We start from the raw sequence: 113,903 nt of genomic DNA, 5'->3' as shown, positions 1-113,903 counted from the left end.
TGAGGGGCGATTCATTGATCGGCGATAATCACCTGGACCCCCAGATTTTGCAGCGCATGCAGGTAATTGGCTGGAATGCGGCTGTCGGTAACCAATCGGTGGATCTGGCCGATCTCGCGGATCATGCAGAAGCTGCTGCGGCCAAACTTGCTGGCGTCAACCACCGCAATCACTTCGCGAGCCACTTCACACATGGCGCGGTTGAGCTGTGCCTCACCGGGATCTGGCGTGGTGATGCCGCCCACCAAATCAAAGCCGTCAACGCCGAGGAAGAACTTATCAAAGCGATATTGGCGAATATGTTGCTCGGCAGCGGGGCCATACAGCGACCAAGACTTGCGCCGTACGCTGCCGCCGACCACCATCAAATCCACCTGTTCGTTACTGGCCAATTCGAAGGCGATATTCAAGGCGTTGGTCATCACCACCAGGTCTTTCTTGCCTGCCAACTGGGTAGCCATTTGGCTAGTGGTGGAACCCGAGTCGAGAATGATCGCATCACCGTCGTTCACTAACGCGGCGGCGGCACAGGCAATGGCGAATTTCACATCGCGGTTGATGCGCCCCTTGTCCTGTAGCGGGCGATCGAAGGCGAACTGTTTATTGAGCATCGCACCGCCGTAGGCCCGTACCGCACAGCCACTTTTTTCCAGATGGCGCAGATCGCTGCGAATGGTGACGGTAGAGACGGCAAACTGGCTGCTCAACTGTTCCACGCGCACCGTGCCCTCACGGCATAGCTGGTCGATAATTAATTCCCGCCGTTTTACGGTATTGATCATGAATAGCTGACTCCTGATTTACCCGTAGCAAACCCCGGCCGTGGCATAGGGGCCACAGCAACCGTTACAGGCGTATTTTCAGTCTTTCGTTGCAAATTACAGCAAACGAAACCGCGCAACGCAATGGAAAATTTAAATATAATCTTATATTTCAATTGGTTATTGTCATGATATCTTTCGGTTGGTCATCAACTGAAAGCAGCATGAAAATAAACTGAAAACCGGTAATGCCTTATTTATTCGGCTAATATCTCCGTGGAGGCGCCAATTAATTCCGTCGTGGATGAAAGCTACCCACGGTGAATAATGCGGGTGAGCTTTCCTTAAATTTTTTATTGCCAGCTTTGGCGCAACAGTGCTGCACCGCGTACGCCGCTGCTGTCGCCATACACTGGGGGATAAACCATCGCGGGTTCCGTCCCTGGCAGTAGCCAACGACACATGGCGGCGGGCAACTGTGTATAGAGTTCACTCACGTTAGAAAGCCCGCCCCCTAGCACGAAAGCGTCCACATCCAGTAGCAGTTGCAGGCTGGCCAACGCGCTGGCCAGGATATCGATGTAAATCCCCATCAGGTGTTGCGCTAACGCATCGCCCTGACGGTAACTGGCGATCAGTGCCGGGACGTTGGCTGCGCTATGGCCAAAGTGTTGGCTCAGGGCCAGCAGACCGCTACCGGAGACATAACGCTCAAAGCAACCGGTCAGGCCGCAGTTGCAGACGAACAGCGGCAAATCGTAACGCTGTGCCAACTGAGCTGAGATAGGCGTATGCCCCCATTCGCCAGCCAGTCCATTACGACCCTTGTGCAGCCGTTTGTTCATCACCAGCCCACCGCCAGCACCGGTACCGATGATGGCACCAAACACCACCTCCAACCGTTCGGTCTGGGGCGTGCTGGCCTCCGAAAGCGCAAAACAGCGGCAATCGTTTTCAATCTCTACCGGTCGCGATAGCTCTTGGGTCAGATCGTCCGCCAGACAGTGGCCGGTCAGGCAAGGCACGTTTACCGCCAACTGTCTGCGGCTGCGTGGGTCGGTGATCCCCGGCAGGCCAATGCCGATGGTGCCTTGAGTATGCAAGCTGCGATCGGCCTGGCTGACCAGTTGTGCGATGCAGGCGAGAAACTCGCGGTAGTTGCCGGTGGGCGTACTGACGCGCTGGCACAGCACCTGATTCAACTGGGCGTCATAGGCGGCCATTTCGATTTTGGTGCCGCCAATATCAAAACCGTAACGCATAGCATGAGTAGCCACGGTTTTACTCCTCGCCCAAGGTGATAACAGCGTTTTCCCGGCGAGCGCGTTCGGCGGCGAAGACCATCAGGTGGCTCTGCAAAGTTTCCTGCGGGCCAGACAACACTTGCGAAGGATCGTTGGCGCGCACGGCGGCGATAAAATGCTGCATCAGATAATAGTCACCGCCGCCGTGACCAGACATGGTGTGCAAGTCTTCGGCCTCGTCCACGTCATACAGCGTTTCGCTGTCGTCAAGGAAGGAGGTGATGCGGATATAGCGGCCATCGCCCTCCAGACAACCCTGGCTGCCAAAAATGCGCGTTTTGCGATCTTCCATTTTGGTAAAGGCAGTCATGGTAAAGGCGGCGGTGCGGCCACCGCTAAACTGCATATTCACCACCTGATGGTCCACTACGTTGTTATCACAGCGGTAGACACAGCGGCCATACGGACCGTTTCGCAGCGCGGCGACCAGATGCTCCTGATCGACTTCTGGCGTCAACACCCGCAGGAAGCCCGGCGTTGCCTTGTGATTCTCACCGAGGTAGATACGTTTGGCGGAATAGGGGCATTCGGCCTCAACGCCGCAGTCCAGGCAGTTATCCGCTGCGCCTTGAGGCTGGTTTTCCTGGCGGAAGTGGCGTAACCCACCAAATGAGCTGACCTGCTCGCAAGGGGTATCCATCACGTAACGGATCCAGTCGATATCGTGACAGGATTTTTGCAACAGCATAAAGGCGGCTTGCTGGTCGTTACGCCAGTTGCCGCGTACGAAAGAGTGAGCCTGATGCCAATAGCCCACCGGCTCCAGATGCTGGAGGCTAACGATGTCGCCAATGACCTTATCGCGCAGCAGTTGCTTGAGTTTCTGGGTATAGCGGGTATAGCGCAACACATGTCCAACGGAGAAGATGATCCCCTGGCGCTCCACTTCTTCAACGATGGTGCGGCACTCACTCGCGTCCGGCGACAGCGGTTTTTCCAACAGCATGTGGTAACCCTGTTTGGCGAAGGCCAGGGCCGGTGCCAGATGCAGAGTGTCCTGAGTACAAATCATCACCGCATCGGCCAGTTTGCCCGCCGCTACGGCCTGCTGCCAGTCGGTAAACACGTTTTCGGGCGAGATGTCGTGCTGGGCCACAAACTGCTGGCGATAGGTATCGCGCGGCTCTGCGACCGCCACCACTTGCATCAATTCTGGGTGAGCCAATGCATAGCGAGAGTAAATCTCCCCACGAGCACCGGCACCAATTACCAACACGCGTACCGGACGGCCAGTAAAGTCATTAGACATTGCAAAGTACTCCCAAATTATCCCAGTGACTGGGTAGAGTTATTATTCAGGTTGTCACCGCTGGCCTGATCGAACAGGTGGGCGCGGGCCAAATCAAACGTCAAATGGATCTGTTCGCCGATGCTCGGTTCCCAGTCCGGCTGAGACGCAATCCGCAGCACGAAGCGTAATCCGGCCAGTTCACAGTGCAGCAACTCTTCGTTACCCATGCGTTCGATGGTGGCGATACGGGCCGGGAAACAGTTTTGGGTACCGGCAGCGCACAGGCGCAGGGCTTCAGGGCGAATACCCAGGCAAACGCGCTGGTGTGGATAGCCTTCCAACTGCTTTTCCAGCGCAGGCGGCAGGGTTAGTAGATAGTGATCATCGATACGCAACTGTGTTCCCTGAGCATTACGCAGCAAGTCCAGATCGTGCAGATTCATCGACGGGCTGCCGATAAACTCGGCGACAAAGCGGTTGGCGGGGTGGTGATACAGGTTGATCGGCTTGTCTACCTGCATGATGGTGCCCCGGTTCATCACGCAGATGCGGTCGCCCATGGTCATCGCCTCGACCTGATCGTGCGTCACGTACACCATGGTGGCGGCGGCGCCTTCTTGTTTCAGTCGGTTATGCAGTTCGATGAGCTGCACACGCATGGAAACGCGCAGTTTGGCATCCAGGTTGGAGAGCGGCTCGTCGAACAAGAACACCTTGGGTTTACGTACGATGGCACGCCCAACCGCCACGCGCTGGCACTGGCCACCGGAGAGCTGGCCGGGTTTGCGGTGTAGCAGGTTGGTGATTTCCAGCTTCTCGGCGGCATCCTGCACCCGCCGGTCGATCTCAGCCTTGCTCTCTTTACCAATCAGACCAAAGGCCATGTTCTTGTAGACGGTCATATGCGGATAGAGCGCATAGTTCTGAAACACCATCGCGATGCCGCGATCTTTGGGCATGGTGTCGTTAACGCAGCGGTCGTGGATCATGATTTGGCCTTCACTGACGCTTTCCAGCCCGGCGATCATGCGCAGCAGGGTGGATTTGGCACAGCCGGAAGGCCCGACAAACACCATAAACTCACCGTCCTTGATATCCAGATCCACGCCATGCAACGCCCGGAAACCGTTGGGATAGACCTTTTTCACACTGTTTAATTGAATACCGGCCATGTCTGTTTACCTTATTGTTCGCGGTTAGCCTTTAACGCCAGCGCTGGCGATGCCCTGGATGAAATAACGTTGGAAAAGAATGAACAGCATCAGCATCGGGATCACCGCCATCAAGGCACCGGCCATCAGCAACGGATATTCCACTCCGGCACGGCTGGACAGCGAAGCCAGTCCTACCGGCAGCGTCAATTTCTCGGTGGTGGTGTTGACGATCAGCGGCCACATCAGGTTATTCCAGCTCCACAAACCGTTAATGATGATGCAGGCGATGATGCCGGGACGGATCAGCGGCAGCATGATGCGCCAGAAGATGGCGAAGTAGCTGTAGCCGTCGATCAGCGCCGCTTCTTCCATCTCCTTCGGTACCGCCAGGAAGAACTGCCGCAGCAGGAAAGTGGCATAAATGCTAAAGATCCCCGGCAGCACCAGGCCGGTAATGCTGTTGACCAGCCCCATTTTCTGCACCACCAGGAACTGCGGGATCAGAAATGCCTGGCCGGGCACCATCAGGATCGAGATGCACACCAGGAATACCGCGTCACGGCCACGAAAGTGCAGGCGGGAGAAGCCATACGCGGCCATGGTGGCGATCACCATTTGCAGAGTCACGGTGGAGAAGGTGGCCAGCAGCGAGTTGATATAAAAATCCGCAAAAGGGATCTCACGCATGATCTTGCCGTAGGCCTGCAAGCTGGGGTTTTCCGGCAGCAGGGTCAGCGGGATCTGAATGCTTTCGGCCTGGGTTTTCAGCGAGGTCACCAGCATCCAGATAAAGGGCACCACCGAGGCCAGCGCCGCTAGCGTCATAAACAGATAGACCAGGGCTTGTTTGCTTATCGTCATCAATGGCTCCTCAACTCACTCTCAGGCGTTTGCCGATCGCCATCTGCACCAGTGTGATCACCAGCGTCACGGCGAACAGCACCACGGTAATGGCAGAGGCGTAGCCTTTCTCTTGCAGATAGAAGGCGTATTTGTAGAAAAGGTTGGTGATGGTCATCACGTCACCCTCCACCAGGGCGCGGTCGAACATCAGGAACACCACGTCAAAGATTTGCAGGATCTCGATAAAGCTCATCACCGACACAAAGAACAGCGTCGGCACCATCATCGGCAGCGTGATAAAGAAGAAGCGGCGCAAGGTGCTGATACCGTCGATATCGGCGGCTTCATACAGCTGGCGGGGGATGCTTTGCAAACCGGCCAGCAGGATGATGATTTTCAGCGCCAGCGACGACCAGATAATGATGATGGACACGCTGATGCGTACCACGTCCGGATCGGACAGCCAGGCGACCGGCGCAATGTGCAGCAGGTTTAGCCCTTGGTTAATCAGGCCAAAATCCTTGTTGAACAGCCACTGCCACACCATTGCCACGGCGGCGGGCATGGTCACCGCCGGTAGGAACAGTAGGGTGCGTAACAGCGCTTTTCCACGAATATTCTGGTTAAGCCCAATCGCCAGCAGCAACGACAGCAGCAAGATCACCGGCACACACACCACCACATAGAACAGGGTGTTGAAGGCGGCGGTATAGAAGTCATCGTCCTCAAACAGGTTGATGTAATTGTCAACGCTGATGGTCGTCCAGCTCATAAACTGGTTGAGGTCGGTAAAGCTGTAAAAAATGTTCTGTAAAAACGGGATGAAGTAAAACACCGTCAGGCCAATCACCAGCGGCAGGATCATCACCCAGCCCCAGAAGCGCTCGGCTCGCTCCAGGCGGCTTAATGCGGCACGAGGTTTGCTCTTTGCCTGTTTTATGTTGGCCGTAGCCGTTTCTGCCAGCGACATGTCGCCATTCCTCACCTTTGACTGCTCAGTGTTTCCGCTACGGCCAGCCTTCGGGCAGGTAGGCCGTAGCGGGGGGAATTACTGCTCCATGATGCGTTCGATCTTCTTGACCGATTTATCCATTTCCGTACGGGCATCCGCGCCCATAAAGATTTTCTTCAGGCTACCGATCCACATGTTTTGCCACTTCGGCGTGTTGGTGCCTGCGGTTGGATAGGCCTCGGTCACTTCCAGCGTTTGGATGTACGGAGTGACGTCAACCTTTTTGACTTCCTCCGCCCAGGCTTTAGCCGCGACCTTGTTGGCCGGGATCACCACCTTCGCCAGGGTGGCCTGTGAGGCTTCGCTGCTCATAAACTCGATGTACTTCCAGGCTTCCTGCTTGTGGTCGCTCTTGGCGGACATGGCATAGGCCAGGCTGTGGGCCACGCCAGACTGGCGCTCGATTTTCGGCATCATCACCACGCCGATGTGCTCATTGATCAGCGGATTGTTGGCGAACGGAGCGGCCAACCAGGAACCGGCATATACCATGGCGGCGCGGTTGGACTGGAAGATGTTCTCGGTCTTCACTTCGCTCATCTGCTGGGCGGTCGGCATCAGGCCGTCTTTCATCATCCCTTGTAACTGCTGGTAGACCCAGATGGCGTTGTCGTTGGCGATATCAGTGGGTTGGCCATTTTTTGGCACGATATGATTGCCTTTCTGGAACAGCAGGTTCATATAGCTGTCCTGGCCGTCGATGCTGAGATCCATCACCAGCGGGAAGGCGCTGCCTTTCAGGCCGGTTTGCAATTCGGCAGCCTTTTTCTTCATGTCATCCCAGGTCCAGTCGCTGGTGGGATAGCTGACGCCAGCCTGATCGAACAGTTTTTTGTTGTACCACACGGCGATGGAGTCGACGTCGCGCGGGATGGCCATCTGCTGGCCGTCGTATTGATAAGCCTTAACGGAGCTGGCAACGATATTATCCAGATTGACCGTGCCGTCTTTTAAATAATTACCCAGCGGTTGCATAATGCCATTTTTGGCATATTGCACAAAATAGGGCATATTAATCCAGAATATATCCGGTGCGACACCACCGGCGGCGGCGGAGTCTAATTTAACAAAGTATTGTGCAGCGGGGGTTAATTCTATTTCCACTTTAATATTCGGGTTGGCCTGCTCAAATCGCTTGGCAATTTCCTGTTCGGCAGGTAATTGGTTTCGATCCCAAACCGCATAACGTAACGTTATCTGGTCGGCAGCATATAACATGGTCGGCAACAATAAAGCGGCTGCAACAGCGGAATGCAACAGAAAACGTCCGGCGCTTTTTCTAGGTGACATTGCTTTACCCTCGGTGTCGGCGAATACATTTTTTGGTGAACGTGATTTCTTTCTATCCCTTAACTTTCAATGTGTCAATGCGGCCATTTTGCCCAAAAATGGGGCGTGTATCTTTCACTGTTGTTAACAACGAAAGGTCAAAGCCAACAACCGAAAGCCTTTTTTGTTGATAAATTGTTAATGTCGAAGGGCGAAAATCCGTTGTCGGGCGGCAGTTATGGCTTGCTGGGGTCATAGGATTAACTGATAACCCTTGCACCATAATGGGGATTAAAAACGTTTTTATTGTGCAGGCCGCGGCATCTTTCATTTTTGTGATGCAAATAAACAAAAAAATTATTTTTTTGCCGGGTGAGAGGGCGTTTGCTGGCTTTTTTTGTTGGCCTATATTGCCTGTGGCGAAAAAACGCGCTAGCCTGAAATTAATTCAATCCCACCGTAAAATAAAACAGGGCAGCTATTATGCGTCTCACGCTACTATTTACCCATTGCCTGGAGAAGATATTCCATCGCCAAGCCGCACCGCAGGTAGAACAGCAAAACCAATTCAGTTGTCTGAATAATGAAAGCCTCTCATGGCAAGGCGTGTATTGTCTGTACCGTGAGGATAATGAAACCCGTCGGGAATTACGTTATCAACTTGAGGGGGAATTGGCCGATGATATCAGCGTGCGCCATGTGCAGTCGGTGCCCAGCCATTTTCCCTGCTATGCCGAGGCTGATGAGAACTATCTGACGACCGAGCCTGGCCTATTTCCCGACCCGCTAATGCCCATTCAGGATCGGCGTTTTTTTGCCGCCTGCCGTTATTACGCCAGCCTGTGGCTGACTTTTACGCCGCCAGCGCAGGGTATTGCCGGTGGTGACTATCCGCTAACGCTGCGGCTGTTCGATCAAGAGACGGGGGAAGAGTTGGCCGCAGCCAGCATGACGCTGCATGTGGTACCTGCCGCGTTGCCAAAACAGAGGCTGCTCCATACCGAATGGTTACATACCGACTGTCTGGCGGACTATTATCAGATTGCGGTGTTCAGCCCGCAGTACTGGCAGGCGGTGCGCAACCTGGTGCGTAACGCGGTGGCAAACGGCGTGAATATGCTGCTAACGCCAATCTTTACGCCGCCGCTGGATACTGCTATCGGCGGCGAACGCACCACCGTGCAGTTGGTTGGGGTAAAACGCACCGCTGCAGGTTACCAATTTGATTTTGAACGGTTGGCGCAGTGGGTAGCATTGGCGCAGGAGGAGGGGATCGAACACTTCGAAATTGCCCACCTGTTTACCCAATGGGGCGCGGCGCATGCGCCCAAAATTATGGTTGAGGTTGCGGGGGAAACCCAACTGCTGTTTGGTTGGCATACCGATGCCCACGGCAGCGAATATCAGCAGTTTCTGCAGGCATTGATGCCAGCATTAACCGGCTGGTTCCGGGTGCGGGATCTGCAACGGCAGGTGTGGTTCCACATTTCGGATGAACCTAAACTGGAAAATATCGCCGCCTACCAACGTGCCAGCGATTCACTGCGGCCCTTGCTGGACGGGTTCCGCACTTTCGATGCGCTCTCCGATTTTGACTTCTATCAGCGTGGGCTGGTAGAAACTCCGGTAGTCGCCACCGATCATATCGAGCCGTTCCTCGAGCATCAAACCCCGCAGCTCTGGGCTTATTACTGCTGCGTGCAAAGAACCGAGGTGGCCAATCGCTTCTTTGCTCAGCCTTCGGCACGCAACCGCATTCTGGGTATCCAGCTTTACCTCTATAACATCAGCGGCTTCCTCCACTGGGGCTACAACTTCTATAACAGCAGTCATTCCCGGGAGAAACTGAATCCCTATGCGGTCACCGACAGCGGCAACGCCTTCCCCTCTGGCGATCCTTTTGTGGTTTATCCGGGGCCGAATTTCATGCCGATAGAATCGCTGCGTTTGCGGGTGTTCCATCAGGGGTTACAGGATCTGCGGGCATTGCAGCTGCTGGAGAGCCTGACCGATCGTGCCACGGTGGAGCAGTTGATCGATCAGGAACTGGGGATGCGCATCACTTTCAAACGTTACCCTCACCAGGCTTCTGCCATACTGCGGCTGCGGGAACAGGTCAACGCCTGTATTGAAGCAGCTCTGTAAACTAGAGGGTAGAGGGGCGAGCATGTTCGCCCCTGGCACCTGATTTCATCTTTTCGTCATCAAACGGTCATGTTCAGGTCATCACGCTGGCTTAAGTTTGCAGCGACTAGGCCAGGAGATGACCCGATGTTTACTTTGGATAGCCTGCTGCAAGATGTCTTCCCACAGCGTTCTCCCTCAGCCTGGCAGCGTAGCCTGCTAAGAACCTTACTGCGTGAAAAAGAATTCAAACAGTTTGCCGCCGACTATCCGCACCTGAAAGGGTTGGATCTGATCGAGCAGGTGGTGGATTACTTTAATTTGAGCTGTGAACTGGTGGATGGGGATCTGGAAAACATCCCCAGCCAAGGCCCGGTGGTGTTGGTTGCCAACCATCCCATTGGTTCGCTGGACGGTTTGGTACTGCTGCGGACGGTGGCGGCGGTTCGGCCAGACGTCAAGGTAGTGGCTAACCAGTTGCTGAGCTGTATCGAACCCTTACGCAATCTGTTTGTGCCGGTTGATAACCTGGGTAACCGTACCAACCGCCAGCAGATTGCAGCCATGCAAGCTCAGCTGGATAATCAGGGTGTACTGATCCTGTTCCCGGCGGGGGAAGTATCCCGCATGAGTCCCAAAGGGATACGTGATGGTCACTGGCATACCGGATTTCTGCGGCTGGCCGCCAAGGCGCGGGCGCCGATCGTTCCCATCCATATCAGCGCCCGAAACAGCGGCCTGTTCTATTTGACCTCGCTGATTTATCGCCCGTTATCCACCTTGCTGCTGGTGCGTGAGATGTTCAAACAGCGGGGCGGACGGATCAAAATCCGCATCGGCGGGCGCATTCCATTTGCCCATTGGCACGATGGCCATACTCAAGCACGCGATCTTGCCGAACGTTTCCGCCGCCATGTTTATCGGCTTGGTCAGGGGAAGCCGGGGCTGTTTACCAGCGAATCGGCCATCGCTTTGGCGGAAGATCGCCTCGAGTTGAAAAAAGCGTTGGCTGCCTGCGAGCGTCTGGGTGTTACGCCGGATGGAAAAACCATTTTCCTTTATCGCCGCCAGGGGGAGGCCAGAGCACCGATCCTGCGGGAGCTTGGTCGCCTGCGGGAGATCGCTTTCCGTGCCGTGGGGGAAGGTTCAGGGCGGCGGCGTGATTTAGACAGCTATGACGACGATTATTATCATCTGGTGCTGTGGGATGAGGAGGAACTGGAGATTGTCGGTGCCTATCGCTTTATTCCTACGGCACCGCAGTTGGCCAGCAAGGGACTGGAAGGCATCTACAGCAACAGCCTGTTCCATTACGATCGCGATATGACACCGATCCTTGAACAAGGGATTGAGTTGGGCCGCAGCTTTATTCAACCGGCCTATTGGGGGAAGCGCGGTCTGGATTACCTGTGGCTCGGCATCGGTGCCTATCTGGCCAAATATCCGCAGTATCGTTACCTGTTTGGCCCGGTGTCGATTTCAGGTGGTATGCCGGTTGCCGCTCGCGATTTGCTGATTGCTTTCTATCGCCTCTATTTTTCTCCAGACCATGCTATGGCTCAGTCACGACAGCCTTATCCGGCCTCTTTGCCGCAGGTATTGGCCCAGTTCGCCGGTGATGATTATCAGCAAGATTTGCTGCGCCTGAAAAGCCTGTTGAGTAACCTCGGCTGTTCGATCCCGACCTTGTACAAGCAATACACCGAGCTGTGCGAGCCCGGCGGTGTGCAGTTTATCGACTTCGGTACCGATCCGGCGTTTAACCACTGTATCGATGGTTTAGTGTTGGTCGATCTGACGCGGCTGAAGCCTACCCGCTATCAACGCTATATTGCCGCTCATCTTTAGATCGGCGGCTCATTCATAAAATCAATGGGCCATGACACAACGGCTCCGTTTTGACGGATCGTGCGGCCGCGCCAAATCCTCCCATGGGAAATTGGTAGCCGGTGAAAGGATCGCCTAGAATTAGCGGTTTCTTTCGCCGGAGTGTCCTATGTATCACCCCTATACACCAACCTTGTTGTCTGCGGATGAGCCTGCGGCCGTCAGCGTTGAGCTACCACAGGCGACTTCTCCTTTCTTGCTGCTGTGCGATCATGCGGGGCAGGCCATCCCAAAACGTCTTGGCGATCTTGGCCTGGCCAGCGGCGATATCGATCGGCATATCGGTTGGGATATCGGTGCGCTGGCGGTTTCCCGCCTGCTGGCCCAACAGTTGGATGCGACATTAATCCATCAGCACTACTCGCGTTTGGTGATCGACTGTAACCGTACGCCGGGTATAGCCAGTTCGATCCCACCGTTATCGGAAGTTACGCCAATACCTGGCAACCAAGGGATCAGCGCGGCCGAAGCGGGCGCCCGTGAACAGGAAATTTTTCAGCCTTATCACCAGGCCATCAATCATACGCTGGCAGCTCGCCGTGCCAGTAATCAACCCTGCGCGGTGATCGCCATGCACAGCTTTACACCGGTGTTTAAAGGCGATTCACGGCCGTGGCAGGTTGGGTTGCTGTTTAACCGCCATCCACAATTTGCCCTGTTGTTGGCGGAGTTGCTGCGTGCAGAAGGGGACTTACAGGTCGGTATCAATGAGCCATATGCGATGACCGATGCAACCGACTACACGCTGCCGGTACATGCGGAACGCCATGAATTACCTTATGTTGGCATCGAAATTCGCCAGGATTTAATCGGGGATCGTGCAGGGCAGGCAGCATGGGCAGCCCGTTTTTCCCGACTACTGCCATTATTATGGCAACGCTGGGAAATTTGACTTTAGTATTGATGACGGTGATGATTGTGTAAGGAAAGCGTTAGCGTCGATGGACAATGCTGGGAGTGACGGGTGGAACATATTGATAACGGACTGTTTATCAAGCAGGAGCGTTTTGAGGTGCTGGCAATTTTGCGCGACATCTATAAGCAAAGAACGCCACTGCGTGTCGCTAATGAACAGCATGAATTCAACGGCCAATTATTAAGCGTTGGCGCTGATAACATTGTTTTTAATTGCGATGCCCCAGAGCAGATCCCCGAAGGGATATTCAATATTGTGATTGAAAGCCACGATGCAAAAATTGAATTCTCTGTCGAACAGGTGCAACTGACCGAGCATAACGATACGCCGGTTTATGAGGCCCGTCTGCCGAAGCAGCTGGTTTATATCCAACGCCGCCGCCAGTTACGCATTACCACGCCTTATTGGCGTGAATTTTTCTGTAACGGGGAACACAGCGATGGCACCCCGTATCAACTGCGTATTCACGATCTTTCGCCGGGCGGTGTTGGCCTGCGTATCGACGGCCCGGTGCCTGGCTATATGCAGCCGGGGCTGGTGTTCAATAAGGCGCAGCTGGATTTAGGGGATTACGGCAAGTTTAAGGTCAATATGGAACTGATTGCCGTGAATGAAGATCATGTTATTGATGAAGACGAAAAGCATCATTTCTCGCGTCTGTCCTGTCGTTTTCTCAAGATGGGGATGCTGACCGAGCGCAAAATTCAAAGCGCGGTATTTGCTTTTGAATTGGATTTCAACAAGAAGAAAAAACGTTGACTCCCTCATCCCAATCCTCTCCCACAGGGAAAGGGAGCTGATAGCCCCTGCTAATTTGGAAGTAAAGAGGTAATTTCAGCAACCATGCTCGCCCTTGCAAGCAAGTTGAGCCAGTCGGTGTTCAAGGTGAATAACTCTACTTTCAGCTTTACTCGATCGGTCCCCTCTCCCTGTGGGAGAGGGTTAGGGCGAGGGGCATCACATCACTTCAGTGCCCGCAGGTGGCCGATCTCCTGCCAGCCGTGACGCGCCGCATCTTCCAATACCGCACATACCTCATGGATCGCAGTCGGCACTGCCTTGCTGAAAGATTCCCCCTGCAGCAAATGGGCAATTAACAGCGCAGTGAACATGTCACCCGTCCCTTTCACCGGCGAATCGATTTTGGCATGGGTGAAGCTTTGCGCCGCTTCAGCGGTGACCAGCAACAGGCCAACTTCCTGATCGCCGTTTGCCACGCCAGGTGCGCTGGTGACCAGTACCCACTCCGTATTGCCTTTGAGCAGCGCCCGTGCAGCCTGCTCGGTTTGCTCTCGCGTGCTTAGCGCCATGCCGCAAAGCTGCTCCAGCTCGAAACCGTTCGGCGTAAGGCCATGGGCCAGATTGAGGTACGGCGAACGATAACGTTCAACCAGACGTTTATCGACGTAAACCCCTTCGCCGTAGTCTCCCATCACCGGATCGATATAGATCTTGATGCCCGGATTGAGGGCAATCACCCGCGGCAGCCAGTCTGCCAGAATATGGCACTGCGCCACGTCACCCAGATAACCGATAATGATGGCCCGCGCGCGGCACACGACTTCACGGGCAATCAGATCTTCCAGAAAACCGCTGAACCATTCGCTGGAGATCGCTCCCCCGTGCGGCGCGCCGTAATAGGGCGGGCAACCAAACAACACGCTCGGTACCTGCAACACCTCCAGGTTCTTCTTCAACAACGTGCGGTAGGCAATGCCATTCCCCACGCTACCGTAGACCACCTGCGACTGAATGGTGATCACATCAATGGGTGGTGGCCGCAGTTTAGAGCCTTGTTGCATGTGGACTTCCTTGGTTCATTGTTATTCAAGCGCAACGGTCGGCAGAGGTAACTCGCCGAGGTAGAGAAGTTTAACCTATTGAAGGGCATGGCTACAGTAGGTCGCGGGAGAGTTTGATGATTTTTCGTCGGATCGCTTGCGATTTTTCCTGCGACTAATCGTGATGCGAATCACAAAGCTTACCGTTGCCGGTTGCCTGGAGATCGCGTCCGCGGTATTACTTGCGCCGTAGCGTAATAAGCTACTCAATCATTTTTATGATGGCGTGTTACTGCGCAAGCAGGCAAGACCAAAATAGAAATGCACTTCTTCTACCGAAGGGGAGCATTTTCATTTTGGTCTTTTTTTTTGCTTTTTTTGCCGGGGAAAACCTATGGATTATAACAAGTTGGGCTTGGACATATTGGCACTGGTCGGGGGAAAGGCTAACGTCAGCAAGCTGACGCACTGCGCTACCCGTCTGCGGATGGAGTTTAACGACGATAGTCGGGTCGATGCGAAAGCGATAGAAGCTTTGCCCGGCGTGATCAGCGTGGTCGAGCGCGGTGGCCAGTTCCAGATTGTGGTGGGCAACAACGTGCAGCAGACTTTCCGCGCGTTGCAAAAAGCGATTGGCCAACCGTTGGGCAAACCGGGTGGACAGCCGAAGAACAAGGCCAAGGGCGGTGTCTTTACGCAGATTATCAGCGTGATTTCGACCACCTTTACGCCGGTGATCCCGGCTATTACCGGTGCGGGGATGATCAAGGCGCTGCTGGCGATCCTCAAGTTAACTGGGGCGATCAGCGCGGCCAGCCCAACTTACCATCTGCTGGATACCATCGCCGATGCTGCCTTCTTTTTCCTGCCGGTGCTGCTGGCCTATGGGGCATCGATCAAGTTTGAGTGTAACCCTATTCTGGCCATGACCATCGCGGGAGCCTTGTTGCATCCCAATCTTGCCCAGATGCTGGCCGCCGGTTCACCAATCGATTTTATTGGCATCCCGGTGCGGTTGGCCGATTATGCCGGCTCGGTGCTGCCGATCATCTTCACGGTGTGGCTGATGTCTTATATCGAGCGCTTTGCCGAGAAAGTCTCGCCGACCATGATTAAATTCTTCACCAAACCGATGATCATCCTGCTGGTTACCACGCCGCTAGCCTTGGTGGCGGTAGGGCCGTTCGGTATTTTCCTCAACGATCTGGTGGCCAGCGGCGCGGCGATTATCGATGGCAAGGCCAGTTGGCTGATCCCGATGCTAATGGGCGGGCTGCAACCGTTCCTGGTGATCACCGGCACCGCGTGGGCGATGACGCCTATCGCTACCGGCCAGTTGAGTAAAAACGGCTTTGAGATGATTAATGGCCCCGGCATGTTGGCTTCCAACATCGCCCAGGGCGCGGCAACCCTGTGTGTCGCGTTCCGCACCAAGAATAAAAATCTGCGTCAGTTAGCCTCATCCGCCGGTTTCACTGCGCTGCTGGGGATCACCGAGCCTTCACTATACGGCGTCACGCTGAAACTGCGTAAACCGTTGATCGCAGCCATGATCGGCGGCGGCTGTGCCGGTGTCTACGCGGGTGTTAGCGGTTTGGTGCGTTATGCCTTTGTTTCGCCAGGGTTGGCGGCCTTACCCGCATTTATCGGTGAAAACCCGATGAATATCGTGCACGCCCTCATCACCTGCGTTATCGCCATTGTCGTGACCTTTGCCTTGACCTGGATCCTGGGCTTTGAGGATCCGGTTGATGAAGATGAAGAGGCGGCAGCAACAGATAGCGCTCCTTCCGAGAGCAATGCGATGCTGTTCAGCCCGTTGGCTGGTCAACTGGTGGCGCTGGAACAGGTGAATGACGACGTATTTTCGCAAGGGCTGTTGGGCAAGGGTGTGGCAATTGTACCTGAGCAAGGTGTGCTGCGTGCTCCAGTGGACGGGGAAATCGTGACCTTCCTGCCTTCGAAGCATGCCGTGGGCATTAAGGCCGATAACGGCATGGAAGTGCTGATGCATATCGGCATCGATACCGTCAATCTCAACGGTGAGCATTTCAGCTCTCAACTGCAGGTGGGCGATCGGGTGAAAAACGGTGATGAGCTGGTGCGCTTTGATATTGCCGCCATTACCGCGCTGGGTTACGACATTATCACCCCGGTGCTGGTGGTCAACAGCGAGCAGTATCCGCACCTGAGCTGCCGACAGCCTGGCCCGGTGAACTTTGGTGAGCAAATTGTCGCGCTGAATACCAAGGAAAAAAATGTATGATTTACCACCAGCTGAACGATTTTCCGCCTGGCTTCCTGTGGGGGGCCTCAACCTCGGCTTATCAGGTTGAGGGGGCATGGGACGAAGACGGCAAAAGTCCTTCCATTGTCGATATGCTCGATCATCCCGCCGAGACGGCAGATTTTAAGGTGGCCAGCGATCATTACCACCGCTTCCGTGAAGACGTTAAGCTGTTCGCCGAATTAGGGCTGAAGGCGTACCGTTTCTCCGTTGCCTGGACGCGCATTTTGCCCAACGGCACGGGCGAGGTGAATCAGCCTGGCCTGGCGTTTTATCGTGACCTGATCGATGAACTGCTCAAGCACGGCATTGAACCTGTGGTCACGCTCTACCATTTCGATCTGCCCTATGTGCTGGAACAACAGGGCGGTTGGAGCAATCGGCAGACCATCGATGCCTTTGTCGAGTATGCGGACGTGCTGTTCACTGCCTTTGGCGATAAGGTCAAATATTGGCTGACCATCAACGAGCAGAACACCATGATCCTGCACCCTGGTGCCATCGGGGTACCAAAGGGCGGCGAACTGCCTACCAAGCCGGTACTTTATCAACAGAGCCACCATATGCTGGTGGCGCAGGCGCGGGTCATGGCTTTATGCCATCAGCGCTGTCCCAAGGGGAAAATCGGCCCGGCGATCAATACCACTTCCATGTATCAGGAAACCTGCCATCCGTTGGATGCCATCGCCGCCCACAACTGGGAAACACTGCGCTGCTGGAGCTTTCTGGATGTTGCGGTACATGGCCGATACAATGCGTTGGCCTGGCGATATTTGCAGGATCGCGGCCTTGCCCCAGTGATTGAAGACGGAGACGCGGAGTTACTGCTGCAAGGAAAGCCGGATTATGTAGCGATTAACTACTATTCCACCGCCACCATCGCCGCCAGCCGTGGGGATGCCTCGGATATCACTGCTCGTGCGGGGGACCAGCAAATCATGCTGGGTGAGCCGGGCGTGTATCGGGCAGCTGAAAACCCGTATGTCGACAAAACGCGCTATGGTTGGGTGATCGACCCCGTGGGCCTGCGACTGACGCTGCGCAAGGTTTATGAACGCTATCATCTGCCGATTTTAATTACTGAGAATGGCATCGGTGCGCCGGACCAGCTATTGTCTGGGGATATCATCAATGATGATTACCGCATCGATTTCATGCGTGCGCATATCGAACAAATGCAGTTGGCGATTAATGATGGTGTCGATCTGCTGGGTTACTGCCTGTGGGCGGCGATCGATCTGGTCAGCACGCATCAGGGGTACGCCAAGCGCTACGGTTTTATCTATGTCAACCGCGGTGAACAGGATCTGCACGATCTGCGGCGTATCAAGAAGAACAGTTTCGCTTGGTATCAGCGCCTGATTGCCTCGAACGGCCAACAACGTGGATAACACAGTTTAATGATGAAAGTCGTCAAGGTGCTCAATAACAGCCTGGTGCTGTCCACCGACAGCGATAACCGCGAAGTTATCGTGATGGGCAAGGGCATCGGGTTTAACAGCAAAGTAGGGGATGTGCTGGCCTCGGCCAGCATAGAAAAAGTCTATGTGGTGCAGAACGGTCAAACCGGCCACGACCATCTACGCCTGATAGAGGCCACGCCGGAACAGCACATTGAGCTGGTGCAAATGATCCTCAGGCTGGCCAACAGCCAGCTTGGCGGCCGGGTCAACGAACAGATCTTTTTCACCCTGGTGGATCATCTCAGCTTTGCAATTGAGCGCTGCCGTAAAGGCATCATCATTCAGAACCGACTGTTGCATGAGGTAAAACGCTTTTATCCGCAGGAGTTTGCCGTGGCATTACAGGCGCTGGCGCAGATCAACCAGCGTTTGAATATCCTGTTGCCGGAGGCGGAAGCGGGGAACATTGCCTTTCACCTGGTCAATGGCCAGACCGACGTACAGAGTATGGAGCACACGCTGCTGGCGGTGAAGATGCTGAAGGATATCTTCAACATCATCAAATACCATTTTCGCATCGATATCGCCACGGATTCACTCAACTACTCACGTTTCCTGCTGCATATGCAGTTTTTCATTCAACGAATGATCGATAACAAACAGGTGAAGTCGAAAGACGATTTCCTGTTCTTGCAGGCGACGAAAGAGTATCCCGATGCCTATCGTTGCGCACTGGTGATCCGTGACTATGTGAAAAATCTGTTGGAAATGGAGATGTCCAACGACGAGCTACTGTACTTGGTCATCCACCTGACGCGGATTGTCGATCGGGACGATTAAGCTCGGTCTGCAGCGCGTTCACCGTAGCGATAATGGCTCTGAAATACATTAGACATCATGGCTTGGCCGCGTGCATTATGCCAGATAACAACTGAGATAATGTGGGAAACGCTATGTCGGATTCTAATGCGCTACAGGGCCATGAAGTTGCAAAACCACCAAGCAATACTCAACTGTTTACCGGTTTTCTGATGCTTGGCCTGATCGGCTTTGGCGGGGTGCTGCCGCTGGCGCGCAGCATGTTGGTGGAACAACGCCGCTGGTTAACTGCTGAGCAGTTCACTGAACTGCTGGGATTGTGCCAGTTCCTGCCGGGTGGCAACGTCATTAACCTTTCCGTAGCGGTGGGGATGGAGTTTCGCGGATTGCGTGGTGCGCTATGTGCCTTGCTCGGGTTGATCTGCGCCCCAACGGCGATTGTGGTCGGCCTGGGCGTGATTTATGCCCGCTACCAAAACGATGTCCATGTGCAACATGTGTTCGCTGGGTTAGCCGCAGCGGCGGCAGGTTTGCTGCTCTCTACCGCATTGAAAATGCTGTTGCCACTGTGGGGGAAATGGTTGCCATTAGCGATTGTTGCCATTGCTTTGGTGGCGATTGCCTGGCTGCGTCTGCCATTGCTGCCAACCATGCTGTTGTTGGCCCCGCTCAGTATTCTGCTTGCCTGGAGGAAACCTTCATGATGGCGGTGTTAATCTCATTGGCGATCATTTTTACCGAGCTTTCGCTGATGGCGTTCGGTGGCGGCTTTACCATTCTGCCGGAAATGCAGCGCCAGGTGGTGGAGGTGCATCAATGGATGAGCGCCCAGGAATTCAGCGCGTTGTTTGCCATGGCGCAGGCGGCTCCGGGGCCGAATATGATGATCGTGCCGCTGATTGGTTGGCACGTCGCGGGCTGGGCCGGGCTGTTAGTTTCCTCTGTGGCCAAGTTTGGGCCGTCGTCCATCGTTACCATTTTGGTGATGAGAGCATGGCGGCGTTTTAAAGATAAGCCCTGGCGGCGTATCGTGCAGCTTGGGCTGGTGCCGGTGACGGTCGGGCTGGTTGCCGCCAGCGGCGTGCTGATTGCCCAGGCTTCAGCGACCAATTGGCGGTTAGCAATATTAATTGTGTTAGCGACGCTGCTGAGTATGAATAAACGTATTCATCCATTATGGATCCTGGCGGGCGGGGCAGCGCTGGGATTAGTGATTGGGTGACGCCTTAACGTTCTGAAGGGAGCCGCATGCTGCGCTCCTACGTAGCGATATATGTCATTATATTTATCTTAATTAATTGGTGACGTAATTAAATTAACTAAATTATCTAAGTAAACCACAAGGATAATAATTCACAACGTTTTTGTGATTAAACTCTAAAATTAAAAACCCCGCTTTTGTTTTATATTGATAATTTCATGATGATGAGGTGATAATCAACTCGCTGTACTCTGTTATATTATCAATAACAAGGGGTTTTCTATGGGACTGTTAGGGCTTGAAATGTTGGGGCAGATATCTGACGGTCGAGGAAATAATGGCGGTGACCGTTCCGATAACAGTGGATGCCTCAACGAGGGAAGTAACGGGAGAGGCAACGGAAATGGCGGTAGAAGCGGCAGTGCCGGAAATAACTGGGGTTCTAACGCTGGCAGTTCATGCTCATGGTAGTCAACTAACATAAACCTTTTAAATGAATGTATACCGGTTATGTCTGACTGGACAAATTTCATGAAAGCAATTGTACGTATACTTGCGTCTTTGGTTAGCTTTTATCTGGCTGCAGCTTTATTAAAAGGGGCCTGCGTGTGGTCGTTGGGTTGGTATGCTGCACCAGCCAATATTTCTCACTTACTGGTTTCTCTCTCGTGCTGTTATGTAGTGGCGAAATTGGTTTTTTGTGTAGTGAACTATTTCTACCCGAAGTAGTAAGCTGTAACCGGTTCAGCACGTAGGGGCGCTGCAGGCTGCGCCTGAGGTTATTAATCTCAAGCCACCCGTTTTGGCAGGTGGCTTTTTTATCACGGCAGTTGACGGTAATCCTCATCGGATACCGGTTCCAACCACTCATTGGAGGAACCCTCGGCCGGGACCACCACGGCAATATGCGCAAACCAGCTATCCTGGGCTGCACCGTGCCAGTGTTTGGCTCCTGCCGGGATATTGATTACGTCCCCGGCGGTAAGTTGGCGAGCCGGTTTATTCCACTCCTGATACCAGCCGCGCCCCCCGGTCACCAGCAGGATCTGGCCGCCCTGATGGTGGATATGCCAGTTATTCCGACAGCCTGGTTCAAACACCACATTGCCAATGGCTACTCCTTCGGTGGTCAACATGTTCAGGTAGCTGGTGCCGGTGAAATATTGCGCATAGGCGTCATTTTTTGGCCCTTTGGGGAAAATACCGTTACCGTCAAATTTCTCGCTCATTTCGTCTCCGCCGTCAAATTACGCCTGCTTTCAGGAAGCAATCAAAAAGGGTGGCCGATGTGCTTATGGCCGACAGGAGGAAGTGTATTACAGGGCCGATTCAATGATAAGGTAGCTAAATATGCATACACCTATGCAAATAATTCATTAGTCATGACAATGACCTGCAAGTATGCGGCCTTAGCTGGCAGTGCTCTTGAGGGTAAATATGGGTGGAAAGAACCATGAAGCAAGCGTTTAAAAACGGCATATTGGCATTACTGTTGTCCAGCGTGGCAGGGGCCGCCTGGAGTGAGCAAACCCTGGTTTTCGTTCGCCACGGTGAGAAGCCAGACAACAACAGTGGTCAGCTGACCTGCAAAGGCTTTAACCGCGCCTTGGCACTGCCGGAGGTCTTAATCTCCCGCTTCGGTAAACCCGAAGCCATTTATGCCGCAGGCCCCAAGAAAAATAAGCTGGGCAGCTCCATGCGGGCATTGACCACGATTACCCCAACGGCCATTCGGCTCTCACTGCCGGTGAATATCCAGTATCACGCCGATGACATTGCTGATTTGCAGACGGCTCTGCTGGACGATCGTTTCCGCAATGCCGTGGTGTATGTCTCTTGGGAACATCACAACTTGGTGCAGGTGGTAAAAAACATTATCACCGCAGAAGGGGGCGATCCCCAACAGGCGGCCAAATGGCCGGGCAGTGATTTTGACAGTATCTATGTTCTGACGATTGACCATGACGCGCCCGCCAACAAGATCCGCTTCGAACATCAAACCGAAGGGCTTAAGAATGTCGCGGATACTTGTCCAACCGGAATGAAGTGACAATATCAGTGCAGAAATGCAGTCGTCGGAGTCACTAGGGGCGCGGTACGGCGCCCCTATCCATTTAGAAACATTACCCCTTTGATTTTTCTCTATTTCTCAAGGTATAGGCTGGGTGGCACGCCAAGTACACGGCGGAATAGTGCAGTGAAGGCACTTGAACTCCCATAGCCAAGGTCCAGCGCAACGCGAGTAACCGATTCCCCATTGTTAAGGCGGGTGATAGCCGCCAGCAAACAGGCTTGTTGGCGCCACTCAGTAAAGCTCACGCCAGTTTGCGTTCGGAACACTCTGGTGAAAGTGCGACGACTCATGCCTGCCTCCGCAGCCATTTTGTTGATATCGATAGAAAGAGATGGGTTTTCAATCAGTTGACGGCACAGTCTGGCTAAACGAGGCTCGTCGGGTAACGGAGTATTTAGCAACAGAGATGGCATAGCGGCAATTTCATCAAGCAACAGAGACATAATCTTGCCTTCTCTATTATTCAGGTCATAGAGCGCTGGCAAATCCACTGCCTGTACTAACAGGTTCTGTAGCAGGGGGGATACTCCAACCACCCGACAGCCATCGGGTAGTCCTGCGGCGCGGGCAGCGTCCGGGGTAAAAAATGCGTTCAACATGGTGACAGGGCCACGCATATGCATCTCATGGTCGATGCCAGCAGGTATCCAGCATGCCCGCTGTGGTGGAACAACCAGGTTTTCGCGCGCCGTGAACACGCTGATCGTTCCGGAGGCGGCATAGGCAAACTGGCTGCGACGATGTGTATGGGAGGGAAAAGTCGAAGACGCCGGGTAGTCATTTGCGGTGACTACGGCAATTCGTGGGATGTCTTCGTAGGGGGCGAGTAACGTATTACGCATGGCCCAAACTCTATAATAATTGACTCAATATTGAAAGCGAGCTGGTACTGCGGATCCTACAATGGCCACGGTAACAAAATCATCTGGCACATTCAGTTTATTAGGAGTCGATATGTCCAACACGTTTCACCGAGTAGGTAATGGTCCACATTCTGTCATTGTTCTTCACGGGTGGTTTGGTGATTGCCATGCTTTTGCGCCAATGGAGGACGCCCTCAGCCGCGACGAGTTTACTTATATCTTTATGAACTACCGTGGATACGGGAGCATGAGCTCCGCCGCTGGCACTTATAGCATGGATGAAATTGCGATGGATACCTTATCCCTTGCAGATGAGCTTGGATTCGACACGTTTAGCTTGGTAGGCCACTCGATGGGAGGAATGGCAATTGAACGTGTAGCGACTTTGGCCCCTGAGCGCGTGCGTATGTTAGTGCCTGTCGCACCGGTTCCTTCCTGCGGTGTTGCTTTCGACCCTGTAGGGCAAGCATTGTTTAATGGTGCGGCTGATAGCATCGAGAATAGAAGGAACATCATCCATCGTAGTACTGGACAGCGCCTTTCACGAGCGTGGATCGACTGGAAAGCTGAGTATTCAATGGCGCATTCGTCCAGAGCCGCTTTTGCCGCTTACTTGAATGCATGGAGCAACACCGATTTCAGCGCGGAGGTACAGGGTTTACCACACAGGGTTAAGGTGCTGATCGGGGAGCATGATCCGACATTCAACACAGATCTGATGCGTTCCACCTACCTTGCATGGTATCCAAAGGCTGAACTGGAAATACTTGAGAATGCCGGTCATTACCCAATGAATGAAGTACCGCTCGCCTTGGCAACGAGTATAGAGAACTTCCTACGGCAGGCCTAATTTTTGAGCGCAGCTAAAAAGCCTTCGGGGGGTGACAAGGTTTTAGACCATGGTTATCGATTTATTTTCCGCTGCTTACTTTGATTGTTGCTAATAAAATTACCATATCGCTTTAACGGTTTTCATTATAGGAATGATTAATAGGCATTTACTGTCGAATAAAAAATAACTTGACCTTGATAAAATAATTTAGAATGATAGTCATTATCAACTTCTGGATGGTTATTCTGTGATGACATCATTTGAGAAATGAGTAGATAGGTTATATCACAAACCTTAGCACCTTCAGGCATTTTTATAATACCTGAACAATCTCTCTTATTTTTATGATTTATTGAAATCAATATTGTAATTTTAAAAACAAGTTCATTACTTACATTTCAGGGGGGTTAATGAAAAATATTCTATTTATCTTTTTTTGTGTTTTTCTTGGCGTTGCCATAGGTTCTATTGCGAGAAGTTTTAACGCGTCTCCGTTATTTCAGTCCTTGGCTATTTCTACTGGCATAGCAATCGTGATGTTTATTTATTATCAAGTGACAGGAGTTTTTAAATGAAAGTCTTAAACTTTGATGAAATTAATATGGTTTCAGGTGCAGGAAATGTAAACTGGGAACAAGCAGGTAGAGAGGTTGCCGTTGGCGGAGCCACAATCGCTGGCACGGCATTCGGAACGGGTTTGGCTGGCCCATTAGGGCCGGCAATTGGACTAGCCGCAGGGGTTGCGGTGGGAGCATTATATGATGCTGCAGGAAACCAAAACGCCAGTGGGCCAGCCTGGAATGGAATTTGTCGACCTAATAAGCCATTAATATGCATGAGTAAACAAGGTCAATACGAATCCTACTGCAATGGGCTGTAATCTTTCGTGATAGGGGGCAATCATTGAGGTGGTTTACATCACACCTCAATGATTTTTGTGTTAATTCATGGATTATCTTAAGTGGGCAACGGTATCTCGACGCTTATCTTTAATACCGTCACTGAACCCCACGTTTCCATCGATATAGATTGAACATCCCCGGCTTGGAAAACATCACCAGGTTGCCCAGCAGGATCAGGCACAGGCCAATCACCGCATTCAGATGCCACTGGTAACCCTCATACAGAGTGGAGATCGTTAGCGCCACCAACGGGAACAGCAAGGTGCTATAGGCGGCGGCCCCTGAGCCGATGCGGCCTAGCAGGGTGAAATAGGCGGCAAAGGCGATCACCGTGCCAAAAATCGCCAGATAGAACAGCGATCCCAGATAGCGAGTGGTGAATTCGAGCTGCAATGAATCGCCCTGTGCCAGTGCGATGGCAAACATCAGCAGTGTGCCGTAGCTCATGGCGTAGGTATTGGTGGAAAGCATATCCAGCCCACGGCGTTGGTGGCGCGTGCTGAGCATGTTCCCCAGCGAAAAACCGTAGGTGCCCAGCGCGCTCAACCCGATCCCTTTAAGCAATTCTGGCGCCATCTGGGTCGCCATCAGATCCTGCCAAAATAGCGCCACGATGCCGGTCATGCCTAACAGTGCCGCAGGCAGCAGATTCGGGCTGGGGCGTTGGCGGAAGAAAATCATGCTGTTAACCGCGTTGAACAACACCGCCATCGAGAAAATCACCGATTCCAGCCCGCTGCTGATATAGGCCGCCGCCAGGTAGAAACAGTAAAAGTTAAAGCCAAACACACAGCAACCCTGCAACATGCAGAACAGGTGGTCCCGCAGGCTAATGGCCCGCAGACGGCGTAGCGCCAGCATGGCTAGCCACATCACGGCGGCAGCAAGCAAGAAACGGTAACCGATCGACACGGGGATCGCCACCGTGCCTTGTTGCAGGGTAATCGCAATCCAGGTGGTGCCCCAAATCAGCACAACGGCAAGGTACAACAGCGTATTCATGAGTTCTCCTGTTAATGATGACAGGAGTATTCATCTTTTAGCGCCGTAACGCTTTCAGCCTTTTGCGGCCAATTGCATATTCTTGCGCTTTTTTTGTTAAAAGCGCCCGGTGACAACTGGCATCCCGCGCCGCCACTCTTTAAACTGGAACGGCTTGGATCACAGGAATAGGGCAGCTATGGCATACCTGGCATTTGAAACATTGCACCAACATAAAGCCCGGTTGCACAACAGCGTGCAGCTGGGATCTGGCGTGCAATTGGCGGCCTGGTCAAACTGCAATGACCGTATCACCCAGGAAAGTGCCGATCACCACACCCTCAGCCTGTACGTGGCGGATGGTTATGAGTGCTATCAGAAGGTGCCAGGGGGGTGGCAGAACGGCGGCGGCCCGGATCGCTTTTGCATCATGCCGCGTCATTACGAATCCACCTGGGATGTACGCAGCAATCTCTCCTTTGTTCATCTGTATTGTACCGACCAGCATTTGCGCCATTTGGTAGAGCAGACCTGGGATCGCAGCCCGGCGTCCATCAACGTAGAGCCGCTGTCGTTTGCGGAAGATCCGCAAATCACGCTGCTGTATCGCCAGTTTTTACTTAATCACAATTGGCAAGACAGCGCCAACCAACTGGCACTGAGCAGCGCCTCCACGCTGTTGATGTCGCATATGCTTCAGCGCTACACCCAGTTGCAATGGCGGCTGCCTAGCGTGCGTGGTGGGCTGGCACCGGCCGTGTTGAAGCGGGTGCAGGAGTTTATCTATCACCATCTCGATCAACCATTGGTGCTGGCAGACTTGGCTGCTCAGGCGGAATTGAGCGAGTTTCATTTTGCCCGCATGTTTAAACACAGCACCGGGCAGGCACCACATCAGTACGTGATGCAAGTGCGTTTGCAACAGGCGGAGAAATTACTGCGCAACACGCTGATGCCGCTAACCCAGATTGCGCTGGACTGCGGCTTTAGCTCGGCCAGCCATTTCAGCCACCGTTTCAAGGCATTCTATGGTCATACGCCGATACGGCTGCGGCAGCAAAGCCGTTAATCCCTGAGGAGAAAGGATATGGAACAACCATTTTGTGGTGTTGAGGTACTTTTTGTCGCGGGTTTTGGCCCGATCACCCAAAACACCAGCCAAAGTGCCGCGTTTTATCAGCAAGCGCTGGGGTTGCCGCTCAAGCCAATGGAAGGGAATGCGGACTATCTGCTGACCGAGCACGATGCCTTGGCCGGGGTGAAGCACTTTGCGTTGTGGCCTTTGGCGCAGGCTGCCAAATCCTGTTTTGGTCAGGATCAGTGGCCACAAGATTTACCGGTGCCGCAGGCGTGGATGGAGTTTGACGTGGCGGATATGGCGAAGGCCACCCAAACGCTGCTGGATCAAGGCTATCAACTGCTGGTAGCCAACCGTTTGGAACCGTGGGGCCAGAGCGTCACCCGTCTGTTAAGCCCGGAAGGCTTGCTGGTTGGCGTGACTTTAACACCCTGGATGCGGGCTAACCCATAACCCACTGGCTACCTATGGCACAGCACCATCGGCGGATGGTGCCAAGAACGGTGGTTATGGCAAGGGGAAGGCGGTCGGGTTTTGGCTCATGACATCGATGAAGACGTCCTTGAAAGAGGCCCAGAAATGCATAATGCCAGCCAGGTTGAAGGACATGCCCATCAGCCCCATCACAAACCAGCAGCTAGTGAACAGCCCCAGACTGCTGAACACAAACGCCATGCCGTTACGGCTGGCCTTGCGGCACACCACATTCAGTTGGCTGGCCAGAAACATCATCACTGCGCTCAGCAATTCCCAGCGCATCATAATAAAGCCAGTGGCTATGGTACTCATCGGTGGTGATCCTTTGCTACAAACGCCGCATCTATCTCCTGGTATCAGACCCTGGGGAAGAATGCGCATTGATAGACGGTGGTTTAGGTTGTTGGTGTGATCTGCGTCACATTGTAGCATCGGAATAATGGGTGTCTCAATAGTCGTCATGGCCTGTCTGACAAATCACAGCAACATTCCAATATGTTGAAACATTTATGCCAAGTCATTAGCAACCTTTTAATGTGGCTCCAGGGTTATTAACGCTATGCTGGCCGGCTTTTCGCACCCATTATAGCTATCAGTCAGGCAGGTAAGACTCCGCGCATGGCCCAATTAAAAGATCCTTTCCGTGACCATCCCGCCGAAGAAACGTTGTTTATTCGCCGTGCCTGCGTGGCGATGGTGTTGGTCGTCGCCTGTTTTGGTTTGCTGGTTTACAACCTTTATCAGTTGCAGATCAAACAGCATGCGTTTTACCAGACTCGCTCTAATCAGAACGATATCAAGATGCTGCCGATTGCCCCTCATCGTGGCCTGATCTTCGATCGCAACGGCATCCCGCTGGTGCGCAACATACAGCTGTATCAGATTGAAGTGACCCCCAGCAAGATTGCCAATATGGCAACGCTGTTGCAAAACCTGACGCCTATCGTCGATCTGACGCCGGATGACATCGCCTCATTCCGTGACGATATGCACCACAATAGTCGCTACAAGCCCGTCACGCTGAAGACCGGACTTAGTGAAACCGAGGTGGCTCGTTTTGCGGTAAACCAGTATCGCTTTGACGGTGTAACCATCGAGACCTACCAGCAGCGGCAATATCCTTACGGGGCACAGTTGGCGCACGTGGTAGGGTATGTCTCGCGCATTAACGATAACGATGTTAAAAAGCTGGAGCAGCAGGGATTAGCGCAAAACTATGCGGCCGACCACAATATTGGCAAACAGGGGCTGGAAGCCTATTACGAGAAAGAGCTACACGGCACCACTGGCTATCAGGAAGTGGAGGTGGATAACCACGGGCGTATCGTTCGCCTGCTGAAGGAACAGCCGCCCCAGGCGGGCAAAGATATTTATCTGACGCTGGATCTGCACCTGCAACAGTACATCGAAGGCTTGCTCAAAGGGCAACGGGCGGCGGTAGTGGTCGCCGATCCGCGCGACGGAGGCATTCTGGCGATGGTTTCCAGCCCTAGCTACGATCCCAACCCGTTCGTCAAAGGTATTGGCTATCAGGCCTACAAGTCGCTGCTCAGCAACCCGGACTTACCACTGATTAACCGCGTGACGCAGGGGCTATACCCGCCAGCCTCAACGGTAAAACCTTATATGGCGGTATCGGCACTGTTTGCCGGTGTCATCACCCCAACCACCACTTTCTTTGGCGCACCCACCTGGACCCTGCCGGGAACGCAGCGGCACTATCGCGACTGGTTGAAAACCGGGCACGGCCTGCTGAACGTCACCAAGGCGATCGAGGAGTCAGCCGATACCTTCTTCTATCAGGTTGCCTATGAGATGGGGATCGACCGGATCCATCAATGGCTAAGCCAGTTTGGCTATGGCAAGGCGACGGGAATCGATCTAAACGAGGAATATCGCGGCGTTCTGCCGAGCAGGGAATGGAAGCAGCGGGTACACAAAAAAGGGTGGTACCAAGGTGATACCATCTCGGTGGGTATTGGCCAGGGGTATTGGGTCGCTACGCCGCTCCAGATGGTGAAAGCACTGACCACGCTGATCAACAGCGGCAGGGTGAAAACGCCGCATCTGCTGTATTCGATGAAGCAGGGCCGGGAAGTCGAACGCTATCAGCCACCAGAGCAGGCCGTACAGATTGGCGAGGCCAAATCGCCGTATTGGGGGATTGTGCGCAACGGTATGTATGGCATGGCGAACCTGCCTAACGGGACCGGGTATAAACTGTTCCATACCGCGCCCTACCAGATAGCGGCCAAATCGGGGACGTCACAGGTTTTCAGCCTGAAAGAAAACCAGACTTACAATGCCAAAATGATCCCGGTACGCCTGCGTGACCATATCTTCTATACCCTGTTTGCGCCGTATAAAAACCCGCGGGTGGCAATGGCGCTAATTTTGGAAAATGGTGGTGGGGATGGCGTAGTTGCAGGGCCAACGGCCAGGGCAATCCTGGACCATATTTTCGACCCGGTCAATGCGCCTACGCCGGGGGATAACGACGGTAGCCTAACGCAGCTGGGAGACAGTGACGATGTGCAACATTAAACGCGTATTTCTCACTACAATAATAAAATCAATAAGTTATTGATTTTATAACTGGTTGCTAAGGTGGTGACGGGTGAGGAAATACGGGGTTTGCCTATCTATGCCGCCACATTGTCGCCACTTGGCATCGTCGCCAGCGGGTTAAACTGTAGCGCTGTTTCGAGGTGCTTGGGGGCCAGGTGAGCGTAGCGCATAGTCATATTAATGTCGTAGTGGCCGAGGATGCGTTGCAGTACCAGTATGTTACCACCAGACATCATAAAGTGAGCTGCAAAGGTGTGGCGTAATACGTGGGTAAGCTGCCCTTTGGGTAACACGATGCTAGTGCCCTCGATTACCGACATAAACTTAAAATAGCACCTGCCGAACAGGCGGCCATCCCCAATCTTGTGTAGCTTGTTATAAAGCTCCTTGCTGATCGGGACGCTGCGGTTCTTCTTTCCTTTGGTTCTAACAAACGTGATTTTATGTGGCGTTACCTGAGAGCGGGTAAGGTTCTCAGCTTCCCGCCATCTTGCCCCGGTACTCAGACACACCTCAACGATCATCGCTAGGTCAATGCTGTGTCTTCTGCACGCGGTGAGCAGTTCCGTGATTTGTGCGTGGGTAAGCCAGGCCATTTCCTTTTCGGCAACAGTGAACTTGCTCTAGTATCGAGCATAAGAAACAACTGTTAGTAGTAATTTGTATACAGCAAACCTAAAAACGTGTAGCCCATTTTGGGGAAAACGCCATTTACATTGACATGTTTATATAAGATTAATCACTAAATTTAGCGTAAACAGTCCTAATGATTACTTTGCCTTAAAAAAATATCAATAAATATCAGTATGATAAAAAACACTTTCAGACTAAAGCTTTCAAAATCACTAAAATTTAATATTAAAGTCCAATTATTGTTGATTTTTTGGTTCTTTATTCTTTAGATATTCTTATTTTACTTTTTTTTAGAGGTAAATTTCATTTTCTATTGAGCATTTAAAAAACTATTGAATTGTTTCGCTAATCATATAGTCTCGAATCATAATGATTTTTAACAATTTCTTATCATTAACCAAGCATTCACTTCTACATGAAGAACGTCAAAACTAATGAGCCAAACTAATATAAATGTATCTGAAAGCAAGAAAGAAACGGGGCTAATACATCACATAACACTTGTGATAGGCTTAGTGTGTGTAGGTATTGGACAAACTCTACTTTATACGATCCTTGGTCCTGCAAGTAGAGAAATTGGTCTAACAGAGTTTAATGTAGGTTTGATTGTAACGATTGCAGCGTTAGTCATAACTTTATGCTCTGGTGTGTGGGGTAAGTTGATAGGGGCGTTTGGTAGCAGGAATTCATATTTAGCAGGAATGATTTTTTATACCATTGGAACATTACTTTTAGCGTTCGTGCTGAAATTTAGTTTAAATCATTATCTTAGTGTCGCTGGAGCATTTCTTTCTCTACTAATAATAAGATGCATGACAGGTGCTCTAACTGCGGGGATTCATCCCTCGGCTATGACCTATATTGCAGAAAACACAAATCGGACCAATCGAGGTGCTGGAATGGCGTTAATTGCTTCAGCATATGGTATTGGCTCTGTAGTTGGTCCACTATTAGGCTCATCATTAGGTACATTTTCATTACTACTGCCAATTTATGTTGCTGCTGCAATTTCGTGTATTGGGACTATTTTAGGCTTCATTGTCCTTGCGCCAAGTGAGTCTACACCATCGATGATGAAAGAGAACAATACAAGCATTAAATTAACAGATGCAAGAGTACTACCAATTTTCATTGGTGTAGCATGTATATACATTGCATTTTCCGCATTCCAACAAACAATATCATTTTATATACAAGATATATTCTCTTTTGACCCAAAAGAAACTGTCGCTAAAACAGGGGTTACAGTATCTATAATGGCTATTGTTATGGTTGTTGTTCAATTAGGATACATTCAGGTATTTAAACCATCTGTGAAGTCTCTTTTATTTCCAGGGTGTGTTTCATGCGTTTTGGGTTTTAGCGGCATAATGTTTTCTAACAGCTCTATTGTTATAGTTAACATATCTGCCGCAATGCTAGGTATGGGATTTGGAATGATGATTCCATCAATACAGTCAGCAGCATCGTTGGCGGTAAATCATGACGAGCAAAGTGGCGTTGCTGGTTTCCTTTTCGGTGCATCCGCTTTTGGCTACGTTTTAGGTCCATCAGTAGGCACATTAATTTATAGTTTCTCTCATAATTTTCTGTTTGTTTTCGCTATTGTCTCAATTGTTTTGTCAACGTATTTTACTGCGAAAGTTGTTTACCAAAAAAAAGAAAATAAAAGTATCAAGTGAATTCAATGCCTTATGTACCTCAGGTGTTGTCAGTAGGTGTATTAATGCACTAGTTAATATCAATACTCATCATAAAGGACAGACCAAATGCAAACAAATCGTATTGTGGGTAAAGCAGCAGAAACCAAGCCAGCCCGCATGGCTGCGGAAACCAAACCAGCTCGTATGGTTTCCGAAGCTCGTTTTAATATGGCGTTTGCATAATCTATAAAACTATCACAAGGCTCTTAAACATCGAGGGCCTTTAATAAGGACTAATTATGTCAAAAAAAGTGAATTTCTAACTAATGGTGTTACAAAATTGGCTTTTTCATTTGATGCCCTAGAGCCTATAAGAAAATTATATTTAGACATCATGCGAGACTCTTTGGAAGCCAAAGTGGATATTGGCATAAAAGCGCATGAGGATTATAGCGAAGAGTTTAACTCAGTTAGCATGAGATGGTATTTCGCTAAGTCGCCAGAGGCTATTAAAATTTCCGTGATGTCCTTGATGGCTGTGAACTAGCACTAAGTCGTGATATCATTGGAAATGATCGCGGTAATATGCGAGTGATAGAAAAGCGGCTTGCTTCTTTCCCAATCCACTTATTAACCTCCTTAATTCGTTCCTGTAGCGGTGTCAGTTCGTTGCGTACAAATGCCTGAGCCGCTTTTTCACATCCCCAAAACCCCCTGTATTATTGGGAATGGTCCTCATCATCTGTGGCGGTACGTGGTGTGCACTCAACAGGTCATCCCGGCTGGAGTTCTTGATATTGAAAAAATCATCCTTGGTGGCGACCTCACTCAACGGCAAAATCTTTATGCCATCCGGCTTTCCGTTCGGAGCGTACATGAACAGATTACGGAAGTTACCTAGCCCTTAAGTATCGCGCATTGCCTGACGCATCCGGTCTACGCCACTGGTGCTTTGTGCTGCATCGGTCATATACAGGATGTAACCGGCGTGCGCGCCGTTCTGATGGAATAGGGCTGCTTCGTTGAGCCATGCGGAGTTAAGTGCGCTGAAGTATTCCGGTAGGCCATACAGTTCCTGGTTAACATCGGGTTCAATCAGATGAAACACGCTGCCTGGTGCGAACTGGTGCGGTTCCTTCCAATCCTGCACAAACCAATAGGTATCTATCGCCATTCAGTCAAATGACGATCCCTAAGTGACTGTTTTAAACAGCTGTAAAATTAAAGCAACAAAAAAGCGTTTGTTTTTACTTTCTTACAAACTGCAACCTTCAGGCAATCTGACTCAGGTTAGACTTAGCTGATAAATAATAAGTTAAATCGCAGGCTTAACAGTGGCTCCTCCAACCAAGAAAAATGGTAAAAACTACTCGACGGCGCGTTTTGGCTGGATTTGCGCGGGCATCTTGATCTGCTTTTTTCTCTTGATGTTCCGGGTCGGCTATTTACAGTTGCTGGAACACCAACAGTTGGCCGATCAGGCTGACCAGCGTTCCATTCGTACCCAGGTGGTGCCCACCAACCGAGCGATGATCACCGACCGTAATGATGCGGCGCTGGCGGTCAGCGTCTCTTCCAAAGATATCGTGTTGGACCCCAAACATATCCTCGACACCCAAACCGATACCAGCACCGAGCGCTGGCAGAGTTTGGCCAACGTGTTGAAAATGCCGCTTGCTGATGTTCAGCATCTGATCCAGGCCAACGCTCGTAAGCGCTTTGTCTATCTGGCTCGGAAGGTGGAGGATGACAATGCGGCCTATATCAGCAAGCTGCACCTGACCGGCGTTAGCACCGAGCAGGACTTCAGCCGTTTCTATCCCATGGGGCAAGACGCTGCCGGGCTGATTGGCATTGTGGGGCAGGATAATCAGGGGCTGGAAGGGATTGAGTTGGGTTTCAACCCGTTGTTGCAGGGTAAAAACGGCCTGCGCGTTTATCAGAAAGACGGCAGCGGTGCGGTCATCGGCGTGATTAAAAGCGTTGACCCAGTGCCGCCACCGAACGTGACGTTAAGCATCGACAAATTTATTCAGTACGTGCTGTTTTCCCAGATCCGCGATGGGGTGATCGCCAACCAGGCCGATTCCGGCTGTGCTGTGCTGGTGAAGGTGAATACCGGTGAGATCCTCGGCATGGCCAGCTATCCTTCTTTCAACCCTAACAACTACGCCAATACGCCGGTGAAAGACATACATAATGTCTGCAGCAGCGACAGCTTTGAACCCGGCTCGACGGTTAAACCGGTGGTAGTCATGGTGGGGTTGGATCATAAGCTGATCCGGCCAGATACCGTGCTGGATACGACGCCTTATACGGTGAACGGCCATCTGATCAAAGACGTGGGCCATTGGTCGAAACTGACCATTACCGGCGTACTGCAAAAATCCAGCGATATTGCGGTTTCGCATATTGCGTTGGCGCTGCCTGCCACGGTATTGCCCGCCGTTTATCGCAGTTTTGGGCTTGGGCGGCCAACCGATCTGGGGATTGGTAACGAAAGTAGTGGTTATTTGCCGGCTCACCGCGCACGCTGGGCAGATATTGAACGAGCCACCTTCTCCTTTGGTTACGGTTTACGCGTCACGCCGCTGCAGATGGTGCGTGAATATGCCACCATCGGTTCATTCGGTGTTTATCGTCCGCTTTCCATCACTAAAGTGACGCCGCCGGTCATGGGGCAGCAAATCATGTCCGCCGAGGTGGTAAAAACCGTGGTGCATATGATGGAGAGCGATGCGTTGCCTGGGGGGAGTGGCCTAAGTGCCGCAGTGCCTGGCTATCGCCTGGCGATCAAGACGGGTACTGCAGAGAAGATGGGGCCAAACGGCAAGTATGATGGTGGCTATATCAACTACACCGCAGGCGTGGCACCGGCCAGCGATCCGCAGGTGGCCCTGGTGGTTATGGTTAATAACCCCAAGGCAGGCAAACACTTTGGTGGCTCGGTGGCGGGGCCGGTATTTGGCAAGATTATGGCCCAGGTGCTGGAGCATATGAATATCTTGCCCGATGCTCAGCCGTTGAAGGTGGTGGCAGTAGCCAAGGGCTGAGGGGGATTACTTCTCAACCACCCGCAGATCGATTCTGCGGTTTTTGGCACGATTGGCTTCGCTATCGTTAGGCACCAAGGGGTAAGCCGAGCCGTAACCTTCTGCGCTGATACGGCTTTCCCCAATCCCCATTTTTACCAACGCCATGCGAACCGCATCGGCACGATCCTGCGATAAACGCCGGTCCATCTGTTCATTGGCCGACTTATCGGTATACCCCCCCAGTAGGATCTCCACATCCGGATAAGCACGCAGAATATCGACGATATTCCTCAGCTGTTCCTGTGATGCAGGGGTTAACTCGGTGCGGTTGGTGTCGAACTGCAGGCGATCCAGCGTAAACCAACGCTTTTCGCTAGTGGGAGCATTGCTCTCGATATAGGTGATCAGCAGGTTCTCGACGCTACGCTGCGACAGCAGGAGCTGCTTGCCATCGGCCAACCGGCGGTAGGTCACATCGCTCTGGCCGCTGGCCTGCATGGGTTGCAGCACGCTAAAGCCGCGCAGTGAGAACAGCAGCGATACCAATAGCAGCGTCAGCATTAGCCACGGCCAGATACGGCGTTTGGGGGGCGCCAGCGAGCCGGTGCGGGAAACGGCCGGATCGGCTGGGATAAGAGCAGGTAACTGGTTGAGCACCGCCGTTGGCTGGGCTGCGGCAATCTGTGGCAACTGCCACTCGAGCCAGCCTTTTAACGACGGTGATTGTAGGGAACGTTGGTGCAGATATTGGCCCAACAGGCCAAATACCACTGCAGAAGCCACGGAAAACAACCGCTCGGCGACCTGTTTTTCCAGCACATAAAAGCTGACAAACAGCTGGGTGACGTGCTTCACTTTGTGGCCAAGCACCATCGTCAGCAATGCTGGGCTGAACTTGCCCAGGGCTTCATCCAGAAAACGCAATTCGAAGGGGGGAGTGTGCCCGACCAACTGGCGGAAGCGGAGGGAGTTGTCATTGCGATGCAGGTAGTCGCGGGTCTTTTGCAGGATCAAGGCCCCCATACCGTTAAGGCACAGCGCGATCTTTTCCTTAGCCGTTACCAGCTTTTGTTCCAACACTGTCAGCACCTGGGGCGAGATCGCCGCCATCTGCTGGTTAATGACATTTCCCATCTGGTACATCCGAACCTCCATTTCATCTGCGCGTATTCTGCACCGCAGAGTATGGTCAGTTCAACTTATTAAACTACGAAACTATCATGGATAAGTCTGATATTTCAGCCTGATTACGGTGTTTTTCATAGTCTGACCGATTCTGCTGCTAAATCTGGGCCCTAGTTCTGTCGGGCAGAGTAACAGACTGGCCTGATATGCCGAAGAGATTATTGATTATAAAATGAGTAGCGAAGCGGAAAGGAAGGTTGTGCCTCCTGAAGCTTCTGGCTTGCCAAAGGCGATGTTAGCTTGATAGTGGCTCTTTTGGGAACGGAATTTGAATGTTAGCGGTGCATTATTGTTTGAAAACGCTTTCTGTTTAAAAATCATGCGCCAACTCAATGCCAGACATGATGCTAAATTCTCCGGAATTCATCGTTCACTGAGCTAAATCAGAGAGAGTGAAAGTTTAATGACCTCTATTTTAAAATAGGATAAAAGATGTAAATTTTTAAAATTAGGTTATTTCTTGATTCAGGCTTAATTAAATCCCTTGCTATTTTGAATGCTCCTGCATTACGGGATTATTCTTGCAAAAATATATTTCGTTTAATTCATGAAAAAATGACATATCCGACCGGTTAAGGTGGCAATATGGGTTTTTATTCTGTGTTTTCACTTAATAATCAGGATAATGCTCTATTTTATTTGTTGGCGGTATTTTTTTCTGATGCTTTATTGATTGTTTTAAACATTTCGCGATAACATTCTCGTTAAGCAATGCAGACAACACCCTATTGCAATATTATTTCCTTATAGGGGATGCCATCATTGCCATATTGTATCTGCGTATTATGTCGTTTTCACACGAAGCTGTTTCAATGGATTTGATGATGGGAGTCAGAAAGGATGAATCTTGGTGTGGATATTATTGAGATCGCACGGGTAAACACCGCATTAATGCGAAGTGGCAATAGGCTGGCACAGCGTTTGTTAACCTCGGCAGAGCAGCAGGCTCTAGGGGATTTGGTCGAGAACGTCGAGCGGCTGGCCGGTTTCTGGGCGGCCAAAGAGGCGGCGGTGAAAGCGCTTGGTACCGGGTTCCGTCTGGGGATCTTATTCCACAACATCGAAATCAGACACGATGAGTTGGGCTGCCCTTATTATTCCTTTAGCGGTGAATTTGCCAGGTTGATGCAGGAAAAAAAATTGACTCATGCCACGCTGAGCATTTCTCATTGTCAGTCACATGCCATTGCCGCAGCGGCATTAGGTTAATTATAAAATAAGGGAATATCTATGTCTCACTATCCCGATATCGGGGGTAAAAATGTGGTTATTACCGGCGCCAGTGGTGATATTGGCTTGGCCATTTGTGAGAAGTATCTCGAGCAGCAGGCCAAGGTTTTCGCTATTTACCATCATGATAATAGCGGTCTGGAAAAATTAAAAACCTCCCATCCGCAAGGTGACAACCTGCATATCCTGCAGTGCAATGTTGCCGATGTCAGCGAGGTGTCCAACTTGGCCGATGAGCTTGAGAAACAGGCTCATGAAGTACATGTACTGATTAATAATGCCGGGATCTACAAAGACAACATATTTTCCGCACTGACGTATGAAGAGTTTGATCAGGTTATCAAAGTCAATTTGTATGGCACCTTTACCATGACTAAACGGCTGCTGCCCTTATTGCGTCACGCCCGCAATTCAACGGTGGTAAATATATCTTCGATATCCGGCATCACCTCCAGCTTTGGCCAGAGTAATTACAGCGCTGCCAAGGCTGGCATTATTGGCCTCACCCGCACCCTGGCCAGCGAAATGGCTTCAAAGGGGATCCGCGTCAATGCCGTGGCACCGGGGATGATTGAATCCAGAATGGTGAAAAAGGTGCCGCGTCAGATCGTGCGCAACGTAATGTCCGCTATCCCGTTGAAACGTCTTGGTCGCGTCGACGAGATCGCCAACGTGGTGGCTTTCTTAAGTTCAGACGCATCCAGCTATATCGTTGGTCAGACTTTGGTGGCCGATGGCGGCCTGGTGATGCGTTAACCGACAGGAATGTTGTATGGCTAATTATAACAAGAGCTTAGTCCAGCCCAATCTGCTGCTAAAAATGGGGTCCTGGCGTGCACCGATATTTATGGTTGACCGCATCGTGGACTTTTCACCGGGAGAAAGGGGCTCGATTACCGTGATCAAGCACGTCACCTTTAATGAATCCTATATTCCTGGGCATTTTCCAGACAACCCGGTAATGCCTGGCGTGATGATCGCCGAGATCTTCGGCCAGTCTAGTGAATACCTGAGTCTGCTGAACGATTTCTGCCAGTTGCATGAGCGTGAAACCCAGCAGCCATTGAGGAAATTTGATGAGGTCTCACGGGCGCTGCAGACGTCAGAGGGCGCAGCTCGAGTGATAGCCGAACGGGCGCGCGTGTTAGGCGTGCTGGCCTCCCAGGACGTCAAATACAAAAGCATGGTCGCGCCGGGCGACACCATTGAAGTCAACAGCCGCCTGGCGTTCGCCGATATGAACGGGTTCCACCACTACGAAGTGGAGGCGCGGGTTGGCCGGAATGTGGCGTGCGTCGGGCGGATTGTCAATTTTCGCACCGATCGCATTCTGGCTGAAGGCAAAGGTATGTACGTTTAACTAACAGGGAGTAATGCCGCTATGAGCAACATCGCGCTTATTGAAAGGATTGAACAGCGCAAGTCTGTGCTGGAGAAAATCAAAACGGGGTTAATAGAACGCCTGAACCTTTATCAGAGAGTCAATCAGATTGACGATGACACACCGCTGTTTGGTAGCGGGTTGAAGCTGGATTCGGTGGATGCCACCGAGGTCGTCGTGTTGCTGGATGAAATCTTCGGCATCCGTGTGACAGAAGGTGACGATCCTTCCTACATGCGTAGCGTCAACACCCTCACTTCGTTTGTTATTGGCAAGCAGGGGGAAACCACCAACGGTTCAGCAACAGGAGCGGACAAGGAATGACCAAACTCACTGACATTCATCGGCAGCAAGGGGCGGTAATGGGGGAGCGTAACGGCGTTGCCATTCCCCTGAGTTATTTTGCAGCGGATGAGGAGCACAAGGCGGTACGTCAACACATTCTGCTGTCTGACTATTCCCATTTTGGCATCGCGGCTATCAACGGTGACAGCGCCTGGTCGTTGCTCAACCAGTTGGTTTCCGGCGATGTTTCATCGATCCGGGATGAGCAAGCCATGTACAGCCTGATCCTCGATGATGCAGGCAATATCATTACCGACCTGTATATCGCCTGTGACGATGAACGTTTTCTGTTGCTGTCGGAGTGGGTCAGCGGTGAAACGCTGTGCGACATGCTGCGCGCCAAGCTGGCAGGCAATGAAGACGAGTTTGAAGATATCGACTCTATCGAATCGCTCACGCCAGAGTGGGGCATGTTGCACTTTGAAGGGCCATACGCCTGGGAACTGCTGGCTGAAGTCTATGGGATGGACGTGATTGGCCTGCCATACCAGGAACACATGCACGTTGAGGACGATCTGATCCTGCTGCGCAGCGGAAAACATGGCGAGTACTCTTACAAACTGATGGGGCCACAGGATCTGCTGGCCAACGTTTGGACCCAGATGCAGAAGGCTGGCGAAAGGTATGACATGCGTACCGGCGGGCTGAACTACCAGCGGAAAGTGCGCCTGGAAAACCCTTGCTGGGAACCAGGCATGTTCAACGCCTACACCGGCTGCCCGATCGCATTGCAAATGCAATGGGCAGTGCGCTACGACAAAGAAGCTTTCACCGGTCTGGCAAGTTTGAGTGAACGCGTAGCGCAGGGCATCAGCCACCGTATCGTAGGGATGAGCATTGCCGGGAAACCGGACGCCATCCCGCAACGCGGCGACAAAGTGATGTTTGACGGTAACTGCATCGGTGAAGTGATCGTCTGCGACTATTCGGCAGATCTGCAAGCCTGCCTGGGCCGTTTGTTCGTGACCGACGCCTGGGCTTGGGCAGACATTGATGGCTATCACGTGGTGACGGCTAATGGCCCGGTGGCGGTAACAACGTCGGCGGTGCCTTTCGCCCGTAACTACAGCTTCCTGATTAATCCTTCTGAACACAGTTATGTCGACAGCTCGCGTCCACGCGATCTGCTGCAACAGCTTGAATGGCAAAAACTCAGAGAAGAGAACGAGTAAGCCGAACACCCCCTTAAGCATCACGCTATTTTGCGCCATGGCAACATGGCGCTCCTACATTCGATTTCTGGTTTGCTGACACGGAAGGCACTATGACAGTCACGCGTAAACGAGTGGTGATCACCGGTATGGGTCACCTCTCTTCCATTGCCACTAACGTTGCCGAGTTCAAACAGGCACTGCTGAATAAAACCTGCGGGATCAAGCCAAGTAAAAAGTACCTGGAATGGTTCGAGGATGCCAACGCCTCCGAGGTATTACAGCCTTTGAGTTGGCCCGATCTCCCTCCTGAAACCGTTGCCTCAATGGATAATGCTTCGCTGTGGGCCTATAAGGTTGGCGATGAAGCTTTGCAGCAAGGCCAGTTACCACGCGGAGAACTACGGGATAAAACCGGGCTGATCATCGGCGTTTCCTCTGCCGGCACCGAGCCCTTTATGCCGCTGATTGAACGTCAGACGGAGCGCTTCTCGTTGCAGAAGGCCATGGTCTCCGGCAGCTTTTCTTCCTGTAGCGCCATTGTCTCTTCACTGCTGGGGCTGAAAGGGGGCTTTGAACTGGTCGCTACCGCCTGTACGGCCAGTACCAACGCGATGGGGATTGGCTATGACCTGATCCAGAACGGCAAGAACGCCACGGTGCTGGTGGTTGGCACCGAGCCTGTCTATCTGCCGACCTTTGCCGGATTTTACGCGCTCCATGCCATGAAACGTACGCCGTCCAGCCCGTTCTCCGGCAGCCCAGGGATGTCGGTTGGCGAGGGTGCAGGCGCTTTGTTGCTGGAAGAATACGAGCATGCTGTCGCTCGTGGTGCGACGATCTATGGTGAGATGGTCTCTTACGCCACCTCTTGCGATGCCTATCACGAAACGGCCCCCGACCCACGGGCCGAAGGGGCTGTACAGGTGATGCGCCATGCCATGCAGAACGCAGATATCGGGCCGCAAGATATTGACTATATCAACGCCCACGGTACCGGCACGGACGCTAACGACCGTTGCGAAACGCTGGCCATGAAGAAGGTCTTCCCGAATATCATGGATATTCCGGTGAGTTCAACCAAGGCTTATGTGGGGCACAATATCGGTGCCGCCGGGATCATCGAGCTGACCGCCTGCTTCCTGACTTTGCCGGAAAACAAGATCCTGCCAACGCTCAACTTTACTACGCCGCGCGCAAACTGCGACCTCAACTATGTGCCCAACGAGTTCCAGGAAGCCGAAGTCAAGGTGTTCATGAAGAACAACTATGCCTTTGGCGGTAACAACTGCTGTGTGATTGCCAGCGTCAAGCCTGAGCAAAGTCCGGTAACGCATTATCAACCCAAGCGCGTCGCGATCACCGGCATGGGGGCGGTCAGCTCCGTGGGCCACACCTTGCAAAGCATGCTGGAAAAAATGTGGGCGCAGGAGCCACTACCACAACTGTTCTCACCGGCACTTGATGACGATACCCGCCAGGGATTTCGTGAATTACTCAATGTCATGTTGAGAAACCAGGGAGTGGCGGACTACATGGGTAACCGCTTCGGTGAACAGGATGTGGAATGTGAACTGAACAAACCGGGCGGGGTGCATCAGGTACAAGGATTGGACGCCCGTAAGACACTACGCCGCTTTGATCCTCGTAAAGCCAATACCATCAGTACCTTTGCCTTACTTGCTCTTACCCAAGCCATGAATGACGCCGGGCGTAAGATCAAACGGGACGGTCAGACGATTGGCATGATCCTTGGCATGTCCAAAGGGCCACATTCGACGGTAGATCGCTACCTGCAAAGCCTGTTCCCAGACCCAACCAAAGTGCGGACCTCCGAATTTCCAGGTGCGCTGATGAATGCCATTTCGACCTTCTGTTCCATTTCCGAAGGGATCAAGGGCTATAACACCTCGCTGGCCACGGGTATCAATGCCGGATTGGGCGCATTGACTTACGGCTATGAGTTGGTCCGCCAGGATCTGCAACCGCAGATGATTGTAGGGGGGGCGGACGAAAATATGAACACCTTCGTCATCTGCCTGCAGGCGCTGAACAGCGATCTGTTACTGACACGTGACCCGGCTGATTTCCAGATCTACAGCAAGGACGCCAAAGGCTATATCCCAGGTGAAGGCGCAGGCATGCTGCTGATTGAAGATTTACAGCATGCACAGGATCGTGGTGCCCACATTCACGCCGAGATTGTCGGCTATGGCAAATCCAGCGATGGCTGTTACTTTGCCAAGGATGATATGCCAGCCCGGATCGAGTCCATGGCGGTGGCCATTCGTCAGGCATTGCACGAAGCCGACATGGAGCCGGAAGAGGTGGATCTGATCTGTGGCACCAGTGATGGCACTGCCGCCCGTGATGCCGTTGAGATTGGGGCGATCCGTAGCGCCTTCGGCGATGCTCGCCGTAACCTGCCGTTTGTTAACTACAACGCCTGGTTTGGTCTGGTGGAGTCTTGCGTCGGTATCCTCAATATCGCGGTGGTCACGGAGATTATGAAGCGGGGTGAAATCCTGCCGATCCCTTACACCGAAAACTTCTGTGCGGAAGATATCGCCTTTGTCACCCAACCGCTGAAGAAAACCGTCCGTAACGCTCTGGTGCTCGGTGCAACGGAAGGCGGCAATCACTATGCCGTGGTGCTGAGGAGTATGGCGTGATTCAGAATGTCGTCCTGAGTGGTTGGGGCGTCACCAGTGCTTATGCGCCGGATTTTCCGGCGCTGATCAAGGGCCTGAGCGAGAACAGGTTGGCCAGCACACAACCCTGGTTCGCCACCGAAAGCGAATGGCAGGATCTGCGTTTGAGTTGCAACCCGCACCATGTTGCTGACCATCAGCCATCCGGCGTGATGTTGGCCCGCCTGCAGCCGGTTATCAATCAGGCGCTTGCCGGCGCGGGGATGACAACGGAACAATTGCAGGGAAAGCGGGTTCGGGTTTATCTGGTAGGCCATGGTGAGCGCCCTGACATCGCTGATTTTATGGGGTATCAGGAGCGTAACGACCAGGAAGAGCTGCGGTTATTTCCAAAAATCAAACGGCTGCATGCCAAGAGTTACGGTCAGGATCGGCTGGCGCGACAACTGACGCAGAGCTATCAGCTAAGTTGGCCACCGGTTTCGCTTTATTGCGCCAGCAACTCTTCTTTAGCGGCGGTCCATTTAGCCCACTCGGCCATTGCTGCCAATGAGGTTGATTGGGTGCTGGTCGTTGGCTGGTTTGAAACGCTGACGCAGGACATTATCTTCCTGGGTGGCCAGGACATGCTGGGGGAAGAGGGTTCACAACCGTTTAGCAGCCATAACAGCTGCATTCTACCCACCAACGGTGTCGTAGCGCTGATCGTTGAAAGCGAGCAACACGCTCGTCAGCGCAACGTTACTTCGCCTGTCAAATTGCGCAGCTCAGTGTTTTGCCAGAGCAGCGGTGCCAGGGGCAGCAGTTCCTTCACGGCGGATTTCCGCACCATTGCCCAGACGTTTGAGCGGGCACTGCTGGAAGCCGGGCTCACTGCGCAAGATATCGCCTGCGTTTTCCCTCATGCCAATGGGGTGATCGCCAGCGACAAGGCAGAAGCCATGGCGCTGCAAAAAGTCTGGGGGAAATACGGGGTTCCGGTGGTCAGTTACAAGGGACAGGTCGGTTACATGGAGAGCTGCTGTGGTTTGCTGGACCTGATGTTGGCGGCGGATGCGCTACAACAACGTCGTCTGCTGGCATTGACCACGCGTTACCCGATTAACGACAGCCTGCAAATTCATGTTCATGCCGATAGCCCACCGTTGGCACTGAAACGGCAGCACATCCTCAAGTCTGGCATCGGGCTCGATGGTTCAGCCATCGCCATGGTGATCTCCGCTAATAGTGAGGATGCAGATGAACACGGTTAAACAAGTGATACCGGCGGCGGCCATCAATCTGGTGGGGTTCTCCCTGCTGGAACCCTGCACGCCGATGCAACGGTTTTTCCCTAGCTGGTACAACGTGTGGGAAGCCTGGTTGCATAAAAAGGCCAATGCCAAAGCGGGCAGCGACCAGTGGTTGTTCCGTCGTTTCGGCATTGACAGTGAAATGCTGCCTGAAGAGGCGCTGCGTAAAGCCAATTATCGTGGCTGGCTGAACGACATGAGTGCAGCCTGTGCTGAGGCGGTGGCACAGTTGGGGAGTAAAGGGGAGTTTCGCCTGCGCAATGAGCGTAATGCGTTGATTTATTGCGATTCCTGGGGGGAGGCCTCGGTATTTGAAGGGGTCAACAGCTGGCGAGACTCGTTGAGCGTCGATATTCTGCCCAAAGGTATCGTGCGGGATTACGGCATCAAGGATTTCACCTGCAAATTGCGCGGCGAGCGGAATGGTTTGCTGAGTGCATTGCGGATGGCGCAAGACTGCCTGAACAGTAATATGGCCGATAACGTCATCATCTGTGGCCAATTCCGCAGCTTCCCGGTGTTGGTTTTCTCCGAGGCCGAACACTTTCCCTCATCCAGCAAACGGGGGCCGATCCCCGCCAACAGTCAGTTCAGCGTTGAGCGTGTCGGGTGCCTGATCCTCAAGAAGCAACCAGGCCAGGGCGTTTCCCTGCATTTGAGTGATTATCAAGCCTTGTCGGGTTCTACCCAACGGCGCTCTCTTCAGTTGGCTGACCACTGTAAGCGGTATCTGGCTAAGGATACCCAGGCCGTGTTGGGCGTAACACCGCCGGCACTGTCATTTCGTGCCGTGCAGCGGCAAGCGTTTGAACAGTTGCCTACCGGTCTGGCTTGCGTCTCGCTCAGTGAACTCTACGGCGACAGCGGCTGCATGAACCCGGCATTGGCTTGGCAGTATCTACTGCAAAGCAATATCACCGGGCACAGCTTGTTGAGTGTGCTCGACGGTGAGGGTGGAGCCTGGTTGCTGGAGAACTGGGTACCGCAAGCCGGTCACTTACCGTCAAATCATCGGGGAACATCATGAGCACCCTACATATTGCACAACCTCTGCCTGTGGTGTCGATGCAACAGGCAGGCAAACGCTTTGGTAAAGGGCCGGGTGCCATTGTGGCGCTGGGAACCATCACCACCGAAATCCATGACGGCGAGTTTATCGCGTTATGTGGGCCATCCGGCAGTGGTAAAAGTACGCTGCTCAATCTGATGGGCGGTATCGATTATCCCACCAGTGGCCATGTCTATTTGCTAGGTAACGACCTTTCCACGCTCAATGACCAGCAAACCGCTTGCCTGCGTGCTGATGCCATCGGCTTCGTATTCCAGTTCTTTAACCTGCTGCCGGTACTGAGCGTGTTCGATAACGTTTATTACCCACTGATGCTTAACGGCTTCAGCCGCCGCGTGGCGCAAGATCAGGTGATGGACATGATCGAAAAAGTGGGGTTGGCGGCGCACTACAAACGCACGCCCGGCGAGCTTTCCGGCGGGCAGCAGCAGCGCGTGGCGATCGCCCGTGCGCTGGTTAAACACCCACGCTTGATCGTTGCAGATGAACCCACCGGTAATCTGGATACCCGTACCGGGCAGGAGATCGTCGATCTGCTGCTTACCATGAATCAGGAACTGAAAACCACGTTTGTTATTTCCACCCATTCATTGACGCTGCGCGATCGGGCCAAACGGGTGTTGGAAATCAGGGATGGAGAGCTGGAAAATGATTTTGTTATCGCTTAAGCGTTACGCTGTCACTTTATTAGTGTTGATCAGTGGGCTTTCGCAAGCCACTGGTTTGCAGGACACGCAGGACAACCCCAGCTTACAAGCGGTCCTGGCGGTTAATTCCCAAGCGCCAATGAGTACGTTGATCAGTGCGGCCAGCCAGTTGCAAGCCTTGTATCAACAGCACCCGGATCGCCGCATCGCCAAAATGTTTTATGGCTACGCGCAACTGTTTATGGCCACGGATTATCTGGCCAAGAAGAATTACATGCGTGCGGCAGAAACCTCAAAGCTGGGTTTTTTCTACATAGATGAAGCGGCGGAAAGCGAAGAGAACGACTGGCAGATGCGCTTTCTGCGTGTGCGGATGGATGCATTTGTTCCCGTCAGCCATGGCCGTTGCGTCGTGGCCTTGAAAGACCTGGACTATTTGCAGCAGAACCCGGCGGTGCCCGCTGATTTGCAACCGATGATCACGCTGATGTCCGCGCATGCGCTGGCCAGTTGCCAGCGTGTGGCCGATGCCAAGGCCGCCAGGGCGGCGTTGGCACAGCAGGGCGCAGAGGGAAAACGTCTGTCCGAGCACAGCACGGCCCCTGAATGGACGCCAGCTGAACTGAACACCATCATCCAGCCGCTGACGGAGGCATCGCTATGATGAATATCCTGTTCTGGGTTGCCAATATGATTATCATTTACGCCTTGTTGGTGGTGATCGTGACGGCGATCCGTAAACCTACCGATATCCGTTACACCTTCCTGAATCTGTTTCGCCAGCGCCGCCGTTCCGGGGTGACGCTACTGGCGATCACCCTGGGAGGGGTGGCGGTGTTTATCTTCGGTGGGTTTGTCGATTACTCGTTCTGGGCGCTGCGTGAACAAACCATCCGCACCAACCTGGGGCATATTCAACTTTATCAGCAAGGCTACCTCAGCAGCGGAGCCAACAATTCGCTGCAATACACCATCGATAACTATGATGAAGTGAAAACGCTCCTGCTGGCCGATCCGGTGATTGCACCGAAGATCGCCACCATTACCGGGCAACTGGCGTTTACCGGCATCATTTCCCAGTATGACAAGGGAGCTTCCACTTTCTTTACCGGCGTGGGGATCGAACCTCTAACCTCGTTGGTGCTGGGCTCGCTGGATAAAATCATTTCGGGCAGCGACCTGTCGCGGGTTGCGCAGCAGGACATCACCCTGGGTTCTGGTATCGCCAATGCTTTGTCGGCGGGCTATGGCGACTGGGTCGACATGTTGGTGGTCAACCCGCAAGGCGGGCAAAACGCCATCTCTTCTCAGGTACGCGGCGTGTTCCAGTCCGGCATCAAAGAATACGACGATACGGCGATCAAGATGCCGCTGCAAACGGCACAGCGTCTGTTGCAGACCCAGGATGTCAGTAAAGTCATCATCATGCTGCAGGACACCGACCAAACAGAGGACGTGTTGGCGCGGGTCAACCAGCTAATTGAACAGCATCAGTTCAAGCTGGAAGCGCGCTCCTGGGATGAGTTGGCCATTTTCTATCATCAGGTGGTGAATCTGTTTGAAGGGATCTTCCTGTTTATCAAGTCCATCGTCAGCGTCATCGTGGTGTTCATGATCGGCAACACATTGATGATGAACGTCATCGAACGTACCCGCGAAATCGCTACGCTGCGCGCTCTCGGCCTTAACCAAGCCTATATTGGCCGTTTGTTTGTGCTGGAAGGGATCATCATTGGCATTATTGGCTCGGCGCTGAGCGTCAGCTTCGGCATTCTTATCGCCGCGCTTATCAATATCAATGGCATACCGATGCCGCCTTCGCCTGGATATACCCAGGGCTATCTGGCCTTTGTGCTGTGGGATCAGGACTTCAATCTGTTCTGGTTCTCTTGCGCGTTGCCGCTGGTGACGGCATTGATAGCGTCCATTATCCCGGCACGCCGGGCATCGAAACTGGTTATAGCGCAAGCGTTCCGCTTTGTTTAACCCCTCAGGGAGAGAAGAGACATGTCAAAGGGACAAACCGTGCTCATTACCGGCGCAGGCCGTGGCATTGGTATGGCGATTGCCGAAAAACTGGCGCAAGAGGGCTATGACCTGATCCTCAACTACCGCAAGGATCAGGGGAAAAGTGCGGCCAATCTGCAACGCTTTGTGGCAGCAGAAACCCGGGTGAAGGTGACCTTGGCTAAAGCGGATATCGCCGAACCGCGCGATATCAGTGACATGGTGAAAAAGCTCAGGCAGCAGGGGATCGAACGTATCGATCATCTGGTGCTGAATGCCGCCGCCGCGCCGTTCAAAGCCTTTATGGACATGACGCGCAGCGACTGGAAGCTGTTGCTCAATACCAACCTGATCGGCAACACCGCCTGCGTACAGGAAGTGGTACCGATGATGCCCCAGGGCAGTACGATCTGCGTGATTTCCAGTTTAGGTAGCCAGCGCGTATTGGAGAAATACCCGCTCGGCATCGCTAAATCGGCACTGGAAAATCTGGTGAGCTACCTGGAGGTGGAACTGTATGACCGCAATATCCGGGTCAACGGCATCTGCGCCGGGGTGGTGAATACCGATATGCTGCCGTACCTGGACGAGCTGTGGTCAACAATGTTCGAACGTTGGAATAACGCGCCGCGCCGCTGGAAGGTGGAGCCGGAAGAGGTGGCCAACATTACCGCATTTCTGGTCTCTGAGCAGTCGAGCGCGATACGTGGCAGCACCCTTATTGCCGATCTTGGCATGATGCTGGATATATAGCCCCACAAACAAGGACCGTTCCCATGAAATATCAAATAGCTGGATGCCTGGTTTTACTGGGGCTGTCGGGTGTGGCTCAGTCGGCAGAACCGTTGGATCGTCATCAACTGAATAGCCTGACTCAGGAAGATCAGCGGGCCCGTGAAATTATCCGTCGAGCCGACCGCGTGAGGGCACCCGATCGGCCTTTCCGCTATACGCTGACGCTGCTGGAACATAAGGGAGGGCGTGATATCACGGAGAACCAACAGGTGCTGGATATTTCCATGCGCTTCTATAAACCCTCGGAGCAGGTAGAGAAAGGGGATGCGCGTGCACTGGTGCGTTTTATTTCCCCAGTACGCGATAAAGGTAAAGCCTTGCTCTCCGATCTGGACAAGATGTGGTATTACGCACCAGACCTGCGACGCCCGATCCCCATATCCCGCCAGCAACGCCTGGTGGGGCAGATTTCCAACGGTGACGTGGTTGCCGCAGACTTTGATTACTCCTATATCTCCCGGCTGGTTGGTGAAGAGGCCTGTGGCCAGACGATCTGCTACAAACTATCACTACAGCGCCGTTGGCCCTATGTCACCTATCCAGCGATCAGTTATTGGGTGGAAAAAGACAGCGGTTTCCCTAGCCGGGCCGATTTCCTTTCCGCCGACGGTGTACCGATCAAGCGTTCGTATTATCGCGATTATCAACGGGTGTTGGGCCAGATGCGGCCAACCACTATCGTGGTGGAAGACGCGCTGCGTAAGGATAACTACACCACCATGCGTTACAGCGACATTAGATTGGAGTCGTTGCCGGAAAGTAACTTCCAGAAAGAGTATCTGCTGAGGTTGAACGGTTGATGGCGAGCAGGCGCTCCCCGATTAGCGGGGTTCTGCTGCTGGTGGGCGCCTATAGTAGCAGCAGTTGGGCGGTTGACTGTCTTGTCCAACGCGGTTATGCGGGTATAGAGGGGATATCGTCCCATTCCTCGGACTCATTATGGCAGTTTGACGATCCAGCATTTCGTAACAACGCTATTGCCAATTTGTACCTTTCAGGTGTGGCCCGCTGCACGTTGACCGAGGCCCTCAGCGTCAAGGCGCAGGCCAGTGGCGAGTATGCTCTCCAGGCACATCAGCCGGGAACCCTGGAGGATCAACGCTTCCAGGGGCTGGGCATACTCAACGAGGCCACTGCCAGTTGGGCTGTCAGCGACAGTGGGTATATCGATGCCGGTAAGGTACGTAAAACCAGTGGTTATCTGTTCTCGGTCGCGCCGCTCGACCTACTGCGTAATATCAACGGTAGTATGCGTACCGTGCGGGTGTTTGGCCTGGGGGGGAGCGGGCGCAATTTCTACGATGAAGGGGCGTATGGCATCAGCAGCTCATGGTACCGCAACGAAGGAACCTTCACGTTAGCGGCCTTTCCGCGCCTCAAGCGCAACAACCAGCGCCAGGAAGCCGCCTCGGAGTGGGACGCGATCCTGCGCACCAACAGTACCGACAGATACTATGCCAGTTACACCGCGACCGGTCTGAAGGCGTTCAACCCGACTTTTTCGCTACTGGCTGGCGATCGGAAAACCGTGGCGTTAGGCACTAGTGGCAACCTGACGGATATGCTGATCCTCAGCGTTGAGGGGGCGATTTCTCATGGGCAGACATGGCGTCATCTGGATATGGCTTCCGCACGTGCCATGCGCCAACTTGCCAATGTGCAGGAGCCGTACAAAATACGCGCCAATGGTGCGCAAGCGGATATCGGCGTTGGCCTGCGTTACACCACTGGCGATCAAAGCGAATACGGCGCGGAATATTATGGTCAGAGTCAGGGCTACAGTCGCAGTGAGTGGCAGGACAACGTCAACACCATTCGCTTCGTCAATGGGGGTTACGGTCAGTCATTGCCACCGCTACCGCCATCGTTCATGGCTGATATCCGTAACGGCTATCAGCAGTACTCCCGCCTGATGGCGGCAGAAACCGATAACGTCGGGCGGGGCGGCAACCTGCTCGGCAAACACTACCTCACCCTCTATACACGCACCAATAAAGAGCAGGTCGGCAGTATCGACTGGTCGGTCTCCGGTATGGTCAATCTGGTGGATGGCAGCAACGTGCTGAATCTGCACCTGAGCACGCCGCTCAAAAACAACATTGAGGCTTACACCGGCGTTGCCGCCAGCTTCGGCAGTAAAGAGAGTGAGTTTGGCACCTTCGGAGAAAAAGGAAATATCTATGCAGGTATGCGAATCAATTGGTAATACATCGGCCGCAACTAACGTCGCGGACGGTTGGATGATGATTTTCCCAGGACAAGGATCCCCGGCGATCGGCATGGGCAGCGATGTCTGTGATGTTTCACCGGGCACCAAGGCGGTCTGGGATTGTGCCAGCGATGTTTCCGGGCTGGATGTACGCAAGCTCTGCCAGAAAGGGCCGATGACACGCCTGACCAAAACCCTTTATCAGCAGTTGGCCGTCACCACCGTTAACGCCGCCATGCTGACGTTGTTACGCGAACGTACCCCGGTGTTGGAAACCGGTTACGCCGGGCATAGCGCAGGTGAATATAGCGCGCTGTATGCCGCCGGGGTAATGGATCTGGAAACGCTGTTCCGTGCGATCACGCTGCGCGCGACCATCATGCAAAACCTGGCCGAACAGCGCAAAGGGGCGATGTATGTGGTCAAGCCTTACAGCCATGATGCGCTGCGCGAGCAGATCGACAATCTTGGGCTGGGAACCGTACTCAACGTGTGCTGTGACAACGGGCACCAGCAGCAAGTGGTAGGGGGGGAACTGACCGCCGTTAAAACCCTGGTTAATCACCTGGCGCGCGATGGGGTAAATACCATCAAGTTGGGCGTCAATGGTGCCTGGCATACGCCGTTGATGCATGATGGAGTGGCACTGATGCGCCAGGCATTGGCCGACCTGCCATTCTCTTCGCCGGTTTGCCCACTGATCATGAACAGCAGTGGCAAAGCGGAATATAGCGTGGTGCAGATCAAGGAAAATCTGGCGTTGCACCTTATCCATACCGTGCGCTGGCGTGAGAGTATGGATCGGTGGGCACAGATGGGACATCGCCGCTACCTGGAGATCAGCAACAAAAAAATCCTCAGCCATCTGTTGGCGGAGCACTACGGGGCTGACGAGGATTACCATATCCAACACTATTACCATCTCGTTGGCAGCAGTGTTAAGCATGCGGGATAAGGGAGGTATTGTGCCAACATTGACTACTTTCAGCCAAAGATACATGCGAGGAGCCGTGATCCCCGTGGTGTTGGTCTCCGCTATTCTGACTTCGTCGCTGATCCGCAACGTCATTGACATTACTCTGCCGGAGATGATTGCCGGGTTGGGGGCAATCTGTCTGTCGATTGTCTGGAGTATGATGCGCGATGGTCAAGGTTACTGGGCGTACAGCGTATTCACCTTGCGGGTGTTTAAAAACCCGCAAGCGGTCGCGGGCCAGTATAAAGAGCGTAAAACAGCTGGGATGGCGAAATTGCTGTACCAGCCTGGCTGGGCTTCCTTGGTCATACTGTGCCTGGCGGCAGCGCTGAGCGGCCTGATATGGCTATGCGGCCCAGACTGGCATTATCCGTTGATTGCGCTGCTTGGTGTCTTGGTGCTGCCAGCCTTGATGGTGGCCCAGCTAGGCAAATCAACCCCGTTCAATATCCTGCTGGCCTTGAAGTCCTATAGTGAGCCCGAAGCCTATCACCCTCGGCAGCGTCGCTTGCCAAGGTTGGTGGCCGAAGATTTGCTATTGAATCTGCTAACCAATTTCGCCCTGGTTTTGCCGATTGCCCGTAAGCCCGCATTCAGCCTGGCTCCCGGCTATGCCGATCCTGCCTTTATCGTCGCGTTTATGATCCTGATGGGGGCGGTGACGCTGTTTATGCTGGTGTTTGCTGGCCGGACGCGGCGCTATGTGTTGTTTGGGGAATTACTCAATGGCACGCTGGACGCCAACTCTGCGCCTGTTGCTCTCTGGGCGTTCACCGACAAGCTGGCGCGTTGGCAGCGTGGTCTGCTCTGGTTACTGGCTTCGCAGCTGTGGGCTATTGCGATCTGCCTGATTTTTGCGGCATTGCAGATCACTCCGCAATTTATCCCGCTATACCTTTGTGCCTTGTTGCCGTTATTGGTCGTTTACTGTGCGGAACGCTATCAGACCTTATATGACAACTACCATGACGCGCTGGAAATGCACAAACGCCATCAGGTGTATGCTAATAACGATGTCAAAACGATGAGGTAGGTACCATCGTGGGGGCGTATACCGCGCTCCCACGTATCCTGACACTGAATACTGAACATCATGCGATATAAGCTGAATCAGTTATCGTTACTTGCCATGATGATTACCTCGTACCGATCCAAGGCTCAGATAAAGAATGGAATTTATCAATTTAGCCAAGACTAATACATTCGCTTTATGAATGTGATTGGGCAATTATTGAATAGATTACTGAGCATTACTCTCCGTCCTGTCGAGCTACAACCCATCCATAGAGCGTAATTTCCTCTATGGCTAAAAAATATGATGCCCATCGCATTGATGAGTAAAATTTATGGGATTGTAATATGTAAACTCATATACTGTGCTGACTTAGCCTAAATCGAGGGACTGAAGGCTTATGAGGTACGATCCAGTTTCGCAAACTTTTGTTGATGATGACTACCGCCTGCAAGATCACCTTGATTTTAAGCGGCAGCATGCGGATATCAACTATCAAAAGCTGCACGCTCAGCTCAACGAAATGAAAGATGAGAATATGTATGCCTTACTCACGGTAGAGGAGGCGCAGTATTTCTTAAAAACCCTATGCGATCCCAATGCAAACCAGTCGTGGAAGGATGCGATGTTTTCCTGCACCGACCCGATGTCGTCTTTTGCTGGCAATATCGCCGAGGCACTGTCCGTAGGCAGGATCGCGATGGAGCTGAGAGGGTTTGGCGTCACGGCAACCGAATACGTGGGGAGAAATGGCAATCGCTACATCCGGTTGTCGGGATACCCTGGCATCAGAAGGTATTTAAATGCTACCCGCTACCTGATTGATAACCAGAGAATATTAGATATAGGCATCGGGACCAGAGGTATTGAGAATGGCATTATTGGTGGGGCAAGATTCTGTATTGTGTTTGCCGCCGCTTATCGCGCCGTTGAATTGTTGCTAAAAGATGCGTATGGTTTGACCGATTTCTTTGTAAATTTAACTATGGATATGGCTAAGTTAGCGGTGTCAACTGGGGTTGCATGGGGAGCAAAAACGATAGCTACTGGTTTTATGGTCGCGGGAAGTAGTGTTGTTGGGATCGCTATTGCTGTGTTTGCCATCGGACTTTTCGTTAGCCTCTTATTATACTGGATTGATACGGAGTTTCAAATTAGTGAAAAAATAATAAAGCACTTGAAGTCCTATAAAATACATAACTCACCTTATCATCCAGATCAATTTTTTAACACTTGGGGGAGGCTCAGTCGTGGTTAAGTTAAATAGACCTATTTATGGAGCTTTCGCAGTTTTTCTTTTACTCCTTGCATTTTGGGGTTGTTGGTTTTCTTTACGTGGGTACCTGGCCTTTTTTAAATTAAGTGAGCCTGTTATTTTTTCATGGAAGGTTGGGGTCTTGGTTTTCTTGGCTCCATGGGTTTTCTATTTTTCATATTTGACAATGTGTTGTGCAATAAAGAATAAATACTCAAAAATGAATAATAAAATAGCTAATTTTCTATCTACTATTGCTATATCTGGTGCAGTACTTAGCTTATTGTCTTCGATGTATATTAGCCAAAATCTTAAAGATAATGGTTATAAAATCTGCCCAAGGAAGTCCTGGATGGCTCCAAATGAATATGTAAGAGATCTAAAAATCTGTCCGTAGTGAAATTGTTAACTCTTCTGTACTTGGAGGGATCTCAGTGATGGATGATGTAACCAGACCGCGTTATGCCGTTTTAGCGGTTTTTCTTTTATTGCTTGTATGTTGGACCAGTTGGTTATCTTTAAGTGCTATATTGACTTCTTTAGATTAAGTGATGTCATTGTTTTTTCTTGGCGAGTTGGATTGATGGTGTTTTCAACACCTTTTATGCTTTACTTTTTATATGTTATTTTCAATTGAGAGGCTTGCCGACAAAAGCGAGCAATAAACTATTTGGTCGATTAGGCATGCTTGCTATGATTGGGGCGGTAATTAGTTTGTTTTTTTCATTCTATGTGGGCTACAGTCTCAAAGAGAACGGCTACAAAACATGCCCCAGAAAATCCTGGAATGCGCCGACCGAATATGTAAGGGATATGAAATTGTGTTAATAACAAAATACCAGATACCCGTAAGAAGAGTATCTGGTCATGAAAATCAGTAAACCCTGTCATCCCAGATGCTATAACCCGAAGTGCCCGCGCTCTTATGGCTCCAGCTAATGGACTTATACTTTACCTGCACTTTTTCAAACGGCATTTTGTCACCCTCATCGATGGAGTGGGGGTAGATACAGGTGATATCGACAAGGGTGGCCTCGGTCAATTTAACTTCGTAGTAAAGTTCTAACTGACCAGCGGGATTGACGCGGTAAAAGTAAAAAATGATGTCTATCGGTTCATTTTCCGTTATTGCCACACCGAGTAACGGAGATGACTTATCGATAGGCTTAATAAATTGTACAGGGTGGTGGGAGACATTCTGTTCACGGCTGATGCTATGATTTAAGCCTAATACCTGCACCTGATTTTCATGGCCTGCCTGGCACCGGTTGCCAATAGAGTCCAGCGATGAGCATCCGGCGGAGATTAGGCCCTGTCTCTTGCCGTTAATACTTGCGTAAATCAAATTAGACATATCGCTTCCTTATGTAGTCCATACCTTCATTAAAAACACGATCAGTGCCGCTGTGGCGGCGCTGGGGGCACCGTAAGTTCGAGCGTAAACCGAAAATGCTCGCCGCTTGAGTCCGTAAATTTCGCCTCGGCGATATGGCCTTCATTTTCCGCATACAATGAGAAAAAACGCTCCATAACCACCGATAATACTTCTACCGTTTCAAGTTGACTATTGTTAATGCTTTCATTGAGTTGTCGATCCAGTTTAGCCACCAACTCATTTTGGTCATTAATGACATTGTTGCTTGTCTTGGTCATGTCCATGCCTCTTTCATAAGAACAGTCACCACAGGCATTAATGAGAAGTGGTGGGTAATTTTTCAAGGGTGAGTTTGAGCATGCGACCATCTGAAACCTTCATCTCAGCGCTATCCGTCTTATTTGCTCTGAATAATAAAATGCAAATCCGCATCAGTAATGCCAGCTTTTCTTCGGGTATTAAGGGACTATCGCGTAGAGCCTGTTCAAGCTGCTCGACTAGTTGTTCCATCGCCGGAGTTTTATGACCGAATAGCGTCCTTGATTCTTTTTCCATACTAACCTCCCTTATCATGAATCATCAATAATACAGATTACCTATAAATAACCGGGGTTGTCTATAAAAACGCTTGTGCAGTAGTTTCTGTTATTCAAAATTAAAATGTCAGCCCATTGTTTAATTATAAAAATGTATGTTATTGACGCTTTTATCTGTGCTTGATTGGCGTAGGTTACCATGCGAAAACAGACGTTGTTATTTACTTGACGGTGGCAGGGGATGCCTGAGCCGAATGGAACACAAATCCCGGTGGACAGAGGCTGCGAAAAAGCGACAATAAGCGGGTTAACTTAATCAAAGGACATGAAGTAATGCATACACTTGACGCTATTGAGCAACGCCGCGCGACCAAACAGTTCGATACCCAGCATGTGATGACGCTGGATGAGAAGAAAGCGCTGCTCAATATTGCCCTGCAAAACACCCCCAGTGCTTTCAACCTGCAACATTGGCGCCCGCTGCTGATCGAAGATCGTGCACAGCGTGAGCATATCCGCGAGGTGGCCTGGGGCCAGGCGCAGGTAACCGACGCCTCCATGCTGGTTGTACTGTGTGGCGATCTGTCCAGTTGGGAATCCCAGGTGAAAAACATCTGGCGTGAAGCGGCGGAACCGGTGCAACAGTTTATGCTGCCCGCTGTCGATCAATATTACCGTGGTAAGGCTCAGGTGCAGCGTGATGAAGTGATGCGCAGCAGCGGCTTGTTTGCTCAGACTTTGATGCTGGCAGCCAAGGCTCAAGGTTATGACTCTTGCCCAATGGACGGCTTTGATTTTGACGCCGTGGGCAAGATCATCAATAAGCCCGAGCACTACCAGATTGCGCTGATGGTGGCGATTGGCAAGGGCATCGGCCAACCTTATCCGCGCATTGGTAAACTGCCGGTTGATGAGATTGTGCAGATCGACCGTTTTTAATTGAATTGCCTCTCTCCCCGTTGGGAGAGAGGTTGCTGAACTAACCCATCCCCTGAATAATTTTCCCCAAACTTTCACGCTGCGCTCCACTGAGCGCTTGCGCAGCGCCGTGGCCCGCATTCTCAGCGATTAATTGATATAACCCCACCAGCCAATCGTAGATATACAGCGCCGTGTTATTGATCGGTTCGACCGGTAACGCAGTCATGCGTAGATCGGCGCTCTGGCTGGGTTTGGTAAAGATCTTATGGCCGCGGTTAATGCGGCTTTCTGGCCGTTGCGCCTGCGGACGCAGCTGGAAGCCAAGCCAGGCGACAAAATCTCCCAGCACCGTCAAGGTACAGGCGATTTGCCGCTCGACGTGATTTTCCCTGCTGTGGCCCGCGTGTCCCGGTTCGGCCAGGGCATTCCCTAGGCGTTGCCAGATATCCAGCCGGAAACTGGCGGTGATCAACTCATCGGCCAGCGTGGTCAAGGTGGCCGTTTCAACCGCCAGCAGGTCGATTAACGCACGATTATCAGTCAGATTACGCAGTTGGGTGATCCATAGCTGTTGCACCTGCAAAACCACGTTGGCGCCAGACTCCAGCGGAGATGCCGCTGTAGGTTGCTCGTCAAACAGATCTAACGCGATCGCCAAGGGATCGTCATTATGCGGGCGATCTTGCTGTTGCTGGCAAAAGAGTGGCAGCAGGGCGTTGCGGTCAGGCAACAGGTGCTCCAGCAGTTCACCATGCAGCGTGGTGCGGTCTTGTAATGCTTTTACCGTGGCCTTGGCAAGGGGCGCTTTATTCTCGGTTTCTACATTGAGCCAGCGGCCAAGCAGGTTATGCTGTAAATCTTGCTCAAGCCGACCGAAACGTTGTTGTAGCCGATTATGACGGGCTGCAACATTCACCGAAGTGAGCAGGTAGTCGGTCATTCGCCGGACTTCATCTTCATTCATCGCCAGCAGCGTTCCCCAAACCTCGCCGGGATGGCCAACGTAACGTTGTACGGCTTGGTCAAAATGGGCCGACGAACGCCGATCGTACGGGGTAAATGCCCAGATCAACTCGGGATGCCCACGGCTGCCTCCTTCCTGATGGTGTTGTACCCAATAATCCAGCGCCCGGCCGACCATGGTTGCTTCTTCACGGCAGGCCGCCGCATGGCAGACGATCAACGCTTGCATGGCCTGTTGGTCGCTATAGCGTTGTAGCAACGTGAGGCTCTTGGCCTGCTGCAGGCTCTCGTCGTCTGCCCTATAGCCAGGCAGGTCCAGATAATCGGTCTGCGCAAAGCCGCTATGGGCCGGGGGGCTTTGTAATGGGATCAGCAATTCTGCGACCAATAACCTCAGCTCTGCCACGGGCATCGTTATCACACCGTTATCGAGTTTGAGCTGAACCTTGTCATCGGTCTCTTCCAGGTTTGCTGGCGTAAGGATGCCGTAGCTGGGCTGCTGATTTTCATCCGTCAGCAGGCTGAGCGGAGCTAGCACGCTTGCTGCGCCCTCCAGTTGCTCCAGCCGGTAAGCCAAGCGACGATAACAGGCGGTTAGTGCCGGTTCTTTCCCCCACAGCGGAGCAAACAGCTGGGCTCGGTCATCAATGGACAGATAGGGAGCGATAGCCAAGGCGTTTGGCCAGTATTCGCTGTCCCAGCGCTGTTGTAACTGTGGGTCGTCGCTGCGCAAGCTATCCCAGAGGGCAACAATATCATCGGCACCGATGCCCGGCAGAGCCTGAGGTTGGCAACGTTTTGTCAACGAGGTGAGGAGTTCTTCGATCTCTGTTTTTTCTATTGTCTGTTCCGTATGACTGCTACGCGCCAGCATGCACACTAACTCCACCGCCGTGAGCAACTGAAGCTGCACTGGATAATCAGGATCTTGCTGAGGTACGGCGTGGCTAAAGCGGATCGCTACCCCTACGGCGGAATGCCCTGGGCGGATATGTGTCAGGTAATCCAGGGTTTTACCGACGAAGGTGGTCGCCAGGCAGTCTGGTTCGGCCGTGGCCAGCGAGGCGATAAGATGATTTTTTGCCGCTTGCGAACGGCCATAAAAGCCCAGCGCTCCCGGTTGAGTGGCCGCAACCGCCAGCCGTTGAAGCCGGATGCGACATCGGCGCAGGTTAAGCATTAGGGTTGGCGCTTCTAGTGCAAAACGGGGCGTCTGCAGGCGGGCATTATCCGCCCAGACCAGCGCCTGAGCGATACCTTGATTTAATAACGGCCAGCGCTGGGTAAGCGGGGAGATTGGGGGGATGGCTGACTTCATGCAAAAACGCTCCCGCTGTCGATCCAATAGTGGGTAGCCCCGGAGGCACTGTCGATCAGCGTATTCAATTTGAGTTGCAGATGTTCGGTGGGCACCGGGCTACCGTCTTCCAGTTCGGCGCTAGTGACGCTCCAGCGAGCGGGAAAGTCCGGCTGCGGAGCAATTTTAACCCGTAACAGGTTATCGCCAGCCAGGTTACGCGCCAGCTGCGGATCGATAATCGTCAGGGTAAACAGCGGGGCGGCGGGCCAGTGCTCGTTATCTAACTGACGGAATCCCAGGCATAAAGCACCGTTGAGGGCAAAGCTGACGTTGCTGTCCAAGCCGCCATCCGGGGTGTCCAGATCGAGATCGGCATAAAAAACCTGATTGGCGGGCAGGCGATTGTCCCCATCCAGGCGCCCCAGATAACGCACCGTTGAATAAGGGCGGAAATCGGCCGCTTTGAAGTAAACGCCCGGTAAGCGCAACTCCAGTGCTAACAGACACAGCATAGCACCGACCGCCGCAGTGGATTTGGGATTGTCGATCCGCCCTTGCTGGCTGAAAGGATACCAGCCGCTGGTGTGATAACCATCCAGCGAAACAATACGGTTGATCGGCACCGGCTGGAGCTGCCGGAACAGGGCCTGAATGCCGGGGAACCGGGAGGGGCGGCCAGTGAGCAGCAGCACGTCGCAGTTGTGCAGGGCGATCACCTCGGTCAACAACCGCAGATTGCGGGTAAGTGCCATGCGTGATGCCAGGAATTCGGCGTGCAAGTGGTTCAGCCGCAGGATTAGCGGCGTCTGCAAAACGTCAAACAGTTCTGCCTCTGCCGGTAAACCGCGTTGTACCGCAGCATTGATATATTTCAAGACGTTATCGGTGGGCTTTTGCGTCAACAGTTCGCCCAGCACGGCGTCTATCTCGCTGCGAGTCTGCACCGGGGTGAAGCTTTCATAGCGCTCCAGGATCGCCTGAGCGAGCGGGATGAAAAGTTGCAGTGTCACTTGTTGCTGCAGCACTGGGCTCTCTTCCTGACCAAAAAGTTCTGCCATCAGGGCTGCCGGTTCTGCCACGCAGACGCGTTTGAATTCGGCCTGTAGGGCGGGTAATAGATACAGGCGGATCACTTCCAGCAGAATGTCATCGCCCGCCACCTTGAACCCTTCACGGAATAACAGATGTGGCGTCACTTTGACGTTGTTGCCAGCCGTCTCTTCCAGACGGTACTGGGTGATTGCCAAATCGGTGGTGCCGCCGCCGATATCCACCGAGGCAATACGCAGCGTTTTCCCCGGTTCTGCGGAGTCTGGACGTGCCATGGCGCTAAAGAACGCCTCAGCCTGGCCCGCGAAGTTGACCTGGATTTCGTTATACAGATAGACCATCTGGCCACAGGTGGCCTCATCCCACTCCATCTGCACGGCGGGGACCGGCACCGAACTGGCTATGCCGCTCAAGTCTTCATCTGTCGAATGCCAACCCATACCTTGCCACACGAGCGCGATCGCTTCATGCATCCGCTGGCGGAAGATTTCACGTTCCGGTACCGGCATAGCGGAAGGCAGGGTCAGAATGATATTACGCAAACGGTGAGGTGCTGCCCCGTCCCGCAAAGACAGGCGCTGGGCCACGCTGTTGATCTGCATCAGCGCCTGGGCCAACAGCTCGCTCAGCATCAGGGCCATCAGCGAACTGCGGCTGTAGTTTGGGGTGAAAACCGGCAGGTGCTCTTCCGGTGGCAGGCTGGATAACGTCTGGCCTTGGTCATTGATCAACAGAGCCAATGGTGTCGCGATAGCAGGCGGTTCCTGCAGGCAATGCTCTGCCGTACGGTTGAAGCGCCAGCCTGGGGCGTAGCTCTCCTCATCCCACAGATAGCGCCGTGGGCTGGATAGGCCGGTAGATGCCGTATCGCCTTGCCGTTGCAGCGCCAAACGGCAGGCTTCATGGCCCACCCGAGTCAGGGAAGGCCACAGAAACGCATCGTCGCGGCCACTTTCAAACGAATAATTGGCCTTGCCAAAGTTGGCAGGGGCAAATTCCGTGCGGCTGGAAAACAGGCCTTGGTGCAGATAATGCGGTTCGCTGAGATCGCGCAGTTGCAGTTCATAGCTGTGTTTCAAGCCGTTGCGTTCCGCCGGGTGATCTTCTACCAGGATGCCGCAGGTATGAGAGTTGCCGACATCAAGTATCAAATCCACATTCACCGCGGCTTGCTGCACATCGCTGCCTAGGGTGATATTCGGCACGCTTAGTTGGCTGCCCAGCAGTTCCAGCAGGTTCAGGTAATGTGCCTGATATTCAAATTCGCGCAGCGAAGCGTTGATATTGCGTTCCGGGCGCTGCTCCAGGGCGATGGCCTGTTGGGTAAAGACCTCGCGTAGCCAGCCATCCACCCAGGTGGCATCCAGGAAATCCCCAAGATCCTGGCTATGGTGCGCCAGCGCAAAGCTCAACCCGGTGATGATGTCCTGCTGATTAGGAGCCAACTGTTGGTTTTCATGCCCTGCTGGATAGACTTGGGTATCAAATGCCAACGTGATGCGCAACGTGTGGCCTTGCCGATCCGGCTGATCCAACCGTCTGATTTGCATGCGTACCCAGTTGTCCGGCCCGCTGAGAAAACTGTTTGGCGGGTTGAAGCGCAAGAACGGCAGCGGTAACCAAACGCGATCTAGCAGCCGCAATGACTGCTCCAGAGGAAAGCTGAATTCCGGGCGCACCATTTCGGCCGGTTCGCCTGGGGCTACCGGCAGGAAATAGCGATCCTTGGCCTGATGATAGTTCAGCCGCAGCAGTGGGCCGTTGGCGGTCTGTCGGACAAATTTGCCAGGGCGCTCGGCATCCAATACCGGCGTAAGGGAGAAGTCCAGAAATTGGATCCCGCTGTTGGGTATCAGCGTAACGCGCTGCGGATATGCGATGGGGGTCGCCAACATTATTTACTCTCGCGCTTGATCGTCATAGGGAATACCGTTTCGTTGTTGCCATAGCGCCCGCTGCATTCTGCGGCTGCGCCAGCTTCACCTTGCTTACACACCAGCTCCGGCATTTGATAACGGGAACCGTCGCTGCAACGGGCCTTGGTACGGCTGTTGATCACCAGATTGCCGGATTGCATCAGACCGGCGTTGACCTCAACCCGGCAGGTGACTTTGTCACCCTGAACGATCCTGGCGGTGCCCTTGCCACGGTTAAACTGATACAGCAGGCTCGGCGGTTTGCCAGTCAGCGGATCCTTGATCGCCAAGGTGACGCGCCATTTACCGTTGAGGAAGGTGGTAGAACCGGCTTTTACCGCTTCAGCGGGTAACGTCAGCGCCAGTTTATCGACCACTGCCGGTGTGATGACCGGCGGGGGCAGCACCTCCGCATAGCCTAATGGCAACTGTAGAGCGGCGGGAGTAATAACCGGCTTGGTTTGTACCTTGGCTGGCTCCGCCATTTTTATTGCTGGCTGTGGGATTGGTTTAGGGAGTAACAGCCAGATCGCGGCGGCCAGAATGAAAGCAGCAGGCAGTAGCAACAGCCACCAGGCGTGGTGAGGCTTGTCATCCGCCAGGGGGGACAGAGGTGCGGGCTGTTGCGGTTCAGCAATGGGCTCGGCAATGGGTTCAATAATCGGTGGGGCGATGGGGGGCGCGGGGCGATCTTTCGGGCGTAGGCAATCCAAAGGCGCGTTGCGGATCTTGCCATCGGCTTTCACGCACCCCCAGAAGGTAATCACCGGTTTGCCATCTACCAGGAAAACGGCGTTCTGATCCGGGAACTGCATGGCCTTGCTAAGCAAGGTCGCAAACATTTGCAGGTTGGCTTTACCACTGTGGCGAGCGCGTAGACTGATGGCTTCTGCGCTGGTCTGGAAATGCTCCAACAGCGGCAAGGCGGCTGCCCGTGCATCGTCATCGGCCGCTTGCCAGGAGATCGCCCGCCCAGCGATTGGCGCATACCAGTCAATACGGTCGCCTTGCGCGTTGGGGATCGGGATCGCCAGGCAATTCGCTACGGCTGGCTGTTGCTGGAGGCGCAACGCCTCACGTAACTGCGACGCCAACGCATAAACAGGTTGCCCATTTTCGCCCAATGTAAGAACGTCATCTAGATTGCCACTGCGTAAAAAGGGTTTTGCCACACCGGATGCCTTGCTTTTAAGCTAAATGTCTAGTTTAAGTGGCTATAGCCTGATCAAACGTCTGAAAACAGGGGCAAAGTGGCATCTGTTTTGTGCATCGGATTGCCAGCGGTAGCGAACGATATTATCCTGCAACTTGCTGTTTTGCTTTTCCGAGAAAGACCCTGAGTTTAATTGGAGTGGATGTAGCGATGAAAACGCCAGAGATACCTGCGAATGAAGTACAGCGATTGAAGGCTCTGCGTTCCCTGCATCTGTTGGACACTCTGCCAGAAGAACGCTTCGATCGGGTGACACGCATGGCCCGCCGGTTGTTCGGTGTACCCATTGCCTTGGTGAGTCTGGTCGACGAAAACCGCCAATGGTTCAAGTCCAACTGTGGGCTGGGGGCCGCTACGGAAACGCCAAGAGATATCTCGTTGTGTGGTCACGCCATCCTGGGTAACGATATTTTGTTCATTCCCGATACGCTGCAGGACGATCGCTTTGCGGATAATCCGCTGGTCAAAGACTCACCACACATCCGTTTCTACGCCGGTTGTCCATTGAGCTACTCTGGCGATCTAAAAATGGGCACTCTGTGCCTGATTGATGACAAACCCCGGCAGTTTGATGCCGAAGATGCGGTGGCGCTACGCGATCTGGCCTCGATGGTGGAGGATGAGCTACGTGCCTTTCAGGCATCAACCTCTGACGAACTGACGCAAATATCCAATCGCCGTGGCTTTATCTCCCTGGCAGGTCATATGCTGCATCATTGTCAGATGAAAGGGGTTAAGGCCAGCCTGATATTTATCGACCTCGACAAATTCAAGTTGATTAACGACACCTACGGTCATGGGGAAGGTGACCGGGCGTTAATCTACTTTTCCGAGCTGATGAAACGGGTGTTTGGCTATTTTGACGTGATAGCCCGTTTAGGCGGTGACGAGTTTGTCGCGCTGATGGGCAGCCGAACCAAAAGCGAAGCCGAACAGGGGATTTTAGCCTTGCAACGCTACGTGGATGAACATAATGCTTCACAGATCACCCCTTACCAACTGGCGTTCTCCTATGGCATCGTCGAGTTTGATCCCTCTGCGCCCCATAGCCTGGAAACCTTGCTGGCAGAGGGAGACTCCATCATGTACCGGATCAAGAAATCCAAGTTCATGCAGGGGTAATCGGCAAGTTATTCGCCCCACCAGACTCAAGTACGGACCGGGGACATGGTGAACACATTTCTTGCGGGGCGAAAAGCCCAGACTCGGTACGTAATGAAATGGCAGATCCCCCATCTCACGGCCTCAAAAGTACTCATACCTATGTTGTGAGTGTTAACCAAGTGTTCCTGATGCTCAGCCCTGTACAACTCACAGCGTAGGGGCGCAGCATGCTGCGCCGTTTAAGTTCGCTTTAAAGGTAAACTAAACCGCTTGCCTAAAGATCTCTGAAAGAGAATGATCCGCTTTGCCTAGATACTTACAATTTCTCCTTCAAGTTGCTCCGGTGGTATCTTTACGTACAAGACCCAAATGGAGCGGCACAATGGCTGGTCAAGATAAAAGTAAGATTCCCGACTGGAAAGCTCTCGAACAACTTGTTGCCATGATACAAAGGCAACTTTCTCCCGATGCTGTAGTGCAACACAATGTGATGCTTGATGGTATCCATAGCGAAACCAAAAGACAGGTAGATGTTCTGGTGGAGCAGTCCATTGGTCAGTACAAGATGCGTATTGTCATTGATTGTAAGGACTACGCTAATCCGGTGGATATCAAAGGTGTTGAAGAATTTCACGGGTTAGTACAGGACGTATGTGCGCATCAGGGGGTTTTGGTTTGTCCCACTGGTTTTACTAAATCAGCTTTGCGACGTGCTCAGAAATTACAGATTGCGCTTTACCGGCCAGTATCTACAGGCGACCATAAATGGCGGGCGGAAGTCACTGCTCCTGTATTGTGTGATTTCAGAAATAGCTTCATGAGTTTTGGGATTAGATACTCTACACCTAAACCGCTGCTAATTCCCAATGAGTTTTATAAGTTGCAAGTCTACAGCCCCGAAAACGAGCGATTGGGTACGGCGTTAGGGATTGCTCAGGCTCGATGGGATAATGGTGCTTTACCGAGTGAACCGGGGGAGCATGAAGAGTTGCTGATATTTGAGGGGGCTAAAACTCAAATTGATAATGGATACGGTGACAAGGTAGAAGTTACTTTAACTCTTCGACTTCTTGTAAAACAAAATTTATATCTCGGCCATCTACCCATTGAAGATATAAACGGCTTACAAGATGAGCATACCGGACACATTGTTACTAATGCTTTCACATTGGGTGGGCTTAACCCTGATGAGGTTGAACGAGACTGGCAACGGGTCGAAGATATGAGCGCTATTGAATTTGAACCCCTTCTGAAAGTGGTTGGCTATAACCGTTACGGGATTGGATCCTGATTAGCAGCGGTCTTGATTCTAATAATATAGGAGCAGCTAAATGCAGAGCGAAATAATCACGCAGAAAAATGGAAAAGGTATCTTTGATCGCAAGGCTTGGTTAGCTGAGTCCAAAAAGCTGTATTTATCAGCAAAGCTTTTGAGAAGTGAAGGCGACCGAAATAAAAGCTTATTTCAGGCCGCAAGTAAGAAGAATCCCATTTCGCATGAATATATCGATATCGCATCAGCAACTGATAAAACCAGCAGGCTTATGTTGGGGTATGCTTTCGAAATGCTGTTAAAGTCTGCGATTCTTTTAATGAATCTTGGTGCGCAAAAAGACACCATAGACCTTAAGTTTCGCGATTACGGTCATAAGCTTGATAGGATGGCTATTGAGTTAGAGTTGTCATTAACCGTTGACGAATTGAAGTTATTACAAATTGCGTCACAAGATATAGTGCTTCAGGCACGATACCCGATTGGTAAAGTTGATGATGATAGGTATGTGGCTGAGTTAAATAAAAGAAATATTCAGCTAGCTGATAAAAATATTTTTGGGGATATGGTCAGCCTGTATGATAAAATAAAAAACGTAGTTGCTAAGTTTGATAATGATGCGACAAATTGTGCGGAGTTTAACGTGCTTAGAGGGAGTGATTTCATTCTCTTTATGCGAAATGGTGGTGGGCTGTCATCAAGAGCAATAGTGACCTTTTCGGCTAAATTTCCAGATGACAGCAAAAGTAAGTCATATTTAAAAGAAGTTATTGAGACACATGCTGGCAAGTTTGCTTTGTTGTATACATATCGCTGGGCTTCATTTTCATTTTTCGAAGACAAGGGTAAAAAGCTTATCCCGCTTGCAGAATAGTACTGATGAACTGTTTGTTGTAAAAACGCTGTTTCATGGGGATATCCTAACATTCATAATGAAGGCATTACTAACATCGTGGTGTATTAATCAATGGTGAGCGAGTCAATTGCCATGTATCTGGCACGAAGCAGACCTACTGAAGAGTTGCGAGGTCTGCTACGAGCGAAAAGCAGAAGACAGAACTTATCGGTTAACCTAAAGGATGGACGATAAGTTGTAGCGATTCAAAATGAAAAAATACATTACTAACACTAGTCTTTATCTGGAATATCTCTCGCGTCATAGTAGTCAATCCCAATTCCATAATACAACTCATGACCATCGGGGCCTCCGTGTATATCGCCTACAGCAAAGGTGTTCGGAGCATTATTACTTCTGAAGACTTCAAGATGTTTCTTATCAGGAGGTGACTCATTGTTATTATAAAAATCTGGGAGGGGCTGTAACTCAAAGTAATCAGCGCCAGCAGGATTGTAAGCAAGGTAAAAATTCCTATAATTACCTGGATTCCCTAAGTAATGCCCTTCTTCATATTGATAGAACTTCGAGGAATAACTAGATTGTAAATAATTAATGTCGTCACCGAAATCTTTAAATTTAGCGCCAAGTACTCCTCCTAGATATGGTATCTTAGGATGAAAATCTTTGTCTTTGCTAGTTACGGAATATAGTATTACCGTATTGTTATTATCATAAACAACTTGCAGATAGAATTTTTTGAAGGAGTAAATATATTCATTCACCTTACCATTTTCCGAATGTTCTTCTTTCACCGGCACACCAAAAACCGACTCAATATATTTTATTGATGATCCTGTATAAATCACATTGAGATTATCTTCCGCTTGCCTTTGGAAAAATTTATTTGTGATGTTTTGATATAAATCAAACACTCCATTTAAAAGCCCAAACCCTGCGGAAAAATATCCAATAATAATGAACGCACCACTAATTAAAAAAGCAGTCAATGATTTTTTTAGTGTTTTCTTGTTTGATGACATAATGTTTTTTCTCATTTGTCTGGTATTGTATTTGGGATTGATTACAATTTAAAACCATAAAAATAAAATCGGTTATTGTCAATAAAAAAGGAGTAATGTTATAAGAAAACATGGTGTTAGTTTTTCTACAATCAAATATACTTCCGCTACTGGCACAGGGCTGCAGTTGCAGCCCTGACAATCCTAGACTTCGATAGACTCAGAGATCTCCAACGCATCATCGACTTCAATGCCCAAATAACGAACCGTGCTTTCCAGTTTCTTATGACCAAGCAGGAGTTGGATCACACGAAGACTCTTGGTTTTCTTATATATCAGGTAATGTTTTGTTCTTCTCATGGAATGTGTGCTGTACAGCGAATCGTCGAGGCCAAGCTTTGCTATCCATCCATGAAAAATACGGCTGTATTGTCGGGTTGAGATATGTTGGCAAGAACCGCCCCGTGATTGGAATAAGTAGTCTTTACTGTACAAATTGTCCAGCTTAATCAATGCTGCAACTGCTTCTCTTGTCCCTTTGGTTACTCAAACTGGACAGGGCTACCGGTCTTTTGTTGTAATACAGTTACTCTGCTTGAAACAGAACCGCTATATGCAACATCCGATACTTTAAGCTTAACCTGATCGCAGCCCCGAAGCTTACTATCCAAAGCCATGTTGAACAGAGCCAAATCGCGCGTTTTACCTTTCAGCTCAAGTCTGATGCGGATCCCCCAGACTTGGGATATCTGAAGCGGCTTTTTTGGGCCGATGATACGATTTTTGTTCCACGGTGACGTGTTCATAATCAAACCTCCTGAGGTGTGGGAGATTTGATTATGGCGTCCCTCAAGAGCGATTAGCGGAAGTTAATGTTACTGTACCAAACACCGTGAGGTTATCTAAAATGATTCTACAGAGTCTGGTATACTTGTATCGATTATGCACAATAATGGATAGTGGCTAAAAGGAAAATCTAATGACAAATAAAGTTCAGCAACGATTTGATGACTTAAAAGAACTCTCCGATAGAGTCAGTAGCAGTAGTCATACGGAACACTCTCAGTTTACTGGAAGTGATACCTATGTTGATTCAGAACTATTACTTCAATGGTTAACAAAAACTGAAAATTTAATTGTTAATGTTTGTGGAGAAAACTCGACTTATTTTAAAACGTTTGCAGAGGCCAAAATAGTAAGTAGTTATGAAACGAATCAAAATATTTTTGACAGGCTTAAAGCTATCTTCATAGCTATAAAGGAAGATTATGAGAGTGGTTACCTAATATCATATAAATCTCTGATCCAAGCTGAGTTATTTGATAGTGAGTTGGAGCAAGCTAAAGGGCTACTCACCTCTGGATACACAACTGCATCAGCGGTTATAGCAGGAACTATATTAGAAACAAGCCTTAGAGAACTTTGTGAAAGAAACTCCATTCCAAATGGGAAAATGGATAAGATGAACGCTGATTTAGCTAAGCATGGCGTATATAACTCAATACAGCAGAAAGTTATCACTGCTATGGCTGGAATTCGAAATAGTGCTGCTCATGGTAAAAATGATGATTTTACCAAAGAAGATGTAACAAATATGATTAGTAATATTGAGTCTTTTCTAATTAAGCATCTTAACTAGAATTATTCAAAAAATCATATAATGACGTTAGCTTTAATAGGCTGTTTTTGTTGGTTATTTTCTCGGAAGTCTTTTTCAACTTTGAATTTGCTAACAGAATAATATTTGGATTTTCAGACTTGGATTCTATCAACCAATACATCATATCGACAACATCCGCTTCTAGCACTAAGCGGACAGCCTCGGTGAGCGAGGTGCGGAGGTAACAAACACGATAGAGCCTCAAAAACGCATATCATGCCTATATGAATGCTGCACTTAGTCAAAAACATGCATCGCTTCCAACTGCTCCGTTTTAATTTCATTACAGGAAGATAAAAATTTATCTTTAAAATCTAATGACGGAGATTTTAGTTGCTGCACTGCCTCTTTACTTACTTCCAATTCCCGTAATTGTGCAATTGTATTTCTTCGAATCGAGGAGAGAAATTTATCACCTGCTATCTTTTTATTCTTCTCCAGATAATTAGTCAGTATTATAGTCGATGTTTGGATGGCTTTTTCCTCAGAAAAACCCAAAGTAAAGCGAGAGTTGATGACCTCGTATTGAAATAGACATGCTGCTTCAGCCATGTGTTTCGCTTGTTCCCTCGGGGTTTGCTGACGTCCCCACGACTGGGAGGTGATGAGCAGCAAGAGTATTAATAATCGTATTTTCATGCGAATAATCCATGTCCATTGGTAATATGGTATTTAAACCTATTCAGACGGACCTTGGCAACGTCTGCTTTTGGCACATAGCAGTCGGTTGTTTTTTTTTATTATTGAGGACCGGAACGGGAGGGCGGCCAAAACGTTTACCTGAAGCCTCCCGTTCGAAAGATACCGGCGTAGTTACCTCAAATCATCTCTGGGAAGATCGGCGGTATTTCAATCAGTTGTTTTTCTTGCGAGTTGGCATCGATCAGCGCAAACGCCGCCTGCAACATCTTGTTGACGTCCTGCTTCACCATCACGATGTCATGGCCTAACATCAGTACGAAAGGATCCCAGTCAAAACAGCCCATCACCGGCTGTTTATCTCCGCGATAGCCAGACGCCACCAACCAGCGCATCACACCTTCAAGCGAGATCGTCGAGTTGACGAACAGCCCGGTTTGCAGATCGCCGCCTTGAGCAATAAACGTTTTCATCGCCAGCTCGGCCTTGTCTGGGGAATAGCCGCAGGCCAACAGGTTCTCTTCGATGACCTCAACGCCTAACTGCCGGTGGGCATCTCTGAAGCCGCGCAGGCGTTCCGTGGTGTTATGGTCAACCCCGCGTCCCCCCACGAAGATCAGTGGCTTGAGGTAGCCCAGCCGTTTTTCACAGTTGGCCAGAATTCGTAACGTCAGCTCTTTGGCCCCGGCATAGTTATCGGTGATCACCGAAGGGGCGAGGGTGCCTGGCAGATCGAGATTTAGCGTTGAAATACCGGAGGCAGCGCAGATCTCGGTGATATTGTCGGGGGCGGTAGCACCGGTAGAGATGATCCAGTCAACCTGATAGGAGAGCATGGTGCGAGCCGCTTCGATTTCCAGTTCAGGATCGCGGCTGGTGCAAGTGATCACCGGAAACAGGCCGCGTTCACGGGCCATCGATTCGAACAGCTCGACGATCGAACCAAAATAACGGTTGTCATACTTGGGGACGATCATGCCGATCATCGTCGATTTGCGACGGCGTAGCAGGCTGGCCTGCTGATTGACGGTATAGCCTTGTTCTTCGGCCAGGCGCAGGATTTTTTCTGCCAGTTGGGCACCGATACGGCGCTTTTTCCAACTGCCATTGAGCACGGCGCTGACCGCGCTTGAGGAGGCCCCGGCCAGTTCGGCCAGATCGTAAATCGTCGTTTTTTTTGCTTTGAACCCAGTCACAAATTTCGCTCCCCAATTTTCTATATCTTGACAGTAAAAATAAAAAGTAGCAATTATGCTCAATCGATTGAGCGCCATGAGCAAAGGGTGTGACAGGGGACGTAAATACCCTCTCACCCCAAACCTTTCCCACACGGAGAGGGGCTGGTACGGCGTTGGGGTCAGCTGCGGTGGTACGTTTCCAACCCTTGCAAATATATAGCTGGGTCAGGAACAGCTGCACGCTTTAGCCCTTGCGAATTCGGTGCTTAAGTCAGGCTCGGGAGCTAATCCGTGGCACGCTCGGTTCCCTCTCCCTTTAGGAGAGGGTTAGGGTGAGGGGCAATATCGACAGCCAAATTCTTAACGCGATGAACTTACACGCAGTGACTTCGTCGTGATGATTTGATCTTTTGTTTAATAAAGGAACCCAACCATGACAGATTTCACCCAATTGAATTTCTCCCTCAAAGGTAAGGTCGCGGCGATCACTGGTGCGGCCTCGGGTATCGGCCTGGAGTGCGCGCGTATTTTCCTGCAGGCCGGGGCTAAAGTGGTGCTGATCGACCGTGACCAGGAAAAGCTGCAACGCCTCACCGATGAACTTGGCGAAAACGCGTATCCACTGGTCATCGATTTGCTCAACCCACAGCAGGTTTCCGGTATGCTGCCCGGCATTCTGGCTGCTGCCGGACGCCTCGATATTTTTCATGCCAATGCCGGTGCGTACATTGGTGGCCCGGTGGCGGAAGGCGATCCGGACGTTTGGGATCGCGTGCTTAATCTCAATATTAACGCCGCTTTCCGTTCGGTGCAGGCGGTGCTGCCGCATCTGATCGAGCAAAAGTCTGGCGATATTCTGTTTACCAGTTCGATCGCCGGGGTCGTACCGGTGGTCTGGGAACCGATTTATACCGCCTCAAAATTTGCCGTTCAGGCGTTTGTGCACTCCACGCGCCGCCAGGTGGCGCAGTATGGCGTGCGGGTTGGCGCCGTGTTACCAGGGCCGGTGGTTACCGCGCTGCTGGACGATTGGCCAAAAGCCAAGATGGATGAGGCGCTGGCCAACGGCAGCCTGATGCAGCCAAGGGAAGTGGCCGAAGCGGTGTTGTTTATGGTAACGCGCTCTAAGCATGTCACCGTGCGTGACTTGGTGATCCTGCCAAATAGTGTCGATCTCTGATAGGTGAAAATGATGAACAATCAACAGCAGGTCGTTATCGGTGTCGATGTGGGTTCAGGCAGCGCACGGGCAGGGGTTTTTGATCTCTCCGGTACTATGTTGGCGCATGCCAGCCAAGAGATCACCCTGTTCCGCGGCCCGGAAAATTATGTTGAACAATCCAGCCGTGAGATATGGCAAGCGGTGTGCACCAGCATCAAGCAGGCGGTGGCCGCATCCGGTATTTCCCCAGACAATGTCGCAGGCATTGGCTTTGATGCCACCTGCTCCCTGGTGGTACTCGATGTAGACGGCAAACCTCTGGCGGTAGGGCCATCGGAAGATCCCGACCGCAACATTATCGTGTGGATGGACCATCGGGCAACGGAGCAGGCCGAGCGGATCAACGCCACCGGCCATCCGGTACTTAACTACGTTGGCGGAAAAATCTCTCCAGAAATGGAGACGCCCAAGCTGCTTTGGCTGAAGGAGAACCGTCGTGCGGTCTACGATAGCGCCTGGCAGTTCTTCGATCTGGCCGATTTCCTGACCTGGCGCGCCACAGGAGATCTGGCTCGTTCCGTCTGTACGGTAACCTGCAAATGGACCTATCTGGCCCATGAGAAACGTTGGGACCCGGACTATTTTCGCACCATCGGCCTTGAAGAGTTGACAGACGACGCGTTCCGCCGCATTGGGGAACATATCAAAGAACCTGGTACGCCTTGTGGCAACGGCCTGACGACAGAAGCCGCCAAAGAAATGGGATTAGTAGCGGGCACGCCTGTCGCCGTGGGCTTGATTGATGCTCATGCTGGCGGGATTGGTACCGTCGGTGTTGGCGGTGGTGTCACCAATAACCTGGCTTACGTGTTTGGCACGTCGTCATGCACGATGACCACTACGCAAAACCCGGCCTTTGTTCCAGGCGTTTGGGGTCCCTATTACTCTGCGATGGTGCCTGGGTTCTGGCTTAATGAAGGTGGGCAAAGCGCGGCGGGGGCGGCGATCAAGCAACTGGTCTCGTTCCACCCCGCGGCACCAGAGGCGGCGGAGCAGGCTAAGGCGTTGGGTATTTCACTGCCAACCTTGTTGGCCGATTTGGCGCTGACCAAAATGGTTTGTGCGTCGTCAGCAGCAAAACTCGCCAATGGTCTGCATGTGGTTCCCGAGTTCCTTGGTAACCGCGCTCCCTTTGCCGATCCCCATTCCCGTGCCGTGGTGGCCGGGTTGGGTATGGAAAGCAACCTCGATAACCTGGTGGCCCTGTATATTGCCGGTATTTGCGGGATTGGCTATGGGCTTAGGCAAATCCTCGATGCCCAGTCCCAGATGGGCGTCACCGTTGAGCAGATCGTGATCAGCGGCGGGGCTGGCCGTCATCCGTTGGTGCGGCAGTTGCTGGCGGATAGCTGTGGCTGCGCGGTAGTGACAACCAAGGCAGAGGAGCCGGTATTGCTGGGGTCGGCGATCCTGGGTGCAGTGGCGGGGAAGGTTGCCACCTCGGTGGAACAGGCGATGGCACAGTTTTCCAAGTTGGATAGCCAATACCAACCGAATGCGGATTTCCACCCGTTGCATGCTAACCGCTATGAGGCTTATAAGCTGTTGCAGAGCACGGCCAAACGGATCCGTGAGGAGCTGCAATAAGTCTGGATACTGTAGGGGCGCAGCATGCTGTGCCCCTACGAATTATCTTCTGCCGCTTCCTTCAGTAACCATTCGCTAAATATTTCCATCGCCGGGGTCATTGCCTTCGATTTTAAATGGGTTAACCAGTAACTGCCCATGTTGATTTCGGTAGCAAACGGGCGCACCAGCTGCGCGGTGGCGAGTTCCCGGGCAAACATTTTCGGTGGGGCTAATGCCACACCACCGGAATGGATAGCGCTCTCGATCATCAGACGGGATGAGTCAAAGATGGCGCCATTAACTCTCACCGTCTGCAGGCCAGCGGCGGCAAACCAGTTTTCCCACTCTTCAGCACGGTAAGAACGCAGCAGATCCTCTTGCAGCAAATCGGCAGGGGTGACGAGCCGCTTAGCCGTAGCGGGCGTACACAACACGGCCAGCGGAGCATCAAACAGCATCTCGTTATGGGTTGATGGCCACAAACCCATGCCAAAACGGATGGCGAAATCCAGCCCTTCGGCGGCCAGATTGACGACGTTATTGTTGGTGCGCAGACGCAGTTCGACAAAAGGATGCTCTTGCCTGAACCGATCAAGACGCGGCAACAGCCAGCCCACGGCAAAGGTGCCGACGGCGGCGACGGTGAGCACCTCCTGGAATTGTCCCCCTTCAAACTGCCGGAAGGCTTTCTCAATATGGCCAAAGGCGTCGGTTAGCACGGCAAACAGCGCTCGCGACTCCTCCGTCATTTCTAAACCACGGGGTAAGCGTTTAAACAGCACCATACCCAGGCGCTCTTCAAGCAGCCGAACCTGTTGGCTAACGGCGGCCTGGGTAACATAGAGCTCCAGCGCTGCCCGTGTGAAACTCAAATGTCTGGCAGAGGCTTCGAAAGCACGTAGGGCATTCAGGGGAAGATTAGAGCGCATAGGTGTTATCCAAAAGATTTTCTTTATGCTAGAGAAAATTCTTGTCGCTTGTCAATAACGGCCTAACAGAGGATATTTCCCGCCATCTGAAGAGAACTCCGCTGCATTAATCTATTTTATGTGAGGCAAAACATGGTTAAAAATACATTACGTCAAACCACCCTGATGGTCGCTACGGTTATGCCGTTGCTGTTCGGTAGCGCACCGCTATGGGCGCAATCCGCTAATGCCAAGGCGAATATTCAGCAGCAACTGTCTGAACTGGAGAAAAACTCCGGTGGCCGCCTGGGCGTGGCGCTGATCGATACCGCTGATAATTCGCAGATCCTGTATCGCGCGGATGAACGTTTTCCCATGTGCAGCACCAGCAAGGTGATGGCGGTGTCGGCGTTGTTAAAACAGAGCGAGACGGATAAAAATCTTTTGGCTAAGCGGATGGAGATCAAGCAATCCGATCTGGTCAACTACAACCCGATCGCCGAAAAACACCTGGATACCGGGATGACCCTGGCCGAGTTCAGCGCCGCCACTATCCAGTACAGTGACAACACGGCGATGAACAAGATCCTTGAGCATCTTGGCGGCCCGGCAAAAGTTACTGAATTTGCGCGTACTATTGGCGATAAAACCTTCCGTCTCGATCGTACCGAACCCACTTTAAATACCGCCATTCCAGGTGATAAGCGCGACACCACCTCACCGCTGGCGATGGCAAAAAGCCTGCAAAACCTGACCTTGGGCAAAGCGCTTGGTGAACCACAGCGTGCTCAGTTGGTTGAATGGATGAAGGGGAACACTACCGGCGGAGCCAGCATTCATGCAGGTCTGCCAACTTCATGGGTGGTTGGGGATAAAACCGGTAGCGGTGATTACGGTACCACTAACGATATCGCCGTGATTTGGCCAGCTAACCACGCACCGTTGGTATTAGTAACCTATTTCACGCAGCCACAGCAGAATGTCGAAGCCCGCAAAGACGTGTTGGCTGCGGCCGCTAAAATTGTCACCGAAGGACTTTGAATCGGGGATATTCACCGCGTAGACGCGTAGTGATTTTGTCAGCATAAAAAAGGCCGGAAAATCCGGCCTTTTCTGATCACGCCTGGCGATTAATAATCAATGGCATCGCGGATAATCGGGCAGGTCATACAGTGGCCGCCGCCACGGCCACGGCCCAGCTCACTACCGACAATCTCAATGACCTCAACCCCTTCTTTGCGTAGCTGGGTATTGGTTTTGGTATTACGATCGTAAGCCAGCACCACCCCAGGAGAGAGCGCCACCATGTTGTTGCCGCTGTCCCACTGTTGGCGTTCGGTGTCGTAGTCGTTGCCTTCGGTTTCCACCACCCGCAGTTTTTTCAGGTTCAATGCTCCGGCAATGGCTTCAACAAAGGTGCCTTTATCGCGGCTCAGCTTCATGCCGGTTGGGCCAGCATCCGGGCGCAGTGAGAAGGTTTTGATCTGATTGACGATAGCCGGGTAGAGCGTCACCACATCGCGGTCGCAGAAGGTAAATACCGTATCCAGGTGCATGGCGGCACGCAGTTTCGGCATGGCGGCAATCATCACCCGTTCAACACCGGAATGTTTGTTGGCAAACAGCGCGGCGGCCAGTTGGGTGATCGCCTGATGCGAGGTCCGCTCACTCATCCCAATCAGCACCGTTTTGTTGCCGATCGGCATCACGTCCCCACCTTCGAGCGTGGCGGTACCGTGGTGCACAGTTGGGTCCCCCCACCAGACGTTAACATTGGCTTCGCCAAAGTCTGGGTGGAACTTGTAGATCGCCGTAGTCAGAATGGTTTCTTCGTGACGGGCAGGCCAATACAGTGGGTTCAAGGTCACGCCGCCGTAGATCCAGCAGGTGGTATCACGGGTATATAAGGTATTCGGCAGCGGTGGCAGCAGGTATTCTGTAATGCCTACCGCTTCGCGGATCAGCTTCAGCTCTTCGTGGTCGGCATAACCTTCTTTAGCCAGCTCGGTAGTGGAAAGGCCACCGATCAGTACCTCCGCCAATGCCCGTGGTGCCAGGCCATCAAGGAAGCTGCGGGTTTCATTCAAGATCCCCAGGGACACTTCATTAGGCACAATCTGCTGATCCAGGATCCACTTTCTGGCTTCGGGCAGCGCCAGGGTTTCGGCCAGCAGGTTGTGCATTTCAACCACGTCCACGCCGTGTTCACGCATCTTGGTCATGAAGTCAAAATGGTCACGCTTGGCGCGCTCAACCCACAGCACGTCATCAAACAACAGCTCATCACAATTACTCGGTGTCAGCCGGTTATGCGCCTTGCCAGGGGCGCAGACCATGACTTTATGCAATTTCCCTACTTCTGAATGAACACCAAACTTGGACTGCGTCTTTTTTTTAGTCGACATAATGACTTGCCTCGATCAGATTGTGATAACGCCAGTGGCAATGCTGTAGATTGCAGCAACGGCGGCGACCATAACGATTACAAAGAGCCCCATCTCGGCCGGGGTGAACACTTTTGCGTGCTGTTCACGTTTGGCCATAATGTATAGCAGCGTGCCTGGGCCATAGATGATGGCGGAGAGCAGCAGATACTTCATACCACCGGCGTACAGCATCAGCAGTGCGTAGAAGGTGGCGATCAGCGCGAAGATCAGATCCTTTTTATGATCGCGTTTATCGGTTTCGTAGGTTTCGCCGGTCATGGCCAGCTTCAGCCCATAGGCACCTACCAACAGATAAGGGATCAGCGTCAGGGAGCTGGTCAGTTCGAGCGCCAGTTGGAAGGCGTAATCACTAAACAGCGTCAGGATTAAGAACACCTGAATGGTGATGTTGGTCAGCCAGACGGCGGAAGAGGGCACCGCATTGCTGTTTTCGGTGGCGAACACCTTCGGCATACTCTTGCTTTTTGCGGCGGAAAACAGCACTTCTGCCGCCAGCAAAGACCAGGAGAGATAAGCCCCCAGTACCGAAACAATCAGGCCCACGCTGATGAAGATCGCCCCCCAGCGTCCAACGATAGCTTCCAACACGCCCGCCATCGAAGGTTGGCGTAACGCTGCCAGATCGGGACGGAGCATCACGCCGTAAGACAGCATGGTGATCAGCACCAACAGGCACAGCACCCCAATGAACCCCAGCACCGTGGCAATGCCCACGTGGCTGCGTTCTTTGGCATAGCGGGAATAGACGCTGGCACCTTCAATCCCCAGGAAAACGAATACCGTCACCAGCATGGTGCTGCGCACCTGGCTGAACAGGGATTCGGGTTCCGCAGTAGGGACAATGGCGGCGGCGGCATGACCGACATAGCCGTAGTCGTTGAGGTGAGAGAGATCGCCCACGCTTGCCAAAGAGGCTGCAGAGGTTGCGCTCTCTGGAGATCCCCAGAAGTTGAGTGCAAACACGTCACTTTTGAAGGCAAAGATCAGCACAATAATAAAGATGAGGATTGGCAGGATTTTAGCGATGGTGGCAATGGTGTTGATAGCCGCAGCACTTTTAACCCCGCGCAGTACCAGAATATGGAATCCCCAAAGAATGACCGAGGCAAACAACACCGCGGGAATGGTATTGCCATCGCCAAATATCGGGAAGAAGGCCCCCAGGGTGGATTTGATCAGCACAAAGTAAGAGACGTTACCAATACAGGTCCCGGCCCAGAAGCCAAGTGCAGAGGCAAATCCCAGATAATCACCGAATCCGGCTTTGGCATAAATAAACACGCCGGAATCGAGATCGGGTTTACGTTGCGCCAGCGTTTGAAACACAAAGGCCAGCATTAACATCCCGCCGCCCGCAATACACCAGGCGATAATGGCACCAAACCCTCCCGTAGCACGCCCAAAGGTGGCCGGTAAAGAAAATATACCGGCCCCTATCATGGAGCCCACTACCAGTGCGGTGAGTGACCATAGGGACAGTTTATTCGTTGATGAGCTCGTCATGGTTTTCCTTACTGACACCAAGTCAAATAAAGTTTTGCGTAATTAAAGGATAACGTTACCAACCGACTTACGATTAAATCATAGTCATAACCGGCAAATTTTCCTGTCGCAAATAACTTTTTTCTTCAACATCAGCATTGTTGATTCCGAATGGGGGAAATACTGTCGCCTGACGGAATAAAAAACCAATCACGAGAATATTCTTGATTAACAATCCTTTAAAGCCACTAAAAATAATGATAATGCTTTACTTTAGCGGACTGGAACTGGCATGCTCAATCAGATTTATTGTTTTTTTAAATAAAATCAATAACATAACAAAAGGTAACGGATTGTTGCCGACTAGGGGAGCCAATGTGCTTTAAGCATAAAAACGCAGGTTGTATAAAAATAGTTAATATATCAAAGTCCGTCCATTGGCTTCTGGGAAAATTCCCATTACATGGGTGGTCATTCGGATCATGGCTAAAGATGCGCGTTGTGCAGTGGGTGTTAATGTACTAAGATTATTTTTATAAAAAACAGTAGGGTGTGTCATATCAACCCGGTGATGGATGGAAAACCATGATCAACAGTGTCAGCCAGCAGGCATTAAAGAGTTTAAGTTGTTTTGCCGCCGTCACCTTCTTCTCGACCAGCCAAATGTGTGCTCTCGAGTGTTTCCTCCATGCGAATACCATGGGGATATTGTACTTTGTGTCTATTATTGCCAAGCCTTTGTTTTTTATCATTATCGGTTATATGGATGAGGTAGAGAAACTCACCAGGCAGGAGATTATGGTGAAAATAAAATCCATTATCCTGATAATTATTTTCTGGAACATTGTTTCATCTTTGATTAAAACCCAATACATTCATCAAGGTTATATTTTACAGAATGGCATATTATTGAATATGGGGATCATCTATTTAATTTACCCCATCATCCTTAAGGGCATTAAGCATTTGAAAGTTACTGCGGCCGTGTTTGCCGGGCTGGTTGCCGTTATTGCCCTGTTGGATATTTTCAGCCCGCTGGATACCCAAGACGATCCGCTGTTTATCTCCAGCTATTCGTTTATTTGGGTTTGGGGCGGCTACTACATTATTGGCCATGTGCTGGGGGAAGCACCTGGTCGCAGGTTCACCAAAAAATCCAGCGTGCAGTGGGCCGCCAGGCTGCTGGTGATCCCCATCGGTATCTCCATGTATTTCTATGAACTTTATCTGTCAACCCATACCCAGATCAGCGTCGCCGGCTGGTTTGTGTTGGAGCACCTGCACCTGTTGGGCATGAGCCTGGCGCTGTTTATCCTGTTTGATAATATCGCCATCAAGAGCCGATTGCTTACCCGCGTCGTGGAGTTTATTAGCCCGGCGATGGTGGGCGTCTATATCGTTCACTACAGCGTGTTCTATTTCATTACTACGCTGTATGACTTCAATGACGCCACGCTTAAATTTACCTTACTGGTCCTGGTTTTTGTCGCCTCGGTATTGGTTTCACGGCTGTTGCTTCTCAACCGCTTTACGGCTCGGATTATCTCCTTCTGAGGGAGCAGCCACCGGAATATGGCGAATATTAAAACCGGTGATGCCAAGTGCCAGAGTGATCAGCGGTGCGGCAATATTAAAGATGGCAAACGGCATGTAGGCCATGGTCGAGACACCCAGTACCGCAGCCATATAAGCTCCGCAGGAGTTCCAGGGGATCAGCGGAGAGGTGACAATCCCGGCATCCGAAACGATGCGTGACAGGTTCTCTGGTGCCAGCCCTCGCTTGGCAAATTCGGCACGGTACAGCCGGGTGGGTAGCAGCAGCGCAATATACTGATCGCCCGCGGCAATATTCAGCCCAATTGCGGTAGCAACCACCGAGGTAAACAGCTTGCCCACGGTTTTGGCCCGCAGCAGCAGCGGCGTAACCAGTTTGTTCAGCAGGCCGAAGTCATCCACCATAATGCCAAACGTCACCGCGCCGATAATCAGCCAGATCGTAAACAACATACTGTCCATGCCGCCGCGTGACAGCAGGGCGTCGATCTGTTCAATACCTGAGTTCTCCTGGAAACCGGTCGCCATCGCCAGCCAGGCCGCCTTGATGGCCAATAGCGGGCTGGCAAGATCGGGCTCGACAATAAAGCGTTCGATCACCTGCGGTTGCATAAAGGACGTCATGATCCCCGCCATCAAGGCCGAGCACATGATGGCCAACGGGGCGGGCACCTTGGCGACCGATAATACCAACAGGAAAACCAGCGGCAACAGGTTCCACGGGGTGATGTGGAACAGTTCGTTAAAACGGGTCAGTTCGTTGTTGGTGATGGTGGCATCAAAGGCACTGTGCTGATTTAGCCCTAACAGAATAAAACCGATCAGGGCAATGACCGCCGCCGGAATGGTGGTCCAAAGCTGGGCGCGAATATGTTTATACAATTCGACGCCGTTGAGCTGAGCGGCCAATACGGTACTTTCAGACAGCGGCGAGATCTTGTCACCCACGTAAGCCCCGGAAATCACGGCTCCAGCCGTAATTTCTGGTGATAGCCCCAGCATATTGGCCAGCCCAACCAACCCGACTCCCAAAGTGCCCGCCGTGGTCCAGGAACTGCCAATACTTAAAGAGACGCCAACGCAGACCAAAAAGGCTATCGGATAGAACCAGTTGGGGGTGATCATGATAATGCCGTAATACACCATGGTAGGAATGGTGCCGGACATGTTCCAGGTGCCAATCAGCGCCCCGACGGAAAACAGGATAAAAATGGCCCCCGAGATGGTGGCAATGCCTTTGCGGCCGGACTCGGAAACCTCCTCCCAGCTATGGCCATTCTTCAGGATGACCATCGCGGTGATCATGGTGCTGATGATGATGGCCACCTGCAAAGGACCGTTGACGGCTTCAAGCCCAAACAGAGCAACGGAAGATCCGACCAGCAAAATCAACGTCACTATCGGCAGTAGAGCATCCAGATAGCTTGGAGCTTTAACAGGGCGGGGAGTTTTAGCTGATTTGCTCATGGGCACGGCTCCACAGACAGTTAAGACAGGAGAGTTCAGGCAACAGCAATACCTGCGGTAGCTACTGAGGTAAGTATAGCCATGGGCGGTATAGGGCAATGATTATTTTAATTATTGCGGGTCAGCGTTGAAGCTTTGTAAACGTGCAACGATCTGCCGATCCAGTGGCAGGCAGCGGAAATCGGTCATGATCTGCAGCTTTGCCGCCGAATTGATGGCGGTAAGGTAGCTTTTTCGGAACTCGGTTGGCGTCATGCGGCAATATTTGTTAAAGGCAAAAATCAGCTGTTTATGGCCGCTGAAACCGCAGGTGTAGCTGATGTCGGTGATCGGGATGTTGGTGTCTTTCAGCAGCAGTTTGGCCTTATTAATTCTGATCATGGTCAGATATTCTTTAAAGTTGTAGCCGCTGATCTTTTTGAAAATACGGGAAAAGTGGTGATAGCTGACGCCAGCGTGTTCGGCAATGGTGGCCAGGTTGAGCTCATCGTCAAAATGCTGGTTGATAAACTCAATGCCGTATTTGACCAACTGCTGGTCTTTTTTCCTGACGCTAACCTGCTGTTGGTCGGCCTGGCTTGGCGTTGCTGCAACAAGCGTTCCCAAAAGATGATAAACCAGGGCAATGCGGGTAAACGAAGGTTGTGCCGTGACCAGGTTATCGAGCAGGGCGATCACGGCGTTACTAATCTGCTGCTCTGCAGTGCGGTCGCCCTGATTAAACATCAGCGGGGCCGGATGGGTTTCATCAAACAGATGGGGGGAAAACTGGATGGTCAGCAGTTGGCTGTTTGGGGCGCGAGCTTCAAGGGAGTGGATTTCGTCCGGGTTGATATACAGCATGCTTCCCGCGCTGGCCACTGAGGTGGCATGGCCGAGGGTGACGGAAAACTCGCCGGACAGGATGCAGATCAGCTCAGGGGCCGAGTGCCAATGGGGCTCGCAGTAGTAAACTTCAGCGGCGAAGACGTTGAGTTTTTCGGCGTCAAACGAGATCAGCTCATAGCCGCTGCCCTCATGGATCGCTGCTTGCGCCTGCCGATGGGACTGCGGCTTGGGTTGTCGCGTAACAGAGAAAGGAAACATCGGCTTATTAATCCCCTGAGGTTGGTGATGAAAATACGTGTCTGATTAGGGCGGCGTCTTTCTCCGTCTCCCTAACCCCAAGGAGAGGGAACTGTCCGTGCTACAACTTTACTCCTGTGCCCAGAGTTAAAATGCCGAAAATTGAATTACGTACTTATTTACATCACCGTACAGCTCCCTCTCCCTGCGGGAGAGGGTTGGGGTGAGGGGTCACAAGGCGGCAGGCTCCGCTAATGCAGCCTCCAACTCCTGCTGAGTAATATCAATAGCCAGGAACTCCGTCAGGGCGATAAACAGGCCGCAGAACAGATCCGGAGCTATCGCGATGAGCTTTTCGCGCATCAGCGCCTCCGGCAAGCCGTTCTTGCTGACCAATAACCTCACCACTCGGTCAAAAGCCGGTGGGGTAGCGATCAGTTGCTGCAACGAATTGTCCACCTTTAGCGGTAAATAATAGGGCTTGGCGCACAGCTTGACCACCGTGCTCAGCGCGATATCCCGCGAAGAACGTGCCACGTGAAGCTGATACTCGCCAGGATCGACTACCCAAGCGGCCATACCCGGATGGAAACAGGCAAAATCCGGCCATTCCAGCGTCATGGTCACCGTTTTACTTTCGCCCGCCTCAAGATGCACCTTGGCGAAGGCTTTCAACGCCAGGACTTCGCGTGCCAGATCTCCCTGCGGTGCAGTCAGGTAAAGTTGCACGATCTCTTTACCGGCCCGATCGCCACGGTTGGTCACCTCAACGCTGACGGTTAAGGGCTGGCCCTCCTCAAGTTCGGTGACCGAAGTCGCCAGCTTGGCATAGCTAAACTGGCTATAGCTCAGGCCAAAACCGAACGGGAACTGCGGCGTCAGCTTACGTCGGTCGTAGTAGCGATAACCTACGTACAGCCCTTCACTGTAGTGATGGCGCAGGTTTTCCCCTGGGTAATCGAGCCATGCTGGAGTTTCTTCCAGAGTGTTGGGCACCGTAACCGTCAGCTTGCCGCAGGGGTTGGCTCGGCCAAACAGAATATCCGCCACCGCCCGGCCCATGCCCTGGCCCGCAAAGAAGGTCTCCAGCAGGGCTTTGCAGTCTGATAGCCAAGGCATCACCACCGCATCACTGTTAGCCAACACGACCACCACATTGGATTGTTGTTTGGCTACCGCACGGATCAGCGCTTCATGGCTTGGTAAGATATTGAGATCCCGGCGATCGCCGTTTTCGCCATCTTCGCCAATGGCAGTGCTGACGAACACCACGGCGACGTCCGCCTTGCTGGCTAGCTCAACCGCATGTGCCTGCGCCTGCGGGTCGACGTGATTATCATCCGGGGTGCCGATGGCATAGTCGATCTGGAAGTCGTTACCGGCCACCTCGAAAATTTCATCTAGCGGACGATCGAGCATGTAAGGCACGGTAGTAGCACAGCCTGAACCTTGGATCACCGGCTCCTGCGCCGGTTTACCCAATACGGCGATGGTAGTTTTCTTGCCGGCTTGCAGCGGCAGGATATTGCCTTCGTTTTTCAATAACACCATCGATTCGGCAGCCAACTGCTGTGCCAAGCGATGATGTTGCGGGTAATCGGCTTTGGTACCCGGCTTGCGGTGGCGCTGCACCTTGTCGATCAGGGTTAACATCCGCAGGCAGGCAGTATCGAGAACCTCTGTAGGGATTTCTCCACGCTCGATCGCCTGCAACAGTTCCTGTTTATCACGCTGGGTTTCCGGCATCGCCAAATCGTTACCCGCCAGCAAAGAAGCGGGGCGGTCTTTGATGCCGTACCAGTCGGACATCACCAGTCCGTCATAGCGCCACTCATTGCGCAGCACCTCGGTCAGCAACCAGTGGTGTTGCGACGTTTGCACGCCATTGAGCCGGTTATAGGACGACATTACCGTCCAGGGGGTGGATTTGTCGATCGCCCGCTTGAATCCCGAGAGGTAAATCTCGCGCAGCGCCCGTTCTTCCACCACCGAATCCATCTCGGTACGGCGGTATTCCGAGTTGTTGGCGGCAAAGTGCTTCAGGCTGGCACCCACGCCACCGTCCTGCAGCCCATTGATCAGGGCTGCGGCCACGTCACCGCTGACCACCGGATCTTCCGAGTAATATTCATAGCCACGGCCAGCCAAAGGTGTGCGGCGAATATTGATCCCCGGGCCAAGCAGAATGCCGACGCCCATCTCCTGGCACTCTTTGGCCAACGCCTCGCCCATCTGGTACACCAGATCCACGTCCCAGCTGCAGGCCAGGGTTGAACCATTCGGGAAGCAGGTGGCCGGTTTGGATTTGCTGAACAGTGCCTCAGAGCCGCCTTTTTGTTCTTCCACCTCGCCAGCGCTTTGGCCAATCACGGCCAGAAAATCGCTAATGTGCCAATTTTCCCCCTGTTCGATCTGGCTGGTGCTGTAACGGACACCGTAGGTGCCATCCGTCATCACAATGTCGCTAATGCCATACTGTGGGAAGCTGGCGGTACGCCATAAACCGCTACCGCTGAGCAGCGCCACTTTCTCTTCGGCAGTCATGGCGGCAATGATGGCGTGGAAATTTTTTTTCATAGGGTTACCTGCTGGTTACTGCGCGCTAGCTTTGCGCAATTCAATGTCTTTGATGATATTCCGGTAGGTGTGCTCATCCAGCTTGTAGAAGAAGATAAACAGCATCCCCAGGGCAAACATCAGGCCAGGAAACAGCGTCATCATCATATTGATGCCGTTGAGCGCGTTGGCGCTGATATGCTCGGACGAGTAGTCAAAGTAATCGAGCATCAAGCCGGCACAGCCGCCACCAATCGCCATGGCAATTTTGGTGATGAAGTTAAAGAAGCCGTAAATGGCCCCTTCGGTACGTACGCCGTGTTTCCATTCGGCATACTCAACGGTATCGGCAATCATCGACCACATCGCGACAAAGCCCATTCCCAGAGTAATGCTGTACAGGCACACGCCGGTCATAATCAGGTAGGCGTTATCACCCGCCAGGAAGTATTGGAACAGCAAGCCGGCAATCCCGATCAGCAGCCCCAACTGAACCATTTTCTTTTTGCCCATCAGGCTGATGATCTTTTCTGAGATCACCGTACCCGCCACATAGGCCGCAGATTGGATCATGAAGAACTTGGCGGTAAAGCTTTCATCTCCCAGGGTGTATTTGATGAAGTAGATAGCAATGGCCATCCATACCGTATAGGCGATATAGAAAAACACCGTGAACAGGGAAAGATGGATTAACGGCAGGTTGCCGGAAACGGCGGTGATCATCTCTTTAAGCGTGGGGGCCTTTTGATCTGGCAGGCTTTTTACCCGCTCTTTGGTCATACCAAAGCACGCCAGGAAGAAGAAGGTGGCCAACAGGCTAAAGCAGCTGACGGCAAACACATAACCCATCTTCTGATCGGTGAACTGTGAGATCAGCAGGTCGGCTGTGGTCGAGACAATCAAGTAACCCACAATAGCCAACACAAAGCGGTAAACCGACAGTGAAGCCCGTGAGCCTTCGTGCTGGGTCAGCATATTGGTCATGGCAGAATAGGGCGTGTTGACCGCCGTGTAGGCCAGGCAATAGAGGGTGTAGGTGATCAGCGCGTAATAAAATTTATAGTCGCTGTCGAAGGTGCTGAAACACAGGACCGTCAAAATCCCCAAGGGCACCGCGCCGTACAGCAGGTAAGGGCGCAGCTTGCCGTGCCGGGTTTGAGTCTTATCAATAAAGTAACCGACAAAGATGTTAAAAATCGCATCCAGCACCCTGGCAATCACAAAGATCAGGCTCGCCTGTACCGCGCTGATGCCGTAAATATTGGTGTAAAAAAACAGTAAGAACAGGGAGACAAAGCCAAACGACAGGTTGGAGGCCAGATCGCCGAAGCCATAGCCAATCTTTTCCCGTACGCCGACCTTCACATAACTGTCTGAGACGATTTCTATTGTTTTCATTTTACTTACTCACTCAGGTTGATTCGCCTTGAGTATACCGAGAGCGTCAAGGGCGGCTTGCCAGCGGTTGTTTATACAGTTCCCATTTTTTGCTCGCCCCCGGCTTTATCACGGAGTTGTGAGAAAGCTCACAGGTATTGCTAAATTCAACCGTAGGGGCGCTGCATGCTGCGCCCGATTCTGACATAGGGCGTTTGGTGCACTTATAAGTTGTATTCCATGCGTCTTCCGCCATGTCATGGTTTGCCATACGCTGACTGACAAGTTAATTCAGGAGTCAGCCAACCATGAAATCTACCGTACCAAATATCTTGCCCGCACCACCTTCGGCCCTGCGCGGCGGGCTAATCAGTCTGGCCTTGCCAACGCTGCTCTCCTCTCTGGCCAGCAGCATCACCAACGTCAGCCTACCTACATTAGCGCAGGTGTTCGGTGCTTCATTTCAAGATGTACAGTGGGTGGTGATCGCTTATCTGCTGGCGATCACCACGCTGATTGTGGGCGTCGGGCGATTGGGGGATATCATCAGCCGTCGCACGCTATTACTGGCCGGACTGAGCCTATTTATGCTCGCCTCGCTGGGCTGTGCTGTCGCCCCTACCCTCTGGTGGCTGATTGCTGCCCGTGTTGTGCAAGGCTTAGGGGGCGCGGTGATGATGGCCATCACTCTGGCGCTAGTTGGCGAAACCATCAGCAAGGAGAAAGTCGGACAGGCGATGGGGCTGCTCGGCACCTTATCCGCAGTGGGAACTGCGCTTGGCCCAACGCTGGGTGGCGTCTTGATTACCGGGTTTGGCTGGCAATCAATTTTCCTGATTAATCTGCCGCTGGGGGGCGTCGCGCTGTTTTGTGTTTATCGCTATCTCCCGCAAACCGATCCGCAGCAGGTAACGAAACGGGGTGGTTTTGATTTCGTCGGAATGGCATTGCTCGGTTTGACGCTGGCGCTATTTTCGCTGGCCATGACGTTAGGGCACGGCCATTTCGGTTCGCTCAATAGCCTGCTGCTGTTGGGAACAGCCGTTGCGGCCTGTGCGTTCGTCTGGGTTGAGAAAAAAGTAGCAAGCCCGTTGGTCCAACTGGCCCTACTGCGTCAGCCAATCCTGAGCAGCGGCCTGCTAACCAATATGCTGGTGAGTACGGTGATCATGACGTCCTTCGTGGTAGGGCCGTTCTATCTTGCGCACGGATTAGAGTTAGCGCCACAGCAGGTTGGCTTGGTCATGTCCGCCGGGCCGCTGATCGCTGCAATGTCGGGTGTGCCATCGGGATATCTGGTCGATCGCTTCGGCGCACCGCAGATGATTAGCCTGGGATTACTGGGAGTCTGCCTGGGAGCATTAGCCTTGTCGATGATGTCAGCCACGCAGGGCGTTTTGGGCTATATATTACCTATCTGCCTGATCACCGCAGGCTATGCTTTATTTCAGGCGGCCAACAACACGGCGGTGATCAAACAGGTTGGCATCGAGCGGCGTGGGGGGGCTTCCGGTCTGTTAAATCTGGCGCGCAACCTTGGCTTTATCATCGGGGCTTCCGCCATGGGGGGCATATTCGCTTTGGCCTCGGCAGCCAGCGATATACGGTTAGGGAGCACGGCAGGTTTACAGCTGACCTATCTGGTGGCGGCCGTTTTAGCAGCACTGGGGTTGTTGTTGGCACTGTGGAGCCAGTTTTATCGCAAGGGGCAGCCCGTCATACAGGAGTGACGTTGTCACAAATTCTGCTGCCGCCAACATGTCTTTCACAATGGCTCGCGGCCGAGCTACGATAATGTATCCAGCCCAGCCTAACTTTGAGGGATAAATGATGAACCAACCTATTGCCAGCGTGGCCTTGGAAAAGGCCTATCGCCTGCTTAATCACGGCCCGACGGTGTTGGTATCCGCCAGCCACGACGGTGTCAATGACGTGATGGCCGCCGCCTGGGCCTGTGCGCTGGATTTCTCGCCGCCGAAGCTGACGGTGGTGCTAGACAAGATGACCAAAACCCGTGAGCTGATCGAGCAGAGTGGGCGCTTTGTGATCCAGGTTCCCACTGCGGCCCAGCTACAGCTGACCTATGAGGTTGGCAACCGCAGCCTGCATACCGACCCCGACAAACTGGCAAACTGTGGCGTCGAGCTGTTCAGTTTTGACGATCGACCACTGCCTTTTGTGGCCGGATGCTCTGCCTGGTTGGCGTGTCGGCTGATCTCTGAGCCCCATAATCAGCAGGCCCACGATTTGTTTATTGGCGAAGTGACCGGTGCCTGGTCCGATACGCGGGTGTTTAAAGAGGGTCACTGGCATTTTGACACCGCCGAACCTGCACTGCGAAGCCTGCACTATATTGCCGGTGGGCAGTTCTACGCTATCGGTGAATCGCTGAAAGCGAAAACGGGGAGTTAAACTCTGGTGCGAGGTGGTAACCTCTCGCCATAAAATAGCAAATAGCTGATGCTGAATTATACTGAGATCAAGGCTTTCGGCACGGGGTATGGCAATGAACTACACACTGCGCAGTGCTGGCTGGCTGCTGATTTATCTGTTTTTCATTCTTGCTCCGCTGTTTGCTTTACTATTGGGTGCTATGCCGCCCGCGAGAGATTTCTGGACCGAGTTTTCAGTTGCCTTAGGCTATGCTGGGTTGGCAATGATGGGGTTACAGTTCGGTCTGACCGCTCGTTTCCGCTACGTGACCGAACCATTGGGCGAAGATGTTCTCTACCATTTTCACCGTCGTATCTCGCTGATCGCCGTGGGGCTGGTGATTGCCCACCCGATAATCTTGTTTGTCGTCCGCCCCGAACTGCTGGCATTACTCAACTTTATTGAAGCCCCTTGGCGCGCCCGTTTTGCCGCGCTCTCAACCTATTCGCTAATTGCGTTGGTGGTCACCGCGCTTTGGCGCGTGCAATTGAATATCCGTTACGAAACCTGGCATCTTACTCATATCATCCTGGCACTGATCGCGCTTGGGGCTGGGATCCTGCATATGATTGGCTGGAGTTTCTATCTGGATGATCCTTGGAAACGTGGGTTGTGGATTGCGCTGATCGCTTTTTGGCTCGCCTTGTTGCTGTATGTGCGGATCATCAAACCCCTGTTTATGCTACGCAAGCCTTATCGGATTGCGGCAGTGCGCCAGGAACGGGGAGACACCACCACGTTGCTGATGCAGCCGGAAGGGCATCCAGGCTTTCGCTTTTCCCCCGGTCAGTTTGGTTGGCTGACCGTCTGGGGTAGCCCATTCAGCCTTACGGGCCACCCGTTCTCATTCTCCTCCAGTGCCGAAGTTGCGGATGGACAGGTCGAGATGTCCATTCGTAATCTGGGTGATTTCACCAGCACTATTGCTACATTGCAGGTTGGGCAACGCGTCTATCTTGACGGCCCCTATGGCGCGTTCACGCTGGGTAAACAGGCCGATCTGCGCGTGCTGATTGCTGGTGGTGTGGGCATTACGCCGATGATAAGCATGATCCGCACGCTGGCCGATCGTGGCGATCGCCAACCGTTGATGCTGATTTATGGCAGCAAAGACTGGGAGTCGGTCACCTTTCGTGAGGAACTGGCCGCCTTGGAACAAAGAGTGAACCTGAAAGTTGTCCATGTGTTGACACAGCCTCCAGAGGACTGGCCTGGTGAGCGGGGCTTTATCACTGCGGAACTGTTCAAACGCCATCTGCCACCCGGTTATGCCGAACATGAGTACTTTATTTGTGGTCCGAACGTCATGATGGACGTGATAGAGCAGACGCTGGCCGATTTGCACGTGCCGATGTCGCGCTACCATTGCGAGCGTTATAACTTTGCCTGAGGAGAGAGCCAATGCGCCGTCTTTTTGCCGATCGCCTGGCTATTGCCACCATCGTCGCTGTGATCCTGCTAGCCCTGCTGTTTGCTTATTTGCGGGTGAGTTAACCGGCGAATCGTCGCGATCCCGCCACACAGAGGATAATCCCCAACGTAGTGGCCAACATCAGCAGGCTGACGGGTTCACGCAGAAAGCCTGCCGCCAGCGCCAGGCCAAAAAAGGGCTGCAGCAATTGCAGTTGGCCGACGCTGGCAATACCCCCCTGGGCCAGGCCCCGATACCAAAAGATAAAACCAATCAACATGCTGAACAGCGAAACATAGGCCAGGCTTATCCAGGCTGGCAGGCGGATAGCCTCGAGGGATGAAGGCATCAGCAGCAGTGAAGTCACCAGCATCACGGGTAACGCCAGCAGCAGCGCCCAACAGATCACCTGCCAGCCACCTAACTCCCGCGACAGTTTTGCCCCTTCGGCATAGCCCAACCCGCAAACCACCACCGCAGCCAGCATTAACGCATCCCCGACCAGCGAAGCGGAAACCCCCTGAACAAACGCAAAACTCATCACCAACAGGCTGCCGATAATGGAAAACAGCCAGAAAGCCGGGCGAGGGCGCTCGCCACCCCGTAACACGCCAAATATCGCGGTGGCTAACGGCAGCAGGCCAAGAAAGACGATGGAATGGGCTGAGGTGACATGCTGAAGCGCTAACGCGGTCAACAGTGGGAAACCCACCACCACGCCCAATGCAACGATCACCAGAGAGAATAGCTGATCGCCTCGTGGCCGCTGTTGCTTAAACAGCCCTAACAGCAGGAGTGCGATCAAGCCAGCGATAGAAGCACGAGCGACGGTAAGAAATAGAGGATCAAAACTGAGCACGGCGACTCTGGTGGCGGGGAGTGAACCGCTGAAGATCACCATGCCCAGAAAGCCGTTGAGCCAGCCGCTGGTGCTGTTTCCCTCGTTCTTCACCTGCATGGGACACCCTTATTTTCGACGTTGGAAGATTGTGGATCGGCATGTTATGCCGCAAAATAATGACAATCAAAAAATTGTCATGGATACAAGTTGCTATGGCGCGTGCTCGTTACAAATCGCTGGTCGATAGCTTTGCCGCTGATATTCGCGCAGGGCGTCTTATACCAGGGACCCGTTTGCCCACCCATCGCCAGCTTGCCGCCCAGGAACGTATGTCATTGGTCACTGCCTCAAGGGTGTATGCGGAACTTGAAGCGATGGGGTTAGTCAGCGGAGAAACGGGTCGGGGGACCTTTGTTCGGGAGATTTCGCTGCCGCCGGGCTTGGGCATCGATCAGCAGGCCGTCGCCACGGACATGCTCGATCTGAACTTCAATTACCCAACGCTATCGTCACAAAGCGAACTGCTGAGGGCTGCTTTACGCCAGTTGGCTTCCTCCGGCGATCTGGACGCATTGCTACGCTATCAACCCCATGCAGGCCGGCCACACGAGCGGGCTATCGTAGCCAGACATCTGAGCCACCGTGGCTTAAACCTGGCGGCAGAGAACATTTTACTGGTTAATGGCGCTCAACAAGGGTTAGCCGTCACCGTGATGGGGCTGTTGCAACCGGGCGACGTGGTCGCGGTTGATGCCCTGACCTACTCGGGCTTTAAAATCCTGGCCGAGAGCTACCATCTTGAGCTGGTCGCCATTCCCGCGTTAAGCGACGGCCCTGATTTGGCTGAACTTGAACGGCTATGCCAGCGCCGACAGGTGCGGGCCGTTTACTGCATGCCAACGCTGCATAATCCACTTGGCTGGGTGATGAGCGAGTCACAGAGGCATCGGTTGGTGGCGCTGGCGCGTGAGCATGGGCTGCTAATCATTGAGGATGCCGCCTACGCCTATCTGGCAGAGAAACCGCCATTGCCGTTAGCGAGTCTCGCCCCTGAATCCACGGTATATATCTCCGGTTTTTCCAAGAATGTTGCGACCGGGTTGCGTGTTGGCATAGTGGCCGCGCCGGAAAAATGGATCCCCGCATTGGAACGAGCCATCAGGGCAACCACTTGGAATACCCCAGCGATCATGACCGCGATCCTGTGTGAGTGGATCGAAGACGGCACCGTTATGCGGCTAGAAGACGAAAAACGCCAAGATGCCCGGTTACGTCAGTCAATCGCTCGTGAAGCACTGAGCGAGCTGAACTATATTGGCCACCCTGATTCGTATTTTCTGTGGTTACCCTTGCCAGAGGAGGTTAGGGCGGATCGCATCGCCGCAGCCCTGCTAAAAGAGCGTATTTCGCTCTCTACCGCAGAACCTTTTGCTACTTCGGTTCATATACCACATGCCCTGCGTTTGGCGTTGGGTTCGCTGCCGCTGCCCACCCTCCGTGAGGCATTAACAACGGTTAAGCGGGTCATACAGTTGCACTGTTATCTTTAAGAGGGGCCGTGGGCGCAGCATGTGTGCACATCGCTTTGTCATCAATCTGACCGCATGGCGTTTTTCCCAAATTCCATGTGGTCCCTCTATTCATAGCCTAAATATCTGATAACTTAATCCCACGCGTTATTTTATGGATAATTGATTCCCAGGGAGACAGCGGTGCGTCATTTCGAATTCAAAGATGATAAATCAAACAAATTTTGGCAAATCGAGCAGTCGGACAGTGATTTAAACCTGCGCTGGGGCAAGATTGGTACGCAAGGGCAAAGCCAGACCAAGAGTTTTGATAACGAAGCCAAGGCCTCGGCTGCCATGACCAAGCTGGTGAAGGAAAAAACCGGCAAAGGCTACGTTGAAATTGCCGTTGATGAAAACGCCACCATTGGCGCCACGGCGCCACAACCGAAGGCCGAACCAGCAGAAAAACCCCGCGCTGAGCCAATAAGCGATACCCCAGCGGAAAGTACGCCTCAGGTCTCTGCTGCCACCATACTCTCGCAATCCGTTATCTCTTCGGACATCGCCAAACCTGCTGGCGAAACACCACCTTGGCTAGCCAATGGTGAACCGATTTCCTTACCGAAGAATTTAAGCGTTCAGGCATTGGCCAACCGAGCCCATCCGGGCGAAAAGCCGGGGCTAAACGCTAAGCAGAGCTGGATCAAGCTTCGCAACCACCTCTATAAAAGTGACGATTTTCAGACTGACTTTGACTCCTCGTCTGCGGAGTTGCGCCAGACTTATGTTGCAAGCTGGCAACAGTTGGCCGATCAACAGATGGACGGCACCATTGAGTCAGATGCGGTGTTGTTTGCCCTTGCATGCAATGCCGGTACCAACCGTTATTATGGCGACAACAAGACAGATATTACCGACTTTTTAGTGGCCAGAAAGGGATTGCCGTACGCGATTGATGTACTGTTACTGGCGCAAGGGATCTGTGTTGAATCAAACTGGGATAGTGATGCGCAAAAGCACAGTTACTACCTCAATACGGATATCGCAGATCCGCTAAGCGGCTCGTGGATGTCTCCCTATAGCTGCGCTGAGCTGCAATTTCGTAAGTATCTGGCTTGTGCCGATGAGGCCGAATGGCAGATTTGCGTGGCTAAACTGCTCGCAGGCTTGCCGCAGCTGCACGTTAGCCGCCAGCCGTTGATTGCCTTGTTACTGCCTGAACGCCCAGATATCGCGAACCGGTTAGCCGGTGAGTTGCTCCAACAGGGGGATAGTGACGTCACGCCATGGCTACAGTTGGTCGCCACCGACGAGGCTGTCCTGAAGTCGTTAGGAGCAATGAGCCGTTCTGTGTATCGTCACGCTGCATTCCTTAACTGTGAATTTAGTATCGCTACGCTGATTGCAGAGCGCGGCGTTAACGCGGTGCCAATTCTGGCCTACCAGCCGGAAATCACCCTTACCGGTGATGCTCTGGCCTGTATTGGCACGCCTGCGGCAATAACCGCTCTGGCGCAGGTCTCCGGTCAGGGTAAAGCGTTTCTGGCGCGGTTTATCGACGCTGCGCACCGCTGGCCGCTGGCATCGATCCCGGCACTTGCCGAGCTGTTGGCCTCTAACAACAAAGACAGCGGCATGTTGAGCGCTTGCTTAAGCAATCTGCTGTTGGCCAATCCTGAACAAGTGGCCAAGTTACTGCCCTGGATGAGCGGGGCCGCGCAAACTCAGGTGCAAGACTTGATTGCCCGCGTATCTGGCCCGGTTGAATTAGCCGATGAGGCTGATTTACCCCGGGTGCTGGTCAGCCCACCTTGGCTACAGAAAAAGAAAAAACGCGAAGCGGCAGCCCTGGCACTTGAGCCTCAGGTGCTGGCACCGGTACTCGATTTAACCGATGAGGAGAAAAAACAGTGGTTAGCGCTGAATGGGTGGGAAGAAAAACGCTATCAGGCTGCCGCAAAAAACATGAACACGCTGGCCAACGAGTTGGGTTTCCAGATCTATCAATCAGGTAATAGAAAGAGCCAGAACGAAACGGCAGCCATTGCCATCAGAAACCGGGATACGCAGGGGCTGATTGACGCCTGGAAGGCTCAGCTTGCGCAGACCAGTTGGTCAAACTTTAGTATGCGCTTTACCTCCCTGTTGCCCGATGAGATGGCGCTGGCCTTATGGAACAGTTTGTCTACTCACCAATGCAGCGGTGAGGGGTATATGGTGGCCAAGTTTGGCGAAGCGGCTCTACCTGGCCTGATCAACGCGGTGCGCTCTCGTCCAACGGAACTGACCACTATCTGGGGCCACGTGGGGGCGTGCGAATTGGCTCCGCTTATCGCCCGTGCCTACCTCAAGCTGAAAACGCTGCGTAGTGAAGCCCAGCAATGGCTGTGCAAATATCCGCACCACAGCGCTATCGGCCTGATCCCTGCGGCCTTAGGCAAAAAAGGGGAAGCCAAAGATTGCGCGACCTCGGCGTTACGGATGCTGGCAACGCAGGGGCACGAAGCGTTGATTATGCAAACCGGTGAAGCTTACGGCAATCCAGAGGTGATCGACGCACTGCGCGCTATGCTGGATGAAGATCCGCTCGATCGCTTCCCAAGTAAAATCAGCAAATCGCCGGACTTCTATCAACCCGCCGGTTGGCGTCGTCCGTTACTCAAGTCCAGTAACAAAGCCTTACCGGACAGTGCGCTGGAACACCTGGGTACTATGCTGCGCTTCCCGGTCAGTGAGGGGCTGTATGAAGGGATCAATCAGGTTAAACAGGCCTGTGATCCAGACTCACTGGCGGACTTTGCCTGGGATATGTTCTCGGCATGGTTATTTGCTGCCGCGCCCTCCAAAGAGGGTTGGGCATTTATGTCTCTGGGCCTGTTTGGTACCGATGATACTGCACGCAAGCTCACGCCGTTTATTCGTGCCTGGCCGGGAGAGGCTCAGCACCAGCGGGCGGTTAACGGCCTTGAAGTGTTGAATCAGATCGGATCTGACGTGGCGCTGATGCTGCTGAACGGCATCGCGCAGAAGGTCAAATTTAAAGGCTTGCAGGACCGGGCGCGGGAAAAGATTGCGGCCATTGCCGAAGCCCGTGAGTTAACCATTGAGGAATTGGAAGACCGTTTAGCGCCGGATTTAGGGCTGGATGAAAACGGCTCGCTGCGGCTGGACTTTGGCGATCGCCAGTTTACCGTCAGCTTCGATGAAACGCTGAAACCGTTCGTGCGCGATATGGATGGCACCCGCCTGAAAGATCTGCCGAAGCCGAAAAAGACCGACCATCAGGAACTGGCTAATGAAGCGGTGAACATCTTCAAGCTGCTGAAAAAAGATGCCCGCACCGTGGCCGCCCAGCAAGTTGTGCGCCTGGAAATTGCCATGTGCCAGCGCCGCCGCTGGACCCCTGAGCTGTTCGAACTGTTCTTGGTACGCCATCCGCTGGTACGCCACTTGGTGCAACGCCTGGCGTGGGGCGTCTATCTGGTGGACGATGCATCGACTCACGGCGGCAAATTGCTGGACTGTTTCCGCGTTGCCGAAGACGGCAGCCTGACCACCGCAGAAGATGACGAATACACCTTGCCACATGGCGATAACGTGCGCATTGGTATTCCGCACGCGTTAGAGTTGCCTGAGCACCAGGCGGCAGGCTTCGGCCAACTGTTTGCCGATTATGAACTGTTGCAACCGTTCGTGCAGTTGGGCCGCGATACCTACAGCTTGACCGAACAAGAGCGGGCGAGCCGTGAGCTGCTGCGCTGGAAAGGGGCCGTAGTCCCTACTGGCCGTATTCTTGGGCTGGCGAACAAAGGCTGGCGCCGGGGCGATGCCCAGGACGGCGGCGCGATCATGGACTTCATCAAACCCATCGATCGCCAGTTGGGGTTTAGCCTGTCGTTTGAACCTTGCATTATCGTGGGCATGGTCGATGAATACCCTGAACAGACGCTGGAGACGGTGGTGATCGACGACGGCCAGTATTACTGGCAGCGAACCGAAGAACGCAAACCATTCACCCTTGTGGATGACATCGTCATCAGCGAACTGATCCGCGATATGGAAGCCCTGCGCGCCTAAGCTTGCCTTGATCCCGACGCATGTCGGGATCGTACCGCCTACCAAGAGAATCCATCCCTATGTCTGAACAACAAAAAATGCAGCGGCCACCAGCGGAAATTCAATATGCAGAACAACTTGCCCTGTTGGCAGAGTTGGATAATCAGCCGCGCCCACCGGGCTGGGCACTTAGCCTGAATGCCGCTCGGCGCTTTATTCTGGGTGACGAAAAGTTAGGCATTGAGCGTAAAATTGTCGCCGACGTGGCCTCGATTGAGCGGATGCTGGTCACGCTGGCGACTGGCCGAGGCTTGATGTTGGTTGGTGAGCCGGGCACGGCCAAATCCATGCTGTCTGAACTGCTGGCGACCGCCATCTCCGGCACCTCCAGCCTGACGATCCAGGGCGGGGCATCGATTACCGAAGATCAGATCAAGTATTCATGGAACTACGCCATGCTGATCAACGAAGGGCCTTCGCTGAAAGCGCTGGTTCCGGCACCGCTTTATCAGGGCATGCGCGACGGCAAAATCGTGCGTTTTGAAGAGATCACTCGTGCACCATTAGAAGTGCAGGACTGCCTGCTGGGTATGTTGTCCGATCGGGTGATGACCATCCCCGAGCTGAATGATGACCATAACCTGCTGTATGCGCAGGAAGGGTTCAACATTATCGGCACCGCCAACACCCGTGACCGCGGGGTGAACGAAATGAGTGCCGCACTGAAGCGTCGCTTTGATTTTGAAACCGTATTTCCGATCATGGATTTCCAACAGGAACTGGATTTGGTGGCTACGGCGTCAAACCGGCTGTTGGAAAAGAGCGCCATTCCTCACACCGTCCCCGTTGAGGTGCTGGAGTTACTGGTCACGACCTTCCGCGATCTGCGCGGCGGTGAGAAATCAGCGGGTAAAAGCGGCGACAGTGCCATGGATCGGTTAACCGCCGTGATGTCGACCGCCGAGGCGGTGAACGTGGCCCATGCGGTGGGGGTACGGGCATGGTTTTTTGAACAGCGCAGCGGTGAGCCTGCCGATCTGGTGGAGTGTATCGCCGGGACGGTGGTCAAAGATAATGCGGACGATCGGGCGAAACTCAGGCGCTATTTTGAGCAGAAGGTCGCGAAAAAGCCCGGTAACCACTGGCGGGCCTATTACCAAGCCAGACACCGTTTGCCTTAAAGGCGCTGCGTAATGAATCAATCACCGGAAATCATCGGTATCCGCCACCACAGCCCGGCCTGTGCCCGGCTGGTAGCGGCGAGAATTAACACGCTAAAACCGCGCTACGTGCTGATAGAAGGGCCGATGGACTTCAACTCCCGGCTTGATGAGCTGTTTTTGCCCCATCAGCTGCCGCTGGCTATCTATAGCTATGGCGTGCCACAACAGCCTGGACAGGGCGTGCGCAGAGGTTCCTGGTCACCGTTTGCCGAGCATTCTCCTGAGTGGCAGGCGCTGCAGCAGGCACGAGCTATCAAGGCGGAAATACGCTTTATGGATCTGCCGGCCTGGCATGCTGCGTTTGCCGATATTGCCAACCGCTACGCCGATTTGGCCGATGCCGAACAGCAGCAACGGGCCGAGGATTTTGAACAAACATTGAGCCTGGAACTGGGTATTCAGGGGCGCGATGCGCTTTGGGATCGGTTATTTGAAGATCGGTGCGATGTGCAGGAGCTGGAACAACGCCTAAGCCTCTATTTCGAACGGTTACGCGGAGAGGTTTCCGGCTCGCAAGGCAATCAGGCTCGTGAAGCCATGATGGCCCGCTGGATCCGCTGGGCTATGGATCAACAGAACGGGGCCGTGTTAGTGGTATGTGGCGGCTATCACGCCCCCGCCTTGATGAAGCTGTGGCAAAACCTCCCCAGTGAAGATCATGAGCCTGAGCTGCCCGCTTTAAGCCAATGTTTTGACGATTGGCAAGGCGACGCGCAATACACCACCGGTTCTTATTTGGTGCCCTACAGCTATAAACGGCTGGATGCTTTCACTGGCTATGCTTCCGGTATGCCGTCACCGGCGTTCCAGCAGTGGGTGTGGGAATTTGGCCTGGAGCAGGCGGGGCTATACGCTTTCCAGCGCATACTTGAACGGCTGCGCAAGCTTAACCTACCGGCGTCTACCGCCGATATGGGCGCGGTGTATTTACGGGTTCAGGCACTTGCGCGGCTGCGGGGCCACCAGTTGCCGTTACGCAATGACTGGCTGGATGCCATGGCCGGTTCGCTGGTGAAAGAGGCGATGGATGTCCCGCTGCCGTGGACCTATCGCGGTCCTTTACGGCCAGGAACCGACCCCATTCTGGTGCAGATGATGGCGGTTTTAGCGGGAGAGTCGCACGGTAAACTTGCGGCCAATACGCCACGTCCGCCGCTGTTGATTTCGCTGGAGCTCGAATTGGCGCGGTTGGCGATTACGATCCCCTCGGAGGTCAAACTCGACCTGCTTAAACCGGAAGATCGCCAGCGCAGCAGAGCCTTGCATCAGTTAGCGATATTGGCGATCCCTGGCATTCATTGCCTGAAAGGGGTTGGGCAGGCCATGTCGGGCGAAATGAGCGAACACTGGCAGCTTCGAGCACCGCTTGAGCAGGTTGCAGCGCTGATTGAGGCAGCCTCCTACGGCGCCACGCTGGCCGATGCCGCACTGGCCAAGCTGGAAGAGGCCCTGCTGGATCTGCACGGTAGCCAGGGGATGGTGGTAGCGCTGGTTAAATTACTGAATCAGGCGGCATTGGCCGGGCTGGCGGATTTCAGCAGCCGGGTAGTAGAACAGCTCACTGCGGCGGTCAGCCAGGAAGGGAACTTTGAAGACCTGGGGTTAGCGCTCGAAGTGGCCCACACGCTCTATCGCCACGGTGAAAGCGTAGGTATGCAAGGATCAGCGATCTTGTTGACGGTGATCCAGATAACTTTCGACCGCGCACTATGGCTATGTGAAAGCTATGGCAGCGTGAACCCCGTCGACAGCCATCGGCACATTGTGGCATTTCAGGCGATCCGTTTGGTGACGCGGGATCTGCTCGCGCTGCCTGATGCCGACCGCAATACGTTATTTCCCGCGCTGGAAGCCGATCGCGCGCTCACCGTTTGGCAAAGAAAAGCCGCGTCTACCGATGCCGATCCACTTAGCCGTGGTGCGGCATTGGGCGCATTACTCAGCCTGAATGACACCCAGCCTGATACCACATCGCCGATCGCACAGCCGTTAGCGCTGCTGGCCACCCTGGCAACCAATAAAATGGGCGATGCGCTCAGCGGATTGATTGCGTTGGCGCGCCACCAGTTGACTCAGGATATAACCTTTGTTGACGGCCTGAACCAGTTGGTTAGCGCACTGGATGATGAAGACTTCCTGCTGGCCTTGCCAGCGATGCGCGGTGCATTTGCCTGGCTGCCACCAAGGGAGCGCGGTGAGTTTGCCCGCCAGATACTGGAGCTCCATCAGGCGAGTCATCTACCGATTTCGTCGTTAAATCGCGAAATTACTGCCGCAACGCCGCAGGAGATTGCGGCTATGCAACAGGCCGAAAAGCGGGCACTGGAAATCCTTGGCCAATGGGGGCTGGCGTAATGGCAAATCAATTAACTCCAGAATTACAGCGCTGGCGCTTGCTGTTAGGCGAAGCCGCCGAGGCCTCGTTGGGTGAATTAGACGATCACTATCGCTCAGTCGATAGTGCACTTGAATGGCTGTATGGACGGGATCCGGAGCGTTTGGCTCGCGGTGAGCGCGGAGCCAGCCTGGGTAAATCCAACCTGACCACGCCTGAGTGGATTAATGAAATTCATCAGCTGTTCCCGAAAGAGGTGATTGAGCGGCTGGAAGTGGACGCGGTTGAGCGCTACGGCATTGACGATGTGGTCACCAATCTTGACGTGCTGGAACGTATTGAACCCTCGGAAGCGTTACTGAAAGCGGTGTTACACACCAAACACTTGATGAACCCGCAGGTATTGGCCGCCGCACGCCGATTGGTGGCGGAAGTGGTTCGGCGGATCATGGAACGCCTGGCACGTGACGTGCGCCAGTCATTTTCCGGCAGCCGTGACCGCCGCAGCCCCTCGCAGGTCAAGGTGGCGCGCAACTTTGATTTTAAACGCACCGTTGGCAATAACCTGCACCGCTGGAGCCCACAGCACGGCAAGCTGTTTATCGAAAACCCGGCGTTTATGAGCCGGGTTAAACGCCATAGCGAACGTTGGGATATCATCCTGCTGGTAGACCAGAGTGGCTCGATGGTGGATTCGGTGATCCATGCCGCAGTGATGGCGGCCTGCCTGTGGAATTTACCAGGCATGCAAACCCGGCTGGTCGCCTTTGATACCGCGGTGGTGGATTTGACCGCAGACGTCAGCGATCCGGTTGAACTGCTGATGAAGGTACAGCTAGGTGGCGGCACCGATATCGCCAAGGCGGTGGGCTATGCCCAGTCCTGCATCACCAATCCCCAGCGCACGATCGTGGTAGTGCTGAGTGATTTCTTCGAGGGCGGCAGCGAAAGCGAACTGGTTCGGCGGGTGCGTACCTGCATTCAGGCCGGAGCCAAAGTGTTGGGGTTGGCAGCGTTAGATCACCAGGCCAACCCACAATACGATCGTGACATGGCTAACCGGCTGGTCGCGGTCGGCGCACAAATTGGCGCCATGACGCCCGGCGAACTGGCGGCCTGGCTGGCTGAAAAGGTACAAGGATGACTCAACGTTCCGATTTACTCGAACTCACGCCGGAAGCCCTGATGGCGTTAAGCAACGCGGGTTTCGTTAAGCGCGCACAGAAAGAGGTCGCCGAAGGAAAACTGCCTGAACTGACAGAGCGTAACGATGGCTGTATTGATGCCAAATTCAGCGACGGTAACCAAGTCACTTTTCCGCCAGGCAAAACCTTGCGGGATGCGGCCTGTAGCTGCCCGGCCAGCAGCATGTGCCGCCATCGGGTCACGCTGGTCCTGGCCTATCAGGCGTTACATGCCACTGGGGTGCCCCCAGAAGCTGACGATGCTCAGCCGCAAGAACCTGCACCGGCTTGGTCCCCGGCCAGATTTAGTGAACAGCTTGGCGATGTCCCGCTCTCGGTTATTAGCCGGGCTAAAAAGCTGATCCAGAGCAGCGTAGTGGTGCAATTGAGCAAAGGCAGCGGGGCGCAAGCCACTCCGTCAGCGCGTTTACCGATGTGTGACGTGCGATTTTTCTCCCGCAGCAGCCTGGCTCATGCACGCTGTGACTGTATTCAGGAGACGATTTGCGAACATATTGTGATGGCGGTCTGGGGTTTTGAGCAGGCCGAACTCAACCAGCCAGACTTTGAGCAGTTAACGCTGCAAATCAGTTTGCCTGACGGCGAACAGGCGCAGGCAAACGCCTTATTCGACCAATCAGAAGCAGTGTTATTACAAACGTCGTTGGATAAATTGCTGCTCAAGCTGTGGTCGGACGGCAGCAGCCAGCCTGAGACGGCCATCAAACCCCTGATGGCAGAAGTGAGTCGCCATGCCCAGCAGCTTCAGTGGCGCTGGATTAGCGAAAGCCTGGCGGATATTCAGCAAGGGATGGCCGATCAACATAATCGTTCAAGCCGCTATCATCCGGTCGAATTCTTGCAGCGCATCAGCGGGCTTTCCGCTCGGTTGGTCGCGGCCAGGTGCATGGACCAACAGGCGCAGCAGCAGACCTTACCACGCCTTCCGGCGGCTGAAATTCTTGGCCTGGGCGTCAAAGGTGAGATCCAGCTGGAACATCTGAAACTGGTTTCGCTCGGTGCGCGTTATTGGGCCGACGAGCAGCAGGAAGGGGTGGATCTGATCTACATCGACCCGGACTCCCAAGCGCTGATGGTGATCGAACGCCAGTGGCCTAGAAAGAGCGATCCACAAGGCGTGGCGACGCCGATAGGCAGCCGCAGGATTGCCGGCCACCCGGTAAAAAAACTGGCGGCCTGCCAGGTGATCACCAATGCCGCCAAACGCCGGGCAAACGGAGCGTTGGACATTGCCAGCGGTAAGCAATATACCAGCGTATTGCCGCTCTCTGCCCGTGCGTGGGAGCTGCTGGGGGAACCGCTCAGGCAGCCTGATGCGGCAGCGCTGAAGCGTCATCTCCAGCAGGCATTGCCGGATTTTGTACGCCCCAGACAGCCGATCGAGCAGCTGCATATCTTACCGGTTAGCGAGGTGCTCGACTGGTGCTGGGACCCGGCCTTACAGTGCTTGCAGCTTGAACTCTTAAGCGGAGAGGCGGGTGATGATAATTTGGTGACAGTGTCACTAAATTACGATAGTGCTGCCCCTCAGGCTATCGAGGTATTGGCCAGGGCAATGCTCACGCCAGCAACTCCGCCACGGTTGATTTCAGGCAGGGTGAAGATCGCGTCAGGCAAACTGATTATCGAGCCGTTAGCCGTCGCCAGTGACGCCCAGATATTCTCGCTGTGTGCCGATGAGGCTGAGCCTTTCCCAATGGAGCGCCAGGCCGATCTGCAACAGCGCTCAGGCATGCAGCAAGCGTTGGCAGACACCGAAACGTTGCTGGCTCAGTGGTTACAGCAGGGGATCCGGCATCAAGGAGGGCGCGGGATTGAGCGGGTGGAAATCCTGGCCGAAGCGCTAAATGGCTATGGCCTGGTGCAGCTGTCTGCATGGTTAAACGAGTTACCCGAGCGTATTCGCTCCAATAACCACACGCAATTAGTCCAGCGGTTGATGACGATTTATCAAATGCTGCGCCTGGTGAAAGACCGGCAGAGTAATTGACTTTGACAGCGCCATGACAGTTCGACTAAGCTTGCCCCACTCATTTGGGGAGTAGCCTTCCTTCATCATGAAGGAGGATGTGTCAACATACTCAGCAACTTGCTGTGGCACATCCGTCGATCAGATTGGCGAGACCATAGGGGTAATATTTCTTTTGGATTGGACGAGGAATATTACACCATGGTTTGCTACGTCCAGTCGGTATTTCCATAATGACCCTTTTTTCTGCTTTAATTTCACATAACCTCAGCAAAAAAACCGCCCAAAAGCTTTGCGAATTGAGGGCTAAAGGATGACGCTGTCATTTTTCCAGCTCGCAATATCTTTAATCATCATATTGATTGCCTCTGAAATTTTCACCAATGCTCTGGAACACCTTGGCGAAAGGTTGAAGATCTCTGAAGGGGTAACCGGTTCGCTTTTTGCCGCCATTGGCACCGCCTTACCTGAAACCATGGTGCCCATTTTGGCCCTGGTTGCCGGCACGTCGGCCGCTAATGTTAACGAAGAGATTGGCGTGGGGGCAATATTGGGCGCGCCGCTGATGTTGTCTACGCTGTCGGTCTTTTTGATGGCGCTGGCCGTGGTTAGACGGCGGGGCATTAACGGGTCAATCACCCCAGAGCCCACGGGGTTTATACGGGATACGCATTTCTTCCTGCTGGCTTTTGTGTTAGCCGCAATTGCCTTGTTCATTCCTGTGGAGATGAAAATAGCCAGAATGGGCGTCAGCGTGTTGTTGGTCTTGCTTTATGTCACCTATATTGTAAAAACCTTACACGCTTCGAAAAAATTAGTGGCTGAAGGCAATGGAACAGCGGCAGATAACGTCATGTTCTTATCCCGAGTGGGATTGCCCACCACGCTATTTACCATCATCCTGCAAACCTTAATGGGTTTGGGCGTATTGGTAGCAGGGGCTTTAGGTTTTATAGACGGTGTTGCCGCAGTATCGGAAAAGCTTGGCATTTCGGTGTTGTTGCTGTCATTGATTATCATTCCTATAGCTACCGAATTGCCAGAGAAGGTGAACAGCATTCTATGGATACGCAAAGGAAAGGATACTCTGGCATTAGGCAATATTACCGGCGCAATGGTTTTCCAAGGCACGATATTACCCGCCATCGGTATATTGTTGACGCCGTGGCAGCCCCGGCATGAAGTGTTGATCGGGGTGTTTATTACGCTTTCATCGGCATTTTGGCTGTGGATCAATGCCAGAAACAAAAAGCTGAAAGTGTGGATGTTATTTATTAATGGGGCTTTTTATTTCGCTTATATTATCGCCTCAATCTCATTTAGCGGCTAAAACAATAGAATAATTAACCCTCCTCAAATACGACTGCAGCGGCCATTGGAGCCGCTGCAGTCAGCGTGACTGTGCTCCAACTTGGTCGCTCATTGCCTGCCGTAAAAAATACTTGACCTTCCAAACGTGACAAGCCGGATAAAGGCAGCCTGCCAAACCTACTGTCGACAATCGTCGCGAAAGGTATACCGATGCAAGTCAAAGCTATAACCCTGCTCACTGCGGCGATAAGCGCCGCGTTCATTATCTCCGGATGCAAGGAGGCGGTGCCTTCCGGCGCAGCTGCCAAACCGCCTGGCGTTCCTGTGGCCGAAGTCGTCGTGCGCCCGATAACGCCTTTTGTGGAATTCACCGGATCGCTTACCGCGGTCAAGCGGGTTGAACTTCGCCCACGGGTCGCGGGCTATCTCCAGGAGGTCACGGTGCCCGAGGGGCGCTTGGTTAATCAAGGAGACCCGCTGTTTCTCATTGATCCTCGGGAGTTCGTAGCCGCAGTGAACGTTGCCAAAGCACGCCTACGCGAGGCTGAAGCGGCATCGCTACTCGCAAAGGCGGAATATACACGAGCCGAGAAACTGTTCGCGCAAAAGGTCGTCGCGCGAGCATTTCTTGATACCGCCACCGCCGCAGTGAACGCAGGCAAAGCCCAGGTGGATGCCGCCAAAGCCGCGCTGGATGCTGCGCAACTGGATTTGAGTTTCACCCGCGTCACCGCCCCCATCAGCGGACGTGTCGGCCAAACCCTGGTCACTGAAGGTAACTATGTTGCCAGCGGTGTGACTCCGTTGACGACCATCGTCTCGATCAATCCGCTGCATGTCTATTTTGATGTCGACGAACGCACTTATTTACGTTCGCTAGCCGCTGACAGAACCAATAAAACCTCAGAGGCGGCCGAGGTAACCAAAGTCATGGTGGCGCTGATCGCCGACAAGACCTACTCGCGGCCCGGTCGTGTTGATTTCCTCGCCAACTCTGCCGATCGCAGTACCGGAACGGTGCGGGTACGTGCGGTGGTGGACAATCCTGATGGGCAATTAACCCCCGGTCTGTTCGCCAAAGTCAAATTGGAGACTGGCGCACCGCAGCCCAAGGTGCTGGTTTCTGACCTGTCGATTGGCACCGACCAGGGCAGCCGCTATGTGCTGGTCGTTGGCAAAGACGATACAACAGAATACCGGCCGGTCGAACTTGGCCCGATAGCCGATGGAATGCGGGTGATCGAACAAGGTCTGCAAGCGGGCGAGCGCATCGTCGTCAAGGGATTGGTTCGACCAGGGATGCAGATTACGCCACAGTCCGCGACGATTGACGGTACGCCTATTGCGCTGCCGCAAACCTCAGGAGGCGCGCAATGAGCTTTCCACGTTTCTTCATCGATCGGCCGATCTTTGCCATCGTGCTCTCGGTGCTGATGGTGTTGGCTGGCACCGTTGCCTTCTTCCAATTACCGCTCAGTGAGTATCCGGCCGTGACGCCGCCAACCGTGCAGGTAACCGCCTCTTATCCGGGCGCCAACCCCAAGGTGATCGCTGAAACGGTGGCCGCGCCGCTCGAACAGGCAATTACCGGAGTAGAGGGCATGTTGTACATGTCGTCGCAGTCGGCCACTGATGGCCGGATGATCCTGACCGTAACTTTCGCCCAGGGAACCAATGCCGATATGGCGCAGGTTCAGGTGCAAAACCGGGTCGCCCGTGCGTTGCCGCGTTTGCCTGAAGAAGTACAACGCCAGGGGGTGGTTACACAGAAAACCTCGCCAGACATTCTGATGGTGGTGCACCTGCTATCGCCAGATAAGCGTTACGATCCGTTGTATATCTCCAATTTCGCCTACCTGCAGGTGCGCGACGAGCTGTCCCGTATTCCAGGGATCAGCGACGTGCTGGTTTGGGGAGCGGGTGAATACAGCATGCGGCTGTGGCTCGATCCAAACCTGATCGCAGCACGGGGGCTGACGGCTGGCGACGTGATAGCCGCGGTACGTGAGCAGAACGTACAGGTGGCGGCGGGTTCGGTCGGCCAAGCTCCTAACTCTACCGCCGCCTTCCAGGTGACGGTGAACACCCTCGGGCGGTTGACCGATGAAGAACAGTTCGGCGATATCATCATTCGCACCGGTATTGATGGCCAGGTGACACGCCTACGGGATGTCGCCCGCATCGAGATGGGTGCAGATGCCTACGCTTTGCGCAGCCTGCTTGACGGTGAGCCCGCCGTGGCGCTGCAAATCATTCAAAACCCGGGAGCCAACGCGCTGGACGTTTCGCAGGCAGTGCGGGCCACCATGCAGCGGCTTGAAGGCAACTTCCCGGCCGGGCTCAGTTCACGCATCGCCTATGATCCGACGGTGTTTGTTCGGGCTTCACTGGAATCGGTAGCTACCACGCTGTTGGAGGCCATCTTCCTGGTGGTGATCGTGGTGGTGCTGTTCCTGCGCAACTGGCGGGCTTCGCTGATCCCGCTGATGGCCGTGCCGGTATCACTTATCGGTACCTTCGCCGTAATGCATCTGATGGGGTTCTCGCTCAACACCTTGTCGCTGTTTGGTTTGGTGCTATCGATTGGTATCGTAGTCGACGATGCGATCGTGGTGGTGGAAAACGTCGAGCGGCATATCGAAAATGGTGAAGATCCCCCGCAAGCCGCCAGGAAGGCGATGGACGAGGTCACCGGGCCGATTATCGCCATCACCTCGGTGCTCGCCGCGGTGTTTATCCCTACCGCCTTCCTCAGCGGTTTACAAGGCGAGTTTTATCAACAGTTTGCGCTCACTATTGCCATCTCGACCATTCTGTCGGCGGTGAATTCGCTCACGCTCAGCCCGGCGCTTGCCGGTCTCCTGTTGCGGCCACGTAAGGTGGGGATCACTCATGATCCTGGCAGCCTGCGTGGTCGTGTCGAACGGAGGTTTGAGCGGTTGGCCAAGCCTTTCCAACGCGCACCGGACGCCTATGGCAACACGGTCCGCAAGGTTGTGCGGGTCAGCGGCCTGGCTCTGGTGGTTTACGCTGGGCTGCTTGCGCTGACCTTCTTCGGCTTCAAGGCAGTACCGCCGGGCTTTGTCCCCATGCAGGATAAGTATTATCTGGTTGGCATTGCCCAGCTTCCCAACTCCGCATCACTGGATCGCACCGAGGCCGTCGTTAAGCAGATGTCGAAGATCGCACTGGCGGAACCCGGTGTTGAAAGCGTTGTGGCATTCCCGGGGCTTTCAATCAACGGTTTTGTTAACGTGCCAAATGCCGCCGTGATGTTCGTGATGCTCGACCCATTCAAAGATCGCACCACGGACGACCTCAGTGCGATGGCAATCGCCGGGCGCTTACAGGCCAAATTCGCCAGCATCCCCGACGGTTTCCTTGGCGTATTTCCGCCACCACCGGTGCCAGGACTGGGTGCAACCGGTGGTTTCAAAATGCAGGTTGAAGATCGCGGTGGTGCCGGGCTGGATGCGCTGGTTCAGCAAACTCAGCTCCTGATGCAGAAAGCCAGCGGAACGGGGCAGGTGGCCGGGCTGCTCACCAGCCTTGACGTCAATGCACCGCAGCTCGACGTCAGTATCGACCGCACCCAGGCGATGAGCCAAGGCGTTCGTCTGGCGGACGTTTTTGAGGCACTCCAGGTGTATCTCGGCTCGCTGTATGTCAACGACTTCAACCGCTTCGGCCGCACCTACAAAGTCACGGCTCAGGCCGATGCGGATCACCGCATGCAAGCTGAAGCCATTGGTCGGCTGCAAGTGCGCAATGCGGCCGGGGAAATGCTGCCGCTGTCAGCGTTTGTCACCGTTACGCCAAGTTCCGGCCCGGATCGTGTGATGCATTATAACGGTTACCCCTCGGCGGATATCTCCGGCGGTGCTATGCCGGGCGTCAGTTCCGGACAGGCGGTGGCGCTGATGGAGCAACTGGCGCAGGAGGTGCTACCTGAAGGCATGAGCTTCGAATGGACCGATCTCACCTATCAACAAAAGCTGGCCGGAGACTCGGCGCTGTTTATCTTCCCACTCTGTGTGCTGCTCGCTTATCTGATCCTCGCCGCGCAGTACAACAGCTGGCTGCTGCCCCTGGCGGTATTGCTGATCGTACCGATGTGTCTGCTGAGTGCGATCGTGGGTATCTGGTTGGTGGGGGGAGACAACAACGTGTTCGTTCAGATTGGGCTGATCGTGTTGGTGGGACTGGCTGCCAAGAACGCCATTCTTATCGTTGAGTTTGCACGCAGCCTCGAAGCCAAAGGCTCGAGCGCACTTGAGGCGGTTATCGAGGCTTGTCGACTGCGGTTACGGCCGATCCTGATGACCTCGCTGGCCTTTATTGCTGGCGTGGTTCCGCTGGTGTTGGCCAGTGGTGCAGGGGCGGAAATGCGCCACTCCATGGGCATTGCGGTGTTTGCGGGCATGATCGGCGTGACGCTGTTTGGCTTGTTCCTGACTCCGGTCTTTTATGTGGTGATGCGTGGCCTTGCCGCCCGCGTCGAGCATTATCGCTCAGCATCAAAACAACGCATCAAGGGGAGCCAGCCATGAGAGATCGCTATCAAACTGTGCTGCTTCCTCTGAGTGCGCTGTTCTTGCTGGCCGGATGCTCGGCGGTGGGTCCTGACTATGCACGACCCTCGTCGCCGCTGCCGACCAACTTTGGTGAGCCAACTGCCGGGCTCGGCTCTGGGGCCGTCGAGGTTGAGTGGTGGCGTACTTTCGACGATCCGGCGCTAACGGCCTTGATCCAGCAGGCATTGGCAGCGAACCATGATATTGGCATCGCGGCCATGCGGCTGGAAGAGGCCAAGGCCATGCTGCGGGAAGATCGCCAGAGCTTCCTGCCCAGCGGCGGCCCCGCGCTTAGCTATGAGAACCGCCGTTGGGGAGAAGTGGAAATTTCACCCGACCAGCCGCGGCAACGCGAAAGCTATCGCGGAGCCATCGATGCCGCTTGGGAACTCGATCTGTTTGGGCGCGTGCGGCGTTCGGTGGAAGCTGCGCAGGCGCAAGCTGGCTCCCGCGAGGCGTTACTGCGTGAAGTGCAGGTGAGCGTCATTGCCACGGTGGCCGCTACCTGGTTCGAATTGCGCGGTCTCGAGGCCGAAATTGCCGTTGTAACCGACATCAGCCAGAGCCAGCGTGAAAGCCTGAAGCTGGTTGAACAGCAGGTCAACTCCGGTTCAGCCAGCGAGTTTGACCGACTGCGTGCCGAGGCGCTGTTACGTAATGTTGAGGTGGCCATGCCTGAGTTGGAACGCCGTCGGGCGGCAAGCACCAACGCATTGGCCATCCTTCTCGGCACAGTACCTCAGTCGTTCAGGCCGCCAGCAATTGTGCCGTTGGATGATTCGTTAGCTGTGCGAACCATCGCCGTGGGCGATCCCGTATCGCTCCTCTCGCGGCGTGCCGACATCGTGGCGGCGGAACGGGACCTTGCTGCGGCTACCGCCCAGATTGGCGTCGAGACGGCTGCGCTCTATCCCGAGATCCAGGTGCAGGGATCGCTCGGCTTTGTGGCAGGGAGTCTTGATGCGTTGAACGGTGCCGAGGCGCTTTCAGGCTTTATCTTGCCGGTGATTCGCTGGTCGCTGCTGGATATTGGCCGCACGCGCGCCCGGATCGCCGCCAGTGAAGCCCGCAGCAAACAGGCCTTGATCGGCTATGACCAGGCCGTGTTGCGCGCCTTGCAGGAAACGGATAATGCCTTTAAAGCCTATGGCGCTGCGGGCAGCACGCTTGAGTTGCGCCTGCTAGAGTCTGCGGCCAATCGCGAAGCAGCGCGTCTGCTCCAGGTGCGATTTGCCGAAGGTGACGGTCTCTATCTGGAGGTGCTCGATGCCGAACGAGCTCACTTTGCCAGCCAGCGCGCGCTGGTCGTCGCACGGACTAACCAGCAGCTTGCTATTGTCAGCATCTATAAGGCGTTGGGCGGCGGTTGGGAAGTCTGTACTCAGACGGAACGCAATTGTAATGGGGCCAGCGGTATAGCCAATGCCCCCCTACAGAACTGATTGCTAACAGGCCTTGACCTTCCCCTGGTGGGAAGGTTTAAGCTTTTTGTTACCGAAACTTCCCAGGAGTAGAACCATGGCTTCCGTTTCCCTCCCATCAGGTTCCAATCAAGCGGCTCGTCTGAGCCTGCCGGTCGAAGGAATGACCTGTGCATCGTGCGTTGGCCGTGTTGAGCGCGCACTAAAAGCCGTTCCCGGCGTGCAAACGGCCACGGTCAATCTTGCCACAGAGCGGGCAGATGTCACCTTCAGCGGCGTGGCCGATCCACAAGCGGCCGTTAGTGCTATCGAGAGCGCCGGTTACGCTGTACGAGAAGAGACCACTGAACTGGCGATCGAAGAGATGACCTGCGCATCCTGCGTCGGAAGAGTTGAGAAGGCGTTGACGCAACTTCCAGGCGTCCTCTCAGCCAGCGTCAACCTGGCGACCGAGCGTGCGCGGGTACGGCACCTCGCCGGGGTTGTCTCCACCGCTGACCTTGAAGCGGCGGTTGTGCAGGCGGGTTACAAGGCCCGTCGTTTGTCTGCTGAAACGGAGAATGTAAACGATCAGGATACCGAACGCCGCGAGAATGAAGCGCGTGGCTTGCGCCGCTCTTTGCTGATTGCGGGCATTCTCACTTTGCCGGTCTTTATCCTTGAGATGGGCTCGCACCTTATTCCTCCGATGCACCATTGGGTGCAGGGCGTTTTGGGTGAACAGACGAGCTGGTATATACAGTTTGTACTCGCCACCCTGGTGTTGTTCGGCCCGGGCCTGCGCTTTTTCCGTAAAGGTATCCCGGCGTTGCTGCGTGGGGCTCCCGATATGAACTCGCTGGTGTCGGTGGGTACGGCAGCGGCGTACGGCTATTCGGTGGTGGCGACATTCATTCCCGAGGTATTGCCTAAGGGAACCGCTAACGTCTACTTCGAAGCCGCCGCCGTCATCGTGACCTTGATCCTGCTTGGGCGCACGTTGGAGGCTCGCGCCAAGGGGCGAACGTCGCAGGCCATCAAACGGCTGGTCGGGCTTCAGGCCAAGACCGCGCGCGTTGAACGCAACGGCGATACCGTTGAGATCCCGCTTGATCAGGTGACCACCGGTGACGTGGTGTTCGTTCGTCCAGGGGAGAAGATCCCAGTCGATGGCGAGGTCGTCGAGGGGGCATCTTATGTGGATGAGAGCATGATCACCGGTGAACCGTTACCCGTATCGAAGGGCGTAGGCGCTGCCGTTGTGGGTGGCACCATCAACAAGACCGGTGCTTTCAGCTTCCACGTCACCAAGGTCGGGGCCAATACGGTGCTGGCGCAGATCATCCGCCTGGTTGAGGAAGCGCAGGGCTCCAAGCTGCCGATCCAGGCGCTGGTCGATAAGGTGACCATGTGGTTCGTACCGGCAGTGATGGCTGCCGCCGCGCTGACCTTCCTGGTCTGGCTGATCTTTGGCCCGGAACCGGCACTGACCTTTGCGTTGGTGAATGCAGTTGCGGTACTGATTATCGCTTGCCCGTGCGCCATGGGGCTGGCTACGCCGACATCAATTATGGTCGGTACCGGGCGTGCAGCTGAACTTGGCGTGTTGTTCCGCAAGGGGGAAGCTTTGCAGGCGCTGCGTGACGTGAGCGTTATCGCCCTCGACAAGACCGGCACCTTGACCAAAGGACGCCCAGAACTCACCGATCTCGTTCCCGCTAAAGGTTTTGAGTACAGCGAAGTGCTGGCTCTGGTGGCGGCGGTTGAAACCCGCTCTGAGCACCCGATCGCCGAAGCGATTGTGTTGGCCGCCAAACAGCAAGGCATCACGCTGGCCCCCGTTGAAGGCTTCGACGCCGTGCCGGGCTTTGGCGTAACGGCCAAGGTTGATGGCAGGGTGGTCTCAGTCGGTGCGGATCGCTTCATGACGCAGCTTGGTCTTGATGTGGCGAGCTTCAAATCTGCCGCCCAGCGCCTGGGCGAACAGGGTAAGAGCCCGCTCTATGCCGCTATCGACGGTCGTTTAGCGGCGGTGATTGCGGTTGCCGATCCGATCAAGGAAACCACGCCAGAGGCTATTAAGGCGCTGCACGCGCTGGGCCTCAAAGTGGCGATGATCACCGGCGACAATGCGGCAACGGCGGCAGCGATCGCCAAACAGCTCGGTATTGATGAAGTTGCGGCAGAGGTGTTGCCCGATGGCAAGGTTGCTGCGCTGAAAAGGTTCCGAGTCAACGGGGCGCGAGTGGCCTTTGTGGGGGACGGTATCAACGATGCCCCGGCGTTGGCGGAAGCGGACGTTGGGCTGGCTATCGGTACCGGTACGGATGTGGCTATCGAGGCGGCCGACGTGGTGCTGATGTCTGGCGACCTGCGCGGGGTGCCGAACGCTATCGCGCTTAGCCAGGCGACGATCCGCAACATCAAACAGAACCTGTTCTGGGCCTTTGCCTACAACGCGGTGTTGATCCCGGTGGCGGCGGGCGCGCTTTATCCGTTGAACGGCACCTTGCTTTCGCCGATCTTCGCGGCGGCGGCGATGGCGCTCTCCAGCGTCTTTGTACTCGGCAACGCGCTGCGCCTGAAGCGCTTCCAGGCTCCGATGACGGTTGAGTCCTCCAGCAGAACGGCGGAAAGCGGGGCGGAGATTATCCCCGTTACCGCAAGTAAATGACCGATGTCGGGCCATGGTGACATCCCTCACCCTAACCCTCTCCCA

At 53.2% G+C, this 113,903-nt stretch carries 91 protein-coding genes, 3 pseudogenes and 1 riboswitch; of the genes and pseudogenes, 60 read left to right on the top strand and 34 right to left on the bottom strand.

Annotation, left to right across the window (positions count from 1 at the left end; translation table 11 throughout):
• Positions 1-11 precede the first annotated feature (11 nt).
• The 8 genes from agaR to ACKWMY_RS19195 all read right to left on the bottom strand — a co-directional run bounded on the left by agaR (position 12) and on the right by ACKWMY_RS19195 (position 7,905).
• Positions 12-782, bottom strand: a complete 771-nt coding sequence (gene agaR / locus ACKWMY_RS19230) for a transcriptional repressor AgaR (RefSeq protein ID WP_024530976.1) — start codon at positions 780-782, stop codon at positions 12-14.
• Positions 783-1,114: 332 nt separating this feature from the next.
• Positions 1,115-2,023 carry an ROK family protein gene (locus tag ACKWMY_RS19225; protein ID WP_024530975.1) on the bottom strand — a complete coding sequence of 303 codons (909 nt, stop codon included), beginning with the start codon at positions 2,021-2,023 and terminating at the stop codon, positions 1,115-1,117.
• Between the two features lie 19 nt (positions 2,024-2,042).
• Complete coding sequence (locus tag ACKWMY_RS19220) at positions 2,043-3,314, bottom strand: Gfo/Idh/MocA family protein (protein ID WP_074031040.1); 1,272 nt, start codon at positions 3,312-3,314, stop codon at positions 2,043-2,045.
• A gap of 17 nt (positions 3,315-3,331) precedes the next feature.
• On the bottom strand, positions 3,332-4,468 hold the full coding sequence (locus ACKWMY_RS19215; RefSeq protein WP_024530973.1) for an ABC transporter ATP-binding protein: 1,137 nt from the start codon (positions 4,466-4,468) through the stop codon (positions 3,332-3,334).
• Positions 4,469-4,492: 24 nt separating this feature from the next.
• On the bottom strand, positions 4,493-5,311 hold the full coding sequence (locus ACKWMY_RS19210; RefSeq protein ID WP_021177895.1) for a carbohydrate ABC transporter permease: 819 nt from the start codon (positions 5,309-5,311) through the stop codon (positions 4,493-4,495).
• Positions 5,312-5,321: 10 nt separating this feature from the next.
• Positions 5,322-6,263 carry a carbohydrate ABC transporter permease gene (locus ACKWMY_RS19205; protein ID WP_074031041.1) on the bottom strand — a complete coding sequence of 314 codons (942 nt, stop codon included), beginning with the start codon at positions 6,261-6,263 and terminating at the stop codon, positions 5,322-5,324.
• A gap of 78 nt (positions 6,264-6,341) precedes the next feature.
• The gene (locus ACKWMY_RS19200) at positions 6,342-7,595 is read right to left on the bottom strand and encodes an ABC transporter substrate-binding protein (RefSeq protein ID WP_409486848.1); all 1,254 of its coding nucleotides are present in this window, start codon (positions 7,593-7,595) and stop codon (positions 6,342-6,344) included.
• 52 nt (positions 7,596-7,647) lie between these two features.
• A complete protein-coding gene (locus ACKWMY_RS19195) occupies positions 7,648-7,905 on the bottom strand; it encodes a hypothetical protein (RefSeq protein ID WP_409486847.1) in 258 nt (85 codons plus the stop codon).
• 152 nt (positions 7,906-8,057) lie between these two features.
• Here ACKWMY_RS19195 and ACKWMY_RS19190 point away from each other — a divergent pair, with 152 nt between their 5' ends.
• The 4 genes from ACKWMY_RS19190 to ACKWMY_RS19175 all read left to right on the top strand — a co-directional run bounded on the left by ACKWMY_RS19190 (position 8,058) and on the right by ACKWMY_RS19175 (position 13,260).
• Positions 8,058-9,719 (top strand): DUF4091 domain-containing protein, encoded by a 1,662-nt coding sequence (locus ACKWMY_RS19190; RefSeq protein WP_409486846.1) that lies wholly within the window; start codon positions 8,058-8,060, stop codon positions 9,717-9,719.
• 126 nt (positions 9,720-9,845) lie between these two features.
• On the top strand, positions 9,846-11,546 hold the full coding sequence (locus tag ACKWMY_RS19185) for a lysophospholipid acyltransferase family protein (RefSeq protein WP_024530969.1): 1,701 nt from the start codon (positions 9,846-9,848) through the stop codon (positions 11,544-11,546).
• Positions 11,547-11,694: 148 nt separating this feature from the next.
• Positions 11,695-12,477, top strand: coding sequence for an N-formylglutamate amidohydrolase (locus tag ACKWMY_RS19180; RefSeq protein WP_024530968.1), 783 nt, complete (start codon positions 11,695-11,697; stop codon positions 12,475-12,477).
• Positions 12,478-12,549: 72 nt separating this feature from the next.
• The gene (locus ACKWMY_RS19175) at positions 12,550-13,260 is read left to right on the top strand and encodes a flagellar regulator YcgR PilZN domain-containing protein (protein WP_309046555.1); all 711 of its coding nucleotides are present in this window, start codon (positions 12,550-12,552) and stop codon (positions 13,258-13,260) included.
• Positions 13,261-13,463: 203 nt separating this feature from the next.
• Here ACKWMY_RS19175 and ACKWMY_RS19170 read toward each other — a convergent pair whose 3' ends face one another.
• Complete coding sequence (locus tag ACKWMY_RS19170) at positions 13,464-14,303, bottom strand: PfkB family carbohydrate kinase (protein WP_024530966.1); 840 nt, start codon at positions 14,301-14,303, stop codon at positions 13,464-13,466.
• A gap of 373 nt (positions 14,304-14,676) precedes the next feature.
• Between ACKWMY_RS19170 and ACKWMY_RS19165 the strand changes: the two genes are divergently transcribed.
• From ACKWMY_RS19165 to ACKWMY_RS19145, 5 genes are all read left to right on the top strand, one after another.
• Entirely contained in the window at positions 14,677-16,548 is a 1,872-nt protein-coding gene (locus ACKWMY_RS19165; RefSeq protein WP_409486845.1) for a beta-glucoside-specific PTS transporter subunit IIABC, read from the top strand.
• Entirely contained in the window at positions 16,545-17,960 is a 1,416-nt protein-coding gene (locus ACKWMY_RS19160; protein WP_409486844.1) for a glycoside hydrolase family 1 protein, read from the top strand. Before ACKWMY_RS19165 ends, ACKWMY_RS19160 begins: the two co-directional genes overlap by 4 nt.
• Positions 17,961-17,972: 12 nt before the next feature.
• Positions 17,973-18,812 carry a BglG family transcription antiterminator LicT gene (gene licT, locus ACKWMY_RS19155; RefSeq protein WP_024530963.1) on the top strand — a complete coding sequence of 280 codons (840 nt, stop codon included), beginning with the start codon at positions 17,973-17,975 and terminating at the stop codon, positions 18,810-18,812.
• A gap of 113 nt (positions 18,813-18,925) precedes the next feature.
• Complete coding sequence (locus ACKWMY_RS19150; protein ID WP_074031052.1) at positions 18,926-19,495, top strand: chromate transporter; 570 nt, start codon at positions 18,926-18,928, stop codon at positions 19,493-19,495.
• Positions 19,492-20,013, top strand: a complete 522-nt coding sequence (locus ACKWMY_RS19145; RefSeq protein ID WP_409486843.1) for a chromate transporter — start codon at positions 19,492-19,494, stop codon at positions 20,011-20,013. The genes ACKWMY_RS19150 and ACKWMY_RS19145 overlap by 4 nt, the downstream gene beginning before the upstream one ends.
• An 800-nt stretch (positions 20,014-20,813) precedes the next feature.
• Here ACKWMY_RS19145 and ACKWMY_RS19140 read toward each other — a convergent pair.
• Positions 20,814-21,221: a cupin domain-containing protein gene (locus ACKWMY_RS19140; protein WP_409486842.1), complete on the bottom strand. Its 408-nt coding sequence runs from the start codon at positions 21,219-21,221 to the stop codon at positions 20,814-20,816.
• Between the two features lie 224 nt (positions 21,222-21,445).
• Between ACKWMY_RS19140 and ACKWMY_RS19135 the strand changes: the two genes are divergently transcribed.
• Positions 21,446-22,042, top strand: a complete 597-nt coding sequence (locus ACKWMY_RS19135; protein WP_065685800.1) for a histidine phosphatase family protein — start codon at positions 21,446-21,448, stop codon at positions 22,040-22,042.
• Positions 22,043-22,134: 92 nt separating this feature from the next.
• Here ACKWMY_RS19135 and ACKWMY_RS19130 read toward each other — a convergent pair whose 3' ends face one another.
• Complete coding sequence (locus ACKWMY_RS19130) at positions 22,135-22,908, bottom strand: AraC family transcriptional regulator (protein WP_098931062.1); 774 nt, start codon at positions 22,906-22,908, stop codon at positions 22,135-22,137.
• A gap of 61 nt (positions 22,909-22,969) precedes the next feature.
• On the opposite strand from ACKWMY_RS19130, the gene ACKWMY_RS19125 reads away from it, so the two are divergent.
• The 3 genes from ACKWMY_RS19125 (at position 22,970) to ACKWMY_RS19115 (ending at position 24,641) form a co-directional block, all read left to right on the top strand.
• Positions 22,970-23,779 (top strand): alpha/beta fold hydrolase, encoded by an 810-nt coding sequence (locus ACKWMY_RS19125; RefSeq protein WP_409486841.1) that lies wholly within the window; start codon positions 22,970-22,972, stop codon positions 23,777-23,779.
• A gap of 392 nt (positions 23,780-24,171) precedes the next feature.
• Positions 24,172-24,336 (top strand): hypothetical protein, encoded by a 165-nt coding sequence (locus tag ACKWMY_RS19120; protein ID WP_161711578.1) that lies wholly within the window; start codon positions 24,172-24,174, stop codon positions 24,334-24,336.
• The gene (locus ACKWMY_RS19115; protein WP_186579800.1) at positions 24,333-24,641 is read left to right on the top strand and encodes a colicin V family bacteriocin; all 309 of its coding nucleotides are present in this window, start codon (positions 24,333-24,335) and stop codon (positions 24,639-24,641) included. Before ACKWMY_RS19120 ends, ACKWMY_RS19115 begins: the two co-directional genes overlap by 4 nt.
• 118 nt (positions 24,642-24,759) lie before the next feature.
• Here ACKWMY_RS19115 and ACKWMY_RS19110 read toward each other — a convergent pair whose 3' ends face one another.
• Complete coding sequence (locus ACKWMY_RS19110) at positions 24,760-25,665, bottom strand: DMT family transporter (RefSeq protein WP_196063061.1); 906 nt, start codon at positions 25,663-25,665, stop codon at positions 24,760-24,762.
• Positions 25,666-25,843: 178 nt separating this feature from the next.
• Between ACKWMY_RS19110 and ACKWMY_RS19105 the strand changes: the two genes are divergently transcribed.
• Positions 25,844-26,713 carry a helix-turn-helix domain-containing protein gene (locus ACKWMY_RS19105; RefSeq protein ID WP_024530955.1) on the top strand — a complete coding sequence of 290 codons (870 nt, stop codon included), beginning with the start codon at positions 25,844-25,846 and terminating at the stop codon, positions 26,711-26,713.
• An 18-nt stretch (positions 26,714-26,731) separates the two neighbouring features.
• A complete protein-coding gene (locus tag ACKWMY_RS19100; RefSeq protein WP_161741228.1) occupies positions 26,732-27,175 on the top strand; it encodes a glyoxalase in 444 nt (147 codons plus the stop codon).
• A gap of 54 nt (positions 27,176-27,229) precedes the next feature.
• Here the strand turns inward: ACKWMY_RS19100 and ACKWMY_RS19095 are convergent, their stop codons facing one another.
• Positions 27,230-27,511 carry a YjcB family protein gene (locus ACKWMY_RS19095; RefSeq protein WP_024530953.1) on the bottom strand — a complete coding sequence of 94 codons (282 nt, stop codon included), beginning with the start codon at positions 27,509-27,511 and terminating at the stop codon, positions 27,230-27,232.
• 306 nt (positions 27,512-27,817) lie between these two features.
• Here ACKWMY_RS19095 and mrdA point away from each other — a divergent pair, with 306 nt between their 5' ends.
• Entirely contained in the window at positions 27,818-29,743 is a 1,926-nt protein-coding gene (gene mrdA, locus ACKWMY_RS19090; protein ID WP_409486840.1) for a penicillin-binding protein 2, read from the top strand.
• A gap of 98 nt (positions 29,744-29,841) precedes the next feature.
• Here the strand turns inward: mrdA and ACKWMY_RS19085 are convergent.
• A pseudogene (locus ACKWMY_RS19085) lies at positions 29,842-30,387 on the bottom strand (tyrosine-type recombinase/integrase); the annotation flags it as partial.
• 447 nt (positions 30,388-30,834) lie between these two features.
• On the opposite strand from ACKWMY_RS19085, the gene ACKWMY_RS19080 reads away from it, so the two are divergent.
• Positions 30,835-32,082, top strand: coding sequence for an MFS transporter (locus ACKWMY_RS19080; RefSeq protein ID WP_409486839.1), 1,248 nt, complete (start codon positions 30,835-30,837; stop codon positions 32,080-32,082).
• A 560-nt stretch (positions 32,083-32,642) separates the two neighbouring features.
• Here ACKWMY_RS19080 and ACKWMY_RS19075 read toward each other — a convergent pair.
• Positions 32,643-33,208 (bottom strand): annotated as a pseudogene (locus ACKWMY_RS19075) (phage portal protein); the annotation flags it as partial.
• A 169-nt stretch (positions 33,209-33,377) separates the two neighbouring features.
• Between ACKWMY_RS19075 and ACKWMY_RS19070 the strand changes: the two are divergent.
• Positions 33,378-35,096 (top strand): penicillin-binding transpeptidase domain-containing protein, encoded by a 1,719-nt coding sequence (locus tag ACKWMY_RS19070; RefSeq protein WP_409486838.1) that lies wholly within the window; start codon positions 33,378-33,380, stop codon positions 35,094-35,096.
• 6 nt (positions 35,097-35,102) lie between these two features.
• Here the strand turns inward: ACKWMY_RS19070 and ACKWMY_RS19065 are convergent, their stop codons facing one another.
• Positions 35,103-36,221: an OmpA family protein gene (locus tag ACKWMY_RS19065; protein WP_074031076.1), complete on the bottom strand. Its 1,119-nt coding sequence runs from the start codon at positions 36,219-36,221 to the stop codon at positions 35,103-35,105.
• Between the two features lie 882 nt (positions 36,222-37,103).
• Here ACKWMY_RS19065 and acpS point away from each other — a divergent pair.
• From acpS to ACKWMY_RS18970, 19 genes are all read left to right on the top strand, one after another.
• A complete protein-coding gene (gene acpS / locus ACKWMY_RS19060; protein WP_074031078.1) occupies positions 37,104-37,472 on the top strand; it encodes a holo-ACP synthase in 369 nt (122 codons plus the stop codon).
• Between the two features lie 21 nt (positions 37,473-37,493).
• On the top strand, positions 37,494-38,249 hold the full coding sequence (locus ACKWMY_RS19055) for an SDR family oxidoreductase (RefSeq protein WP_211136831.1): 756 nt from the start codon (positions 37,494-37,496) through the stop codon (positions 38,247-38,249).
• Between the two features lie 16 nt (positions 38,250-38,265).
• On the top strand, positions 38,266-38,853 hold the full coding sequence (locus ACKWMY_RS19050; RefSeq protein ID WP_024530313.1) for a 3-hydroxyacyl-ACP dehydratase FabZ family protein: 588 nt from the start codon (positions 38,266-38,268) through the stop codon (positions 38,851-38,853).
• A gap of 21 nt (positions 38,854-38,874) precedes the next feature.
• Positions 38,875-39,198: an acyl carrier protein gene (locus tag ACKWMY_RS19045; protein WP_024530312.1), complete on the top strand. Its 324-nt coding sequence runs from the start codon at positions 38,875-38,877 to the stop codon at positions 39,196-39,198.
• The gene (locus tag ACKWMY_RS19040) at positions 39,195-40,391 is read left to right on the top strand and encodes an aminomethyl transferase family protein (protein ID WP_409486837.1); all 1,197 of its coding nucleotides are present in this window, start codon (positions 39,195-39,197) and stop codon (positions 40,389-40,391) included. The genes ACKWMY_RS19045 and ACKWMY_RS19040 overlap by 4 nt, the downstream gene beginning before the upstream one ends.
• 92 nt (positions 40,392-40,483) lie before the next feature.
• Positions 40,484-43,042: a beta-ketoacyl synthase N-terminal-like domain-containing protein gene (locus ACKWMY_RS19035; protein ID WP_409486836.1), complete on the top strand. Its 2,559-nt coding sequence runs from the start codon at positions 40,484-40,486 to the stop codon at positions 43,040-43,042.
• On the top strand, positions 43,039-44,274 hold the full coding sequence (locus ACKWMY_RS19030; RefSeq protein WP_409486835.1) for a beta-ketoacyl synthase N-terminal-like domain-containing protein: 1,236 nt from the start codon (positions 43,039-43,041) through the stop codon (positions 44,272-44,274). The genes ACKWMY_RS19035 and ACKWMY_RS19030 overlap by 4 nt, the downstream gene beginning before the upstream one ends.
• A complete protein-coding gene (locus ACKWMY_RS19025; protein WP_260524106.1) occupies positions 44,261-45,340 on the top strand; it encodes an ATP-binding protein in 1,080 nt (359 codons plus the stop codon). The genes ACKWMY_RS19030 and ACKWMY_RS19025 overlap by 14 nt, the downstream gene beginning before the upstream one ends.
• Positions 45,337-46,050 (top strand): ABC transporter ATP-binding protein, encoded by a 714-nt coding sequence (locus tag ACKWMY_RS19020; protein WP_409486834.1) that lies wholly within the window; start codon positions 45,337-45,339, stop codon positions 46,048-46,050. The genes ACKWMY_RS19025 and ACKWMY_RS19020 overlap by 4 nt, the downstream gene beginning before the upstream one ends.
• Positions 46,031-46,693: a hypothetical protein gene (locus ACKWMY_RS19015; protein ID WP_409486833.1), complete on the top strand. Its 663-nt coding sequence runs from the start codon at positions 46,031-46,033 to the stop codon at positions 46,691-46,693. The genes ACKWMY_RS19020 and ACKWMY_RS19015 overlap by 20 nt, the downstream gene beginning before the upstream one ends.
• On the top strand, positions 46,690-48,015 hold the full coding sequence (locus ACKWMY_RS19010; RefSeq protein ID WP_199063575.1) for an ABC transporter permease: 1,326 nt from the start codon (positions 46,690-46,692) through the stop codon (positions 48,013-48,015). Before ACKWMY_RS19015 ends, ACKWMY_RS19010 begins: the two co-directional genes overlap by 4 nt.
• 21 nt (positions 48,016-48,036) lie before the next feature.
• Positions 48,037-48,789 carry an SDR family oxidoreductase gene (locus ACKWMY_RS19005; protein WP_024530303.1) on the top strand — a complete coding sequence of 251 codons (753 nt, stop codon included), beginning with the start codon at positions 48,037-48,039 and terminating at the stop codon, positions 48,787-48,789.
• A 23-nt stretch (positions 48,790-48,812) separates the two neighbouring features.
• Positions 48,813-49,631 (top strand): outer membrane lipoprotein-sorting protein, encoded by an 819-nt coding sequence (locus ACKWMY_RS19000; protein ID WP_074031089.1) that lies wholly within the window; start codon positions 48,813-48,815, stop codon positions 49,629-49,631.
• Positions 49,631-51,037 carry a hypothetical protein gene (locus tag ACKWMY_RS18995; RefSeq protein WP_409486832.1) on the top strand — a complete coding sequence of 469 codons (1,407 nt, stop codon included), beginning with the start codon at positions 49,631-49,633 and terminating at the stop codon, positions 51,035-51,037. Before ACKWMY_RS19000 ends, ACKWMY_RS18995 begins: the two co-directional genes overlap by 1 nt.
• Positions 51,012-51,995: an ACP S-malonyltransferase gene (locus ACKWMY_RS18990; protein WP_024530300.1), complete on the top strand. Its 984-nt coding sequence runs from the start codon at positions 51,012-51,014 to the stop codon at positions 51,993-51,995. The genes ACKWMY_RS18995 and ACKWMY_RS18990 overlap by 26 nt, the downstream gene beginning before the upstream one ends.
• A 10-nt stretch (positions 51,996-52,005) precedes the next feature.
• Positions 52,006-53,049 (top strand): hypothetical protein, encoded by a 1,044-nt coding sequence (locus ACKWMY_RS18985; protein ID WP_409486831.1) that lies wholly within the window; start codon positions 52,006-52,008, stop codon positions 53,047-53,049.
• Between the two features lie 379 nt (positions 53,050-53,428).
• On the top strand, positions 53,429-54,286 hold the full coding sequence (locus ACKWMY_RS18980) for a hypothetical protein (RefSeq protein WP_409486830.1): 858 nt from the start codon (positions 53,429-53,431) through the stop codon (positions 54,284-54,286).
• Complete coding sequence (locus ACKWMY_RS18975) at positions 54,279-54,680, top strand: DUF1240 domain-containing protein (RefSeq protein ID WP_071784457.1); 402 nt, start codon at positions 54,279-54,281, stop codon at positions 54,678-54,680. Before ACKWMY_RS18980 ends, ACKWMY_RS18975 begins: the two co-directional genes overlap by 8 nt.
• A 170-nt stretch (positions 54,681-54,850) precedes the next feature.
• On the top strand, positions 54,851-55,111 hold the full coding sequence (locus ACKWMY_RS18970; RefSeq protein ID WP_320768040.1) for a DUF1240 domain-containing protein: 261 nt from the start codon (positions 54,851-54,853) through the stop codon (positions 55,109-55,111).
• A gap of 46 nt (positions 55,112-55,157) precedes the next feature.
• Here ACKWMY_RS18970 and ACKWMY_RS18965 read toward each other — a convergent pair whose 3' ends face one another.
• From ACKWMY_RS18965 to ACKWMY_RS18955, 3 genes are read right to left on the bottom strand one after another with little or no spacing between them, the layout of a single operon-like run.
• On the bottom strand, positions 55,158-55,637 hold the full coding sequence (locus ACKWMY_RS18965) for an Hcp family type VI secretion system effector (protein ID WP_024530297.1): 480 nt from the start codon (positions 55,635-55,637) through the stop codon (positions 55,158-55,160).
• A gap of 41 nt (positions 55,638-55,678) precedes the next feature.
• Complete coding sequence (locus tag ACKWMY_RS18960; RefSeq protein ID WP_024530296.1) at positions 55,679-55,936, bottom strand: hypothetical protein; 258 nt, start codon at positions 55,934-55,936, stop codon at positions 55,679-55,681.
• A gap of 37 nt (positions 55,937-55,973) precedes the next feature.
• Positions 55,974-56,213 carry a hypothetical protein gene (locus ACKWMY_RS18955; RefSeq protein ID WP_024530295.1) on the bottom strand — a complete coding sequence of 80 codons (240 nt, stop codon included), beginning with the start codon at positions 56,211-56,213 and terminating at the stop codon, positions 55,974-55,976.
• A 314-nt stretch (positions 56,214-56,527) separates the two neighbouring features.
• On the opposite strand from ACKWMY_RS18955, the gene ACKWMY_RS18950 reads away from it, so the two are divergent.
• Positions 56,528-57,133 (top strand): nitroreductase family protein, encoded by a 606-nt coding sequence (locus ACKWMY_RS18950; RefSeq protein ID WP_024530294.1) that lies wholly within the window; start codon positions 56,528-56,530, stop codon positions 57,131-57,133.
• A 40-nt stretch (positions 57,134-57,173) separates the two neighbouring features.
• Here ACKWMY_RS18950 and ACKWMY_RS18945 read toward each other — a convergent pair whose 3' ends face one another.
• Genes ACKWMY_RS18945 through ACKWMY_RS18935 form a run of 3 tightly spaced genes read right to left on the bottom strand, consistent with a single transcriptional unit; the run spans position 57,174 to position 63,516 of the window.
• Complete coding sequence (locus ACKWMY_RS18945) at positions 57,174-59,396, bottom strand: virulence factor SrfC family protein (RefSeq protein WP_409486829.1); 2,223 nt, start codon at positions 59,394-59,396, stop codon at positions 57,174-57,176.
• Positions 59,393-62,323, bottom strand: coding sequence for a virulence factor SrfB (locus tag ACKWMY_RS18940; RefSeq protein ID WP_409486828.1), 2,931 nt, complete (start codon positions 62,321-62,323; stop codon positions 59,393-59,395). Before ACKWMY_RS18940 ends, ACKWMY_RS18945 begins: the two co-directional genes overlap by 4 nt.
• Positions 62,323-63,516, bottom strand: coding sequence for an SrfA family protein (locus ACKWMY_RS18935; RefSeq protein WP_409486827.1), 1,194 nt, complete (start codon positions 63,514-63,516; stop codon positions 62,323-62,325). Before ACKWMY_RS18935 ends, ACKWMY_RS18940 begins: the two co-directional genes overlap by 1 nt.
• 191 nt (positions 63,517-63,707) lie before the next feature.
• On the opposite strand from ACKWMY_RS18935, the gene ACKWMY_RS18930 reads away from it, so the two are divergent.
• The 3 genes from ACKWMY_RS18930 to ACKWMY_RS18920 all read left to right on the top strand — a co-directional run bounded on the left by ACKWMY_RS18930 (position 63,708) and on the right by ACKWMY_RS18920 (position 66,808).
• Positions 63,708-64,679: a sensor domain-containing diguanylate cyclase gene (locus ACKWMY_RS18930; protein WP_024530290.1), complete on the top strand. Its 972-nt coding sequence runs from the start codon at positions 63,708-63,710 to the stop codon at positions 64,677-64,679.
• Positions 64,680-65,043: 364 nt separating this feature from the next.
• A complete protein-coding gene (locus ACKWMY_RS18925; RefSeq protein WP_024530289.1) occupies positions 65,044-65,952 on the top strand; it encodes a restriction endonuclease in 909 nt (302 codons plus the stop codon).
• 40 nt (positions 65,953-65,992) lie between these two features.
• Entirely contained in the window at positions 65,993-66,808 is an 816-nt protein-coding gene (locus ACKWMY_RS18920; protein ID WP_409486826.1) for a hypothetical protein, read from the top strand.
• 254 nt (positions 66,809-67,062) lie between these two features.
• On the opposite strand, the gene ACKWMY_RS18915 is transcribed toward ACKWMY_RS18920, so the two are convergent.
• The gene (locus ACKWMY_RS18915) at positions 67,063-67,812 is read right to left on the bottom strand and encodes an ETEC_3214 domain-containing protein (protein ID WP_024530287.1); all 750 of its coding nucleotides are present in this window, start codon (positions 67,810-67,812) and stop codon (positions 67,063-67,065) included.
• A 183-nt stretch (positions 67,813-67,995) separates the two neighbouring features.
• Positions 67,996-68,597: pseudogene (locus ACKWMY_RS18910) on the bottom strand (tyrosine-type recombinase/integrase).
• A gap of 173 nt (positions 68,598-68,770) precedes the next feature.
• On the opposite strand from ACKWMY_RS18910, the gene ACKWMY_RS18905 reads away from it, so the two are divergent.
• Positions 68,771-69,430, top strand: a complete 660-nt coding sequence (locus ACKWMY_RS18905; RefSeq protein ID WP_024530286.1) for a DUF4145 domain-containing protein — start codon at positions 68,771-68,773, stop codon at positions 69,428-69,430.
• 258 nt (positions 69,431-69,688) lie between these two features.
• On the opposite strand, the gene ACKWMY_RS18900 is transcribed toward ACKWMY_RS18905, so the two are convergent.
• Both ACKWMY_RS18900 and ACKWMY_RS18895 read right to left on the bottom strand, forming a co-directional pair.
• Positions 69,689-70,090 (bottom strand): hypothetical protein, encoded by a 402-nt coding sequence (locus ACKWMY_RS18900; RefSeq protein WP_074031106.1) that lies wholly within the window; start codon positions 70,088-70,090, stop codon positions 69,689-69,691.
• Positions 70,091-70,269: 179 nt separating this feature from the next.
• The gene (locus ACKWMY_RS18895) at positions 70,270-71,286 is read right to left on the bottom strand and encodes a LacI family DNA-binding transcriptional regulator (protein WP_024530283.1); all 1,017 of its coding nucleotides are present in this window, start codon (positions 71,284-71,286) and stop codon (positions 70,270-70,272) included.
• A gap of 415 nt (positions 71,287-71,701) precedes the next feature.
• On the opposite strand from ACKWMY_RS18895, the gene ACKWMY_RS18890 reads away from it, so the two are divergent.
• Positions 71,702-72,448, top strand: a complete 747-nt coding sequence (locus ACKWMY_RS18890) for an SDR family oxidoreductase (RefSeq protein ID WP_029711642.1) — start codon at positions 71,702-71,704, stop codon at positions 72,446-72,448.
• Between the two features lie 12 nt (positions 72,449-72,460).
• Positions 72,461-74,077, top strand: a complete 1,617-nt coding sequence (locus ACKWMY_RS18885) for an FGGY-family carbohydrate kinase (RefSeq protein WP_261160502.1) — start codon at positions 72,461-72,463, stop codon at positions 74,075-74,077.
• A 35-nt stretch (positions 74,078-74,112) separates the two neighbouring features.
• Here the strand turns inward: ACKWMY_RS18885 and ACKWMY_RS18880 are convergent, their stop codons facing one another.
• Entirely contained in the window at positions 74,113-74,988 is an 876-nt protein-coding gene (locus ACKWMY_RS18880) for a LysR family transcriptional regulator (protein ID WP_409486825.1), read from the bottom strand.
• A gap of 132 nt (positions 74,989-75,120) precedes the next feature.
• Between ACKWMY_RS18880 and blaFONA the strand changes: the two genes are divergently transcribed.
• Positions 75,121-76,008, top strand: a complete 888-nt coding sequence (gene blaFONA, locus ACKWMY_RS18875) for an FONA family class A beta-lactamase (RefSeq protein ID WP_409486824.1) — start codon at positions 75,121-75,123, stop codon at positions 76,006-76,008.
• A gap of 89 nt (positions 76,009-76,097) precedes the next feature.
• On the opposite strand, the gene arcA is transcribed toward blaFONA, so the two are convergent.
• Together arcA and ACKWMY_RS18865 are read right to left on the bottom strand one after the other, a co-directional pair.
• Positions 76,098-77,372 carry an arginine deiminase gene (arcA, locus tag ACKWMY_RS18870; RefSeq protein ID WP_024530278.1) on the bottom strand — a complete coding sequence of 425 codons (1,275 nt, stop codon included), beginning with the start codon at positions 77,370-77,372 and terminating at the stop codon, positions 76,098-76,100.
• A gap of 15 nt (positions 77,373-77,387) precedes the next feature.
• Complete coding sequence (locus tag ACKWMY_RS18865) at positions 77,388-78,917, bottom strand: amino acid permease (protein WP_024530277.1); 1,530 nt, start codon at positions 78,915-78,917, stop codon at positions 77,388-77,390.
• A gap of 564 nt (positions 78,918-79,481) precedes the next feature.
• On the opposite strand from ACKWMY_RS18865, the gene ACKWMY_RS18860 reads away from it, so the two are divergent.
• Positions 79,482-80,450 carry an acyltransferase family protein gene (locus tag ACKWMY_RS18860; protein ID WP_051372417.1) on the top strand — a complete coding sequence of 323 codons (969 nt, stop codon included), beginning with the start codon at positions 79,482-79,484 and terminating at the stop codon, positions 80,448-80,450.
• On the opposite strand, the gene ACKWMY_RS18855 is transcribed toward ACKWMY_RS18860, so the two are convergent.
• The 4 genes from ACKWMY_RS18855 to ACKWMY_RS18840 form a co-directional block, all read right to left on the bottom strand.
• Positions 80,400-81,917: a Na+/H+ antiporter NhaC family protein gene (locus ACKWMY_RS18855; protein ID WP_409486823.1), complete on the bottom strand. Its 1,518-nt coding sequence runs from the start codon at positions 81,915-81,917 to the stop codon at positions 80,400-80,402. The genes ACKWMY_RS18860 and ACKWMY_RS18855 overlap by 51 nt on opposite strands.
• Before the next feature lie 111 nt (positions 81,918-82,028).
• Positions 82,029-83,003, bottom strand: a complete 975-nt coding sequence (locus ACKWMY_RS18850) for a helix-turn-helix domain-containing protein (protein ID WP_409486822.1) — start codon at positions 83,001-83,003, stop codon at positions 82,029-82,031.
• Between the two features lie 210 nt (positions 83,004-83,213).
• Entirely contained in the window at positions 83,214-85,559 is a 2,346-nt protein-coding gene (locus ACKWMY_RS18845; protein ID WP_409486821.1) for a beta-glucosidase, read from the bottom strand.
• A gap of 15 nt (positions 85,560-85,574) precedes the next feature.
• Positions 85,575-86,936, bottom strand: a complete 1,362-nt coding sequence (locus ACKWMY_RS18840) for an MFS transporter (RefSeq protein WP_409486820.1) — start codon at positions 86,934-86,936, stop codon at positions 85,575-85,577.
• A 287-nt stretch (positions 86,937-87,223) separates the two neighbouring features.
• Here ACKWMY_RS18840 and ACKWMY_RS18835 point away from each other — a divergent pair, with 287 nt between their 5' ends.
• The 3 genes from ACKWMY_RS18835 to ACKWMY_RS18825 all read left to right on the top strand — a co-directional run bounded on the left by ACKWMY_RS18835 (position 87,224) and on the right by ACKWMY_RS18825 (position 90,738).
• Positions 87,224-88,645, top strand: a complete 1,422-nt coding sequence (locus ACKWMY_RS18835) for an MFS transporter (protein WP_409486819.1) — start codon at positions 87,224-87,226, stop codon at positions 88,643-88,645.
• Between the two features lie 100 nt (positions 88,646-88,745).
• On the top strand, positions 88,746-89,327 hold the full coding sequence (locus tag ACKWMY_RS18830) for a flavin reductase family protein (RefSeq protein ID WP_024530980.1): 582 nt from the start codon (positions 88,746-88,748) through the stop codon (positions 89,325-89,327).
• Positions 89,328-89,421: 94 nt separating this feature from the next.
• Complete coding sequence (locus ACKWMY_RS18825) at positions 89,422-90,738, top strand: ferric reductase-like transmembrane domain-containing protein (RefSeq protein ID WP_409486818.1); 1,317 nt, start codon at positions 89,422-89,424, stop codon at positions 90,736-90,738.
• 100 nt (positions 90,739-90,838) lie between these two features.
• On the opposite strand, the gene ACKWMY_RS18820 is transcribed toward ACKWMY_RS18825, so the two are convergent.
• Positions 90,839-91,717: a DMT family transporter gene (locus ACKWMY_RS18820; protein ID WP_074031120.1), complete on the bottom strand. Its 879-nt coding sequence runs from the start codon at positions 91,715-91,717 to the stop codon at positions 90,839-90,841.
• Positions 91,718-91,812: 95 nt separating this feature from the next.
• Between ACKWMY_RS18820 and ACKWMY_RS18815 the strand changes: the two genes are divergently transcribed.
• The 11 genes from ACKWMY_RS18815 (at position 91,813) to ACKWMY_RS18765 (ending at position 113,858) form a co-directional block, all read left to right on the top strand.
• Positions 91,813-93,150, top strand: coding sequence for a PLP-dependent aminotransferase family protein (locus tag ACKWMY_RS18815; protein ID WP_409486817.1), 1,338 nt, complete (start codon positions 91,813-91,815; stop codon positions 93,148-93,150).
• A 162-nt stretch (positions 93,151-93,312) separates the two neighbouring features.
• Positions 93,313-97,188, top strand: coding sequence for a DUF4132 domain-containing protein (locus ACKWMY_RS18810; RefSeq protein WP_409486816.1), 3,876 nt, complete (start codon positions 93,313-93,315; stop codon positions 97,186-97,188).
• A 59-nt stretch (positions 97,189-97,247) separates the two neighbouring features.
• Complete coding sequence (locus ACKWMY_RS18805; RefSeq protein WP_409486815.1) at positions 97,248-98,348, top strand: ATP-binding protein; 1,101 nt, start codon at positions 97,248-97,250, stop codon at positions 98,346-98,348.
• Positions 98,349-98,360: 12 nt separating this feature from the next.
• Positions 98,361-100,745, top strand: coding sequence for a DUF5682 family protein (locus ACKWMY_RS18800; protein ID WP_409486814.1), 2,385 nt, complete (start codon positions 98,361-98,363; stop codon positions 100,743-100,745).
• The gene (locus ACKWMY_RS18795) at positions 100,745-101,869 is read left to right on the top strand and encodes a VWA domain-containing protein (protein ID WP_409486813.1); all 1,125 of its coding nucleotides are present in this window, start codon (positions 100,745-100,747) and stop codon (positions 101,867-101,869) included. Before ACKWMY_RS18800 ends, ACKWMY_RS18795 begins: the two co-directional genes overlap by 1 nt.
• A complete protein-coding gene (locus ACKWMY_RS18790) occupies positions 101,866-103,920 on the top strand; it encodes an SWIM zinc finger family protein (protein WP_409486812.1) in 2,055 nt (684 codons plus the stop codon). Before ACKWMY_RS18795 ends, ACKWMY_RS18790 begins: the two co-directional genes overlap by 4 nt.
• 33 nt (positions 103,921-103,953) lie before the next feature.
• Positions 103,954-104,050, top strand: a riboswitch (yybP-ykoY riboswitch).
• 162 nt (positions 104,051-104,212) lie between these two features.
• Positions 104,213-105,229 carry a sodium:calcium antiporter gene (locus ACKWMY_RS18785; protein ID WP_083196373.1) on the top strand — a complete coding sequence of 339 codons (1,017 nt, stop codon included), beginning with the start codon at positions 104,213-104,215 and terminating at the stop codon, positions 105,227-105,229.
• Between the two features lie 191 nt (positions 105,230-105,420).
• Entirely contained in the window at positions 105,421-106,587 is a 1,167-nt protein-coding gene (locus ACKWMY_RS18780) for an efflux RND transporter periplasmic adaptor subunit (RefSeq protein ID WP_409486811.1), read from the top strand.
• The gene (locus ACKWMY_RS18775; RefSeq protein ID WP_409486810.1) at positions 106,584-109,760 is read left to right on the top strand and encodes an efflux RND transporter permease subunit; all 3,177 of its coding nucleotides are present in this window, start codon (positions 106,584-106,586) and stop codon (positions 109,758-109,760) included. The genes ACKWMY_RS18780 and ACKWMY_RS18775 overlap by 4 nt, the downstream gene beginning before the upstream one ends.
• The gene (locus tag ACKWMY_RS18770; RefSeq protein ID WP_409486809.1) at positions 109,757-111,226 is read left to right on the top strand and encodes an efflux transporter outer membrane subunit; all 1,470 of its coding nucleotides are present in this window, start codon (positions 109,757-109,759) and stop codon (positions 111,224-111,226) included. Before ACKWMY_RS18775 ends, ACKWMY_RS18770 begins: the two co-directional genes overlap by 4 nt.
• A 76-nt stretch (positions 111,227-111,302) precedes the next feature.
• Positions 111,303-113,858: a heavy metal translocating P-type ATPase gene (locus tag ACKWMY_RS18765; RefSeq protein ID WP_409486808.1), complete on the top strand. Its 2,556-nt coding sequence runs from the start codon at positions 111,303-111,305 to the stop codon at positions 113,856-113,858.
• Positions 113,859-113,903 lie beyond the last annotated feature (45 nt).

Origin of the sequence: Serratia sp. J2 (assembly GCF_046269175.1) — a bacterium.
Taxonomy (GTDB): Bacteria; Pseudomonadota; Gammaproteobacteria; order Enterobacterales; family Enterobacteriaceae; genus Chania; species Chania fonticola_C.
Note: the sequence above shows the minus strand (reverse complement) of the source record. Positions and strands in the feature narration are given on the sequence as shown.

Excerpts from the sequence above, each read along its gene's own strand:
- ACKWMY_RS19095 (WP_024530953.1), bottom strand. The coding sequence starts at position 27,511 with ATGAGTACCATAGCCACTGGCTTTATTATGATGCGCTGGGAATTGCTG.
- ACKWMY_RS18930 (WP_024530290.1), top strand. The coding sequence starts at position 63,708 with ATGAAAACGCCAGAGATACCTGCGAATGAAGTACAGCGATTGAAGGCT.
- agaR (WP_024530976.1), bottom strand. The coding sequence starts at position 782 with ATGATCAATACCGTAAAACGGCGGGAATTAATTATCGACCAGCTATGC.
- ACKWMY_RS19105 (WP_024530955.1), top strand. The coding sequence starts at position 25,844 with ATGGCATACCTGGCATTTGAAACATTGCACCAACATAAAGCCCGGTTG.
- ACKWMY_RS19110 (WP_196063061.1), bottom strand. The coding sequence starts at position 25,665 with ATGAATACGCTGTTGTACCTTGCCGTTGTGCTGATTTGGGGCACCACC.
- ACKWMY_RS19170 (WP_024530966.1), bottom strand. The coding sequence starts at position 14,303 with ATGCAACAAGGCTCTAAACTGCGGCCACCACCCATTGATGTGATCACC.
- ACKWMY_RS18800 (WP_409486814.1), top strand. The coding sequence starts at position 98,361 with ATGAATCAATCACCGGAAATCATCGGTATCCGCCACCACAGCCCGGCC.
- ACKWMY_RS18945 (WP_409486829.1), bottom strand. The coding sequence starts at position 59,396 with ATGAAGTCAGCCATCCCCCCAATCTCCCCGCTTACCCAGCGCTGGCCG.
- ACKWMY_RS19045 (WP_024530312.1), top strand. The coding sequence starts at position 38,875 with ATGAGCAACATCGCGCTTATTGAAAGGATTGAACAGCGCAAGTCTGTG.
- ACKWMY_RS19205 (WP_074031041.1), bottom strand. The coding sequence starts at position 6,263 with ATGTCGCTGGCAGAAACGGCTACGGCCAACATAAAACAGGCAAAGAGC.
- ACKWMY_RS18980 (WP_409486830.1), top strand. The coding sequence starts at position 53,429 with ATGAGGTACGATCCAGTTTCGCAAACTTTTGTTGATGATGACTACCGC.
- ACKWMY_RS19225 (WP_024530975.1), bottom strand. The coding sequence starts at position 2,023 with ATGCGTTACGGTTTTGATATTGGCGGCACCAAAATCGAAATGGCCGCC.
- ACKWMY_RS18815 (WP_409486817.1), top strand. The coding sequence starts at position 91,813 with ATGGCGCGTGCTCGTTACAAATCGCTGGTCGATAGCTTTGCCGCTGAT.
- ACKWMY_RS19080 (WP_409486839.1), top strand. The coding sequence starts at position 30,835 with ATGAGCCAAACTAATATAAATGTATCTGAAAGCAAGAAAGAAACGGGG.
- ACKWMY_RS19195 (WP_409486847.1), bottom strand. The coding sequence starts at position 7,905 with ATGAAAGATGCCGCGGCCTGCACAATAAAAACGTTTTTAATCCCCATT.
- ACKWMY_RS18960 (WP_024530296.1), bottom strand. The coding sequence starts at position 55,936 with ATGACCAAGACAAGCAACAATGTCATTAATGACCAAAATGAGTTGGTG.
- ACKWMY_RS19130 (WP_098931062.1), bottom strand. The coding sequence starts at position 22,908 with ATGCGTAATACGTTACTCGCCCCCTACGAAGACATCCCACGAATTGCC.
- ACKWMY_RS19150 (WP_074031052.1), top strand. The coding sequence starts at position 18,926 with ATGTCGGATTCTAATGCGCTACAGGGCCATGAAGTTGCAAAACCACCA.
- ACKWMY_RS19200 (WP_409486848.1), bottom strand. The coding sequence starts at position 7,595 with ATGTCACCTAGAAAAAGCGCCGGACGTTTTCTGTTGCATTCCGCTGTT.
- ACKWMY_RS19220 (WP_074031040.1), bottom strand. The coding sequence starts at position 3,314 with ATGTCTAATGACTTTACTGGCCGTCCGGTACGCGTGTTGGTAATTGGT.
- ACKWMY_RS19005 (WP_024530303.1), top strand. The coding sequence starts at position 48,037 with ATGTCAAAGGGACAAACCGTGCTCATTACCGGCGCAGGCCGTGGCATT.
- ACKWMY_RS19055 (WP_211136831.1), top strand. The coding sequence starts at position 37,494 with ATGTCTCACTATCCCGATATCGGGGGTAAAAATGTGGTTATTACCGGC.
- ACKWMY_RS19120 (WP_161711578.1), top strand. The coding sequence starts at position 24,172 with ATGAAAAATATTCTATTTATCTTTTTTTGTGTTTTTCTTGGCGTTGCC.
- ACKWMY_RS19115 (WP_186579800.1), top strand. The coding sequence starts at position 24,333 with ATGAAAGTCTTAAACTTTGATGAAATTAATATGGTTTCAGGTGCAGGA.
- ACKWMY_RS19165 (WP_409486845.1), top strand. The coding sequence starts at position 14,677 with ATGGATTATAACAAGTTGGGCTTGGACATATTGGCACTGGTCGGGGGA.
- ACKWMY_RS19180 (WP_024530968.1), top strand. The coding sequence starts at position 11,695 with ATGTATCACCCCTATACACCAACCTTGTTGTCTGCGGATGAGCCTGCG.
- ACKWMY_RS19125 (WP_409486841.1), top strand. The coding sequence starts at position 22,970 with ATGGCCACGGTAACAAAATCATCTGGCACATTCAGTTTATTAGGAGTC.
- ACKWMY_RS18915 (WP_024530287.1), bottom strand. The coding sequence starts at position 67,812 with ATGTCATCAAACAAGAAAACACTAAAAAAATCATTGACTGCTTTTTTA.
- ACKWMY_RS18905 (WP_024530286.1), top strand. The coding sequence starts at position 68,771 with ATGACAAATAAAGTTCAGCAACGATTTGATGACTTAAAAGAACTCTCC.
- ACKWMY_RS18950 (WP_024530294.1), top strand. The coding sequence starts at position 56,528 with ATGCATACACTTGACGCTATTGAGCAACGCCGCGCGACCAAACAGTTC.
- licT (WP_024530963.1), top strand. The coding sequence starts at position 17,973 with ATGAAAGTCGTCAAGGTGCTCAATAACAGCCTGGTGCTGTCCACCGAC.
- ACKWMY_RS18855 (WP_409486823.1), bottom strand. The coding sequence starts at position 81,917 with ATGAGCAAATCAGCTAAAACTCCCCGCCCTGTTAAAGCTCCAAGCTAT.
- ACKWMY_RS18860 (WP_051372417.1), top strand. The coding sequence starts at position 79,482 with ATGATCAACAGTGTCAGCCAGCAGGCATTAAAGAGTTTAAGTTGTTTT.
- ACKWMY_RS18835 (WP_409486819.1), top strand. The coding sequence starts at position 87,224 with ATGAAATCTACCGTACCAAATATCTTGCCCGCACCACCTTCGGCCCTG.
- ACKWMY_RS18770 (WP_409486809.1), top strand. The coding sequence starts at position 109,757 with ATGAGAGATCGCTATCAAACTGTGCTGCTTCCTCTGAGTGCGCTGTTC.
- ACKWMY_RS18880 (WP_409486825.1), bottom strand. The coding sequence starts at position 74,988 with ATGCGCTCTAATCTTCCCCTGAATGCCCTACGTGCTTTCGAAGCCTCT.
- ACKWMY_RS18995 (WP_409486832.1), top strand. The coding sequence starts at position 49,631 with ATGGCGAGCAGGCGCTCCCCGATTAGCGGGGTTCTGCTGCTGGTGGGC.
- ACKWMY_RS18840 (WP_409486820.1), bottom strand. The coding sequence starts at position 86,936 with ATGAAAACAATAGAAATCGTCTCAGACAGTTATGTGAAGGTCGGCGTA.
- ACKWMY_RS19140 (WP_409486842.1), bottom strand. The coding sequence starts at position 21,221 with ATGAGCGAGAAATTTGACGGTAACGGTATTTTCCCCAAAGGGCCAAAA.
- blaFONA (WP_409486824.1), top strand. The coding sequence starts at position 75,121 with ATGGTTAAAAATACATTACGTCAAACCACCCTGATGGTCGCTACGGTT.
- ACKWMY_RS19210 (WP_021177895.1), bottom strand. The coding sequence starts at position 5,311 with ATGACGATAAGCAAACAAGCCCTGGTCTATCTGTTTATGACGCTAGCG.
- ACKWMY_RS19050 (WP_024530313.1), top strand. The coding sequence starts at position 38,266 with ATGGCTAATTATAACAAGAGCTTAGTCCAGCCCAATCTGCTGCTAAAA.
- ACKWMY_RS18795 (WP_409486813.1), top strand. The coding sequence starts at position 100,745 with ATGGCAAATCAATTAACTCCAGAATTACAGCGCTGGCGCTTGCTGTTA.
- ACKWMY_RS19010 (WP_199063575.1), top strand. The coding sequence starts at position 46,690 with ATGATGAATATCCTGTTCTGGGTTGCCAATATGATTATCATTTACGCC.
- ACKWMY_RS19000 (WP_074031089.1), top strand. The coding sequence starts at position 48,813 with ATGAAATATCAAATAGCTGGATGCCTGGTTTTACTGGGGCTGTCGGGT.
- ACKWMY_RS18955 (WP_024530295.1), bottom strand. The coding sequence starts at position 56,213 with ATGGAAAAAGAATCAAGGACGCTATTCGGTCATAAAACTCCGGCGATG.
- ACKWMY_RS19215 (WP_024530973.1), bottom strand. The coding sequence starts at position 4,468 with ATGGCCGGTATTCAATTAAACAGTGTGAAAAAGGTCTATCCCAACGGT.
- ACKWMY_RS18900 (WP_074031106.1), bottom strand. The coding sequence starts at position 70,090 with ATGAAAATACGATTATTAATACTCTTGCTGCTCATCACCTCCCAGTCG.
- ACKWMY_RS19145 (WP_409486843.1), top strand. The coding sequence starts at position 19,492 with ATGATGGCGGTGTTAATCTCATTGGCGATCATTTTTACCGAGCTTTCG.
- ACKWMY_RS19100 (WP_161741228.1), top strand. The coding sequence starts at position 26,732 with ATGGAACAACCATTTTGTGGTGTTGAGGTACTTTTTGTCGCGGGTTTT.
- mrdA (WP_409486840.1), top strand. The coding sequence starts at position 27,818 with ATGGCCCAATTAAAAGATCCTTTCCGTGACCATCCCGCCGAAGAAACG.
- ACKWMY_RS19135 (WP_065685800.1), top strand. The coding sequence starts at position 21,446 with ATGAAGCAAGCGTTTAAAAACGGCATATTGGCATTACTGTTGTCCAGC.
- ACKWMY_RS18890 (WP_029711642.1), top strand. The coding sequence starts at position 71,702 with ATGACAGATTTCACCCAATTGAATTTCTCCCTCAAAGGTAAGGTCGCG.
- ACKWMY_RS18820 (WP_074031120.1), bottom strand. The coding sequence starts at position 91,717 with ATGCAGGTGAAGAACGAGGGAAACAGCACCAGCGGCTGGCTCAACGGC.
- ACKWMY_RS18805 (WP_409486815.1), top strand. The coding sequence starts at position 97,248 with ATGTCTGAACAACAAAAAATGCAGCGGCCACCAGCGGAAATTCAATAT.
- ACKWMY_RS19035 (WP_409486836.1), top strand. The coding sequence starts at position 40,484 with ATGACAGTCACGCGTAAACGAGTGGTGATCACCGGTATGGGTCACCTC.
- ACKWMY_RS18965 (WP_024530297.1), bottom strand. The coding sequence starts at position 55,637 with ATGTCTAATTTGATTTACGCAAGTATTAACGGCAAGAGACAGGGCCTA.
- ACKWMY_RS19040 (WP_409486837.1), top strand. The coding sequence starts at position 39,195 with ATGACCAAACTCACTGACATTCATCGGCAGCAAGGGGCGGTAATGGGG.
- ACKWMY_RS18790 (WP_409486812.1), top strand. The coding sequence starts at position 101,866 with ATGACTCAACGTTCCGATTTACTCGAACTCACGCCGGAAGCCCTGATG.
- ACKWMY_RS18865 (WP_024530277.1), bottom strand. The coding sequence starts at position 78,917 with ATGACGAGCTCATCAACGAATAAACTGTCCCTATGGTCACTCACCGCA.
- ACKWMY_RS19025 (WP_260524106.1), top strand. The coding sequence starts at position 44,261 with ATGAACACGGTTAAACAAGTGATACCGGCGGCGGCCATCAATCTGGTG.
- ACKWMY_RS19160 (WP_409486844.1), top strand. The coding sequence starts at position 16,545 with ATGATTTACCACCAGCTGAACGATTTTCCGCCTGGCTTCCTGTGGGGG.
- ACKWMY_RS18845 (WP_409486821.1), bottom strand. The coding sequence starts at position 85,559 with ATGAAAAAAAATTTCCACGCCATCATTGCCGCCATGACTGCCGAAGAG.
- ACKWMY_RS18990 (WP_024530300.1), top strand. The coding sequence starts at position 51,012 with ATGCAGGTATGCGAATCAATTGGTAATACATCGGCCGCAACTAACGTC.
- ACKWMY_RS18925 (WP_024530289.1), top strand. The coding sequence starts at position 65,044 with ATGGCTGGTCAAGATAAAAGTAAGATTCCCGACTGGAAAGCTCTCGAA.
- ACKWMY_RS19190 (WP_409486846.1), top strand. The coding sequence starts at position 8,058 with ATGCGTCTCACGCTACTATTTACCCATTGCCTGGAGAAGATATTCCAT.
- ACKWMY_RS18765 (WP_409486808.1), top strand. The coding sequence starts at position 111,303 with ATGGCTTCCGTTTCCCTCCCATCAGGTTCCAATCAAGCGGCTCGTCTG.
- ACKWMY_RS18885 (WP_261160502.1), top strand. The coding sequence starts at position 72,461 with ATGAACAATCAACAGCAGGTCGTTATCGGTGTCGATGTGGGTTCAGGC.
- acpS (WP_074031078.1), top strand. The coding sequence starts at position 37,104 with ATGAATCTTGGTGTGGATATTATTGAGATCGCACGGGTAAACACCGCA.
- ACKWMY_RS18940 (WP_409486828.1), bottom strand. The coding sequence starts at position 62,323 with ATGTTGGCGACCCCCATCGCATATCCGCAGCGCGTTACGCTGATACCC.
- ACKWMY_RS18920 (WP_409486826.1), top strand. The coding sequence starts at position 65,993 with ATGCAGAGCGAAATAATCACGCAGAAAAATGGAAAAGGTATCTTTGAT.
- ACKWMY_RS19015 (WP_409486833.1), top strand. The coding sequence starts at position 46,031 with ATGATTTTGTTATCGCTTAAGCGTTACGCTGTCACTTTATTAGTGTTG.
- arcA (WP_024530278.1), bottom strand. The coding sequence starts at position 77,372 with ATGTCGACTAAAAAAAAGACGCAGTCCAAGTTTGGTGTTCATTCAGAA.
- ACKWMY_RS18785 (WP_083196373.1), top strand. The coding sequence starts at position 104,213 with ATGACGCTGTCATTTTTCCAGCTCGCAATATCTTTAATCATCATATTG.
- ACKWMY_RS18780 (WP_409486811.1), top strand. The coding sequence starts at position 105,421 with ATGCAAGTCAAAGCTATAACCCTGCTCACTGCGGCGATAAGCGCCGCG.
- ACKWMY_RS19065 (WP_074031076.1), bottom strand. The coding sequence starts at position 36,221 with ATGTACCAGATGGGAAATGTCATTAACCAGCAGATGGCGGCGATCTCG.
- ACKWMY_RS18850 (WP_409486822.1), bottom strand. The coding sequence starts at position 83,003 with ATGTTTCCTTTCTCTGTTACGCGACAACCCAAGCCGCAGTCCCATCGG.
- ACKWMY_RS18830 (WP_024530980.1), top strand. The coding sequence starts at position 88,746 with ATGAACCAACCTATTGCCAGCGTGGCCTTGGAAAAGGCCTATCGCCTG.
- ACKWMY_RS19185 (WP_024530969.1), top strand. The coding sequence starts at position 9,846 with ATGTTTACTTTGGATAGCCTGCTGCAAGATGTCTTCCCACAGCGTTCT.
- ACKWMY_RS18825 (WP_409486818.1), top strand. The coding sequence starts at position 89,422 with ATGAACTACACACTGCGCAGTGCTGGCTGGCTGCTGATTTATCTGTTT.
- ACKWMY_RS18775 (WP_409486810.1), top strand. The coding sequence starts at position 106,584 with ATGAGCTTTCCACGTTTCTTCATCGATCGGCCGATCTTTGCCATCGTG.
- ACKWMY_RS19020 (WP_409486834.1), top strand. The coding sequence starts at position 45,337 with ATGAGCACCCTACATATTGCACAACCTCTGCCTGTGGTGTCGATGCAA.